The organism is Demequina pelophila, from assembly GCF_000971175.1.
Lineage (GTDB): Bacteria > Actinomycetota > Actinomycetes > Actinomycetales > Demequinaceae > Demequina > Demequina pelophila.
This window is the reverse complement of sequence record NZ_BBLY01000004.1, coordinates 120,298-234,366: the sequence shown is the minus strand read 5'-3', so window position 1 is coordinate 234,366 and position 114,069 is coordinate 120,298. Positions and strand designations below refer to the sequence as shown.

At 72.2% G+C, this 114,069-nt stretch carries 108 protein-coding genes and 2 tRNA genes (1 of these 110 only partly in view); 33 read left to right on the top strand and 77 right to left on the bottom strand.

What is annotated here, in order from left to right; all coding sequences use genetic code 11:
• From AOM03_RS06800 to manA, 7 genes are all read right to left on the bottom strand, one after another.
• Positions 1-878, bottom strand: partial view of an NAD(P)/FAD-dependent oxidoreductase gene (locus AOM03_RS06800; protein WP_082092219.1) — the 5' end (the start) only. The gene continues 1,096 nt to the left of window position 1, outside the view; only the first 878 of its 1,974 coding nucleotides appear in the window; it begins with the start codon at positions 876-878; its stop codon lies off the left edge, out of view.
• Positions 879-1,132: 254 nt separating this feature from the next.
• Positions 1,133-1,205, bottom strand: a tRNA-Arg gene (locus AOM03_RS06795).
• A gap of 170 nt (positions 1,206-1,375) precedes the next feature.
• Entirely contained in the window at positions 1,376-2,362 is a 987-nt protein-coding gene (locus AOM03_RS06790; protein WP_062379644.1) for an aldo/keto reductase, read from the bottom strand.
• Positions 2,363-2,501: 139 nt separating this feature from the next.
• A complete protein-coding gene (locus AOM03_RS06785) occupies positions 2,502-3,260 on the bottom strand; it encodes a C40 family peptidase (protein WP_062379643.1) in 759 nt (252 codons plus the stop codon).
• Between the two features lie 168 nt (positions 3,261-3,428).
• Positions 3,429-4,109, bottom strand: a complete 681-nt coding sequence (locus AOM03_RS06780) for a metal-dependent transcriptional regulator (RefSeq protein WP_062379641.1) — start codon at positions 4,107-4,109, stop codon at positions 3,429-3,431.
• The gene (locus AOM03_RS06775; RefSeq protein WP_062379639.1) at positions 4,106-5,440 is read right to left on the bottom strand and encodes a UDP-glucose dehydrogenase family protein; all 1,335 of its coding nucleotides are present in this window, start codon (positions 5,438-5,440) and stop codon (positions 4,106-4,108) included. The genes AOM03_RS06780 and AOM03_RS06775 overlap by 4 nt, the downstream gene beginning before the upstream one ends.
• A gap of 127 nt (positions 5,441-5,567) precedes the next feature.
• Complete coding sequence (gene manA, locus AOM03_RS06770) at positions 5,568-6,764, bottom strand: mannose-6-phosphate isomerase, class I (protein ID WP_062379638.1); 1,197 nt, start codon at positions 6,762-6,764, stop codon at positions 5,568-5,570.
• A gap of 41 nt (positions 6,765-6,805) precedes the next feature.
• On the opposite strand from manA, the gene serC reads away from it, so the two are divergent.
• Entirely contained in the window at positions 6,806-7,930 is a 1,125-nt protein-coding gene (gene serC, locus AOM03_RS06765; RefSeq protein WP_062379636.1) for a phosphoserine transaminase, read from the top strand.
• A 6-nt stretch (positions 7,931-7,936) separates the two neighbouring features.
• Here serC and AOM03_RS06760 read toward each other — a convergent pair whose 3' ends face one another.
• Together AOM03_RS06760 and AOM03_RS06755 are read right to left on the bottom strand one after the other, a co-directional pair.
• Complete coding sequence (locus AOM03_RS06760) at positions 7,937-8,875, bottom strand: DUF3027 domain-containing protein (RefSeq protein ID WP_062379634.1); 939 nt, start codon at positions 8,873-8,875, stop codon at positions 7,937-7,939.
• Positions 8,875-9,255 carry a cold-shock protein gene (locus AOM03_RS06755; protein ID WP_062379632.1) on the bottom strand — a complete coding sequence of 127 codons (381 nt, stop codon included), beginning with the start codon at positions 9,253-9,255 and terminating at the stop codon, positions 8,875-8,877. Before AOM03_RS06755 ends, AOM03_RS06760 begins: the two co-directional genes overlap by 1 nt.
• A gap of 288 nt (positions 9,256-9,543) precedes the next feature.
• Here AOM03_RS06755 and AOM03_RS06750 point away from each other — a divergent pair, with 288 nt between their 5' ends.
• From AOM03_RS06750 to AOM03_RS06740, 3 genes are all read left to right on the top strand, one after another.
• Positions 9,544-10,254, top strand: coding sequence for an HD domain-containing protein (locus AOM03_RS06750; protein ID WP_227589917.1), 711 nt, complete (start codon positions 9,544-9,546; stop codon positions 10,252-10,254).
• A gap of 82 nt (positions 10,255-10,336) precedes the next feature.
• Complete coding sequence (locus AOM03_RS06745; protein ID WP_062379628.1) at positions 10,337-10,624, top strand: WXG100 family type VII secretion target; 288 nt, start codon at positions 10,337-10,339, stop codon at positions 10,622-10,624.
• 97 nt (positions 10,625-10,721) lie between these two features.
• Positions 10,722-10,991, top strand: a complete 270-nt coding sequence (locus tag AOM03_RS06740) for a DUF4031 domain-containing protein (protein ID WP_062379626.1) — start codon at positions 10,722-10,724, stop codon at positions 10,989-10,991.
• Between the two features lie 550 nt (positions 10,992-11,541).
• Here the strand turns inward: AOM03_RS06740 and groL are convergent.
• The 3 genes from groL to AOM03_RS06725 form a co-directional block, all read right to left on the bottom strand.
• On the bottom strand, positions 11,542-13,170 hold the full coding sequence (gene groL / locus AOM03_RS06735; protein WP_062379624.1) for a chaperonin GroEL: 1,629 nt from the start codon (positions 13,168-13,170) through the stop codon (positions 11,542-11,544).
• Positions 13,171-13,447: 277 nt separating this feature from the next.
• Positions 13,448-14,059, bottom strand: coding sequence for a LytR C-terminal domain-containing protein (locus tag AOM03_RS06730; RefSeq protein ID WP_062379622.1), 612 nt, complete (start codon positions 14,057-14,059; stop codon positions 13,448-13,450).
• Positions 14,060-14,077: 18 nt separating this feature from the next.
• Positions 14,078-14,443, bottom strand: a complete 366-nt coding sequence (locus tag AOM03_RS06725; protein ID WP_082092218.1) for a DUF3263 domain-containing protein — start codon at positions 14,441-14,443, stop codon at positions 14,078-14,080.
• A 108-nt stretch (positions 14,444-14,551) separates the two neighbouring features.
• Between AOM03_RS06725 and AOM03_RS06720 the strand changes: the two genes are divergently transcribed.
• Entirely contained in the window at positions 14,552-15,220 is a 669-nt protein-coding gene (locus AOM03_RS06720; RefSeq protein ID WP_062379620.1) for a uracil-DNA glycosylase, read from the top strand.
• 214 nt (positions 15,221-15,434) lie between these two features.
• Here AOM03_RS06720 and AOM03_RS06715 read toward each other — a convergent pair.
• The 4 genes from AOM03_RS06715 to AOM03_RS06700 form a co-directional block, all read right to left on the bottom strand.
• Positions 15,435-15,510, bottom strand: a tRNA-Thr gene (locus tag AOM03_RS06715).
• Positions 15,511-15,648: 138 nt separating this feature from the next.
• Positions 15,649-16,446, bottom strand: coding sequence for a DsbA family protein (locus AOM03_RS06710; RefSeq protein WP_062379618.1), 798 nt, complete (start codon positions 16,444-16,446; stop codon positions 15,649-15,651).
• Between the two features lie 133 nt (positions 16,447-16,579).
• Positions 16,580-17,074 carry a MauE/DoxX family redox-associated membrane protein gene (locus AOM03_RS06705; RefSeq protein ID WP_062379616.1) on the bottom strand — a complete coding sequence of 165 codons (495 nt, stop codon included), beginning with the start codon at positions 17,072-17,074 and terminating at the stop codon, positions 16,580-16,582.
• Positions 17,075-17,249: 175 nt separating this feature from the next.
• Positions 17,250-19,085, bottom strand: coding sequence for a serine/threonine-protein kinase (locus AOM03_RS06700; protein WP_062379613.1), 1,836 nt, complete (start codon positions 19,083-19,085; stop codon positions 17,250-17,252).
• A 155-nt stretch (positions 19,086-19,240) separates the two neighbouring features.
• Between AOM03_RS06700 and AOM03_RS06695 the strand changes: the two genes are divergently transcribed.
• The 4 genes from AOM03_RS06695 to AOM03_RS06680 all read left to right on the top strand — a co-directional run bounded on the left by AOM03_RS06695 (position 19,241) and on the right by AOM03_RS06680 (position 22,953).
• Positions 19,241-20,404 (top strand): ABC transporter ATP-binding protein, encoded by a 1,164-nt coding sequence (locus AOM03_RS06695; RefSeq protein ID WP_062379611.1) that lies wholly within the window; start codon positions 19,241-19,243, stop codon positions 20,402-20,404.
• A gap of 168 nt (positions 20,405-20,572) precedes the next feature.
• Positions 20,573-22,042 carry a DUF4032 domain-containing protein gene (locus AOM03_RS06690; protein ID WP_082092217.1) on the top strand — a complete coding sequence of 490 codons (1,470 nt, stop codon included), beginning with the start codon at positions 20,573-20,575 and terminating at the stop codon, positions 22,040-22,042.
• Between the two features lie 177 nt (positions 22,043-22,219).
• Positions 22,220-22,717, top strand: a complete 498-nt coding sequence (locus AOM03_RS06685) for a DUF2975 domain-containing protein (protein ID WP_062379608.1) — start codon at positions 22,220-22,222, stop codon at positions 22,715-22,717.
• On the top strand, positions 22,717-22,953 hold the full coding sequence (locus tag AOM03_RS06680; RefSeq protein WP_062379606.1) for a helix-turn-helix domain-containing protein: 237 nt from the start codon (positions 22,717-22,719) through the stop codon (positions 22,951-22,953). The genes AOM03_RS06685 and AOM03_RS06680 overlap by 1 nt, the downstream gene beginning before the upstream one ends.
• A 333-nt stretch (positions 22,954-23,286) precedes the next feature.
• Here AOM03_RS06680 and AOM03_RS06675 read toward each other — a convergent pair whose 3' ends face one another.
• From AOM03_RS06675 to AOM03_RS06645, 7 genes are all read right to left on the bottom strand, one after another.
• Positions 23,287-23,781, bottom strand: coding sequence for a hypothetical protein (locus AOM03_RS06675; RefSeq protein WP_062379603.1), 495 nt, complete (start codon positions 23,779-23,781; stop codon positions 23,287-23,289).
• The gene (locus tag AOM03_RS06670) at positions 23,778-24,347 is read right to left on the bottom strand and encodes a MarR family transcriptional regulator (RefSeq protein WP_062379601.1); all 570 of its coding nucleotides are present in this window, start codon (positions 24,345-24,347) and stop codon (positions 23,778-23,780) included. The genes AOM03_RS06675 and AOM03_RS06670 overlap by 4 nt, the downstream gene beginning before the upstream one ends.
• A 108-nt stretch (positions 24,348-24,455) precedes the next feature.
• On the bottom strand, positions 24,456-25,421 hold the full coding sequence (gene rlmB, locus AOM03_RS06665; RefSeq protein WP_062379599.1) for a 23S rRNA (guanosine(2251)-2'-O)-methyltransferase RlmB: 966 nt from the start codon (positions 25,419-25,421) through the stop codon (positions 24,456-24,458).
• 262 nt (positions 25,422-25,683) lie between these two features.
• A complete protein-coding gene (cysS, locus tag AOM03_RS06660) occupies positions 25,684-27,096 on the bottom strand; it encodes a cysteine--tRNA ligase (protein ID WP_062379596.1) in 1,413 nt (470 codons plus the stop codon).
• 98 nt (positions 27,097-27,194) lie between these two features.
• On the bottom strand, positions 27,195-27,671 hold the full coding sequence (ispF, locus tag AOM03_RS06655; RefSeq protein WP_062379594.1) for a 2-C-methyl-D-erythritol 2,4-cyclodiphosphate synthase: 477 nt from the start codon (positions 27,669-27,671) through the stop codon (positions 27,195-27,197).
• Positions 27,668-28,378 (bottom strand): IspD/TarI family cytidylyltransferase, encoded by a 711-nt coding sequence (locus AOM03_RS06650; RefSeq protein WP_062379591.1) that lies wholly within the window; start codon positions 28,376-28,378, stop codon positions 27,668-27,670. The genes ispF and AOM03_RS06650 overlap by 4 nt, the downstream gene beginning before the upstream one ends.
• Positions 28,375-28,857: a CarD family transcriptional regulator gene (locus tag AOM03_RS06645; protein WP_062379589.1), complete on the bottom strand. Its 483-nt coding sequence runs from the start codon at positions 28,855-28,857 to the stop codon at positions 28,375-28,377. Before AOM03_RS06645 ends, AOM03_RS06650 begins: the two co-directional genes overlap by 4 nt.
• Positions 28,858-29,012: 155 nt before the next feature.
• Here AOM03_RS06645 and AOM03_RS06640 point away from each other — a divergent pair, with 155 nt between their 5' ends.
• Positions 29,013-29,483 carry a hypothetical protein gene (locus AOM03_RS06640; protein ID WP_062379588.1) on the top strand — a complete coding sequence of 157 codons (471 nt, stop codon included), beginning with the start codon at positions 29,013-29,015 and terminating at the stop codon, positions 29,481-29,483.
• 147 nt (positions 29,484-29,630) lie between these two features.
• Here the strand turns inward: AOM03_RS06640 and pstB are convergent, their stop codons facing one another.
• The 6 genes from pstB to AOM03_RS06610 form a co-directional block, all read right to left on the bottom strand.
• Positions 29,631-30,410: a phosphate ABC transporter ATP-binding protein PstB gene (gene pstB, locus AOM03_RS06635; protein WP_062379586.1), complete on the bottom strand. Its 780-nt coding sequence runs from the start codon at positions 30,408-30,410 to the stop codon at positions 29,631-29,633.
• 11 nt (positions 30,411-30,421) lie between these two features.
• Positions 30,422-31,396 carry a phosphate ABC transporter permease PstA gene (pstA, locus tag AOM03_RS06630; RefSeq protein ID WP_062379584.1) on the bottom strand — a complete coding sequence of 325 codons (975 nt, stop codon included), beginning with the start codon at positions 31,394-31,396 and terminating at the stop codon, positions 30,422-30,424.
• On the bottom strand, positions 31,396-32,397 hold the full coding sequence (pstC, locus tag AOM03_RS06625) for a phosphate ABC transporter permease subunit PstC (protein WP_082092215.1): 1,002 nt from the start codon (positions 32,395-32,397) through the stop codon (positions 31,396-31,398). Before pstC ends, pstA begins: the two co-directional genes overlap by 1 nt.
• Before the next feature lie 84 nt (positions 32,398-32,481).
• Positions 32,482-33,630: a phosphate ABC transporter substrate-binding protein PstS gene (pstS, locus tag AOM03_RS06620; protein WP_062379582.1), complete on the bottom strand. Its 1,149-nt coding sequence runs from the start codon at positions 33,628-33,630 to the stop codon at positions 32,482-32,484.
• A 436-nt stretch (positions 33,631-34,066) separates the two neighbouring features.
• Positions 34,067-34,762 carry a response regulator transcription factor gene (locus tag AOM03_RS06615; protein WP_062379580.1) on the bottom strand — a complete coding sequence of 232 codons (696 nt, stop codon included), beginning with the start codon at positions 34,760-34,762 and terminating at the stop codon, positions 34,067-34,069.
• Entirely contained in the window at positions 34,759-35,871 is a 1,113-nt protein-coding gene (locus AOM03_RS06610) for a sensor histidine kinase (RefSeq protein WP_156157667.1), read from the bottom strand. Before AOM03_RS06610 ends, AOM03_RS06615 begins: the two co-directional genes overlap by 4 nt.
• Positions 35,872-36,009: 138 nt before the next feature.
• On the opposite strand from AOM03_RS06610, the gene phoU reads away from it, so the two are divergent.
• Positions 36,010-36,669 (top strand): phosphate signaling complex protein PhoU, encoded by a 660-nt coding sequence (phoU, locus tag AOM03_RS06605; RefSeq protein WP_062379576.1) that lies wholly within the window; start codon positions 36,010-36,012, stop codon positions 36,667-36,669.
• Between the two features lie 122 nt (positions 36,670-36,791).
• Here the strand turns inward: phoU and AOM03_RS06600 are convergent, their stop codons facing one another.
• The 6 genes from AOM03_RS06600 to nadC form a co-directional block, all read right to left on the bottom strand.
• Positions 36,792-37,538 (bottom strand): phosphoglyceromutase, encoded by a 747-nt coding sequence (locus AOM03_RS06600; RefSeq protein WP_062379574.1) that lies wholly within the window; start codon positions 37,536-37,538, stop codon positions 36,792-36,794.
• A gap of 350 nt (positions 37,539-37,888) precedes the next feature.
• Positions 37,889-38,947 (bottom strand): lactonase family protein, encoded by a 1,059-nt coding sequence (locus AOM03_RS06595; protein ID WP_062379572.1) that lies wholly within the window; start codon positions 38,945-38,947, stop codon positions 37,889-37,891.
• Positions 38,948-38,951: 4 nt separating this feature from the next.
• Positions 38,952-39,281, bottom strand: a complete 330-nt coding sequence (locus AOM03_RS06590; RefSeq protein ID WP_062379570.1) for a histone-like nucleoid-structuring protein Lsr2 — start codon at positions 39,279-39,281, stop codon at positions 38,952-38,954.
• A gap of 112 nt (positions 39,282-39,393) precedes the next feature.
• Positions 39,394-39,645 (bottom strand): hypothetical protein, encoded by a 252-nt coding sequence (locus AOM03_RS06585; RefSeq protein ID WP_062379567.1) that lies wholly within the window; start codon positions 39,643-39,645, stop codon positions 39,394-39,396.
• Positions 39,646-41,109 (bottom strand): lysine--tRNA ligase, encoded by a 1,464-nt coding sequence (lysS, locus tag AOM03_RS06580; RefSeq protein ID WP_082092255.1) that lies wholly within the window; start codon positions 41,107-41,109, stop codon positions 39,646-39,648. It abuts the gene before it with no gap.
• 315 nt (positions 41,110-41,424) lie between these two features.
• Complete coding sequence (gene nadC, locus AOM03_RS06575) at positions 41,425-42,339, bottom strand: carboxylating nicotinate-nucleotide diphosphorylase (RefSeq protein ID WP_062379563.1); 915 nt, start codon at positions 42,337-42,339, stop codon at positions 41,425-41,427.
• Between the two features lie 94 nt (positions 42,340-42,433).
• Here nadC and AOM03_RS06570 point away from each other — a divergent pair, with 94 nt between their 5' ends.
• Both AOM03_RS06570 and AOM03_RS06565 read left to right on the top strand, forming a co-directional pair.
• Positions 42,434-42,694, top strand: a complete 261-nt coding sequence (locus AOM03_RS06570) for a metal-sensitive transcriptional regulator (RefSeq protein WP_439645041.1) — start codon at positions 42,434-42,436, stop codon at positions 42,692-42,694.
• A gap of 139 nt (positions 42,695-42,833) precedes the next feature.
• Positions 42,834-44,513 carry an FAD-dependent oxidoreductase gene (locus AOM03_RS06565; protein WP_062379558.1) on the top strand — a complete coding sequence of 560 codons (1,680 nt, stop codon included), beginning with the start codon at positions 42,834-42,836 and terminating at the stop codon, positions 44,511-44,513.
• A gap of 296 nt (positions 44,514-44,809) precedes the next feature.
• On the opposite strand, the gene AOM03_RS06560 is transcribed toward AOM03_RS06565, so the two are convergent.
• From AOM03_RS06560 to dacB, 15 genes are all read right to left on the bottom strand, one after another.
• The gene (locus AOM03_RS06560) at positions 44,810-46,501 is read right to left on the bottom strand and encodes an L-aspartate oxidase (protein WP_062379556.1); all 1,692 of its coding nucleotides are present in this window, start codon (positions 46,499-46,501) and stop codon (positions 44,810-44,812) included.
• 135 nt (positions 46,502-46,636) lie between these two features.
• Positions 46,637-47,104 carry an aspartate 1-decarboxylase gene (panD, locus tag AOM03_RS06555; RefSeq protein WP_062379554.1) on the bottom strand — a complete coding sequence of 156 codons (468 nt, stop codon included), beginning with the start codon at positions 47,102-47,104 and terminating at the stop codon, positions 46,637-46,639.
• A 54-nt stretch (positions 47,105-47,158) separates the two neighbouring features.
• Complete coding sequence (panC, locus tag AOM03_RS06550) at positions 47,159-48,151, bottom strand: pantoate--beta-alanine ligase (RefSeq protein WP_062379552.1); 993 nt, start codon at positions 48,149-48,151, stop codon at positions 47,159-47,161.
• Positions 48,151-49,059, bottom strand: a complete 909-nt coding sequence (locus tag AOM03_RS06545; RefSeq protein ID WP_156157666.1) for a Rossmann-like and DUF2520 domain-containing protein — start codon at positions 49,057-49,059, stop codon at positions 48,151-48,153. The genes panC and AOM03_RS06545 overlap by 1 nt, the downstream gene beginning before the upstream one ends.
• A gap of 80 nt (positions 49,060-49,139) precedes the next feature.
• Positions 49,140-50,798 carry a PH domain-containing protein gene (locus AOM03_RS06540; RefSeq protein WP_062379550.1) on the bottom strand — a complete coding sequence of 553 codons (1,659 nt, stop codon included), beginning with the start codon at positions 50,796-50,798 and terminating at the stop codon, positions 49,140-49,142.
• Positions 50,799-50,801: 3 nt separating this feature from the next.
• A complete protein-coding gene (locus AOM03_RS06535; protein ID WP_062379548.1) occupies positions 50,802-51,284 on the bottom strand; it encodes a PH domain-containing protein in 483 nt (160 codons plus the stop codon).
• A 350-nt stretch (positions 51,285-51,634) separates the two neighbouring features.
• Positions 51,635-52,129, bottom strand: coding sequence for a DUF3180 domain-containing protein (locus tag AOM03_RS12805; protein WP_162197273.1), 495 nt, complete (start codon positions 52,127-52,129; stop codon positions 51,635-51,637).
• 220 nt (positions 52,130-52,349) lie between these two features.
• Positions 52,350-53,378, bottom strand: a complete 1,029-nt coding sequence (gene folK, locus AOM03_RS06525; RefSeq protein WP_062379544.1) for a 2-amino-4-hydroxy-6-hydroxymethyldihydropteridine diphosphokinase — start codon at positions 53,376-53,378, stop codon at positions 52,350-52,352.
• Between the two features lie 4 nt (positions 53,379-53,382).
• Positions 53,383-54,240, bottom strand: coding sequence for a dihydropteroate synthase (gene folP, locus AOM03_RS06520; protein ID WP_227589916.1), 858 nt, complete (start codon positions 54,238-54,240; stop codon positions 53,383-53,385).
• 3 nt (positions 54,241-54,243) lie between these two features.
• On the bottom strand, positions 54,244-54,810 hold the full coding sequence (folE, locus tag AOM03_RS06515) for a GTP cyclohydrolase I FolE (protein WP_062379542.1): 567 nt from the start codon (positions 54,808-54,810) through the stop codon (positions 54,244-54,246).
• Positions 54,807-57,008 carry an ATP-dependent zinc metalloprotease FtsH gene (gene ftsH / locus AOM03_RS06510; RefSeq protein WP_062379540.1) on the bottom strand — a complete coding sequence of 734 codons (2,202 nt, stop codon included), beginning with the start codon at positions 57,006-57,008 and terminating at the stop codon, positions 54,807-54,809. The genes folE and ftsH overlap by 4 nt, the downstream gene beginning before the upstream one ends.
• Positions 57,009-57,202: 194 nt before the next feature.
• Complete coding sequence (locus AOM03_RS06505; protein ID WP_062379538.1) at positions 57,203-58,039, bottom strand: type IV toxin-antitoxin system AbiEi family antitoxin domain-containing protein; 837 nt, start codon at positions 58,037-58,039, stop codon at positions 57,203-57,205.
• A 225-nt stretch (positions 58,040-58,264) separates the two neighbouring features.
• The gene (hpt, locus tag AOM03_RS06500) at positions 58,265-58,816 is read right to left on the bottom strand and encodes a hypoxanthine phosphoribosyltransferase (RefSeq protein ID WP_062379536.1); all 552 of its coding nucleotides are present in this window, start codon (positions 58,814-58,816) and stop codon (positions 58,265-58,267) included.
• Between the two features lie 2 nt (positions 58,817-58,818).
• The gene (gene tilS / locus AOM03_RS06495; protein ID WP_227589915.1) at positions 58,819-59,841 is read right to left on the bottom strand and encodes a tRNA lysidine(34) synthetase TilS; all 1,023 of its coding nucleotides are present in this window, start codon (positions 59,839-59,841) and stop codon (positions 58,819-58,821) included.
• Positions 59,831-61,342, bottom strand: coding sequence for a D-alanyl-D-alanine carboxypeptidase/D-alanyl-D-alanine endopeptidase (gene dacB, locus AOM03_RS06490; protein ID WP_162197272.1), 1,512 nt, complete (start codon positions 61,340-61,342; stop codon positions 59,831-59,833). The genes tilS and dacB overlap by 11 nt, the downstream gene beginning before the upstream one ends.
• Before the next feature lie 64 nt (positions 61,343-61,406).
• Between dacB and AOM03_RS06485 the strand changes: the two genes are divergently transcribed.
• Positions 61,407-61,931 (top strand): inorganic diphosphatase, encoded by a 525-nt coding sequence (locus tag AOM03_RS06485; RefSeq protein ID WP_062379531.1) that lies wholly within the window; start codon positions 61,407-61,409, stop codon positions 61,929-61,931.
• Positions 61,932-62,130: 199 nt separating this feature from the next.
• On the opposite strand, the gene AOM03_RS06480 is transcribed toward AOM03_RS06485, so the two are convergent.
• Positions 62,131-63,666, bottom strand: coding sequence for a C40 family peptidase (locus AOM03_RS06480; protein ID WP_062379529.1), 1,536 nt, complete (start codon positions 63,664-63,666; stop codon positions 62,131-62,133).
• A gap of 440 nt (positions 63,667-64,106) precedes the next feature.
• Between AOM03_RS06480 and metX (AOM03_RS06475) the strand changes: the two genes are divergently transcribed.
• Complete coding sequence (gene metX / locus AOM03_RS06475) at positions 64,107-65,303, top strand: homoserine O-acetyltransferase MetX (RefSeq protein WP_082092211.1); 1,197 nt, start codon at positions 64,107-64,109, stop codon at positions 65,301-65,303.
• A gap of 307 nt (positions 65,304-65,610) precedes the next feature.
• On the opposite strand, the gene AOM03_RS06470 is transcribed toward metX (AOM03_RS06475), so the two are convergent.
• Positions 65,611-66,267, bottom strand: coding sequence for an NYN domain-containing protein (locus AOM03_RS06470; protein WP_062379527.1), 657 nt, complete (start codon positions 66,265-66,267; stop codon positions 65,611-65,613).
• A gap of 709 nt (positions 66,268-66,976) precedes the next feature.
• Here AOM03_RS06470 and AOM03_RS06465 point away from each other — a divergent pair.
• From AOM03_RS06465 to AOM03_RS06450, 4 genes are all read left to right on the top strand, one after another.
• Positions 66,977-68,347 carry a bifunctional o-acetylhomoserine/o-acetylserine sulfhydrylase gene (locus tag AOM03_RS06465; RefSeq protein WP_062379524.1) on the top strand — a complete coding sequence of 457 codons (1,371 nt, stop codon included), beginning with the start codon at positions 66,977-66,979 and terminating at the stop codon, positions 68,345-68,347.
• A complete protein-coding gene (gene metX / locus AOM03_RS06460; protein WP_062379522.1) occupies positions 68,347-69,519 on the top strand; it encodes a homoserine O-acetyltransferase MetX in 1,173 nt (390 codons plus the stop codon). The genes AOM03_RS06465 and metX (AOM03_RS06460) overlap by 1 nt, the downstream gene beginning before the upstream one ends.
• Positions 69,520-69,834: 315 nt before the next feature.
• Entirely contained in the window at positions 69,835-71,154 is a 1,320-nt protein-coding gene (locus tag AOM03_RS06455) for a tyrosine-protein kinase domain-containing protein (RefSeq protein ID WP_439645030.1), read from the top strand.
• 5 nt (positions 71,155-71,159) lie between these two features.
• Entirely contained in the window at positions 71,160-71,705 is a 546-nt protein-coding gene (locus AOM03_RS06450) for an arsenate reductase/protein-tyrosine-phosphatase family protein (RefSeq protein WP_062379518.1), read from the top strand.
• A gap of 19 nt (positions 71,706-71,724) precedes the next feature.
• On the opposite strand, the gene AOM03_RS06445 is transcribed toward AOM03_RS06450, so the two are convergent.
• Positions 71,725-71,952 carry a hypothetical protein gene (locus tag AOM03_RS06445; RefSeq protein WP_062379516.1) on the bottom strand — a complete coding sequence of 76 codons (228 nt, stop codon included), beginning with the start codon at positions 71,950-71,952 and terminating at the stop codon, positions 71,725-71,727.
• 141 nt (positions 71,953-72,093) lie between these two features.
• On the opposite strand from AOM03_RS06445, the gene gmd reads away from it, so the two are divergent.
• Entirely contained in the window at positions 72,094-73,122 is a 1,029-nt protein-coding gene (gene gmd / locus AOM03_RS06440; RefSeq protein WP_062379513.1) for a GDP-mannose 4,6-dehydratase, read from the top strand.
• The gene (locus AOM03_RS06435; protein WP_304524057.1) at positions 73,107-74,099 is read left to right on the top strand and encodes a GDP-L-fucose synthase family protein; all 993 of its coding nucleotides are present in this window, start codon (positions 73,107-73,109) and stop codon (positions 74,097-74,099) included. Before gmd ends, AOM03_RS06435 begins: the two co-directional genes overlap by 16 nt.
• Before the next feature lie 50 nt (positions 74,100-74,149).
• Here the strand turns inward: AOM03_RS06435 and AOM03_RS06430 are convergent, their stop codons facing one another.
• Complete coding sequence (locus tag AOM03_RS06430; RefSeq protein ID WP_156157664.1) at positions 74,150-75,952, bottom strand: DUF4012 domain-containing protein; 1,803 nt, start codon at positions 75,950-75,952, stop codon at positions 74,150-74,152.
• Between the two features lie 210 nt (positions 75,953-76,162).
• On the opposite strand from AOM03_RS06430, the gene AOM03_RS06425 reads away from it, so the two are divergent.
• On the top strand, positions 76,163-76,918 hold the full coding sequence (locus tag AOM03_RS06425; protein WP_082092210.1) for a WecB/TagA/CpsF family glycosyltransferase: 756 nt from the start codon (positions 76,163-76,165) through the stop codon (positions 76,916-76,918).
• A gap of 8 nt (positions 76,919-76,926) precedes the next feature.
• Positions 76,927-77,856, top strand: a complete 930-nt coding sequence (locus tag AOM03_RS06420) for a glycosyltransferase family 2 protein (RefSeq protein WP_156157663.1) — start codon at positions 76,927-76,929, stop codon at positions 77,854-77,856.
• A gap of 42 nt (positions 77,857-77,898) precedes the next feature.
• Here the strand turns inward: AOM03_RS06420 and AOM03_RS06415 are convergent, their stop codons facing one another.
• From AOM03_RS06415 to AOM03_RS13110, 6 genes are all read right to left on the bottom strand, one after another.
• Complete coding sequence (locus tag AOM03_RS06415) at positions 77,899-79,029, bottom strand: glycosyltransferase family 4 protein (protein ID WP_082092208.1); 1,131 nt, start codon at positions 79,027-79,029, stop codon at positions 77,899-77,901.
• On the bottom strand, positions 79,026-79,565 hold the full coding sequence (locus AOM03_RS12700) for an acyltransferase (RefSeq protein ID WP_227589913.1): 540 nt from the start codon (positions 79,563-79,565) through the stop codon (positions 79,026-79,028). The genes AOM03_RS06415 and AOM03_RS12700 overlap by 4 nt, the downstream gene beginning before the upstream one ends.
• A gap of 244 nt (positions 79,566-79,809) precedes the next feature.
• Positions 79,810-80,889 carry a glycosyltransferase family protein gene (locus tag AOM03_RS06405; RefSeq protein ID WP_062379502.1) on the bottom strand — a complete coding sequence of 360 codons (1,080 nt, stop codon included), beginning with the start codon at positions 80,887-80,889 and terminating at the stop codon, positions 79,810-79,812.
• Between the two features lie 35 nt (positions 80,890-80,924).
• A complete protein-coding gene (locus AOM03_RS06400) occupies positions 80,925-82,265 on the bottom strand; it encodes an O-antigen ligase family protein (RefSeq protein WP_062379501.1) in 1,341 nt (446 codons plus the stop codon).
• Positions 82,262-83,446 (bottom strand): glycosyltransferase family 4 protein, encoded by a 1,185-nt coding sequence (locus AOM03_RS06395; RefSeq protein ID WP_062379499.1) that lies wholly within the window; start codon positions 83,444-83,446, stop codon positions 82,262-82,264. The genes AOM03_RS06400 and AOM03_RS06395 overlap by 4 nt, the downstream gene beginning before the upstream one ends.
• The gene (locus tag AOM03_RS13110; RefSeq protein ID WP_062379496.1) at positions 83,443-83,988 is read right to left on the bottom strand and encodes an acyltransferase; all 546 of its coding nucleotides are present in this window, start codon (positions 83,986-83,988) and stop codon (positions 83,443-83,445) included. The genes AOM03_RS06395 and AOM03_RS13110 overlap by 4 nt, the downstream gene beginning before the upstream one ends.
• Positions 83,989-84,179: 191 nt before the next feature.
• Here AOM03_RS13110 and AOM03_RS06385 point away from each other — a divergent pair, with 191 nt between their 5' ends.
• The gene (locus AOM03_RS06385; RefSeq protein ID WP_162197271.1) at positions 84,180-85,679 is read left to right on the top strand and encodes an oligosaccharide flippase family protein; all 1,500 of its coding nucleotides are present in this window, start codon (positions 84,180-84,182) and stop codon (positions 85,677-85,679) included.
• Positions 85,680-85,697: 18 nt separating this feature from the next.
• Entirely contained in the window at positions 85,698-86,648 is a 951-nt protein-coding gene (locus AOM03_RS06380) for a polysaccharide pyruvyl transferase family protein (protein ID WP_062379492.1), read from the top strand.
• 268 nt (positions 86,649-86,916) lie between these two features.
• On the opposite strand, the gene AOM03_RS06375 is transcribed toward AOM03_RS06380, so the two are convergent.
• The 8 genes from AOM03_RS06375 to AOM03_RS06340 form a co-directional block, all read right to left on the bottom strand.
• Complete coding sequence (locus AOM03_RS06375) at positions 86,917-88,449, bottom strand: sugar transferase (protein ID WP_082092204.1); 1,533 nt, start codon at positions 88,447-88,449, stop codon at positions 86,917-86,919.
• Between the two features lie 77 nt (positions 88,450-88,526).
• On the bottom strand, positions 88,527-89,201 hold the full coding sequence (locus AOM03_RS06370) for a hypothetical protein (RefSeq protein WP_156157660.1): 675 nt from the start codon (positions 89,199-89,201) through the stop codon (positions 88,527-88,529).
• 149 nt (positions 89,202-89,350) lie between these two features.
• Positions 89,351-89,905: a CAP domain-containing protein gene (locus AOM03_RS06365; RefSeq protein WP_062379484.1), complete on the bottom strand. Its 555-nt coding sequence runs from the start codon at positions 89,903-89,905 to the stop codon at positions 89,351-89,353.
• Between the two features lie 2 nt (positions 89,906-89,907).
• The gene (locus AOM03_RS06360; RefSeq protein WP_062379482.1) at positions 89,908-90,663 is read right to left on the bottom strand and encodes an SGNH/GDSL hydrolase family protein; all 756 of its coding nucleotides are present in this window, start codon (positions 90,661-90,663) and stop codon (positions 89,908-89,910) included.
• A gap of 30 nt (positions 90,664-90,693) precedes the next feature.
• On the bottom strand, positions 90,694-91,284 hold the full coding sequence (locus tag AOM03_RS06355) for a YdcF family protein (protein ID WP_062379480.1): 591 nt from the start codon (positions 91,282-91,284) through the stop codon (positions 90,694-90,696).
• The gene (locus AOM03_RS06350) at positions 91,271-91,933 is read right to left on the bottom strand and encodes an SGNH/GDSL hydrolase family protein (protein WP_162197270.1); all 663 of its coding nucleotides are present in this window, start codon (positions 91,931-91,933) and stop codon (positions 91,271-91,273) included. The genes AOM03_RS06355 and AOM03_RS06350 overlap by 14 nt, the downstream gene beginning before the upstream one ends.
• 192 nt (positions 91,934-92,125) lie before the next feature.
• A complete protein-coding gene (locus tag AOM03_RS06345) occupies positions 92,126-95,050 on the bottom strand; it encodes an FAD-binding and (Fe-S)-binding domain-containing protein (RefSeq protein WP_227589912.1) in 2,925 nt (974 codons plus the stop codon).
• 105 nt (positions 95,051-95,155) lie between these two features.
• Entirely contained in the window at positions 95,156-95,389 is a 234-nt protein-coding gene (locus AOM03_RS06340) for a hypothetical protein (RefSeq protein ID WP_156157659.1), read from the bottom strand.
• Positions 95,390-95,795: 406 nt separating this feature from the next.
• On the opposite strand from AOM03_RS06340, the gene AOM03_RS06335 reads away from it, so the two are divergent.
• Positions 95,796-97,850, top strand: a complete 2,055-nt coding sequence (locus AOM03_RS06335) for a hypothetical protein (RefSeq protein WP_156157658.1) — start codon at positions 95,796-95,798, stop codon at positions 97,848-97,850.
• A gap of 371 nt (positions 97,851-98,221) precedes the next feature.
• On the top strand, positions 98,222-99,937 hold the full coding sequence (locus tag AOM03_RS06330; protein WP_156157657.1) for a hypothetical protein: 1,716 nt from the start codon (positions 98,222-98,224) through the stop codon (positions 99,935-99,937).
• 124 nt (positions 99,938-100,061) lie between these two features.
• Here the strand turns inward: AOM03_RS06330 and AOM03_RS06325 are convergent, their stop codons facing one another.
• Positions 100,062-100,868 (bottom strand): L,D-transpeptidase, encoded by an 807-nt coding sequence (locus AOM03_RS06325; RefSeq protein WP_062379468.1) that lies wholly within the window; start codon positions 100,866-100,868, stop codon positions 100,062-100,064.
• Positions 100,869-100,970: 102 nt separating this feature from the next.
• On the opposite strand from AOM03_RS06325, the gene AOM03_RS06320 reads away from it, so the two are divergent.
• The gene (locus AOM03_RS06320) at positions 100,971-102,674 is read left to right on the top strand and encodes a DUF389 domain-containing protein (protein ID WP_062379466.1); all 1,704 of its coding nucleotides are present in this window, start codon (positions 100,971-100,973) and stop codon (positions 102,672-102,674) included.
• A 169-nt stretch (positions 102,675-102,843) separates the two neighbouring features.
• On the top strand, positions 102,844-103,071 hold the full coding sequence (locus tag AOM03_RS06315; protein WP_062379464.1) for an RNA-binding S4 domain-containing protein: 228 nt from the start codon (positions 102,844-102,846) through the stop codon (positions 103,069-103,071).
• 183 nt (positions 103,072-103,254) lie between these two features.
• On the opposite strand, the gene AOM03_RS06310 is transcribed toward AOM03_RS06315, so the two are convergent.
• Positions 103,255-103,788 carry a helix-turn-helix domain-containing protein gene (locus AOM03_RS06310; protein WP_062379462.1) on the bottom strand — a complete coding sequence of 178 codons (534 nt, stop codon included), beginning with the start codon at positions 103,786-103,788 and terminating at the stop codon, positions 103,255-103,257.
• A 44-nt stretch (positions 103,789-103,832) separates the two neighbouring features.
• Between AOM03_RS06310 and AOM03_RS06305 the strand changes: the two genes are divergently transcribed.
• Positions 103,833-104,864, top strand: coding sequence for an alpha/beta hydrolase (locus AOM03_RS06305; RefSeq protein WP_062379460.1), 1,032 nt, complete (start codon positions 103,833-103,835; stop codon positions 104,862-104,864).
• Between the two features lie 184 nt (positions 104,865-105,048).
• On the opposite strand, the gene AOM03_RS06300 is transcribed toward AOM03_RS06305, so the two are convergent.
• Genes AOM03_RS06300 through AOM03_RS12695 form a run of 6 tightly spaced genes read right to left on the bottom strand, consistent with a single transcriptional unit; the run spans position 105,049 to position 110,214 of the window.
• Entirely contained in the window at positions 105,049-105,756 is a 708-nt protein-coding gene (locus AOM03_RS06300) for a substrate-binding domain-containing protein (protein ID WP_062379459.1), read from the bottom strand.
• A complete protein-coding gene (locus AOM03_RS06295) occupies positions 105,753-106,727 on the bottom strand; it encodes an aldo/keto reductase (protein ID WP_082092203.1) in 975 nt (324 codons plus the stop codon). Before AOM03_RS06295 ends, AOM03_RS06300 begins: the two co-directional genes overlap by 4 nt.
• Positions 106,724-107,680: a Gfo/Idh/MocA family oxidoreductase gene (locus tag AOM03_RS06290; protein WP_082092202.1), complete on the bottom strand. Its 957-nt coding sequence runs from the start codon at positions 107,678-107,680 to the stop codon at positions 106,724-106,726. Before AOM03_RS06290 ends, AOM03_RS06295 begins: the two co-directional genes overlap by 4 nt.
• Complete coding sequence (locus AOM03_RS06285) at positions 107,677-109,095, bottom strand: protocatechuate 4,5-dioxygenase subunit alpha/beta (RefSeq protein ID WP_082092201.1); 1,419 nt, start codon at positions 109,093-109,095, stop codon at positions 107,677-107,679. The genes AOM03_RS06290 and AOM03_RS06285 overlap by 4 nt, the downstream gene beginning before the upstream one ends.
• 1 nt (position 109,096) lies before the next feature.
• A complete protein-coding gene (locus AOM03_RS06280; RefSeq protein WP_062379457.1) occupies positions 109,097-110,050 on the bottom strand; it encodes an amidohydrolase family protein in 954 nt (317 codons plus the stop codon).
• Complete coding sequence (locus AOM03_RS12695) at positions 110,047-110,214, bottom strand: hypothetical protein (protein WP_156157656.1); 168 nt, start codon at positions 110,212-110,214, stop codon at positions 110,047-110,049. Before AOM03_RS12695 ends, AOM03_RS06280 begins: the two co-directional genes overlap by 4 nt.
• Before the next feature lie 103 nt (positions 110,215-110,317).
• Between AOM03_RS12695 and AOM03_RS06275 the strand changes: the two genes are divergently transcribed.
• Positions 110,318-111,235, top strand: a complete 918-nt coding sequence (locus AOM03_RS06275) for a LysR family transcriptional regulator (RefSeq protein WP_062379455.1) — start codon at positions 110,318-110,320, stop codon at positions 111,233-111,235.
• A gap of 40 nt (positions 111,236-111,275) precedes the next feature.
• Here AOM03_RS06275 and AOM03_RS06270 read toward each other — a convergent pair whose 3' ends face one another.
• Positions 111,276-111,926 (bottom strand): nucleotidyltransferase domain-containing protein, encoded by a 651-nt coding sequence (locus AOM03_RS06270; RefSeq protein ID WP_062379453.1) that lies wholly within the window; start codon positions 111,924-111,926, stop codon positions 111,276-111,278.
• A gap of 40 nt (positions 111,927-111,966) precedes the next feature.
• Between AOM03_RS06270 and AOM03_RS06265 the strand changes: the two genes are divergently transcribed.
• Both AOM03_RS06265 and AOM03_RS06260 read left to right on the top strand, forming a co-directional pair.
• Positions 111,967-112,719 (top strand): IclR family transcriptional regulator, encoded by a 753-nt coding sequence (locus tag AOM03_RS06265; protein WP_062380124.1) that lies wholly within the window; start codon positions 111,967-111,969, stop codon positions 112,717-112,719.
• A 120-nt stretch (positions 112,720-112,839) separates the two neighbouring features.
• Positions 112,840-114,012 (top strand): 4-hydroxybenzoate 3-monooxygenase, encoded by a 1,173-nt coding sequence (locus AOM03_RS06260; RefSeq protein ID WP_062379451.1) that lies wholly within the window; start codon positions 112,840-112,842, stop codon positions 114,010-114,012.
• The last annotated feature ends 57 nt before the right edge of the window (positions 114,013-114,069 follow it).

Genomic DNA, 114,069 nt, shown 5'->3' with positions numbered 1-114,069 from the left:
AGCTTGCCGGTCGACAGGACCGGGACGGAGACGACCTTGCGGACCTCGGCGGCGAGCCAGGCCTGCGTGGCAGCGGGCTGGTAGACGGTGGGGATGGCCTTGTACCAGGCCTCGTAGCAACCCATGTCGACGTGCAGCGCGTCCACGCCGGCCGCCTCGAGCATGCGGGCCATCTCGAGGCCCTCCTCGAGCTCGCGGCCGCCCTCGACACCGTGGAAGGGGGTGAACTTGTACAGGACCGGGAAGTCGGGGCCCACGGCCTCGCGCACCGAGGCGATGACCTCAAGCGGGAAGCGCAGGCGGCCGGCGAGGTCGCCGCCGTACTGGTCCTTGCGCTTGTTCCACAGGGCCGAGGAGAACTGGTCCATGAGGTAGCCGCCGTAGCCGTGGATCTCGACCGAGTCGGCGCCGGCCTCCTTGGCGATGCGGGCGCCCTCGCCCATCTTCACGACGAGGTCCTCGATCTGCTCGACGCTCAGCGGCTTGCACATGAGGCCGGGGAACCAGTACGACTCGACCTCGGAGGCGGCCAGCGGCGCGACGGCGTCAGAGAAGGGCAGCTGCATGCGTCCCAGGCCCGGGGTGATCTGGATGCAGAGCTTCGCGCCGTGGCGGTGCATGCGGTTCGCGATCTCGGCGAGCTGCTCCTTCGAGCGGTCCGTGCCGATGATGTTGCACGCCTTCTGCTCGTAGGCGGTGGTCACCTGGTTGGCGCCCGTGATGATGAGGCCGAAGCCGCCCCTGGCGCGCTCCTCGTAGTAGCGGATCGAACGCTCGGAGAACGAGCCGTCCGGCTCCGTGGTGGTGCCCATGGGGGCCATGAAGACGCGGTTGCGCAGCGTCATGGAGCCGATCTGGGTGGGCTCGAGCAACTTCATTGCGGTGCCTTTCTGTCGGCGGCGGCACGCGTGGGATCAGCGGGCGTCCTCGCCGGCTCCCAGCGGCATGCGCCGCGAAGTTGTGGTGCCTCCATCGTTGAGCGACACGTGTCAAAGTTAGGCGGACCTTCGTCCCGGGTGGCGCGGCCGTCGCGCGCCCGGCCGACCGGGTGGGACGCCGACCACGAGGCGCCAGCCAGGGCGGGGAGAGCGGGCACCTCCCCGCGAGGGCGACGTGCGTGAGGTCAAAGGAGTGCGCCTGGACAGATTCGAACTGTCGACACCCGCTTTAGGAGAGCGGTGCTCTATCCCCTGAGCTACAGGCGCGTGAAAGGGACCGCACCAGGGTACCGGCTGACGCCGTAGGACCGGAAAGCCGCCGCCCGTGAGCCCGTCAGCGCGTGAGCCCACGCGGCCGCTAGAGCGAATTGTGTCACCTACGCGCGGGAATCACGCCTGAGAGAGCGAATCGTGTCGCCAGGCCGGCAGCACCAGCCTCAGAACACGTCGTGCACGTGCTCCCGGCAGTACTCCTCGTAGATCTCCTCGAGCCGCGCCAGCGCCTCGGGCGCCAGCTCCGGGAACTCCGCCGCCTCCGCGTTCGCGCGCGCCTGAGACGGCTTCGAGGCGCCCGGGATCATGGTCGCCACGCCCATCTGCGCGAGCCACCCGAGCGCGAGCTGCGACGTCGCCCACCCGGCAGGGGTCAAAGCCGCCACCTCACGCGCGGCCGCCACGCCCACCTCGAAGGGGATGCCGGAGAACGTCTCGCCGATGTTCATCAGCCTGCCGTCGCGGTTCCACGTACGGTGGTCCTCGGGCGCGAACGTGGTGTGCTCGTCGTACTTGCCCGACAGCAGCCCGGACGCGAGCGGCAGGCGCGCGATGATCCCGACGCCGCGCTCGGCGGCCAGCGGCAGCACGCGCTCGAGCGGCTTGCGCCGGAAGATGTTCACGATGATCTGGATGGTCGCCAGGTCCGGCTGCTCGAGCGCGGCCAGCGCCTCGTCCACGAGCTCGACGGACACGCCGAACCGCGCGATGCGGCCCTCGTCCACCAGCACCCGCAGGTCGTCGAAGACGCGCTCGTCGGAGTACACGGGCGTGGGCGGGCAGTGGAGCTGCACCAGGTCGAGCGTCTCCACGCCCAGCAGTTCGCGCGAGCGATCCGTCCAGCGGCGGAAGTTGTCGAGCGTGTAGGCCTCGGGCACGTGCGGTTCGGCGCGCCGGCCCATCTTGGTGATGACCGTGAACTCGTCGCGGTCGCCGCGCTCGGCGAGGAACCGCCCGATCGCCCGCTCGGACCGGCCGTCGCCGTAGACGTCCGCGGTGTCGAACAGCCGGGTGCCCGCATCGGCGGCCGCGGCGAGCACCTCCTGCGCCGCCTCGTCCCCCACGGTGGCCCAATCGCCCCCGAGCTGCCAGGTCCCCAGACCCACCAGCGAGATGTCACGTCCCAGCCTCGGCACCGTCGTCGTCCGCATGGGGACGAGGCTAGCGCCCCGCGCCCACCCGGGGACGATGCGCCGGCGACCCGGGCGCGAAGCCCGCCGCCGCATCGTCCCCGGGAAAGCAACGAGGGCCGCCACCGGAACGGTGACGGCCCTCGCGACGCGTGACGGGTCAGGTGACGCGGATGTAGATGGGGTTCGACTGCCAGATCGAGCGGAACTGGATGGTCTTGCCGGGGCGCGGCGCGTCGATCTGCAGGTTGGGGCCCGCGTAGATCGCGACGTGGCCGGGGCTGACGATGATGTCGCCGGGCTGCGGGTTCGAGACCCGGGTGCCCACGCCGTAGTAGGCGCCGGACGAGCGCGGCAGCGAGATGCCGTGCTGTGCGAAGACGTAGGAGACGAAGCCCGAGCAGTCGAAGCCGGACGGCGAGGAGCCGCCGGAGACGTAGGGCACGCCCTGGAACTGCGCGGCGGTGGCGACGATCGCGGAGCCGTTGACGGCCGCGGCGACGTTCGACGACGGCGCGGACGGCGCCGTGGTCTGGGCCGGGGTCGACGCCTCGGTCGAGGTGGACGTCGACGTGGACGTCGAGGTCGAGGTCTCGGACGTGGTGGAGCGGGTGTTGCCCACCGTGGTGGTCGGCGCGGAGACCACGACGGGCTCCGGCTCGGGCTCCGGCGGCGGGGGCGGCAGCTCGACGTCGACCGTGGCCGTGTCGATGGTGAAGGCGTCCGCGTCCTGCGTCGAGGTGACCTCGGGGATGTCGGCAAGGTCCGCGCTGTAGGCGTTGGCGGAGATCGTCGCGGCGGTTGCGGTGGTGTCGGTGCTCTCGGCGGTCACGAGCGCGGCCGCGGCCGCGCCGGTGAGGGGTACCACGACGAGCGCGCCACCCGCCGCAGCGGCGATGGCACGCGTCTTGGCACGCATGTATCCGTACTTCAAAGTTTCCCGTTCCTTCCGCGCCTCACGCGCGTCGCTTGCACGGGCCCCGATCCAGTCGCTTGGTCGACCGCATCGTCCTCTTGAGGGGCTCCGTGGAGGGTCGTTCTCGACCCCTCCGGTCCGTCGTTGTTACCGAAAATTTATCAAACGTCGTCAGGAAGGCAAAACGAAGACGTGACGGGCATGCCCGCGACCCAGCGCGACGGGCCCCTCGGGGCCGGTGAGGACCACATCGTCCCCGGCCGCGGCGACCCCCACCGTCGCCCCTGGCAGGACGCCCGCGGCGACCAATCCGGCCAGCGCATCGTCCATCGCCTGGAGATACTCCCCCAGGCGCACCACTGTGACGCTCGTCACACCGGCGTCCGCGAGCTCCGAAACGGGGCGCGGCGCGGGGGTCTGGTCCCCCTCCGCGACGCCCAGCTCGACCAGACCCGGGACCGGGTTGCCGTAGGGCGAGACGACCGGCCCGTCGAGCATCTCGACGATGCGCCGCTCGACCCGCTCGCTCATCACGTGCTCCCAGCGGCAGGCCTCGTCGTGGACGTGCGCGAGGTCCAGCCCGATCACGTCCGTGAGGAGCCGCTCGGCGAGCCGGTGCTTGCGCATCACGCGCGTCGCGACCTCGCGGCCGCGCTCCGTCAGCTCGAGGTGACGGTCCTCCGACACGACGACGAGTCCGTCCCGCTCCATGCGGGCGATCGTCTGGGACACCGTGGGCCCGGCGTGGCCGAAGTGCTCGACCAGCCGCGCCCGCATGGGCGTCACACCATCCTCGATGAGCTCGTAGATGGTGCGGAGATACATCTCCGTCGTGTCGATGAGGTCGCTCACGACGCGTACCGGCCCAGGCCCAGGTACCTCCAGCCCGCGTCGATCCAGCGCTCGGCGGGGAGGCAGTTGCGGGCGTCGATGATCGCCTTGCCGGCGGTGAGCTCCGCGGTCGCGGCCGGGTCGAGCTCGCGGAACTGCTTCCACTCGGTCGCGACGATGACCAGGTCCGCGTCGCGCAGCGCGTCCTCGACCGTGTCCGCGAAGGGCAGCGTGGGCCACACCGCGGCCGCGTTCGCCATCGCCTCGGGGTCGTAGACCTTGGTGATCGCGCCGGCCAGGTGCATGCGGCCCGAGACCTCGAGGGCGGGCGAGTCGCGCACGTCGTCTGAGTTGGGCTTGAAGGCCGCGCCCAGCACCGCGATGGTCTTGCCGCGCAGCGAACCGCCCAGCTCGCGCGTCGCCAGGTCGACCACGTGGTCGCGGCGGCGCATGTTGACCGTGTCGACCTCGCGCAGGAACCCGAGCGACTGGTCCACGCCCAGCTCGCCGGCGCGCGCCATGAACGCGCGGATGTCCTTGGGCAGGCAGCCGCCGCCGAAGCCCAGGCCCGCGCCCAGGAACTTGCGGCCGATGCGCTCGTCGTGGCCGATCGCGTCCGCCAGGTCCCGCACGTCCGCGCCCGTGACCTCGCACACCTCCGCGACCGCGTTGATGAAGGAGATCTTGGTCGCGAGGAACGCGTTGGCGCTGACCTTCACGAGCTCCGCCGTGGGCAGGTCCGTGACCAGGAACGGCGTCTCACGCGAGATCGCGTCCGCGTAGACCTCGCGCGCGACCTCCTCGATGCGGCCCGGCTGGGCCTTGTCGACACCGACGACGATGCGGTCGGGACGCAGCGTGTCCTCCACCGCGAAGCCCTCGCGCAGGAACTCCGGGTTCCAGCCCAGCTGCGCCTGGTCGCCCACCGGCGCCAGCTCGCGCACCCGCGCGGCCAGGCGCGCGGCGGTGCCGACCGGCACGGTCGACTTGCCCAGGATCACCGAAGGACGCGTCAGCAGCGGCGCGAGCGTCTCGATGACCGCGTCGACGAAGCGCATGTCCGCCGCGTTCTCGCCCTTCTTCTGCGGCGTGCCCACACCGATGAAGTGCACATCCGCGAACTCGGCGGCCTCCGCGGCGTCCGTGGTGAAGCGCAGGCGACCCGAGTCCACGTGCTTCTTCAGCAGCTCCGGCAGCCCGGGCTCGAAGAAGGGAACCTCGCCGCGCGACAGGCGCTCGATCTTGGCCGGGTCGATATCGACACCGATCACCTCGTGGCCCAGCTCGGCCATTCCAGCAGCGTGCGTGGCACCCAGGTAACCGGTGCCGAAGACAGACATCTTGAGCGACATGGCGCCCAGCCTAGTTGCTGGATCCTGGGACTTCGCCGCGGGGGACGATGCGCGGGCCAGGTGGGCGCGGCGCCCCGTTCGGGGCGCCCGGGGGGGGGCTCCGGGCCGGGGCTCCGGCCCGGCGGGTCTACCGCCCGTCGGGCTCGGCGACCACGGTCCAGCCGCGCGCGTCGATAGTGAGGTCGCCATCGCAGTAGGGGACGAAGGCGGACTGGCCGCGGGACAGGCCCAGCCCGGTGCCGCCGGCGCGCACCTCGGCGGTGCCGTCCACGGCGAGCACGATGCGCGGTCCGGCCGGAATGGTGGCCCGCCCGCCGCGCACCACGGACAGCGAGAACTCCTCGACCGGCGCCGGGTACCGGGTCACCACGCCCTCCTGCACCGCGTCGACGCGCGGCGGGGGCGTCGTGGTGCCGTCGGTGAGCTCGACCAGCAGGTCCACGTCCACCTTCTTGGGGGTGAGCCCCGCGCGCACGACGTTGTCCGAGTTGGCCATGATCTCCACGCCCACGCCCGACTGGTACGAGTGGATCACGCCGGCGCCGGTGAAGCACGCCTCGCCCGGCTGCAGGCGCACCACGTTGAGCGCGATCGCGACGAGCGCGCCCAGGTCGCCCGGGAACGCGAGCGCGGCGGTCGAGGCGACGCCCAGCCCCTCGGGGGTGCCGAACCGGCCGCCCACCCGGATGAGCGCCTCGAGCGCCTCCGGCGCCTCGGGGTCCCGCAGGACGCGCGTGATGTACTCCTTGAGCGCGACGGCGGGCTCCGTAGCGTCGGCCAGGTCGCGCGCCCAGCGCCGGGACGGCGCGGTGTCGAGCCACACGAGGTCGCGGGCCACCTGCTTGACCGGCCGGAAGCCCGCCAGCAGGGTCATGGGCGTGAGGGCGACGATCATCTCCGGCTTGTGGGAGGCGTCCTTGTAGGTGCGCGCGGGGTCGCTCACGGCGAGCCCGCGGGCCTCGTCCCGCGCGAAGCCGGCGCGCGCCTGGTCCAGGGTGGGATGCACCTGGAGGGACAGCGGCTTGGCGATCGCGAGCACCTTGAGCAGGTACGGCATGCGGTTCCAGCGCGCGGCCGCGGGGCCCAGCATGGCCGCGGGGTCGCGCGCGATGAGCGCGTCGAGCGCCATGGTGTCGCCCGGGAGCATCCCCGCGAGGTCGCGGTCCCACGCGTGCATCGCGGTCGCGGTGGCGGGTGCGGACGCGTGGGCGCCCCACCAGGCCTCGGCGACCGGCGCATCGGTCTCGGGCAGGCCGACGAGCCGCTCGATCACCGTCGTCATGCCCCAGTCGTAGTGCTGCAGGGCGGGCGTGAGACGGTACACGCGGGCCATCCTGCCAGGAGTCCCGCGTCTACAGTGAACCCATGACGGACGCCCTCACGATTCCCGCCGAGCTCCTCCCCCACGACGGCCGCTTCGGCTCGGGCCCGTCGAAGGTGACCGATGCGCAGCTCGCCGCCCTCGCGGCCGCCCAGCCGGGCGTCCTGGGCACCTCGCACCGGCAGCCGCCGGTGAAGAACCTCGTGGGCGACGTGCGCCGGATGCTCGCGGAGTTCTTCGCGCTGCCCGAGGGCTACGAGGTGATCCTGGGCAACGGCGGCTCGACCATGTTCTGGGACGCCGCGGCCTTCGGCCTGGTCCGCGAGAGGGCGCAGCACTGCGCGTTCGGCGAGTTCGGCGCGAAGTTCGCGAAGGCGACCTCGACCGCCCCGCACCTCGCCGCATCGTCCATCCGCACCGCCGAGCCGGGCTCCGTCGCGCTGCCGGTCGCCGAGGACGGCATCGACCTCTACGCCTGGCCCCACCACGAGACCTCGACGGGTGCGATCGCCCCGGTGCTGCGCCCCGCCGGCGCGGAGGGCGCGCTCACGGTGATCGACGGGACCTCGGCCGCGGGCGGCACGCGCCTCGATGCCACGCAGGCGGACGTCTACTACTTCGCGCCCCAGAAGTGCTTCGCCTCCGACGGCGGCCTGTGGTTCGCGCTGGTCTCCCCCGCGGCGATCGCGCGCATCGAGGAGATCGCCGCGTCGGGGCGGTGGGTGCCGGAGTCGCTGTCGCTGGCGGCCGCGCTGACGAACTCGCGCCTCAACCAGACGCTGAATACTCCTGCCGTCGCGACGCTGGTGCTCATGCGCGCGCAGCTCGAGTGGATGCTCGCCGGCGGCGGCATGGAGTTCACGGCCGCGCGCGCCGAGCGCTCGTCCGGGATCCTCTACGACTGGGCCGCGCGCACCGCCTGGGTCACGCCGTTCGTCGCGGATCCCGCGCACCGCTCCCCCGTGGTGACCACGCTCGACCTCGCGGACGACGTCGACGGCGCCGCCCTGCGCGCCGCCCTGCGCGCGAACGGGGTCGTGGACATCGACCCGTACCGGAAGCTGGGCCGCAACCAGATCCGCGTGGGCGTCTACCCCGCGGTCGACCCCGAGGACGTCGAGCGCCTGGTCGCGTCGATCGACTACGTCGCGGCGCGCCTGCCCCGCTGACGCGGGTCAGGCCTGCTCGGGCTCGGGCTTCTCGGACTCGCGGGCTTCTGGCTCGGAGGGCTCGGCCGTCTCCGGGGACGATGCGTCGGCCGGCTCGGCCTCCGCGCTCGGCTCGGGCTCCGCGGCGCCGGTCTCCTCGGCCGCAGGCTCGGGCTCGGGCTCGCCCTCCGCAGGCGCCTCGGGCTCGGGCTCCGGCTCGGCGACGCCGATCTCGAACGGCACGTTGACCTCGTTCTCGAACACCGGGTCGACCTCGGGCCACTGGCTCGAGGTGCGCTCGATGTCCGTCTCCGAGTGCGCGCCGCAGCCGTGGTCCACGCTCACGACACGGCCGTCCGAGGGCGACCACTCGTTCGCGCAGGCGCCGAACGTCATGCGCATCGAGCCCGTGAGCGGAATGAAGAAGGCGCACGTCGAGCACGGCGCGGGCGACGCGATCGCGGAGGCCGCGGAGGGCCCGTGGGAGCCGCGGTGCCAGCGGTCGGCCACGTCTGCGCGGCCCACGGGGCCGAGCACGCGCGGGCGCCCGAGGCCCAGCTCCCAGTTCGCGATCTGGTCCTCGTCCTCGTCGCCGGTCGACTCGTAGCCGGGGACCACGCGCACGTCGTCGGGGATGAGCGGCAGCACCATCGAGGGCTCGAGGTCCCCGGGGCGCACGCGGTCGGCCCACGGCACCCACGCGGGGGCGAGCAGAGCATCGTCCGCGGGTACCAGGTGGGCCTCGCACACCGTCGCGGTCTTCGCGCGCGGGGCGCGGGCGACGGACACCGACCACACCCAGCCGCGGTAGCCGGGCATGGTGCAGGCGAACAGGTGGGTGACCAGGCGGTCCTCGATGGAGACGGCCTCGAGGTGCTCCCCCACCAGCGCGGCGTCGCCGGCGGCCTCGACCGCGGCGTCGCGCGCGAGGTCGACGGCCTTGCCCAGCACGGTGTCGACAGCCATCAGGCGTCCAGATCGTCGGCGACGCGGCGCAGCACTGCCGCGACCTGCTTGCCGCGAGCGGCCTCGGGGTACCGGCCCTTGCGCAGGCCGCCCTGGACGCCATCGAGCAGCTTGATGAGGTCCTCGACGATGATCGACATCTCCTCGGCGCCGCGGCGGCGGTTCGCCACGACCGAGGGGCCCGGGTCCACGATGGTGACGTTCAGCGCGGACGGGCCGCGGCGGCCGTCGGCCACGGAGAACTCGACCTTCGCGCCCTGGCGGACGGTCTCACCCTCGGGAACGGCGGACGCGTGCAGGAAGACCTCCTGGCCGTCCTCGCTCGCGATGAATCCGAACCCCTTGTCGGAGTCGAACCACTTCACTTTCCCGCTGGGCACATCTACCTCAATCGTCACTGCGGCGCCGCACCTCGGCACCGCCCCCGATTCTAGCGGCGATGACCGACGCCCCGCCCGGCCGTCGGTGCGATCCTCACCACGGCACGGCCCGGGCCGCATCGTCGCCAGTCCCCACCGCATCGTCCCCCGGGACCGTCGTCACTGGACCGGCAAGCGGACCCGGACTCTGCATCGTCCCCAAGGACGACACCCCGGGCGCGCGCTTTGCACCCTGGGACCGGTATCGGCAGACTGGGCAGTGTGCTCTCCCGTCGCTCTGAGGTGAAGATGACCACTGCACCCACCCCCGCCTGGCTGCTGCCCGCGTACGTTCGCGCGGCCGTCGCCGCGGGCGCGACCGCGCCGGAGCCCGAGATCGCCGCCGCGGGCTCGCGCCTCCTGGACCGCTGGACCAATCCGGCCCGCCGCTTCCACGACGTGCGCCACCTGGTCGAGCTGCTCACCCGCGTCGACGAGCTCCAGCAGGAGACCCGCAAGCCGCAGTGCGTGCGCCTCGCGGCCTGGTACCACGGGGCCGTGTTCTCCTCCGACACGGAGACCGCGAAGGCCCACCGCGGCGGCGAGGACGAGGCCGCGAGCGCCCAGTACGCGCGCGAGCAGCTGTCCGCGCTCGGCGTGCCAGAGGAGAAGGTCGAGTCGATCGCGGAGATGGTGCACAACCTGCTGCGCCACTCGGCGTTGCCCGGCTCGCCGGACGCGTCCGTGCTGTCCGACGCGGACCTCGCGATCCTCGCGGCCGAGCCCCAGCGCTACAAGGCCTACACGGAGGACGTCCGCGCCGAGTACGCGCACATCCCCGACGAGGACTTCTACCGCAGCCGCCGCGCGATCATCGGCAAGCTGCTGTCGCGGCCGCGCCTCTACACCAGCCCGCTGGGGCTCACGTGGGAGTCGCAGGCGCGCCAGAACCTCACCGCCGAGGCCGCCCGCCTCGACAAGGCACTCCGGAAGATGTCCCCCGCCCCCGACGCGGGCTGACTCTCCCCAGGCTCCAGTGCCGTCGGGGCGCGCCTCCGGCGGCGCGCCTAGCGTCGATCCCACCACACCTTCTGGAGGGACGATGCGCTACCACGTCGATGCTGCGGAGCTCGCCTCCGCGTCCGCCCGGGCCGGGCAGTCCGCGGCCGCCATCCGCGCCGAGGTCGCCGGGATGATGGCCCAGCTGGTCGCCCTCGAGGGCGCCTGGCAGGGCTCCGCCGCCATGGCCTTCGCGGGCGTGCGCGACCAGTGGCAGGGTGCGCAACTGCACGTCGAGGAGGCGCTCGACGCGATCACCTCGGCGCTGGCGGTCGCGGCGCAGTCCTACGAGGAGGCCGAGACGCACGCCACCCGGCTGTTCGGAAGGTAGGCGCGGCGGTTGGCGCCTCCGGCGCTTGGTGGGTCCGCACCTCCGCACCTGTGCAACTCCGCACCCCGGCACCCGGCACCCGGCATACGCTCGAACGGTGATACTCCTCGACCCGCCGCTGTGGCCGCGCCATGGACGCGTCTGGGGCCACCTGGTGTCGGACCTGTCGCTCGAGGAGTTGCACGCCTTCGCCCGTCGCGCGGGTCTGCCCGAGCGCGCGTTCGATCGCGACCACTACGACTACCCGGCCGAGCGGCGCGCCTCGCTCGTCGAACTCGGCGCGGTCGAGGTGTCCACCCGCGAGCTCATCACACGCCTGCGCGCGTCGGGCCTGCGCGTGCGCGCCGCCGAGCGTCGGCGGCAGTAGCGGCGCGCCGGCGACGCTGATGTCCCGCAGGTGCCACCGCACTCGGCCCCCGCTCGCCAGTTGAGGCCGCTCGGCGCAGGATCGGCCTCTTTGGGGAGCGCCAACGCAGGACCATGCGAGAGCTGATCCGACATACGTGTCGGTCTCAGCACGTATGACGGACCGTTCGGCGAAGCGCCCGACATACGAGCCGGGAGCCAGGCGGGAGCCAGCCCCCCTGGCGGACCGTTCGGCGGGCCGTCCGACATACGAGCCGGAAGCCAGCGGGCGACAAGGCGGAGCCACCACCCACGCAGGACCAACCGGCGACGCGTCCGACATACGAGCCGGAAGCCAGCCGGCGAGCAGCCCGGAGCCAGCACCCACGCAGGACCAACCGGCGAAGCGTCCGACATACAGGCCCCCACCCGGCCAGCCAGCCCGCGAGCAGCCCGAAGCCACCACCCAGCCGCCCGAGCACCACGAAGGCCCCCGAGGCGAACCTCGGGGGCCTTCGTGTGATGCTCAGCGCGGACCGGCGAACCGGCCCCGCCGCTGATCAGCGTGGTGCTTAGAAGCCCATGCCGCCCATGTCGGGGGCACCGCCGGCCGGCATGGCCGGCTCGGGCTCGGGCTTGTCGGCGACGACGGCCTCGGTGGTGAGGAAGAGGCCGGCGATCGACGCCGCGTTCTGCAGCGCCGAGCGGGTCACCTTCACCGGGTCGTTGACGCCCGCGGCGAGCAGGTCGACGTACTCGCCGGTCGCGGCGTTGAGGCCGAAGTGGACCGGGAGGCCCTTGACCTTCTCCACGACGACGCCGCCCTCGAGGCCGGCGTTGACGGCGATCTGACGCAGCGGGGCGGTGATGGCCGCCTCCACGATGCGCGCACCGGTCGCCTCGTCACCCTCGAGCTCGAGGGTGCCGAAGGCGGCGGTGCCGGCCTGGATGAGGGCCACGCCACCACCGGCGACGATGCCCTCCTCGACGGCCGCCTTCGCGTTGCGAACGGCGTCCTCGATGCGGTGCTTGCGCTCCTTGAGCTCGACCTCGGTGGCCGCGCCCGCCTTGATGACGGCCACGCCGCCGGCGAGCTTGGCGAGGCGCTCCTGGAGCTTCTCGCGGTCGTAGTCCGAGTCCGAGTTCTCGATCTCGGCGCGGATCTGGCGCACGCGGCCCTCGAGCTGCTCGTGCGAACCCGAGCCCTCGACGATCGTGGTCTCGTCCTTGGTGACGACGACCTTGCGCGCCTGGCCCAGGAGCTCGAGGCCGGCGGTCTCGAGCGAGAGGCCCACCGACTCGGAGATCACGGTGCCGCCGGTCAGGATCGCCATGTCCTGCAGCATCGCCTTGCGGCGGTCGCCGAAGCCCGGCGCCTTGACGGCGACGGCCTTGAAGGTGCCGCGGATCTTGTTCACGACGAGGGTCGCGAGGGCCTCGGACTCGACGTCCTCGGCGATGATCATGAGCGGCTTGCCGGTCTGCATGACCTTCTCGAGCACCGGCACGAGGTCCTTGACCGACGAGATCTTCGACTCGACGAGCAGGATGTACGGGTCCTCGAGGATGGCCTCCTGGCGCTCCGCGTCGGTGACGAAGTACGCCGACAGGAAGCCCTTGTCGAAGCGCATGCCCTCGGTCAGCTCGAGCTCGAGGCCCAGAGCCGAGGACTCCTCGACCGTGATGACGCCCTCCTTGCCGACCTTGTCCATCGCCTCGGCGATGAGCTCGCCGATCGCCGGGTCGCCGGCCGAGATGCCCGCGGTCGCGGCGATCTCGTCCTTGGACTCGACGTCCTTGGCGGCCTTGAGCAGCTCGGCGGTGACCGCCTCGACGGCCTTCTCGATGCCCTTCTTGAGGGCGATGGGGTTGGCGCCGGCCGCGACGTTGCGCAGACCCTGGGTCACCAGGGCCTGGGCGAGCACGGTGGCGGTGGTGGTGCCGTCACCCGCGACGTCGTCGGTCTTCTTGGCGACCTCCTTGACGAGCTCCGCGCCGATCTTCTCGTACGGCTCGTCGAGCTCGATCTCCTTGGCGATCGAGACGCCGTCGTTGGTGATGGTCGGGGCGCCCCACTTCTTCTCGAGCACCACGTTGCGGCCCTTGGGCCCGAGCGTGACCTTGACGGCGTCGGCGAGGGCGTTCATGCCCCGCTCCATGCCGCGGCGGGCCTCCTCATCGAAGGCAATCATCTTTGCCATGAAGGTTTTCCTCCGTCGATGGATTTAGGCCCTCATACCGCCCGCGACGGACGATGCAGGGTGCGGCGTTCAGGTCACGCCGGCCCCGACACCTCGGCAGGAGGGCCACGTCTGTTAGCACTCGAGGTTCCCGAGTGCTAACGAGATTCTGGCACTCTCCCCTGCCGAGTGCAAGCCGGGTCGGGGGTGTTCGCCCGGGGCGTGACAACGCCTCGGGGGACGATGCACGGGCCGGGTGGCCGTGCATCGTCCCCCGAGGCGGAAGGACGGGAGGGCGTCAGCCCAGGTCGGAGACCAGCTGCACCTCGACGGCGTCGCCGGACTGGGTCTCGCCCTGGGTGACCAGGTCGATCCCGAGGGTGTCGGCGACCTCCTGCGCGGTGTCGGCCATCGCATCGTCCCCATAGACCACCTGGTTGGCGGCGGGTCGCTCGCCGGTGAGGTTGGCGGGCGTGACGGCGGTGAAGCCGGAGCCGGTGAGGACGTCCGTGGTGCGGCCGGCGAGGCCGTTGATGCCGGCGCCGTTGAGGACGGAGATCGAGGCGTCGAGGTCGATGACGGGCTCGGGCTCCTCGCTGGGCTCGGGCTCGGCGGACTCGGAGGCCTCGGGTGCGGCCGACTCGGAGGGCTCGGTGGTGGCGTCGGTGGACGCGTCGGCGGAGACGGTCGCGTCGGGGCTCGAGGTGGCCGCGGCGTCGGTGTCGGACGAGCCGCCCGAGCTCCAGAGCACCTGCGCGACCAGGAAGGCCGCGAGTCCCGCGACCACGAAGACGATCAGCGGCGTGATGACGACCGTCCACCACGGCCGAGGCGCGCGGTGGACGCCCACCGGCCCGCCGGCCGCCGCGATCTCGTCGAATTCGTCCCGCTCGTACTGCTGCTTAGCCACGGGTGAACCCTACCCGCTTCAGGGCCGGGATCCGCTTGAGGAGGTCGCCGTGGCGCCCGCGGTCGCGGCCGCGGTGTCGCCGGTCGCGCCGTTCGGCCGGCCGCCCGGGTGCGTCGTCGAGGAGGCACCGCGCTGGCGGGCCGCGCGCATGCGGCGCAGGCGCTGGACCACCATCGGCTCGGCCGCGAGCGCGGCGGTCCGATCCACCAGGGAGCCGAGCACCTGGTAGTACTCGGTGACGGTGAGTCCCAGCTCCGCGCGGATCGCGTCCTCCTTGGCGCCGGCGAAGCGCCACCAGCGGCGTTCGAAGGCCAGGACGGCGCGCTCGTGCTCGTCGAGCGGCTGCTCGGCGGGGTCGAGCGGGTGGGCTGCGGCGGTGTCCACGGGGCCTCCTTTCGGGCGGTTCTGGCGTGCAGGGTGCGGGACACGCTACTCCCGCGCGCGCCGCCCGGCGGTGAGGCGCGGCCGGTTCACCGCATTAGGCTCCGAGCCATGGACGACTGGGCCGACCGCATCGCGTCCGACTGGGTGCCCGCGCTGGCACCGGCCGCGCCCGCGCTGGCCTCGCTCGGAGGCTTCCTGCGCGACGAGCGTGCCGCCGGCCGCGAGGTCCTGCCCCCGGAGCCCGCGATCCTCCGCGCCTTCACGCTTCCGCTGGCGGACGTCCGGGTGCTCATCGTGGGCCAGGACCCCTACCCCACTCCCGGCGATGCGGTGGGGCTGAGCTTCTCCGTCGCCCCCGGCCGGCCCATGCCGCGCTCGCTGCGCAACATCGATCGCGAACTGCGCGAGGACACGGGCGAGTCGCTGACCTCGGGCGACCTGTCCCACTGGCACGACCAGGGCGTGCTGCTGCTCAACCGCGTGCTCACGGTGGCGCCCGGGGAGGCGGGGTCGCATCGGCGCCGGGGCTGGGAGGAGGTGACCCTGCTCGCGGTGCGGGCGCTGGCCGCGCGCGGCGGCCCGCTCGTCGCGATCCTGTGGGGTCGCGACGCCCGCGCGCTCGCCGCCGAACTGCCGGGCGTGCCCTGCCTCGAGTCCCCGCACCCCTCGCCACTGAGCGCGTCGCGCGGGTTCTTCGGCTCACGACCTTTCTCGCGGGCCAACGCCGCCCTGGTCGACCAGGGCGCGGCGCCCATCCGCTGGGGCACCCCCGGCTGAGCAGCGCGCCGGGGTTGCGCTCGCGCCCGGATCACTCGCGCGGCCACGTCACTGATCCACACAGAAAATGCACCTCTCCACACACGGCCCGGCGTGTCGGCGGCGTGTCGCGCGAATATCAGCAGATTCGCGCCGGTTCCGGGCCGCCGTGTGTGGAGGAGTGACGGCGGGGCGGCGTGACGCGCGCAGCGACGGACGCATCCGGCGCCGGAAATGGAGCTGGCAGCGGGACTCGAACCCGCAACCTTCGCTTTACAAGAGCGCTGCGCTACCGATTGCGCCATGCCAGCCTGGGGGACGCCAGAATACCCGCCTCGCTCCCGTGGACACTCCGCACGGAGTGAAACGCAACACGCCGGCGACCAGCCCCGAAACGGGGCGGATCACCGGCGTGTCGACTCAGATTCCGTGCGGAGTGTCCGGGCGGATCAGCCCAGGCCCTCCAGGTATGCCTTGAGGCCGCCCTCGGAGAAGTACGCGACGTCGTTCGGGTCCAGGATCTCCATGTCCGCGAAGTCTCCCGATGCGGACACGGCGATGGTGGGCGTGCCCTGCATGCCGTCCTGCGAGGCCTGGGTGGTCGCCGCGGTGGCCCACTTGCGGAAGTCGGCGTTGGACAGCGACCCGGCCACGTCCTCGGGGACGCCGGCCGCGAGCGCGATCTCCTCGATCTGGTCGTCGCTCAGTCCGTCGGTGCCCTCGGAGGGCTGGTTGACGAACATCGCGGTCATGAAGTCGAGGAACGCCTCGGGCGCGCGGTCGGCGACCACGCCGGCGGCCGCCGCGGAGCGCGTCGAGAACTGCGTGCTGTTCGAGAAGCGGTCCAGGATCGACACCGGGTGGTACCAGACCTGGATCTCGCCGGCCTCGCGCAGCTCATTGAGGTCGGCCTCGTTGATCTGCTCGAACGTGCCGCAGATGGGGCACATGAAGTCGAGGTAGATGTCGACGCGCGGGGCGTCCTCGGGCACGTCCTCACCCACGACGCCGCCGGAGCCCACCGGGATGCCGCCGGACGCGTCCGATGCGGCGGGCGCGGTCGAGCCGGCCTCGCCCAGCGCGGGCACCTTGCCCTGGTTGACGATGAAGAAGATGAGCGCGCCGAACAGCGCGAGGCCCACCACGGAGGCCGCCACGATGATCATGGTGGTCCGGCGCTCCTGCGCCTTGACCTGGGCCTGGGCCTTGGCGCGGGCCGCCGCGGCCCGCTCGTTCTTGCTGGACATGGGTGTCTCCCGGGGGTTGGGTTCTGCGGAGAAATCTAACGAATCCGGGGCCGGGTGCCGTACCAGGGGACGATGCGCCGCCTCCCCGGCGTCCGCCTCGCCCGCCCTGCGGGCACCGGCAACGTGCCGACGATCAGTCGCCCTTCATCCATCCGTCGGCGGAGAAGCGGGACCGCGGCCACGCAACAAGGTAGGCGCCGAGCACGATGAATCCCGCGCGTTCGAGCATGTGCAACGGGTAGTTGGTGGTGCCCTCGGCCACGTCGCCGCCGCCGCCGAAGCAGCCGCAGTCGATCGAGTAGCCCTGGCTCCACGCCCAGATCACGCCGGCGGAGAAGGCCGCCATCATGAGCAGCCACACGATTGCGGACAGTCGGGTGAACAGCCCCGCGAACAGGAACAGCGCGAGCAGCAGCTCCACGAACGGGAGCATGGTGCCCACGAACGGGACGAGCGCCTCGGGCAGCAGGCGGTAGGCGCGGACCGCGATGATCGACTGCGGGATGTCCATCATCTTGGGGATCGCGGCGGCGACCAGGATCACCGCCATCGCCAACCGGACCACCAGGCTCAGCCACGGCTGCACCGCGGCCCATCGTCCGGTCTCGACCTCGCTGCTCACGTTCATTCCCTCAGTGTCCCCCTCGTCGGCGCGGCTGTCGCTCGCCCAACGTCCCGTGGGCGCGGCGTGTTCCGCGGTGGGCAGAAACGAGCGTGGTCGCGCACGCACGAGCCAGGCCACGCAACCGCGGCCGTGCGCGTCGGCGCGGCCACCGATCCCGCCGCACCGTGGCGCATCCGGCCTACGCGAGATCGGGCAGGGGCCACCACCACACGTCCACGCGCAGGTAGACCGCGATGGCGACCACGAGCATCGCCGCCACCGCGACGACGCCCCAGGCGATCACGAGGCCGCGCGTGGGCGACAGCGCCGCCGCGACCCGGTGGGCGCCGGCGCGGGTGTCGCGCATGAACGGCCCCCAGCCCATGACGATGACCGCCGCGAGCGCACCGAGCGCCACCGCCGCCGCGTGCCCCAGGTACTGGGCGGTCTCCGACGGCCCGGCCACGGTGCCCGAGCTCACCAGCCACCAGGCCCCCGCGCCCACGCCCGCACCGGCGGCCAGCGCCGTGAGCGCGGCCGGCACGGTCTCGAACGCGCCGCGCACGGTGTGCCACGGCAACCCGAGCGTCTGCACCACCGCGTCCGAGGTCCGGCGCACCCCACGTCGGGCCTCCGCGGCCTCGATGGCGAGACGCCGACGCCGGACTCCGCGGGCCAGCACCGCGAGCGCGACCAGGGTGAGATACGCGGCGACCGGCGCGAGCGGAGCCGCCACGACGATCGCGGCGCCCGCCAACGCGAGCAGGCCCCTTCGCTTGACGGGGCGCGGCGGGGCGGGCGCGGGCTCGGGGAACTCCCCGGGCGCGCCATACCCCTCAGGCGGTCCGAACTCCCCGGCCTCCCCGGGCCCACCAAGCCAGTCACCTGACTCGTCGCCCCAGTGGTCGCCATGGCCGCCAAACTCACCGCCCCGCACCCCCGGCACCCTCGCGGGGTCCGAGGTGGGCATGACCGCGGTGGAGTCCGACGTGGGCATCACCGCGGTCGGGTCGGAGGCGGGCATCACCGCGGTCGGGTCGGGACCCGGCCACGCCGCGGCGGGGGCCACGCCGGGCTGCGCCCCCGGCATCACCGCGGTAGCACCGGCACCGGCACCGCCACCGCCACCGAGCGCAGGGTGCGCCGCGTCGTCCCAGTCGCGCACGGGTCCGGGAATCGTGTGGGGCGCCGTCGGCGCGGCGGCCCCGACCCCGGGCACCGCCGCCCAGGCGTCGCCGGGCCCGATCGCCTCGGGGCGGGCGCCGCGCAGGGCCGCGACCACGTCCCTCATCCCGGGCCGCGCGTGCTCGTCGCGACCGAGCGCGGCGACCAGCGCATCGGCCCCGGGAACCGGGGGTAGCGAGGGCCGCGCCTCCAGGGTCCGGGAGATCGCCCCCGTCCCGGAGCCGAACGGCGCCTGCGCCGCCATGGCGTAGGCGACCGTCGCGGCCCAGGACCAGCGGTCGGCGGCGGTGCCGGGCTCGGCGCCGTCGATCACCTCGGGCGCGACGTAGCCCGGCGTGCCGGAGACCAGCCCCTCGCGGGTGAGCCGCGCGTCGTCGGTGCGGTGCGCGAGCCCGAAGTCGATGAGCACGGGCCCCTCGGGGCTCATCATCACGTTCGACGGGGTGACGTCGCGGTGGATGACGCCGGCCGCGTGCACCGCCTCGAGCGCGGAGGCGGTGCGGTCCGCGAAGTCCGCGAGCGCCTCCCCCTCGAGCGGGCCGTGCGCCTGGACGTGGTCCCAGAGCGTCTGCCCGGGCACGAACTCGAAGACCACGAAGGTCTCGTCGTCGTCGAGCTCGGCGTCGAGGATGTGCGGGACCGCGGGGTGGCGCAGCGCCTGGAGCGCCTTGACCTCGCGCTCGAGGCGGGCGCGGGCGACCTCGTCCTCGGTGTCGACCAGCTTGAGCGCGGACTCCACGCCGGCCTCGTCGACCACCCGGTAGACGGACCCGGAGCCGCCGGTGCCCAGGCGCGCGAGCACCCGGTATCCCCCGACGATCTCGCCCACCTCGCGCTGCCCTGCGGCCATGCGCCCAACCTACCGGTGGCGGGACCCGCGCCGGAGATGTGGCAGAATCGTGCAATCGGTCCATCCCGGACCGATGCAGTGTCAGTGTTGACACACGGACACTCTTCACTACGGATCGTCCGGCACGTACCTGCCGGTGAAGGGACTACACAGTCATGGCTACTGTGACCTATGACAAGGCGTCGCGTATCTACCCCGGTACCGAGCGCCCCGCGGTCGACGCTCTCGACCTCCAGATCGCCGACGGCGAGTTCCTCGTGCTCGTCGGCCCCTCGGGCTGTGGAAAGTCCACGTCGCTCCGCATGCTCGCGGGCCTCGAGGACGTCGACAAGGGCTCGATCTACGTGGGCGACCGCGATGTCACCCACGTGCAGCCCAAGGACCGCGACATCGCGATGGTGTTCCAGTCCTACGCGCTGTACCCGCACATGACCGTCGCGGACAACATGGGCTTCGCCCTGAAGATCGCGAAGGTCGAGAAGTCGAAGATCCGCGAGCGCGTCGAGGCCGCCGCGAAGATCCTGGACCTCACCGAGTACCTGGACCGCAAGCCCAAGGCCCTCTCCGGTGGTCAGCGTCAGCGTGTGGCCATGGGCCGCGCGATCGTGCGCCAGCCGCAGGTGTTCCTCATGGACGAGCCGCTGTCGAACCTCGACGCCAAGCTCCGCGTCCAGACCCGTACCCAGATCGCCGCGCTCCAGCGTCGCCTGGGCACCACCACCGTCTACGTCACCCACGACCAGGTCGAGGCGCTCACCATGGGCGACCGCATCTGCGTGCTCAAGGACGGCGTCCTGCAGCAGGTGGGCACCCCGCGCGAGATGTACGACACCCCGGCGAACGTGTTCGTCGCGGGCTTCATCGGCTCGCCGGCCATGAACCTGTCGACCTTCCGCGTCGAGGACGGCCACGCGCTCGTGGGCCCCGCCCGCGTCCCGCTGCGCCGCGACACCCTCGCCAACATGACGGACGCCGACAAGGGCGACGTCGTGCTCGGCTTCCGCCCCGAGTCGCTCGACCGCGTGGCCCCGAACACCCCGGGCGCCGTCCCGGTCGAGGTCAACGTCGTCGAGGAGCTCGGCTCGGACGCGTTCCTCTACGGCTCGCTCCCGACGCCGGCCGCGACCGGCTCGGAGAACGTCGTGGGCGGCTCGGGCGACGTGATCGTCCGCGTCGACCCCCGCGACGTCCCCGCCAAGGGCGACACCGTGTGGGTCACCATCCGCGAGGGCGAGCAGCACGTCTTCTCGGCCGCGACCCAGCAGCGCATCTCGACGCACTCGGTCCAGACCGACGCGTCGCGCACGCTCAAGGCGTAACACCCCGCTTCACCGACAGGGCCGTCCCGGTTGCGACCGGGGCGGCCCTGTCGCCTTTCCGGGGGACGATGCACGGGCCGGGTGGGCGCCCGGGGCGCCCCGGTGCATCGTCCCCAGGCACGCGCATCGTCCCGGGCCGGGCGCGAAAGGCGCGGCTACCCTGAACCCATGCCGCACATCACCGGAGCCGTCGACGCGTCACTGATGGAACTGCCCTGGGAGATCCCGCTGTCCGCGTGGCCCGAGGAGCGCATCGCGGCGCTGCCGCGAGGACTGTCGCGGCACGTGGTGCGGTTCGTGCGCCACAACGGCGCCGTGCTGGCGGTCAAGGAGACCAACCGCGAGATCGCCTACCGCGAGTTCGAGATGCTGCGCGAGCTCGAGCGCATGGATGCGCCGTGCGTGCACGCCGTGGGCGTGGTGACGCGCCGCTACGACGGCTCGGGCGAGGAGCTGTCCGCGGCGCTCATCACCGAGCACCTCGCCTTCTCCCTCCCCTATCGCGCGCTGTTCTCGACCGCGCTGCGCAAGGGCACGCTCAACCGCCTCATCGACGCGCTGTCCGTGCTGCTGGTGAAGCTGCACGTCAACGGCTTCTACTGGGGCGACGTGTCGCTGTCGAATGCGCTGTTCCGCCGCGACGCGTCCGAGTTCTCCGCGTACCTGGTGGACGCGGAGACCGGCGACCTGCACGAGCGCCTCACGGACGGTCAGCGCTCGTACGACATCGAGATCGCGACCACCAACATCATCGGCGAGATCCTGGACCTGCAGGCGAACGAGGACCTCGACGAGAGCGTCGACCCCTTCGCCGTGGGCGAGCGCCTCGAGTACAAGTACGGCAAGCTGTGGTCCGCGCTCACCGAGACCGAGGTGTTCGACGGCAACATCCCCTACCGCGTCTCGGAGAAGGTGCGCCAGCTCAACGAGATGGGCTTCGACGTGGGCGAGCTCGACATGCTCACCACGCCCGACGGCACCGGCGTGCGCATCCGCCCCAAGGTCGTGGACGCGGGCTTCCACTCGCGTCGCCTCATGCGCCTCACCGGTCTGGACGTCCAGGAGAACCAGGCGCGACGCCTGCTCAACGACCTCGACGAGTTCCGCGCGGTGCGGGACACCGGAGACGACGAGGCCTTCGCGGCGCACGAGTGGCTCACCACCATCTTCGAGCCCACCGTGCGCGCCGTGCCCCGCGAGCTGCGCGGCAAGCTCGAGCCGGCGCAGGTGTTCCACGAGGTGCTCGACCACCGCTGGTTCCTTGCCGAGGCCGCGGCCAAGGACGTGTCCATGCCCGTCGCCACCGCGTCGTACGTCAAGAACGTGCTGCCGCTGCGCCCCGACGAGCGCGCCGTGCTGGGCCGTTCGCTCGCGGAGATGACCGCCGAGCTCCCCGCCCTCACCGACGAGGTGGGCGACACCTTCGAGCGCCAGGACCCCAACGCCATCGACAACACCTACGCCTGGGGCGAGGTGCCCGCGCCGGAGAACCCCGAGCCCCCGCAGGTGCAGCGCGTCTCGACGCTGCGGCCCGCGCCCGAGCGCTCGCCCCTGACCGGAGAGGTCGCCCAGAAGGAGGCCGATGCGGCGGTCGCCGAGGCCGAGGACCGCGGGGCCTCCGAGGAGGCCGGGTTCTAGGGACGCGCCGCGAGGGGCCCCTCGCGGGACCCTCGTCGGCGGCTCCTCTCGCCGGCCCCCTCGCCGGCCCCCTCGCCGGCCGCTCCCCAGCGCGTCCACCGCGTCCGGCGCGTCCGGCGCGAGTGGACCGAACGCCCGTTTTTCGATAGATTCCTCTCGACCTACGAGAGGAATGCCGTGACTCGCCCCCTGCTCTTCCTGCTGCGCGCCGTGCTGGTCGCGCTGTTCACGGGAACCCTGTTCGTGCAGACCGTGATGGCCGCCGTGGTGTTCATGAGCGCCGCCGGCGGCCCCGCGGAGGCCGTCCGCGTGCCCGTCGTGGCGGTGATCGTGCTGGGCGGGCTCTGCGTCGAGGCCGTGCTGGTGTCCGTCTGGCGGCTCGCCACCCTGGCGCATCGGGGCGCGGTGTTCTCGGCGCGGTCGTTCCGGTGGGTCGACGTGATCGTGGGCGCCGGCGCGGCTGCTTCGGTGCTCCTGCTGTCGCTCGCCGCGGCGCTCGCGCCGCAGCCCGACGCGGTCGCGGCGCCGGGCGTAGTCCTGCTGCTGGGGATCGCGGCGCTGGTGCCGCTCGGGGTCGCGCTGGTCGTGCTCGTGATGCGGGTGCTGCTCGCGCAGGCGATCGCCCGCGAGGAGGAGGCGCGCCGCCTGCGCGCCGAGCTCGAGGACGTCATCTGATGCCCATCGTGGTCGACATCGACGTCATGATGGCGCGCCGCAAGATGGGCGTCGGCGAGCTGGCCGAGCGCGTGGGCATCACGCCCGCCAACCTGGCCGTCCTGAAGAACGGGCGGGCCAAGGCGGTCCGCTTCACCACCCTCGAGGCGCTGTGCGCGGCACTCGAGTGCCAGCCCGGGGACCTGCTCCGGTGGGAGGAGCCCGCCACCACGCCCCACCCGACCGTCCAGCGGTAGGCGCACCCCGCACCCCGCACCCCGCTCTCGGCCTCCCGGCGACCCGGCCTCCCGGCGACCCGGCCACCCGGCCACCCGGCCACCCGGCCACCCGGCCACCCGGCCACCCGGCCACCCGGCCACCCGGCCACCGCATCGTCCCCCGCTCAGCAGGGGAACTCGTATCGCGACGCTAGCCGAATTAACGCGTTTTGGGCGCGGCACTCCGGGGCGGTCGGCAACCGCCCGAAGTGCATGAGTTTGGCAAGCGCTGCGCAACTGCTTCCCCGGCGCTCACGCCGAGCGGGACCACACATGGGCGGGAAGGCGGTAGCGCGGCGGGCCCCCGCGCCCCTAGCGGAAGACGCCCATCTGCTCCATCAGCTGCGGCGCTGCCGTGAGCAGATCGTTCGCGAGGGCGATCGCGGCGCGCGCATCCCGCTCGTCGCCTATGTCGCGGTCCGGCTTCGGATACTCGGTGTCGTTGCGGATCTGCCGCAGGCCCTGGAACCGTCGGCCGAGCGCTGAGCCAAGTTGTGCGCGGATCGCGTCGCCAACGTGAGCGTGGGCCCCCTCGCCAGACATCACCCGGAGGCCCTGATGCTCCAGGATCGCCGTCGCCGCCTTGCGGGCGCCGCCGTAGCCAAGCTGGAGCGCCTGCGCGGGGAAGTCGTCGACGAGCCGTTCGGCGCCGGCGAGATCGTTGCGAGCCTCATCGAGAATCCTCTGCGCGAGATTCGCGTCGGGGACGCGTTGCTCGAGGTGCCCGCGGGAGATCATGTCGCGAACGTCGGTCGCGACCAGTCCCTGGTCGGCCTCTCGAGGACGGCGTGGCTGGTCGCGGCTCACGCGAGCACCATCGTCGGGTTGCCCTTGATGTCGAGGACGAAGCCGTCACCGTCGCCATTCCACCTGTCGGCGCTCATGACGGTGACGTTGACCGGGCGCCCGATGGTGCGGCCGAGGTCGTCGGCGATGCCATACGCGTCCATCTTCGAGACGTCGCCGACGATGAGGATGTCGACGTCGCCGGGGAACCGGCCCGGCTGACCGGCGAGGCGTGCCGCCCAGGAGCCGAACACGATGAGGTGCTCGAGTCCGGGGAGGTCGGCGAACGCGTCGTGGACGAGCGCGGCGGGTCCGTAGGTGGCGGCGATGATCTGTGCGAGGGGCGCGGCGAGCGGGTAGTCGGGGTTCGCAGCCACGAGGCGGGCGGGGCCGACCTTGCGGGAGGTGAGAATCCCCGCGGCCGCGAGCCGTGCGACCTCGCGGCTGACGGTGGGCCGCGGAATGCCGGTGCGAGCGGCAATCTCGCCGACGGTGTGCTCGCCTTCCCTCAGGAGGGTCTCGGCAAGGATGCGCGCCTGGCTGTCGGAGCGCAGGAACGGCGCGACCGCCGGGACATCATTTCTCATAGATGAATGCTGGCGTTCAGTTATTGCATGCGCAACGGGAGCGACACCTTGTACGGGATGCTCGCGGCCCCGGCCCCAGGCGAGGTCCCGTCCTCCCGCCGACTCCGACTAGGAGCGCGTGACCGCCTTGGAGGCCTCGTACAGCGCGAGCGAGGCGGCGACGGAGGCGTTGAGGCTCTCGGTCGACGCGGCGATCGGGATCGAGGCGACCTGATCGCACGTCTCGCGGACCAGGCGGCCCATGCCCTCGCCCTCGGAGCCCACCACGATGACCAGGGGGCCGTCGAGCAGGTTGGACTCGTGCAGGGAGACGTCGCCGTCGCCGGCGAGGCCCAGCACGAAGCAGCCGGCCTTCTTGTAGTCCTCGAGCGTCCGCACCATGTTGGTGGCGCGCGCGACGGGCAGGCGCGCCGCGGCGCCCGCGGACACCTTCCAGGCCGCCACGGTGACGCCGGCCGCGCGACGCTCCGGGATGAGCACGCCGGACGCGCCGAAGGCGGCCGCAGAGCGCATGATCGCCCCCAGGTTGCGCGGGTCCTGGATGCCGTCGAGGGCCATGATGCGCACCGGCGAGGGCGCCTCGAGCAGGTCCTCCGGGTGCGCGTACTGGTACGGCGGCACCTCGAGCGCGATGCCCTGGTGCGGCGAGCCGTCCGCGAGCGCGTCGAGCGTCGCCTTGGTGACCTCGACCACGTCGACGCCCGCGTCGACGGCGAGGCCCACGATCTCGGTGACGCGGTCGTCCGCGTCGATGCGGTTGAAGACGCTCAGTCGCGTGGCCGCCATCCCCATCCGCAGGGCCTCGAGGACGCTGTTGCGGCCGACGACCAGCTCGTGCGACTTGGAGGTGCGGTCCTTCGGGGTCGCCTTGCCCGCCCGGGCGGGACGCTTGGCGGCGGCGCGCTCGGCGCGCTGCTTGTCCTTGTAGGCCTTGTGGTTGGGCCGGTCCTCCGCCTTGGGCGTGGGCCCCTTGCCCTCGAGGGCCTTCCGGCCGTGGCCGCCGGTGCCGACGGTCGCGCCCTTCTTCGAGCCCGTATTGCGAGTGGCGCCGCGGCGCTGTGAGTTGCCAGCCATGTGCCAAGCGTAACGGCGCACGGTCCGGGGCCGCCGCGCGGCCGTCCGTCACCCGGGCAACCCCGGGTCACGCCGCCCCCGCGTCACGCCACCCCCGCGTCACCTGTCCACACACACCCGCCTGAGACCGCCGCGAAAATGCTGATATCTGCGGGACACGCCGCCGACACGCCGGCCGGTGTGTGGAGGAGCGCATATTCCGTGTGGAGGGGTGACACGGAGGAGCGACACGCAGCAGCGACACGGAGCACTGACGCGGGACTCAGCCGCCCAGCGACCAGCGGGCCCCGTCCGCGGCGTCCTCGACCACGATGCCGGCCTCCTTGAGCCGGTCCCGGATCGCGTCGGCGGCAGCCCAGTCCTTGGCCGCGCGCGCGGCCGCGCGCTGCTCGATGCTGGAGCGCACCAGCACATCGAGGGCGTGCATCGCCGCATCCTGGGCCCCGCCTCCGGCGGAGACCCACTGCGCCGGGTCCAGGCCCAGGACGTCGAGCATCGCCCGGGCGCTCAGCAGCGCGGCGGCGACCCCCGCATCGTCCCCCGCGGTGAGCGCGGCGTTGCCCGCGCGCACGGTCTCGTGGATGACGGCGAGCGCGCGCGGCACGCCCAGGTCGTCGTCCATCGCGGCGACGAAGGCGCCGGGGAGCTCGGCGGCGCGCACGTCCGTCAGGGAAGCCTCGCCCACCTTCTCGGACGCGCGCCGCACGAAGCCGCCGAAGCGCTCCCACTGCGCCGCGGCCTCCTCGAGGGTCGACTCGGAGTACTCGAGCATCGACCGGTAGTGCACGGCCGCGAGAGCGAGGCGCAGCACGGCCGGCTCGTGGTGCGCGAGCACCTCGGACACGAGCAGCCCGTTGCCCAAGGACTTGGACATCTTGGCGCCCGACTGGGTCACCCACGCGGAATGCATCCACAGCCCCGCGAAGCCGTAGCCGGCGGCGCGCGACTGAGCCTGCTCGTTCTCGTGGTGGGGGAAGCGCAGGTCCAGGCCGCCGCCGTGAATGTCGAACGCGTCGCCCAGGTAGCGCCGCGCCATCGCCGAGCACTCGATGTGCCAGCCCGGCCGGCCCGGCCCCCACGGGCTGTCCCACGAGGCCGTCGCCGGCTCGGAGTCCTTGCGCGCCTTCCACAGGGCGAAGTCGTGCGGGTTGCGCTTGTCCTCGACGGGCGCGTCCACGGCGGGCGCGAGGTCGTCGAGCGCCTGGCGGGTGAGCGCGCCGTAGTCGGCGAACGAGTGCACGTCGAAGTACACCGACCCGCCCTGCTCGTACGCGTGACCGCGCTCGAGGAGCCGGGACACCAGCGCGATGATCTCCGGCATGTGGCCGGTCGCGCGCGGCTCGGCGGCCGGCGGCAGCACGCCCACGGCCGAGTACGCCGCCTGGAACTCGCGCTCGTGCGTGAGGGCCCAGGCCCACCACTCGGCGCCGGCGTCGGCGGCCTTGGCGAGGGTCTTGTCGTCGATGTCGGTGACGTTGCGCACCATGGTCACGTGGAGCCCGGACCGCTCGAGCCACCGGTGCAGCACGTCGAACGCGACGGCGCTGCGCAGGTGCCCCACGTGCGGCGCGCCCTGGACGGTCGGCCCGCACAGGTAGATCCCCACCCTCCCCGGCGTCAGGGGGACGAACTCGCGCTCGGCGCGCGTGGCGGTGTCGAACAGGCGGAGGGTCACCCGCCCAGGCTACCGGTCCCGTTCGGGCCGGACGTGGGACGATGCGGTGGCCCGGGACGATGCGACGGTCGCCCGGGCGGGGGTGGCCGCCTCCCCCGTCAGCCGCGCGGGACGATGAGCGCGGTCGCGATCGCGGCGATCCCCTCGCCGCGGCCGGTGAGGCCCAGCCCGTCGGTGGTGGTGGCGGACACGGTGACGTGCGCGCCGGCGGCGGCGGAGAGCTTCTCCTGGGCCTCGGCGCGGCGGGGCGAGAGCTTGGGCCGGTTGCCGATCACCTGGATCGCCACGTTGCCGATGACGTACCCGGCGTCGCGCACGCGCGCGGCGGTCTCGGCGAGCAGCGCGGTGCCGGCCGCGCCCTCCCACTGGGGCTCCGCGGTGCCGAAGTTCGAGCCCAGGTCCCCCAGGCCCGCCGCGGACAGCAGCGCGTCGCACGCGGCGTGCGCCGCGACGTCCGCGTCCGAGTGGCCCTCGAGGCCGGGCTCCCCCGGCCAGGCGAGGCCGGCGAGGCGCAGCTCGCGGTCGCCGCCGAAGGCGTGGATGTCGACGCCGATGCCGGTGCGCGGGACGGTCATGCGGGCTCCTTCGCGAGGGCCGCCGCGGAGGCGGCGGCGATGTGCTCGGCGAGCGCGAGGTCGCCGGCGTGGGTGATCTTCACGCCCCACTCGTGGCCGTCGGTGGCGACGATGCGATAGCCCAGGTTGCGGGCGAGCGTCGCGTCGTCGGTGGCGTCCTCTCCCCCGCGGGCATGCGCGTCCTCGAGGACGGCCGCGCGGAACGCCTGGGGCGTCTGCACGGAGCGGAACCGCGCGCGGTCGACGGGATCGCCCAGCGAACCGTCGGGTCCGGGGGCCGCGACGAGCGTGTCCACGACCGGGACCACGGGGACCGCGCCGTCGGCGCCGGCCTCGACCGCGGCGGCGGCCAGGCGCATCGTCTCCGGGGGCTGGAAGGCGCGCGCGGCATCGTGCACCAGCACGATGTCCGCGGGCGCGCAGGCGAGCGCGGCGACGCCCGCCGCCACGGACCCCTGGCGCGTGGGCGCGCCGGGAACCACGACCAGGTCGGGACCGAGGCCGCCGTCGAGCCCCGCCAGGGCCGCCTCGAACTCGGCGAGGTGGGTGGGCGGGGCCGTGACGACGATGCGCGAGGCGACGCGCGCGGTGCGGCGCACCGCGTGCACCACGAGCGGCTCGCCCGCGACGGCGACGAGCGCCTTGGGATGGGGGGACCCGAGCCGGGTCCCGTAGCCGGCGGCCGTGACGACGGCCGCGACGGTCACGACGCGAGGACCTCGTCGAGACGCTGCTCGGCGGCGCCCTCGTCGCACTTCTCGGCGAGCGCGAGCTCGCTCACGAGGATCTGGCGCGCCTTGTGCAGCATGCGCTTCTCGCCGGCGCTCAGACCCTTGTCGGTGTCGCGGCGGGACAGGTCGCGGACCACCTCGGCCACGCGGATCACGTCGCCCGAGGCGAGCTTCTCGACGTTGGCCTTGTAGCGGCGCGACCAGTTGGTCGGCTCCTCGATGTAGGGCTCACGCAGGACGCCGAAGACCTTCTCGAGGCCGGCCTCGTCGACCACGTCGCGGACGCCCACCAGGTCGACGTTGTCCGCCGGGACCTCGATCGTCAGATCCCCCTGCGCGACCTTGAGCTTGAGGTAGGTCTTCTCCTCGCCCCGGATGATGCGCTTCTTGATGTCCTGGATCTGGGCCGCCCCATGGTGGGGGTAGACGACGGTCTCGCCAACGACGAAGTTCATGGTGAGGTAATCCCCTTCTCGTGGACTCCTATTCTACCATCGCAAATACTTGGCATAACAGGTGCATATCGGCTGGCAGAGACCCGCAAGGGACGGTGGTCCCAGGCCGCCCGCGCCACTATCCTGCGAGTGTCCCACCCCGGAAAGGACCACCCGTGAAGCTCCGCATCCCCGGCGCCGCCTCGACCGCCCTGCTCGCCGCCGTCGCGCTCGCCGGCTGCAGCACCATCAACCCCATCACCACGCAGCAGGCGTACGACGCGTCGGACGGCGTGAGCGTGCAGATCGGCGACGTGCGCGCGCTCAACCTCATCGTGGTGGCCGAGGAGGAGGGCGGCCCGGCGGTGCTGATCGGCTCGCTGTCGAACTCGGGGAGCGAGGACGTCGCCGTGTCCGCGTCGATCGACGGCGACGCCATCGTGACCGTCGACGTGGCCGCGGGGACCACGCTCACGCTGGGCGGCGAGTCCGAGGAGACCGCGGTGACCGGCACCGCGACCGTGCAGCCGGGCCTGCTCACCACGGTGGTGTTCCAGACCGATGCGGAGGGCCAGGTCGAGCGGCAGGTCCCCGTGATGGACGGCACGCTTCCGGAGTACCGGGACGAGCTCGAGCGCCTGGGCTGACCGCCCTCGCCCCTGGACACTCCGCACGGATCAGACAGCAACACGCCGGTGACCAGCCCCGAAACGGGGTCGATCACCGGCGTGTCGTCGCTCAGTCCGTGCGCAGTGTCCAGAAGGACGGGGGCCGGGCGCGGACCGGGCTGAGGATCAACCGAAGCGGCCCGAGATGTAGTCCTCGGTGGCCTTCTCCGACGGCGACGAGAACATGGTGGTGGTCTCGTTCATCTCGATGAGCTTGCCGGGCTTGCCGGTGCCCGCGATGTTGAAGAACGCGGTGCGGTCGGACACGCGGGCGGCCTGCTGCATGTTGTGGGTCACGATGACGATCGTGTAGTTGGACTTGAGCTCCTGGATCAGGTCCTCGATCGCGAGGGTCGAGATCGGGTCGAGGGCCGAGCAGGGCTCGTCCATGAGGAGCACGTCCGGCTTGATCGCGATCGCGCGGGCGATGCACAGGCGCTGCTGCTGACCACCGGAGAGCGAGGAGCCGGGCTTGTCGAGGCGGTCCTTGACCTCCTCCCACAGGTTCGCGCCGCGCAGCGAGGACTCGACCAGGTCGTCCTGGTCCGAGCGCGAGATGCGCTTGTTGTTGAGCTTCATGCCCGCGAGCACGTTCTCCGCGATGGACATCGTGGGGAACGGGTTGGGACGCTGGAACACCATGCCGATGTGCCGGCGGACCGACACGGGGTCCACGTTGGAGTCGTAGAGGTTGACCCCGTCCATGAGGACCTCACCCTCGACGCGGGCGCCGGGGATGACCTCGTGCATGCGGTTGAGGGTGCGGAGGAAGGTCGACTTGCCGCAGCCCGACGGGCCGATGAAGGCCGTGACGGACTTCGGCTCGATCGCGAGCGACACGTCCTCGACGGCAAGGAAGTTGCCGTAGTAGACGTTGAGGTTGTTGACGTCGATGCGCTTGGCCACGATGGAGTCCTTTACCGGCCGGTCTTGGGGGAGAAGTAACGGGAGATGAGTCGGGCGATCAGGTTGAGCGCCATGACGATCAGGATGAGGACGAGCGCCGCGGCCCAGGCACGGTACTCGGTGATCTCACCCACGCACGCGATGTCGGGGTTGTTGCAGGGCTGGATGCCCTTGCGCCACTCGGCCACGATGTAGACCGGCAGCGCCATCATGCGTCCGTCGAACAGGTTGAAGTTGAGCGAATCCGCCACACCGACGGCGACGAGCAGCGGGGCCGTCTCACCGATGACTCGGGCGATCGCCAGCGTGACACCCGTGGTGATGCCGGCGATGGCCGTGCGGACCACGACCTTGAGCACGGTGAGCCACTTGGGCACGCCCAGCGCGTAGGAGGCCTCGCGCAGCTCGTTGGGCACCAGGCGCAGCATCTCCTCGGAGGAGCGCACCACGACGGGGATCATCAGCACGGACAATGCGATCGAGCCGACGATGCCCAGCTTGGTGCCGGGCCCGACGATCAGCGCGAACATCGCGTAGGCGAACAGACCGGCGACGATGGACGGGATGCCCGTCATGACGTCGACGAAGAACGTCACAGCCTTCTTCAGCCAGCCCTGGCCGTACTCGACCAGGTAGATCGCGGTGAACAGGCCGATCGGCACGGAGATCACGGCCGCCGCCAGCGTCATGAGGAGCGTGCCCCAGATCGCGTGCAGGATGCCGCCCTCGGGCATGCCGCCGAAGATCCCGCGCATGGTCTGCTGCAGGAAGTCCAGGTTGAAGTTCTGGTCGCCGTTCGCGTCGATCATGAAGCGGTCGATGCCGCGCTGGATCACCGTGATGCTCAGCCACACCAGCGGGATCACCGCGAGCAGGAACGCCAGGTAGACCAGGACGGTCATGCCGCCGTTGGCGAGGCGGCGGCGCGTGCTCAGCGTGCCGAGCACGGCGCCGTTCTGCTGGGTGGGGGTCGTGGTCGTGGCCATCAGTTGGCTCCCGAGAACTCGGCGCGACGGGAGACGACCCACCGCGCGGCCATGTTGACGAGCAGGGTGATGACGAACAGCGCGAGACCCAGCGCGATGAGCGCGGAGACTCCGGACGAGTTCGCCTCGGGGAAGTTGCCGGCGATGAACGACGCGATGGTGTTGTGGCTCGCCGCGTTGAACAGGCCGAACGAGTAGCTCAGGCCCACCGACAGGATCATGTAGACCGCCATCGTCTCACCGAGCGCGCGGCCCAGGCCCAGCATGGTCGCGCCGATCACGCCGGAGCGTCCGAAGGGGAAGACGGCCATGCGGATCATCTCCCAGCGGGTGGCGCCCATCGCCAGGGCGGCCTCCTCGTGGAGGGTGGGCGTCTGGAGGAAGACCTCGCGGGTGACGGCCGTGATGATCGGGATCACCATGATGGCGAGCACGATCGCGCCGGACATCGCGACGCGGCCGGTCGAGGAGATGGTGCCGTCCGCGGCGGGCGCGAAGAGCGGGATCCAGCCGAAGTACCTGCTGATCCACTCGTAGATGGGCTGCAGCACGGGGATGAGCACGATCGCTCCCCACAGGCCGTAGACCACGGAGGGGATCGCGGCGAGCAGGTCGATGAGGTAGCCGAGGCCCTGCGCGAGCCTGCGCGGCGCGTAGTGGGAGATGAACAGCGCGATGCCGATCGAGAGCGGCGTCGCGATCAGCAGGGCGACCGCGGAGATCAGCACCGTGCCGAACAGCAGATAGCCGGCGAGCTCGATGAGGCTCTGGCCCTCGTCGGGACGCACCCACGAGATCTTCGAGGCGACCTCGCCGGACGAGTCCGTGAGCGCGGGCCACGCCTCGATGAGGAGGAAGGTCGCGACCGCGGCCAGGGTGGCCAGGATGATCACCGCAGCGGTCGTCGAGATCCCCTGGAAGATGTTGTTGGCCGCCGAGTGGGACTTCGCCGTCAGCGGGATGCTCTCGTCCGTTGCCGGTGGATTGCTGGTGGTTGTCACGCTTTCTCTCCCGTGAAATGCGGACGGACTGGTGGTGAGCTCATCCTCACGGACGAGCTCACCACCAGTCCAGTCACGCGGGTGTTACGCCGCCGCGATCTCGTCGAGGATCGCGGTGATCTCGGCGGACAGGTCCGAGGAGATCGGCGAGGAGCCGGCGGCCGACGCGGCCTGGGCCTGGCCCTCGTTGGAGGCGACGTACTTCAGGAAGCCGGTCACCAGGGCGTTCTCGGTCTCGTCGTCGTACTGCGCGCAGAGGATGTGGTACGAGACCAGGACCAGCGGGTAGGCGCCCGCGGCGGTCGTGGTGCGGTCGAGCTCGTACGCGAGGTCGTTCGCGCCGTTCGCGCCCTCGGCCAGCGGCGAGGCGTCGACGACGGCCGCAGCGGCCTCGGCCGAGAACGGCACGTACTCCTCGCCGACCTTCAGGGCGACGGTGCCGAGCTCGCCGGCGCGCGAGGCGTCCGCGTAGCCGATGGTGCCGGTGTTGTCCTGGACGATCTGCACGAGCGCCGAGGTGCCCTGGCCCGACTCGCCGGCGGCGCCGGCCCAGTCGCCCGAGGCGTCCTGGCCCCACGTGGTGGAGGCCTTGGCGAGGTAGTCGGTGAAGTTCTTGGTGGTGCCCGACTCGTCGGCGCGGTGGACGATGGTGATCGCGGTGTCGGGGAGCTCGACGCCCTCGTTCTGCGACGCGATGGCCTCGTCGTTCCAGGTGGTGATGGTGCCGTTGAAGATGTTCGCGATGGTGTCCGCGTCCATGTTCAGCGAGTCGATGCCCTCGAGGTTGAAGATGACCGCGATGGGCGAGATGTACATCGGCAGGTGGATCGCGCCGGCGTCGCCGTCGCAACGCTCCGCGGCGAGGGCGTACTCCTCCTCGTCCATGAGCGAGTCCGAGCCGGCGAACGAGGTCGCGCCGTCGAGGAACTGGGTGCGGCCACCGCCCGAGCCGACCGGGTCGTAGTTGACGGTGACGTCCGGGTACTCGCCCTGGAAGCCGGCACGCCAGGCCTCCATGGCCGACTCCTGCGAGGAGGCGCCGGCGCCGTTGAGCGAGCCCGAGAGCTCCATCATGGCGTCGTCGGCGGTGTCCTCCGCCGCGGTGGTCTCCTCGGTGGTGGTGCCGGTGGTGGCCTCGTCGGTGGTGTCCTCGTTCTCGGCCGAGCACGCGGCAAGCGCAAAGGTGAGCGCGGTCGCGGTGAGCACGGCGCCGGCGCGGTAAGCAATCTTCACGTTCGGTTTCCTCACGTTCGTGGGTGTCGCCCGGCCAGGTGCCGGGCGCGTTCGTCCCGGCGGGGATGCCGGACGGTTCTTCAAACTAAGCAATGGAGGTAACGGCGTCGGGGGCGCTATCTGAACGGAAGATGAACGTTCGGTTAACGCGGCCGGGCCGTAATAGAAACGTGACAAATAGTGCCAAGAAGTCCCCAAAACAGCGTCAGGAAGTCGCCATGGCGACCACGAGGGCCTGAGGGAACATGCGCCAACCCTGGCGGGCGTGGCGGGGGGACGATGCGACGGCCGGGCGACCACCGCATCGGCCAGGGGCGTCGGCACGGGCCAAGGGACGATGCGACGGCCGGGCGACCACCGCATCGGCCAGGGGCGTCGGCACGGGCCAAGGGACGATGCGACGGCCGGGCACCGCGTCGTCCCGGCCGCCCCTCCCCTACGGCTCGAGCGTGTAGCCCACCCCGCGCACGGTGACGATGAGCGACGGCTCGGACGGGTCGCGCTCGATGCGGGTGCGCAGGCGCTTGATGTGGACGTCGAGCGTCTTGGTGTCGCCGAAGTAGTCCGAGCCCCACACGCGGTCGATGATGACCTGGCGCGGGAGCACGCGGCCGGCGTTCTGCGCGAGCAGGTGCAGCAGCGCGAACTCCTTGGGCGGCAGGGTCTGGGTCTCGCCGTCGCGCACCATGGTGAGGCGCTCGGGGTCGAGCGTCATGCCCGCGGCGGTCACGCGCACCGGCTCGTCGGGGAGGTCGCTGCCGGCGGTGGCGGCGCGGCGCAGCACCGAGCGGATGCGCGCGACCAGCTCACGGCCCGAATAGGGCTTGGTGACGTAGTCGTCGGCGCCCAGCTCGAGCCCGATGATCCGGTCCACCTGGTCGTCCTTGGCGGTCACCATGATGACCGGCACGTCGGACTTGGTCCGGATCTCCTTGAAGACCTCGGGCCCGGCCATGCCGGGCAGCATGAGGTCGAGCAGCACGATGTCCGCGCCGTCGCGCGCGAAGGTCTCGACACCCGAGGGCCCCGTCTCCGCGAAGGCGACGGCGAAGCCCTCGCGCTCCAGCAGGAACTCGAGAGAGTCGCGATACGACTCCTCGTCCTCGATGACGAGGATCCTGGCCTCGGTCATTCCGCCTCCTCATGAACGTTGAGTTTGAAGGTGAAGGTCGATCCCACGCCGGACTCCGACCACACCGACACGGAGCCGGAGTGCTGGAGGGCGATGTGCTTGACGATGCTGAGCCCCAGCCCGGTGCCGCCCGTGTCGCGCGAGCGCGCGGGGTCGGCGCGGTAGAAGCGCTCGAAGATGCGGTCCTGGTCGGACGCGGAGATGCCGATGCCGCGGTCGATCACGCTCACGGAGGCGACGCCGTTGGCGGCGGAGCACGCGACCGCGACGGACGACTGCTCGTCCGAGTACTGGATCGCGTTGTCGATGAGGTTGCGCAGCGCCATCACCAGCAGGTCGCGGTCGCCCAGCACGGTGGCCTGGGTGCCGATCTTGCTGACGATGCTGATGCGCTTGGCCTCGGCTCCCAGGCGGACGGCCTCGATGGCCTCGTGGACCACGCCGTCGAGCGGGAGGACCTCGTGCTCGATGACCGACTCGCCGCCCTGCAGCCGGGAGATCTCGATGATCTCCTGGATGAGCTTGGTGAGCCGGCGCGCCTCCTTGCGCATCTTCTTGGCGAACTTGCGCACCATCTGCGGGTCGTCGGCGCCCTCCGCGATGGTCTCCGCGAGCAGCGACAGCGCGCCCACGGGGGTCTTGAGCTCGTGCGAGACGTTGACGGCGAACTCGCGGCGCGACTGCTCCGCCGCGCGGATCTCCGTGTTGTCGTTCGCGAGCGCGAGGCACAGGTTCTCATCCAGCGGCACCACGCGCACGTGCACCAGGCGCGGCTTGGCGAGCATGCCGCGCTGGACGGAGACCTCCTCCTCCTGTGCCTCGTCGCGGTCCCACGCCCGCTCGGCGAGGTCGGCGACGTCGCTGTGGAGGGCGCCGTCCTGGCGGGCGATCCCGAGCGCCACGGCCTGCGGGTTGCAGTAGGCGCTGCGGCGGTCGCGGCGCACCACGGTCGCGCCCGACTGCAGGGCGTCCATGAGCTCGCGCGTGCGCTGCGGCACCAGCGTGAGGGCCTTGATCTCCTTGCGCCGGCGCAGCACCGCCACGATCCACGTGGACGCGGCGCCCAGGAAGAAGCCCACCACGGCCGCTACCCACAGTTGCCCGGTCATGGGGCACACAGTAGACAACCGCCGCGATGTTCACCCAATGTTCAGAATCGTCACCGATTGTTCACCGAGCGCACCCGAACCCCTTGTCATCGGTAGCCTGCCAGGTGGAAGACTATTGCCACGACCTGAAGGAGACCCATGCGTACCCTGTTCACCGCAGAGATGTCGGATCTGGCGGACGACCTCATCGCGATGTCGCGCCTCGTGGAGACCGCCATCGACCAGGCCTCGGACGCCGTCCTCAACGGCGACCTGGACCTCGCCCAGTCGGTCATCGCCTCGGACGAGAAGCTCGACGAGCTCACGGCCAGCGTGGACGAGCGCTGCGTCCTGCTCATCGCCCAGCAGCAGCCCGTGGGCCTCGACCTGCGCAGCATCATCGCCTCGCTGCGCATCTCCGCGAGCCTCGAGCGCATGGGCGACCTGGCCGAGCACATCGCCAAGGACGCGCGCCGCTCCTTCCCCGGCTCCGCGATCCCCGAGTCGCACCGCGACATGGTGCACCGCATGGCCGAGCTGTCCAAGCAGACGGCCAAGGAGGTCACGCAGCTGCTCGAGACCCGCGACCTCAACGTCGCCGCCGCGATCGTGGAAGAGGACGACGAGATCGACGCCCTCCACGAGGCCGCCTACAAGGGCCTGGTCGACGAGTCCTACACCGGCAACGCCCAGGAGACGCTCGACGTCGCGCTCCTCGCCCGCTACTACGAGCGCTTCGGCGACCACGCGGTGGGCATCTCCCGCCGCATCGTCTACTTGGTCACCGGCGACCACTCGGGCGGCGACGCCCAGATTTGACGCCTCCTCAGGAGACGACGAAGGCCCCCGCCGCGAGGCGGGGGCCTTCGTGCTTCCCGGGCCATTCCCCGGGGGACGATGCGAGGCCTCCCGGCCCGCGCATCGTCCCCTGGGGAAGGGGGTTACTTCTTCTTGCCCTGGTTGGCGACGGCCTGGATGGCCGCGGCCGCGGCGTCCGCGTCGAGGTAGGTGCCGCGCGGGTTGGTGGGCTTGAGGGTCTCCTCGTCGAGGTGGTAGACGAGCGGGATGCCGGTGGGGATGTTCACGCCCACGATCTCGTCGTCCGCGATGCCGTCGAGGTGCTTGACGATCGCGCGCAGCGAGTTGCCGTGCGCGGCGACCAGCACGGTCTTGCCGGCCTTGAGGTCCGGGACCACGTCCGACTCCCAGTACGGGAGGGCGCGCTCGAGGACGTCCTTGAGGCACTCGGTGGCCGGGACGGGCTCGCCGGCGTAGCGCGGATCGCCCTCCTGCGTGAAGGTGTTCTCGGCGGAGATGGCCGGCGGCGGCACGTCGTACGAACGGCGCCAGATCATGAACTTCTCCTCGCCGAACTGCTCGAGGGTCTCGGCCTTGTTCTTGCCCTGGAGGTCGCCGTAGTGACGCTCGTTGAGGCGCCAGTTGCGCTTGACCGGGATCCAGTGACGGTCCGCGGCGTCGAGCGCGAGGTTGGCGGTCATGATCGCGCGGCGCAGCAGCGAGGTGTGCACCACGTCGGGGAGGATGCCCTCCTCCTTGAGCAGCTCGCCGCCGCGCTTGGCCTCGCCCCAGCCCTTCTCGTTGAGGGGGACGTCCACCCAGCCGGTGAACAGGTTCTTCTCGTTCCACTCGCTCTCGCCGTGGCGGAGCAGGATCAGTGTGTAGGTCATGCGCCCATCCTTGCGCATCCCCCCTGACCTCGCGAGCGGTCCAAGGTCCCGGCGGGGGGGGGGGGGGGTGCGTGCGCTTCTCGCTCGCGCACCGCGGGTCCGGGCGCGCCCACCGCGGGTCCACCGCGGGCCCACCGCGGGTCCGGGACAGCTGGGACCGCTGATTCGGCGCTCGTGCTTCCTGCGGGACAGCGTGGACCGGTGGGCGCGGGGGCGAGCGGTCCTGGCTGTCCCGAACGAGGCAGATGCGCGCGAATGGCGGTCCTGAGTGTCCCGGACCGCGGGGGTGCCGCGGGGCGGGCTGTGGGCGCGGGGGTGCCGCGGGGCGGGCGGGCCTGGGCGCGAGTCGTCTACAGCGGGAGCGCGCAGGCGGGGCTCGTAATCTCCGCGCGCGCGTGCGGGAGGTCCACGACCGGGTCCCAGCCGGGAAGGGTGAGCACGTCCGCGAGCGCGAAGGTGCGCGCCTCGTGGCCGCGCTCGCAGCCCACGACCAGCCGCTCCCCCGCCACCGCGAAGTGGCGCGGCCAGTGGCCGGCGTCGATCGCGCCGCGGTAGGCGAGCTCGCCCTCGGGGGCGACGTCGAAGACGGAGATCACGTCCGCGCCGCGGACGCCCACGAGCAGCGCCTCGCGGCCGTCGTGCTCGACGAGCGCGATGTGGGAGGGCGCGTTGTCCGCCGTGCGCGGCGACGCGGCGGTCGCGGGATGGGCCTCGATCTCCGTCGCGGTGGACGATGCGGGGTCCCACCTCAGGGTGCGGACCGTCGAGTCGAGCTCGCACGCCACGTAGAGCAGGGGGCCGCGGGTGGCGACGTGGCGGGGGCCGGCGCCGGGCGGGAGGGTCGCGGCGACACCGTCCGGCTCGAGGCCGTGGGGGGTGCGGCGGAAGCGGCGGAGCTCGTCGCTGCCCAGGTCCGCGACCAGCACGTGCGCGCCGCCGGGCGCGAGGGCGGCGGAGTGCGCGTGGCGCGCCGCCTGGCGATCGGGCACGCCGGCGGCGCCCGTGGGGGTGCCGAGGAGGGCGAACTCCTGCGCCGGGCCGTCGCCCACGGGCAGCCCGTCCTCCCCCAACGCGATCACCGCGACCGAGCCGCTGCCGTAGTGCGAGACGTACAGCGCGCGGGCGTCGGGTGCGAGGAGCAGGTGGCAGGCCGAGTCGCCGCGGGTGGGGACGGTGGCGACCACGGAGAGCTGGTGCCGGGAGGCGCGCGCGAGGTCGACGACGACCACGGCGCTCTCGCTCGTCTCGCACGCCGCATAGGCGAGCGGCAGCCGCGGGTGACGGACCAGGAACGACGGCGCGGGCAGTTCGAGCGCCCGCGCCGCCGCTCCGGAGTGGAGCCACAGCCCCTCGCCCGTGCCCGGCGGCGTGCCGAGGCCCGCGGCGGGGTAGGTGCCCCAGAGGATCATGCGGTTACTTGGTCGCAGCCTCGTACTGCTCGCGGACCGCGGCGGGGATGCGGCCGCGGTCGGGCACGGGGACACCGTTCTCGGCCGCCCACAGGCGGATGGTCGCGGCCGAGGCACCGGCCGGCGCGGCGGCGCGGCGACGACGGCCGCCGTTGCGCACCGGCGTCTTGCGCGCGGCGACGATCCACGGGCCGAGCGCGTCGCGCAGCTCCGCGGCGTTCGCGGCCGTGAGGTCGATCTCGTAGCTCACGCCGTCGAGGCAGAAGTTGACGGTCTCATCGGCGGGACCACCCGAGATATCGTCCTCGAGCACAATCTGGACTTTCTGCGCCACTGCATTTCCTTTCGAAGAATGGGTGAAGCCAGAATTCCAGATCGGATATCCGCGCGTCAATGCGCCGCGCGCAAGAATTCCACGACGACCGCGGAATTCGGCGCGGCGCGCCTCAGGAATTCGGGCGGGAATCCCCGGAACCGGCCGCCGCATCGTTCCCGGCCACCGCATCGTCCGGGGACGGACCGATGTCCCCAGGCCGCGCATCGGCCCCGGCCTCCCCAGAAAAGCCCGCCTCCTCGCGCGCGACGGCGGCGCGCTCGTTACGGTCGGCGCGTACCACCGCACGAATGGCGAACCAGAAGATCGCTCCGACGCCGATCGACGGGATGATGCCGACCGCGATCGCCTGCCAGGTGGACACTCAGTCCTCCGTGGGCTTGACCAGGGGGAACAGGATGGTCTCGCGGATGCCCAGGCCGGTGAGGGCCATGAGCAGGCGGTCGATCCCCATGCCCATGCCGCCGCTCGGGGGCATCGCGTGCTCCATGGCGGTGAGGAAGTCCTCGTCGAGGCGCATGGCCTCGTCGTCGCCCTGGGCGGCCATGCGGGCCTGCTGCTCGAAGCGCTCGCGCTGGATGACGGGGTCGACCAGCTCGGAATAGGCGGTCGCGAGCTCGAATCCGCGGACGTACAGGTCCCACTTCTCGACGATTCCGTCCTGAGTGCGGTGATCGCGCGTGAGCGGGGAGGTCTCGACCGGGAAATCGCGGACGAAGGTGGGCGCGGTGAGCGCATTGCCCACGTGGTGCTCCCAGAGTTCCTCCACCAGCTTGCCGTGATTGACGCGCTTGGGGTCCACGCCGATCTCGAAGCGGTCGCACAGCCTCTCGAGCGCCTCGACCGTGGTCGCCGGCGTGATCTCCTCGCCCAGCGCCTCGGACAGCGAGCCGTACATGGTCAGCTGCGCCCACTCGCCGCCCAGGTTGTACTCCGAGCCATCCGCGAGCGTCACCACCTGCGTGCCGAACACGTCCTGCGCGGCGCCCTGGACCAGGGACTGGGTGAGCTCGGCCATGGTGTCGTAGTCGCCGTAGGCCTCGTACGCCTCGAGCATGGAGAACTCGGGCGAGTGCGAGGAGTCGGAGCCCTCGTTGCGGAAGTTGCGGTTGATCTCGAAGACCTTCTCGATGCCGCCCACGGCCGCGCGCTTGAGGAACAGCTCCGGCGCGATGCGCATGTAGAGATCGATGTCGAAGGCATTCATGTGCGTGACGAACGGGCGGGCCGCGGCGCCGCCGGGCTGCGTCTGCAGCATGGGCGTCTCGACCTCGATGTAGCCGCGGCCGTGGAGGCTCTCGCGGAGGGAGCGCATCATGGTCGCGCGGTGGCGGACCGTGTCGCGCGCGAGGGGGCGGGCGATGAGGTCGACGTAGCGCTGGCGCACGCGGGTGTCCTCCGCGAGGTCCTTGTGCAGGACCGGGAGGGGGCGCAGCGACTTGGCGGCGAGGGCCCACTCGGTCGCGAAGACGGAGATCTCGCCGCGGCGGGACCTGATGACGCGGCCCTTGGCGAACAGGTGGTCGCCCAGGTCGACGTCGGCCTTGAAGGCGGCGAGCGACTCCTCGCCCACCTCCGCGAGGCTCAGCATGATCTGCAGGCGCTCGCCGGTGCCGTCCTGGATGGACGCGAAGCACAGCTTGCCCGTGTTGCGGATGAACACCACGCGCCCGGCGACGCCCACGACGTCCTGGGTCTCCTCGCCGGTCTCGAGGTGCGCGTAGCCGGACTTCACGTCCGCGATCTCGTGCGTGCGGGGCACGGAGACGGGGTACGCCTCCCCGCCGGCCTCGATGATGCGGTCACGCTTGGCGCGGCGGACCCGCATCTGCTCCGGGGTGTCGTCCTGGACGGACTCCTGGTTGTCAGCGGCGGGGGCGGTCTGCTCAGTCACGGGCGCAAGTCTAATGGGGCCCCGTTTCCCGGACACTCCGCACGGATTCGCGTCACCCCTTCGCACGGACTCGCGTCACCCCTCCACACGTTTTCTTCACTGCTCCACACACCGGCCGGCGTGTCGTCGGCGTGTCGCGCGGATATCAGCATTTTCGCGCCGGTTTTCGGACGGCTTGTGTGGAGGGGTGATGGGGCGGAGGGGTGATGGGGCGGAGGGGTGACTGGTGGGGAATGAGCCACCGCCGCGTCAGGAGAGGTCGAGGCCCAGGTCCACGATGGGGCTCGAGTGCGTGAGCGCGCCGACGGACATGAAGTCCACGCCCGTGGCCGCCACGTCGCGCACGTTCTCGAGCGTGAGGCCGCCCGTGGCCTCGAGCCACACCTTGCCGGTCCGGGGCTCGCGGGCGCGGATGGCGGCGACGAGCTCGGTCATCGCGGCCGGCGCCATGTTGTCGATCATGAGGAAGCGGACGCCGGCGTCGAGGGCCTCGTCGGCCTGGGCGGGGGTCTCGACCTCGACCTGGACGGGCACGCCGGGGAAGGACCTCTCGATGCGCTTGACGGCCTTCGCCACCGAGCCCGCGGCGACGATGTGGTTGTCCTTGACCATCGCGCAGTCGAACAGGCCCATGCGCTTGTTGATCCCGCCGCCGGCGCGCACCGCGTACTTGTCGAGCTCGCGCAGGCCGGGCGTGGTCTTGCGCGTGTCGAGCACGTGGGCGCCGGTGCCGGCGAGCGCGTCGGCCCACTGGCGGGTGTGCGTCGCGACGCCGGAGGCGCGGGACATGAGGTTGAGGAGGGTGCGCTCGGCGATGAGGACCACGTGGCCGGGGCCCTCGACCTCCGCGATGACGGAGCCCGAGCGCAGCCAGTCGCCGTCGGCCGCCCGCCGCACCACGGACGGCACGGGCAGGCCCAGGCGCGAGGCGACCTGGCGCATCGTCTCCTCGACCGCGTCGATCCCGGCGAGGACGCAGTTCTCGCGGGCGGCGACCACTCCGGCGACCCGCGCATCGGCCGGGATGGTGGACTGCGTGGTGACGTCGCGGTCTTGGGGGCCCAGGTCCTCGTCGAGCGCGGTGGCGACGATGCGCGCGAGGGCCTGGGGGTCGAGCGGGGCGATGGTGCCGGACTGGAGGGCGGTCTCCTCGGGGTGCGTCATGGGTCCATTGTGGTGGACCCCTGGGCGGCGGATACCCTCCGGGGGTATCCTGAGCCGAGCATCACGATCCCCCTGGAGGTACCCGATGTCCGAGATCCACCTGACCGAAGAGGACATGGACCCCGTCGTCAAGCGCCTGCGCCGCGCGCACGGCCAGCTCGCCGGGGTGCTCAAGATGATCGAGGAGGGACGCGAGTGCGCCGACGTGGTGACGCAGCTGGCCGCCGTGTCCAAGGCGATCGACCGCGCCGGGTTCTCGATGATCGCGACGGGGCTCGAGCAGTGCATGCAGCAGGGCGAGGCCGCGACGGACGCGAAGCAGCGCCTCGAGAAGATGTTCATGTCGCTCGCCTGAGCGGCCCGGAACCCTCGGCCACAAGCCTCACCCGACACCCGCATCGGCCTCCGGCACGCCCTCCGGGACCTCCGGACTAGATACCCCCAGGGGTATCTGTTACGGTGAATCCCGGAAGGTTTCCCGGAAGGAGTCCCACATGCGCATCCTGGTCATCGGAGGCGTCGCCGGCGGCATGAGCGCCGCGGCCCGCGCCCGCCGTCTGGACGAGAAGGCGGAGATCATCGTCCTCGAGAAGGGCCGCTACGTGTCCTTCGCCAACTGCGGCCTGCCGTACCACGTGGGCGGCGAGATCGAGCGCGACGACCAACTCCTGCTCCACACGCCCGACTCGCTGCGCGCGTCGCTCGACCTGGACGTGCGCGTCGAGCACGAGGTGATCGGCATCGACCGCGACGCCCGCGAGCTCACCGTCTCGACGCCCGACGGCATCGAGACGCTCGGCTACGACGCGCTGGTCCTCTCCCCCGGCGCGGACGCGATCGTCCCGCCCATCGAGGGCATGGACCTCCCGCAGGTCACGCACCTGCGCACCGTCGACGAGGCGCGCGACCTCGCGACGCGGGCAACCACCGCGCGCCGCGCCGTCGTCATGGGCGCCGGATTCATCGGCCTCGAGACCGCCGAGGCGCTGCGCCACCGCGGCCTCGACGTCACCCTCGTCGAGCTCGCCCCGCAGGTGCTCCCGCCCCTCGCGCCCGAGATGGCGCGCCTGGTCCACACCGAGCTCGCCTCCCACGGCGTCGACGTCCGGGTGGGGGTCGCCGCGACGGGTGTGAGCGCATCGTCCAGGGACGATGCGTCGGTCACCGTCGCGCTGTCCGACGGCGGGTCCGTGGAGACGGACCTGGTGATCGTGTCCGTGGGCGTGCGGCCGCGGTCCGGCCTCGCGCGGGACGCGGGCCTGGACCTCGACGGGCGCGGCGCGATCCTGGTGGACGAGCAGCAGCGCACCTCCGACCCGCACATCTGGGCCGCGGGCGACGCGATCGCCGTGCGCCACGGCGTCACCGGGCAGGTGGGCCCCGTGCCGCTGGCCGGCCCCGCGAACCGTCAGGGCCGTCGCGCGGCGGACTCGATCATGGGTCGCGCGGACACGGCGCAGCCGGTGCTGGGCACCGCGATCGTGCGCGCGTTCGGGCTGACCGCCGCGATGACGGGCGCGTCGCCGCGGATGCTGGACGCCGCGGGCATCGAGTATTTCGTGGTCCACACGCACCCCGCGAACCACGCCGGCTACTACCCCGGCTCGCAGATCCTGCACCTCATGGCGGTGTTCTCGCCCTCCGGCAAGCTGCTGGGCGCGCAGGCCGTGGGGCCGGACGGCGCGGACAAGCGCATCGACGTGCTCGCGACGGCGCTGCGCGCGGGCTTCACCGCCGACGACCTGGCCGAGCTCGAGCTCGCGTACGCGCCGCCGTTCGGCTCCGCGAAGGACCCGGTGAACATGCTGGGCTTCCTCGCGCAGAACGTCGTCAACGGCACCACGCGCGTCTGGTACCCGTCGGAGCTCGAGCAGGTGCGGGCCGACGCCCTGCTGCTCGACGTGCGGTCCGAACGCGAGTTCGCCATGGGCCACATCCCCGGCGCCATCAACCTGCCGCACACGTTCCTGCGCGAGCACCTGGACGGCGTGCGCCACCTGGCCGCCGGCCGGCCGGTGCGCGTGCTGTGCGCGTCGGGCGTGCGGTCGTATTACGCGCACCGCGTGCTGGAGCAGGAGGGCTTCGACTCGGCGACGCTCGACGGCGGGATGTTCACGCTGGTCGAGGCGCTGCCGGGGCTGGTGCTGAGCAACGGTCAGACCGCGCCGGCCTGACCTGTCTCTCTGGACACTCCGCACGCGAACTTCGGACACTCCGCACGGATTCAGCGGCGACACGCCGGTCACGGGCTCCGATTCCGGCCCGGCCCCCGGCGTGTTGCTCCTCGATCCGTGCGGAGTGTCCGCGGCCTCGCGTCACCTGTCCACACAGCGCGGCCCGCAACCGCCGCAAAAATGCTGATATCCGCGCGACACGCCGACGACACGCCGGCAGGCGTGTGGACCAGTGAAGAAAACGTGTGGACAGGTGACACAGGGCCGGGCACGGAGCCGGAGCCGGACCCCGCGTATCACCCGATCTCGAGCGGCGCCTTCACGATCGACATCTCCCCATCCGGGTCCAGCCGCGCGACCAGGCGCACCGCCCAGTCCGGATCCACCTCGGGGAAGTCGGCGCGCACGTGCCCGCCGCGGCTCTCCTCGCGCAGCATCGCGGTGCGCGCGAGCACGGTGGCGGTGGTGGTGATGTTGGTGGTCTCCCACTCGGCGGTCTGCGGCATCACGTCCGCGACCGGGTCCGTGTGGAAGCGCTCGCGGATGCGATCCAGCCGCGCCAGCGCGTCGTCGAGGCCGTCGCCGTCGCGGACCGGCCCCGCACCCTCGTGCGCGATGGCCTGCAGTCGCGAGCGCATCGTCGCGGGCACCAGCGCCGAATCCCCGCCCCGCGAGACGGGCTCGAGCTGGGACAGCACGCCCTCGTCGACCAGGGACGCGGCGTCGCGCGCGGCCCGGCGCCCGAACACCAGGCCCTCGAGCAGCGAGTTCGACGCCAGGCGGTTGGCCCCGTGCACGCCGGTGCACGCCGCCTCGCCGATCGCATAGAGCCCCTTGACCGTGGACCGGCCGTGCAGGTCCGCGAGGATCCCGCCGGAGTGGAAGTGCTGCGCGGGCGCGACCGGAATCAGGTCGTGCGCCATGTCGATGCCGTGCGCCTTGAGCGCGCGGCGGATCGACGGGAAGCGCTGCTTGAGGAACTTCTTGCCCAGGTGGCGGCAGTCGAGGAAGACGTTGTCGGACTCGTCCTCGCGCAGCTGCTCCACGATGGCGCGCGAGACCACGTCGCGCGGCGCGAGCTCGGCGAGCTCGTGGCGGCCCACCATGAACCGCTCACCCGCGCCGTTGAGCAGGTGCGCGCCCTCGCCGCGCACCGCCTCGGAGATCAGGGGCAGCTGGCCGCGCGCGTTCGCGCCCATCCACAGCACGGTGGGGTGGAACTGCACGTATTCGACGTCCGCGAGCGCCGCGCCCGCGCGCAGGGCGGCGGCCAGGCCGTCGCCGGTGGCCGATGCGGGGTTCGTCGAGGAGCGGAACACCTGGCCGATTCCTCCGGTCGCCATGATGACGGCCTTGCCCAGCGCCGCGCCCACGCCGTCGCGCGTGCCCTCGCCGATGATGTGCAGGGTCACGCCGCACACCGGCCCCGGCCGACCATCCGCGTCGGGTGCGGCGGTGAGCAGGTCGACGACCATCGCGTGCTCGATGACCTCGATGCCAGGGTCCGAGCGGATGGCCTCGAGCTGCTCGATGAGCGCGCGGGAGATCTCCGCGCCGGTCGCGTCGCCGCCGGCGTGCGCGATGCGCGAGCGGTGGTGGCCGCCCTCGCGCGTCAGCGTGATGTCTCCGTCGGGGCCCGTGTCGAACTGCGCACCGCGCCGGACCAGCTTGCGCACCGAGTGCGGCCCCTCCGTCACCAGGACCCGCACGGCCTCCTCGGAACACAGCCCCACGCCCGCGGTGAGGGTGTCGGCCAGGTGCTCCTCGGGGGTGTCCTCGGGGTCGAGCGCCGCGGCGATGCCGCCCTGCGCCCACACGGTCGCGCCCGAGCTCAGCACCCCCTTGGTGACGAGCAGCACGCGGTCGACCTTCTCGCGGAGGTCGAGTGCGGTGGTGAGTCCGGCGATGCCGGTGCCGACGACGATCACGTCGGCCTCGATGGTCCAGCCGGGCTGGGGCGCCGCGAGACGGCGCACGAAGGCGGTCATCCGGTCAGGTTACCGGGCTGCCCTGTGGACACTGCGCACGGATTCGAGTCCGACACGCCGCTCACCAGGCCCGACACGCCGCCGCGCGCCCGCGTGTCGCCGGACAATCCGTGCGGAGTGTCCGGCACGCGCAGCTCAGGCGCGCTGGTGGTAGGCGTCCCAGCCCTGCGAGTGGAACTCGTGGACCGGCAGGCCCGACGGCTCGAGGCCGTTGCCGGCGGGCACCAGGCCGGGCTCGTCGGACAGCTCGACGATCCGGTTGTCCGCGTCGACGAACACCACGTGCGGCTCGAAGGTCCGCGCCTGCGCGTCCGGCAGCATGCCGTACCCGATGATGATGACCAGGTCCCCCTGGTGCACCAGGTGCGCGGCGGCGCCGTTGATGCAGATCACGCCCGAGTCCGCCTCGCCCGGGATCGCGTACGTGGTCAGCCGGGCGCCGTTGGTGACGTCGACGATGTCCACCTGCTGACCAGGGATGATGTCCGCGGCCTCCATGAGGGTCGCGTCGATGGTGACGGAGCCCACGTAGTGCAGGTCCGCCTGGGTGACGGTCGCCCGGTGGATCTTCGAGATCATCATGGGGCGCTGAAGACTGGTCATTGCTCTCCTCGCGACGCGCGAGCCTCCCCCGGGACAACGCCCGGGAGCGGTGAATCAGTCCGAGCCGGTCCGGCCCGCGCCGTCCCCGCCCGCGCCGATGCGCGTCACCACGTTGTCGATGAGCCGCGTCGCGCCCACCCGGGCCGCCACGGCGATCACTGCCTCTCCACGATAGTCCGCCCCGGTCCCGGTCGGGTCCAGAGGCATCGCGGTCGCGGGGTCGAGCGCCTCGAAGTAGTCGACGTCGACGCCCGGCTCGGCGGCCAGGATCGCCCGGCCGGCGGCCAGGGCATCGGCCAGGGACGATGCCCTGGTTCCGGACGCGGTCGCCGGCTCGCCCGCCGCCCGGGCCGGGGTGGGCGCCGATGCGCTGGTTCCGCTGGCAAGCACCTCCTCCGCCGCGCGGAGGGCCCGGTTGAGCGCCAGGGCGCTCTCGCGCTCCGAGGGCGAGAGGAAGACGTTGCGCGAGGACAGCGCGAGGCCGTCCGCGGCGCGCACGGTCGGCACGCCCTCGATGCGCACCGGGAAGTTGAGGTCGCGCGCCATGGTGCGGATCGCAATGAGCTGCTGCGCGTCCTTCTGCCCGAACAGCGCGATGTCCGGCGCGGTGAGGTGCAGCAGCTTCGCGACCACGGTGAGCATGCCGTCGAAGTGCCCGGGACGATGCGCTCCCTCCAGCACCCGTCCGATTTCGCCCGCACTGACCGTCACCAGGGGCGTGCCGCCGGGGTAGACCTCGTCGCCGCCGGGGGCGAAAACCAGGTCCACGCCCAGGGGCTCGAGCAGCGCGCAGTCGGCCTCGAGGGTGCGCGGATACGACTCCAAGTCCTTGGGGTCGTTGAACTGGAGGGGGTTGACGAAGACGGTGACCACGACCTGGTCGGCCATCTCGCGGGCGGCGCGCACCAGGGCGAGGTGGCCCTCGTGCAGCGCGCCCATGGTCATGACGACGGCGCGGGTGCCGGCCGAGGCGGCTCCCGATCCGGGCGCGGCAGGTGAGCCGGGCGCGGCCTCGCGAAGCTCGGCGGCGGTGTGGACGACGCGCACTACTCCACTCCCAGCGTGGCGATGAGGTCCGCGTACTGCGCGGGCCCGATCCTCCCGCCGGACAGCGCCAAGTCCGCGGTCGCGCGGGCCATCGCGCGGTAGGCGTGGAGCATCTCGGGTGCCTTCTCGAGCGACTGCAGGTGCGCGGCCACGGTCCCGGCGTCGCCGCGGACCACGGGCCCGGTCAGCGAGGAGACCGCGCCGGGGGCGTCCCGCAGCGCGCCGTCCACGGAGGCGTGGGTGAGTGGGCCGAGCACCCGCGCGGGCTCCTCGACGCCGATCCTCGCGAGCAGCGCGCTCGCCTGCGTCACCGCGGTGACCACGTGGTTCGCGCCGTGCACCAGGGCCGCGTGATAGGCCGGGCGGTCCCACTCCTCGATGCAGACGGGCTCGCCGCCCATCTCGACCGCGAGCGCCTGGGCGACCGGCAGCATGCCGGGCGGGGCGGTGACGGCGAACATCGCATCGGTCAATCGCGCCCGGTCCAGGGACGTCCCGGTGAACGTCATCGCGGGGTGGATCGCGAGCGGGATGACACCGCCCGGGAGGCAGTCGACCAGGATGTCGATGCCGTGGCGGCCCGAGGTGTGCATGGCGAACTGCCCCGCGCGCCACACGCCCAGCTTGGCGAGGCCGCGCGCGACCTCCTCGATGGAGTCGTCGGGGACGGTGAGCATGACGAGCTCGGCGCCGCGGACCACCTCGTCCGGCGGCAGCACCGGCACGCCGGGCAGGAGGGTCTCGATGCGGCTCACGGAATCCTCGGAGACGCCCGAGGCCGCGACCACCTCGTGGCCCGCCTCGCGCAGCGCCGCCGCGAGCACCGCGCCCACGCGCCCCGCGCCCACGACGCCGATGCGCAGCCGCCCCGGCCGCCGCGATGCGCCCGTGATCTCCGGTCCGTTCACAGTTCCGCCTCTCTCCGCGCCGCGCCCATCGCGGCAGCCACGTCGTTCACAGCCCTGCACTCGTCACAGGCCTGCACCCATCACAGTCCGACGGCCCTCATCCACTGCTCCGGCGTCTGGCGCCGGCGCCCCTCCCGCGCGCGCCCGGCCTGGGCGTCGAGCAGGGCGAAGGCGTCCTGCATGTCCAGATGCTCGGCCCGGGGCCGCACCGGCCCCTGCGTCGAGTGCACCACCACGTTCGCGAGCCCGAGCGCCCGGTCGAGCGGCCCCTGCTGGAGGCCCAGCGACTGGGTGCGCTCGTGCGGCACCACCACGAGCTCCTTGGTGAAGCGGCCGCTGCGGATCAGCAGGGCGCGCTCGGTGGCGCGCACGCCGCGGTAGCGCCACTGGATCGGGTCGATCCGCTTGGACCGCGGGGGCGCGGTGAGGAAGCCGCCGTCGTCGCCGCGGCCGGTCATCGCGAGCGACAGGGTGCCCGCGGGGTCGGGGTCGCCCAGGTCCGGCAGGATGAGCCAGACCGCGGTGAGCGCCTCCTCGCGCGTCGCCACCGGGTGCAGCACGGACACGGACTCCTGGTCCTCGCCATAGCCCGCGACGTTGATGGTGATGCGCCACCAGTCCTTCCGGCGCCACAGCAGCGGCTGGTACAGGCGGATCGCCTGGACGCGGCCCGGCGGCACGGTCTGGCGGCGGGTCTGGGTGAGGCCGTGGCGCATGCGCAACCCGTCCGGGGAGACGGCCGCGGTGAACCCGAAGCCGCCGTTGATCCGCTGCCAGAAGAAGCCCAGGAATCCGGCCAGCGCGGACAGGATCGCCACCAGCGACGTGCCCAGCACCGCGCCCACCGCGGCGAACACGTCGACGTGCAGCAGGAACAGGAACGGCAGCGACACCAGCGGCGCCCCGATGAGGAACACGGCCGGGCCGGAGAACAGCACGCTCAGCAGCAGGCGCGGCGTGGGCACCGAGTAGACCTCGCGCTCGGGCGCGGCGGCCACGCGCGTGCGGACGCGCTCGGTGCCGCGCAGGACGTCCTCGGGGCGACCGAGCGCCTGTGCCCTCTCGCTCAGCTGGGCGCCGAGTCCGGCCAGCACCCCGGACGATGCGGCGGCCGCCTCGGTCGCATCGGTCACCTGGTCTCCGGGAACCCGGTCTCCCGCGACCTGGTCTCCCCCGACCGGGGTGACGTCGACGCCCGGCTCACCCCCCGCATCGTCCCCGGTCACGCCGGCGGCGAGGTAGAGGATCTCGTTGCGGAGGGCCTCGGCGTCGCCCAGGCGGAGGAATTTGAGCATGACGCCGGACTTCTGGCCGCCGGCGACCTGGATGTTGATGGCGGCGAAGCCGGCGAGGCGCGCGAGGAGCGGCTGGACCACGTCGACGGCCTGGAGTCGGTCCAGGCGGGCCTGGCGCTGCTGGCGGGTGACGATGCCCTGGCGCAGGTAGACCGCGTCGTCGCCGATGCGGTACTCGGTGCGGCTCCACTGCAGCACGCCCGCGCCGATGACGAGCGCGACGCCCAGCGCGGCCGCGAGGAGGATCCACAGGACGGGGAACTGGTCGAAGAAGTCGAAGGTCGGGTCGTCGCCCGCGACCCAGCCGGGGAGGCGGTCGTAGATGAAGTAGGCGGCGACCAGGCCCAGGATTCCCCAGCCGCCCAGCAGCGGGGTGATGGGGTGGAGGCGGGTCCACTCGCGGGGAGCGGAGTACTCGGTGCTGGGCACGGGCGTGTCGGGCATGGGTCAGAGACCCGCCAGGCGCGCCTCGCCCCGGGTGGTGAGGCGGTCGCGCAGGCGCGCGGCCTCGTCGGCGGGGACGCCGGAGATCGATGCGTCCGAGTGCGGCGACGCGGTGTGGAGCTGGACCTTCGCGATCCCGAACGCGCGCTGGAGCGGGCCGGCGGACACGTCGACGAACTGCATGCGGCCGTACGGCACCACCGTCACCGAGCGGAAGAGGCGGCCGCGGCGGACCAGGAGCTCGTCCTCGGCCTCGGCCCAGGCGTGCGCGGTGACCTGGCGGACGATGATCCAGCTGAACCACAGTCCCAGCGCCACGAGCACGGCGGGGACGATCAAGAGGAGGGGCTCGTCGCCCAGCAACGCGAGCACCGACGAGGCCACGATGAGCAGGCCGAACCAGATCCACAGCGTGATGGTGCGGGCGCGGATGAGGCGCCTCGAGACCGGCACCCACGGCGCCGACGAGTGCTCGTACCAGGTCATGGGATCAGTGTGCCAGGGTTGCGGCGCGCGGCCGTCGCGCCGCTGGCGGCAGCTGCCGAGTCACCCTGGCAGCGCCCGCGAGTCACCCTGGCATCACCCGCGAGTCACCCGCGAGTCACCTGTCCACACGTTTTCTTCACTGCTCCACACGAGCCCCGGCGTGTCGTCGGCGTGTCGCACGGATATCAGCTTTTTCGCGGCGGTTGCGGGCCGCGCTGTGTGGACAGGTGACGCGAGGCCGCGGACACTCCGCACGGATCGAGGAGCAACACGCCGGTGGCTGGGCCGGAATCGGAGCCCGTGACCCGCGTGTCGCCGCTGAATCCGTGCGGAGTGTCCAGAGAGACAGGTCAGGCAGCCGCGCCCGGGCCGGCGGTGGGGGCGCCGCCGGGGCCGCCCTTGTGGTCGTCGTCGTCATCGGCGCGGCACCAGTGCTCGACCCAGAGCCCGGCGATCACGAGCGCGATCCCGCCCAGCGCGGCCACGAAGCCGGAGATGGCGACCTCGCGCCGGGGCCCGTGCGACCAGTCGAGCGCGAGCGAGAGTCCGTAGCCGCCGTAGGCGCCGGCCAGGATGGCGCCGGCGTAGGCGCACGCGTGGGCGTAGACGGCGGTGCGGGCGGCGCGCAGCGGGTTGAGCCCCGGGTTGTCGCCCTTGCGGTACTGGCGCACCGCCCAGCCGAGCGCGAAGGCGAGCACCGCCGCCGCCCCGGAGACCACCAGCACGCTCCACGGCACGGGGTACGGGGTGTGGCCCGAGGTCACGAGCACGCGCGTGATGATCCACGCGACCGCGCCCACGCCCGCGGCGAGGCCGGCGAGTCGGACCCAGCTCAGCGGCGTCACGGGCACCCCCGACGGACAGGGCGCGGGCCGCGCAGACCACGCTCGCCACGCACGCCCCACGCGCCACCCAGGCCACGCTCGCCACGCACGCCCCAGGCGCCGCGCACGCCCCACGTCCCGCGCAGGCCGCGCGAGCACCGGGGCGGCCGGGCCGCGAGCGCCCTCGCCTCGGGGGCGCACCGGGGCGCGCCAAGGACCGGGCGTCGGGTGGGAAGGAAGCTCACTGGGCGGTGGCGCCCTCCGGCTGGGGCCAGCGCGCCGCGACGAGCGCGACGCCCTCGGAGTCGACCAGCGCCGCGAGGTCGCCCACGCGGCCGGCGCCCGGGATGCGGGCGTCGGGGGCGAGGGTGGTCCACGGCGCGAGCACGAACGCACGCTCGGCGGCGCGCGGGTGCGGGATGGTGAGGTCGTCGGCGGCGGCCTCGAGGTCCGCGTACGCGAGGATGTCGATGTCGATGGTGCGCGGGCCGTTCTCCACGAGCCGCTCGCGGCCGTGCAGCATCTCCACGCCCTGGCACGCGGCGAGCAGCTCGCGCGGCGCGAGGGCGGTCTGCACCTCGACCACGGCGTTGAGGAAGTCGGGCTGCTCGGGCCCGCCCACGGGCGCGGTCCGGAACAGCGACGACGACCGGCGCACGGCGATACCAGGGATCTTGTGCAGCTCCCACAGCGCCTCGCGGAAGGTGGTGTCGACGTCGCCCACGTTGCCGCCCAGGCCCAGGTACGCGACCACGGGCTGGAGCGGCTGCTGGTCGAGCGGGTCGTCGGACTGGAGAACGCCGGTGTACGCGTCGCGCGCCGGCACCGCCGACGAGCCGATGCGCTTGCCCGACCACAGCCCCGCGGACCGGTAGTCGCGGCGGATCTTCACCATCACGTCCCCGAACTCGACGTGCAGCGGCGCCTGCGGCTTGTGGATCACCACGTCGACGCACTCGACGCCGGGCATCTCGAGGATGGCCTCGGCGACGTGCTCGGCCACGGTCTCGAGCAGGTCGGCGGAGTCGCCGCCCAGGATCTCGGCCGTGCGGTCCGCGATGTCCGAGTAGTTGACCGTCGCGGCCAGCGAATCCGTCGCGGCGGCGCGCTGCGTCGACACGTGCGCGACCACGTCCGCGAGGAACAGCTGGCCGGACTCCTTCTCCCGCGCGTACACGCCGTGCGTGCCCTGGACGCGCACCCCCGTCACGAAGATCTGGTCGAGCTCGATGCCGTGCTTGGAGAACGGGAGGATGATCGGCGTCGTCATGGCGTCATCCTTGCGCGTGCGCCGCGTTATTCCAAGCCGACGCGACGCGCACCGCATCCGCCGAGCCCCGCGCCTCGTGCACCCGCACGCCCCACGCCCCGGCGGCCGCCGCGAGGGCGGTGAGGGCGATGGTGGCGGCCTCCCGGTCGTCCGGCCCGGGGGCCTCCACCAGGGACGATGCGGTGGTCCCGTCCGGGGACGATGCGCTGGTCGCGCGGGCGATCGCCGCGCCCAGGAACCGCTTGCGCGAGCCGCCGACGAGCACGCGCCGGCCGCGCGACCACTCGTCCATGCGGGCGAGCAGCGGCCAGTTCGAGTCCGTCACTTTCGCGAATCCCAGCCCGGGATCGAGGACGATGCGCCCCTCCCCCACGCCCGCCGCCACCAGGGCGGCGACGCGCGCGTCGAGCTCGTCGCGCACCTCCGCGACCACGTCGTCGTAACGGTCGCTCGCGTCCATGTGGGTCGAGTGGGCGCGCCAGTGCATGCAGACGAAGTCGACGTCGAGCGCGGCCACCGTGGCCCCCATGGCCGGGTCGGCGAGGCCGCCGGAAACGTCGTTGACGATGCTCGCGCCGGCCTCGACCGCCGCGCGCGCCGTGGCGGCGTTCATGGTGTCGATGCTCACGCCGATGCCGTGCGCGGCGAGCTCCCTGATGACGGGCAGCACGCGGGCCTGCTCCTCCTCGAGGGAGATCCGCTCGGCGCCCGGCCGGGTCGACTCGCCGCCCACGTCGACCAGGTCCGCCCCGTCCGAGGCGAGGGCGAGGCCGCGGGCGACCGCCGCATCGGCTCGGGCGTAGAGGCCGCCGTCCGCGAAGGAGTCGGGCGTGACGTTGACGATGCCCATGACGAGCGTCACGGGCTACCTCCCGGCGATGAGGCTCATGGCCTCGGCGCGGGTGGCGGCGTCGCGCATGATGCCGCGGACCGCGGAGGTCACCGTGCGGGAGCCGGGCTTGCGGATGCCGCGCATGGACATGCACAGGTGCTCGGCCTCGACGACGACGATCACGCCGCGGGCGCCCAGCTCCTCGACCAGCGCGTCCGCGACCTGGGTGGTGAGGCGCTCCTGCACCTGGGGTCGGCGGGCGAACACCTCCACCAAGCGAGCCAACTTGCTCAGTCCGGTGATGCGGCCGTCCGGGCCCGGGATGTACGCGACGTGGGCGACGCCGTGGAAGGGCACCAGGTGGTGCTCGCACATCGAGTACAGCTCGATGTCCTTGACCAGGATCATCTCCTCGTGGCCCAGCTCGAACACCGCGGACAGCACGTCCGCGGGGTCCTGCGAGAGGCCGGCGAAGAACTCCTCGTACGCGCGGGCCACCCGGGCGGGGGTCTCGCGCAGCCCGTCGCGGTCGGGGTCCTCCCCCACCGCGTGCAGGATCTCGCGAACCGCCGCCTCGAGCCGCGGACGGTCGACCGTCACCCCTGGTCCTTGGGCTCGACGAGCTCAGGCGCGGGGACGGAGTCCTCGCCCTCGGTCTCCCCGGGCTCCCCGGTGGGCGCGTCGATGTCCCCAGGCCGCGCATCGTCCCGGGTCTCCCCAGGCTCCCCGGTGGGCGCGTCGATGTCCCCAGGCCGCGCATCGTCCCCGGTCTCCCCAGGCTCCCCGGTGGGCGCGTCGATGTCCCCAGCCCCTGCATCGTCCCCGGTCTCCTCGAGCCGGTCGCCCTCGTGGGGGACGGGCTCGGAGACCGTGGCGCCGCCCTTGGCGGTCTCGGGTGCGGCCTCGATCCAGTGGCCGGAGGTCCACTCGTCGCGCGAGGGGATCTTCTCGACGTCGGCGAAGATGGCGGCGAGCTCGTCCTCGCCGAGCGTCTCCTTCTCGAGGAGCTCGGCGGCGAGGCGGTCGAGGACGGCGCGGTTGGCGGCGAGGGCGCGGGTGGCCTCGGCCATGGCGTTGTCCATGAGGCCGCGGACCTCGGCGTCGACGGTCGAGGCGACGCTCTCCGAGAACTCTCGACCGTGGCCCATGTCGCGGCCCAGGAAGACCTCGCCGGAGCTGCCGGTGAGGCGGACGGAGCCGATGCGCGTGGACATGCCGTACTCGGTGACCATCTGCTTGGCGATCTCGGTCGCCTGGGAGATGTCGTTGCTCGCGCCGGTGGACGGGTCGCCGAAGACGAGCTCCTCCGCGATGCGGCCGCCCATCGCGTAGGCGAGGTTGTCGAGCAGCTGGTTGCGGGTCTTGGAGTAGCGGTCCTCCTGCGGCATCACCATCGTGTAGCCGAGCGCGCGGCCGCGCGGAAGGATGGTCACCTTGGTGACGGGGTCGGTGTGGCGCATCGCGGCTGCCACCAGCGCGTGGCCGCCCTCGTGATAGGCGGTGACGCGCTTGTCATGGTCGTTCATGACGCGGGTGCGCTTCTGGGGGCCGGCGATGACGCGGTCGATCGCCTCGTCCATCTCGGGCGGGCCGATGAGCTGCTTCTCGCGGCGGGCCGTGAGCAGCGCGGCCTCGTTGAGGACGTTCGCGAGGTCCGCGCCGGTGAAGCCCGGGGTGCGGCGCGCGAGGGCCTCGAGGTCCACCTCGGGAGAGATGGGCTTGCCCTTCGAGTGCACGTCGAGCACCTTGACGCGGCCCTTGAGGTCCGGCGCGTCGACGCCCACCTGGCGGTCGAAGCGGCCCGGGCGCAGCAGCGCGGGGTCGAGGATGTCGGGGCGGTTGGTCGCCGCGATCATGATGATGTTGGTGTGGATGTCGAAGCCATCCATCTCGACGAGCATCTGGTTGAGCGTCTGCTCACGCTCGTCGTGCCCGCCGCCCAGGCCGGCGCCGCGGTGACGGCCCACCGCGTCGATCTCGTCGACGAAGATGATGGCCGGGCTGTTCTTCTTGGCCTGCTCGAACAGGTCGCGGACACGGCTCGCGCCCACGCCGACGAACATCTCGACGAAGTCCGATCCGGAGATGGAGAAGAACGGCACGCCCGCCTCGCCCGCGACTGCGCGCGCGAGGAGCGTCTTGCCGGTTCCCGGGGGACCGTAGAGCAGCACGCCCTTGGGGATCTTGGCGCCCACGGCCTGGAACTTGGCGGGGTTTTCGAGGAACTCCTCGATCTCGCGGAGCTCCTCGACGGCCTCGTCGACGCCGGCGACGTCGTCGAACTTCACCGTGGGGGTGTCCGGCGTGACCATCGAGGCCTTGGACTTGCCGAAGCTCATGAGGCGGCCGCCACCGCCGCCCTGCATGTTGACCATGAGGAACCAGAACAGTCCCACGAGCAGCAGCACGGGCAGGAAGGTGAAGGCGAGGGTGGTCCAGATGGAGGACCGGGGCACCTCGGAGTTGTAGCCCTGCGCGGGGAACGCGTTCTTGATCGCCTGGACGACCTCCTCGCCCTGCGGCGCGACGTAGAAGAACTGCACCTGGTCGCCCAGATCGTCCCACGCCTCGGGAGCGTCCTCGGGGAAGTCGGCCGGGTCCTCGAGGGTCATCTCGACGCGCTGGTCGCCGTCGACGATCTTCACCTGCTCCACCACCTGCCAGGCCAGCAGCTCGAGCCCCTCGGAGGTGTCGACCTCCTTGGGGCTGGACGAGAACAGGCCTGATACGAGCCAGCCGACCAGGATCGCGGCCAGCACGTAGAGCAGGATGAGGCGGAGGTTGAGAGCGTTCTTCATGTTGGGCACGACTCTACGCGGTGGGGGTGGCGCGGGGCCAAGGTTTCGCTCGGGGCGAGGTACCTCCGGACACTGCGCACGGATTCGAGTGCGACGCGCCGCAGATCGAGGGCCATACCGGTCCAAACGCCGGGGTGTCGCGCGGCGTTCCGTGCGCAGTGTCCGGCCACGGCGAAGCCTGCGGGCGCGCGGGCTCAGCGCCCGTGCCGCCAGAGCACGGCACGGACGTCGGATGCGAGTCCGTGCGGGTCGTCGACGATCCTCTGGAACGGGAACCGCATCGGCAGGTAGCCGCGGAGTTCGAGCTTCACGTCGCGATCGCGATCGGAGGTGAACTTCGCGGGGTCCGAGTGATAGGAGCGGCCGTCGCACTCGACCACCGCCCGCCCCTCGACCAGAAAGTCCACGCGGCCGATCCCGCCGAATTCGACCTGCGAGGCCACCTGGAGCCCGGCATCCAGCATCGCCGCGCGGGCGAAGGACTCCCCTGGTGACTCGGCGCGGCCGTCGACCCGTGCGCGAAGCCAGCGGCGCCGGTCCGGCGGAGTCAGTTCGAAGGCGTCGATGGCCTCGAGGTCCACTACCCCGGTGTGTACCGCGGCGTCGATCGCGGCCATCTGGCCGTAGGGGCTGAGGCAGGCGCCTGCCATGTCGAGCGCGATCTCGACACGGCCCAGGCGCTCTGGATCGACACGGTCGGTGCGATGCACCACGACGCGGGCCATCGGCCGTATCCCCCGCCGCGCGAGGCTGCGCGACATGGGCACCCACACGTGCGTCCGCGTCGCGTCCGGCACCACCGGCAGCCCGAGCGCGGCCAGCACGGACACGCAGCAGGGCACACCCCGGAAGATCGTGGCGTCGACTTCGGCACGGTCGACGTGCGGGAGCGCGTAACAGCCGCGATGCTCGCGAACCACGTCACCGGCCGCGAGCGCCCGCATCAGACTCCCCCGCGAGACGCCGGCCTCGCTGAGCTCCTTCCAGCGCGCGGTGCCGTCCGCAAGGAGCAGCGCACGCACCGGATTCATGGAGCGAGCGTGCGCCGTACGTACGGGGCGGTGCCCGGATCGTCGGCGCGGTCGGTGGACGACCGGCGCCGCGGCGGGCCCGGGGACATCGCCACGGCGTGCCCGTGCCTGGCCCCACCGCGGACACTGCGCACGGATTGGAGCGCAACACGCCGGTCTCAGGACGCGATACCGGCCCGCCCCTCCGCGTGTCGGATCAGATTCCGTGCGGAGTGTCCAGAAGACTCAGCGGTCGCCGTAGACCTCCGGCTTGAGCGCCGCGATGAACGGCAGCGTGCGGTAGTCCTCCGCGAAGTCGAGGCCGTAGCCCACCAGGAACTTGGTGGGCATGTCGAAGCCCACGTAGCGCACCGGCACCTCGACGCGCAGGGCGTCGGGCTTACGCAGCAGCGTCGCGATCTCCACGGACGCGGCGCCGCGGGTGCGCAGGTTGCCCAGCAGCCACGACAGGGTGACGCCGGAGTCGATGATGTCCTCGACGATGAGCACGTGACGGTCCGTCAGGTCCGTGTCGAGGTCCTTGAGAATGCGCACCACGCCGGAGGACACGGTGCCGGAGCCGTACGAGGACACCGCCATCCAATCCATCTGGACGTTGGTGGGCATGCGGCGCGCGAGGTCCGCCATCACCATGACGGCGCCCTTGAGCACGCCCACGAGCAGCAGGTCCTTGCCCTCGTAGTCCGCGCGGATCTGCGCGGCCATCTCGTCCAGCCGGGTGGCGATCTGCTCCTCGGTGACCAGCACCTCGGAGTAGTCGCTCATGTCGTGTTCCATGCTCACGGTCGCCTCTCCTCCTGGGCCGGATGGCCGATGACCAGCCTGCCATATTCGCGCCGGGCCTCGTATCCGCCGGGAAGCGAGATCGCGCCCTGCCCCTTCCACCGCGTCACGATCGTGTCGAGCGCCTCGACGTGCGTGGACGTCAGCGGCCCCGCGCCGCGGCTCTCCGCGAGCATCTTGAGCATCCGCGTGCGGATCGCGTCGGGCAGCGCCGCGAGCATGTCGCAGCGCCAGTCGTCCGTGCGCACGGTCGACACGGACGCGCCCATCGCGGAGCGCGCCTGCCGGTCGAGCTCGTCCGCGTCGGCCTGCAGCAGCGCCGCCGACCGCGCCAGCCCCGACACCACGCCCGGCCCCAGCACCTCGACCAGCGCCGGCATCACCTGGGTGCGCAGCGCGGACCGCCGCGGCCCGTCGGTGACCTCGTTGCTCGGGTCGTGCCACGGCTCGAGCCCGAGGGACTGGCACGCGGCCAGGGTGTCCTTGCGTCGCACGGTCAGGAAGGGGCGGACGATGCGGCCCCTCCTCGCCGGGATTCCCGCCAGGGTGCGGGCCCCCGAGCCGCGGGCGAGGGCTAGCAGCACCGTCTCGGCCTGGTCGTCCATGGTGTGGCCGGTGAGCAGCAGGGGGTCGAGCCCGCCCTCGGCGACCACGCGGGCCTCGAGCGCGGCGTAGCGGGCGTCGCGCGCCGCGGCCTCGAGGCCGCCCTTGCGGCCCACGATCACCCGCTCGATGTGCACCGTGTGGATGCCGGCGCGGCGCACCTCGTGGGCGGCGCGCTCGGCCACCACCGCCGAGTCCGCCTGCAGCCCGTGGTCCACGATGATCGCGCCGGCGAGCAAGCCCTGCTTGCGCGCGGCGTAGCTCACGGCCTCCGCGAGCGCCAGCGAGTCCGGCCCTCCCGAGCAGGCGACCCACACGCGGGTGCCCAGCTCGCAGTCGGCCAGCGCGTGGCGCACGGCGACCCGGCAGGCGGAGACGGACGGATGAGGTCCGCTCACGCCCCGCTCACCCGTCACAGCCGCATTCTGCCAGCGCCGTCAGAAACTCGTCGAACGCCGCGATGGGCCGGGCCTGCCCGTACGGCATGCCGTCGGCCATGAGCGCGACCGCGAGCGCGCGGCCGTCCGCGGTCATGATCACGCCCGCGATGGTGGTGACGCCGGTGAGCGATCCGGTTTTCGCGCGCCACCGCGCGGCCACCGGCGTGCCCGCGTAGCGGGTCTCCACGGTGCCCTCGAGCCCGGACAGCGGGAGCCAGTCGAGCAGCTCCTCGAGTTCGGGCACCTCGAGCGAGGCCCGCATGGCGGACACCAGCGTGGCCGGCGGGATGCCGTTGTCCTCCGCGAAGCCCGCGCCGTCGTGGAGCACCAGCCCCGTCGTGTCGACGCCGATCTCCTTGAGCACCGCGACGACCGACTGCGCGCCGTCCGCGCCGGTGCCAGGCCCGCCGCGGGCGATGTTGAGCGACCGCGCGACGGCCTCGCTCACGGTGTTGTCCGACTCGGACAGCAGCAGGGTCGCGATCGCGGACAGCGGCGCGGACTCGACGCGCGCGACCTCCACGGGCGCCGCGACCTCCTCGGACTCTGCCGCCTGGCCGCCGCCTTGGTCACCGTCCCCGGCCTCGTCACCTTCCCCGGCGTCCGCCTCAACCTCAGCACCGGCCTCATCTTCGGCGACCCGCGCCACGCCATCGCCCACGCTCAGCCCGCGCTCCCGCAGCGCCTCGGCCAGCACCTCCCCGGCGGCCAGGGACGTGTCGGTCGCGCGCTGGGCGTAGTGGTCGTCCGTGAGCCGGCCCACGTTCACAGCCAGTCCGCTCACTGGCGCGGCGTAGCCCGACCACCGCGCGTACTCCGGCCACACCTCGGGCCACGCCGGGCCCGGATAGGCCGAGTCGTCGACGGCCACGGCCACCTCGCCCGCCGAGTCCCCCAGCGCCTCGACGACCTGATCGGCCAGGTCGGCGATGCCCGCCCAGCCGTTCGCCGCATCGTCCCCGGTCGCGTCCCCGCCGTGCCCCTCGCCCGCGGCGAGCATCTCGTCGCCGCCGGCGACCAGGGTGAGGGTGGACGATGCATCGTCCCAGGTCACGCTCGTGACGAACCGGTGGTCGGGGCCCCAGTAGGCGACCGCGGCGACGGCCGTGAGGAGCTTGGTGGTGGAGGCGGGGACCTGGGGGTCGGCGGCGTCGAGGTCGGCGTAGACGGTGCCGTCGAGGAAGTCGACCACGGCGATGTTGGTGGAGTCGCCGGTGCGCGCGTCGTCGCGGACGGCCTGCGCGAGGGCCTGCACCTGGGCGGCGTCGGGGCGGGGCGCGTCGGGGTCGAGGTCCGGGACGGCGGCCTCCGCGGGGGAAACGGTCACCGGCCCTGCCGTGATGAAGGGCGCCTGAGGCACGTCCTCGGGGGCCAGCGTGACCCAGCCGGGTGCGAGGTCGTAGGCGTCGAGGGCCGCGTATCCGGCCGCGCCGAGCGCCAGAACGCCCGCGGCCGCGCCGACCCACCGATTTCGCACCACGAACCCCCTGTTTTACGCCACACTGTTACCACGCGACAGAGTCCCCGACGCAAGGATGGCCATGGAATTCGATGTCACGATCGAGATCCCCAAGGGATCCCGGAACAAGTATGAGGTGGATCACGAGACCGGCCGCATCCGGCTGGACCGCATGCTCTTCACCTCGACGCGCTATCCGGACGACTACGGGTTCATCGACGGCACCCTGGGCGAGGATGGCGACCCGCTCGACGCGCTGGTGCTGCTGGAGGAGCCGACGTTCCCCGGCTGCCAGATCCGCTGCCGCGCGCTGGGCATGTTCCGCATGCGCGACGAGGCCGGCGGCGACGACAAGGTGCTGTGCGTCCCCGTGGGCGACCAGCGCCAGACCTGGCGCCAGGAACTGACCGACGTCTCCGACTTCCACCGCCTCGAGGTCCAGCACTTCTTCGAGGTCTATAAGGACCTGGAGCCCGGCAAGTCGGTCGAGGGCGCGCACTGGGTGTCGCGCGAGGAGGCCGAGGAGGAGATCCGCTCCTCGTTCGACCGCGCCAAGGGCACCAGCTTCGCGTACATGAACCCGCTGGTCCCGCCGCCGGGGCACTAGTTTCGCGCGGGGTCTCCCCCGCCGGAGATCACCTGTCCACACGCCGTCGACACTGCTCCACACACGAGTGGGCGTGTCGGCGGCGTGTCGCGCGTTTCAAGCCCGATTTACCGGCGTTTCGCGCCGCCTTGTGTGGAGCAGTGACATGCGGCAGGCGCGAGCGAGGCGCGAGTGACGCGCGAACAGCCGGCAGAAGACCTCAGGGCCGCCCGATGTACGGCATCAGGCTGCTCGACATCCACGCGTAGAGGCCGCGCACGCCCGCGGGCTTGCCGGGGTTGACCGCCTCCATGACCTGCCCATTGCCGATGTACACGGCCACGTGGAAGATGCTCGACGGGTTGTTCTTGTTCGAGCCGTAGAACACCAGGTCGCCCGGCCGCAGCTGCGAGTACGGCAGGTGGGTGACCGCCTGGTACTGCGAGCGCGAGGAGCGCGTGATCCAGTGCCCCGCCGCGGTCCACGACGCCGAGCTCACGCCCGAGCAGTCGTAGTACTCCGGCCCGGCGCTGCCCAGCCGGTAGGGCTTGCCCACGAGCGTCAGCGCGTAGGCGGCCGCGGCCTGGCCCTGCGCCGCGGTCGAGCGCCACGAGGTGCTCGGGGGCGTGGTGGGCTCGGGCGCGGGAGTGGTCGTGGTCGGCTGGGGTGCCGGCGACGTGGTCGTGGGCGCGGGAGCCGGGGTGGTGGGCTCCGGCTCGGGCGCGGGGGTCGTCGGCGCGGGGGCCGGCGTGGTCTCCTCGGGCTCGGGCGCGGGGGTGGTCACCTCGGGCTCCGGCGCGGGCGACGTGGTCGTCGGCGCGGGCGCCGGGGTCGTCGCCTCGGGCGCCGGCGTAGTCGCCTCCGGTGCCGGAGTGGTCGGCGTCGAGGTGGCCGATGCACTGGGCCGCGGAGCCGACGTCTGGGTCGGGGTGGGGGCCGGGTTGTTGGCTTCCCACTCGCGCTCGGCCTCGGCCTGCTCGCGCTCCGCCTCCTCGCGTGCGAGGCGCTGGCGCTCCTCCTCGAGCCCGGCCTGGCGCTGCTCCTCGAGCTCGCGCGTGACGCCGCGCAGCTCGGCGAGCCGCTCGATCGCGTCGGAGCGGGTGGCCTCGGCGAGGGCGACGGCCTGCTCGGCGTGGGCCTGGGCATCCGCGGCCGATGCATAGGCCGCCTCCGCCTCGACCCGCGCGGCCTCGGCCTCGGTCGCCGCGTCCTCCGCGTAGCCGCGCATGGTGGTGGCAACCAGCTCGGCGGCCTGGACGCGCTGGACCCACATGTCGGCCTCGTCGGAGCCGCGGGCGAAGGCCTCGGAGCGGGCGATGACCTCGTCGACGCTGGTAGCACCCACGACGGCGCCCATCTGGCTCATCGAGCCGGCGTCGCGGTAGGCGGCCTGGGCGACGCTCGCGAGGTTCTGGCGGGCCTCGGCGAGGGCGGCCTCGGCCTCCTCGGCGCGCTTGTCCGCGGCGGCGAGGGTGGTCTGCGCCTGGTCGGAGGCCTCCTGCGCCTGGACGTAGTCCTCGGCGGCGTGCAGGGCGTTGGCGGTGGCCTCGTCGCGCGCGGCGGACAGGGCCGCGATCGCGTGGTCGAGCTCGTCGACGCCGGCCGCGAGGTCGTTGGCCGCGGCGCGCGCGGCCTCGATCTGGTCCTGGCCGGGGTAGTCGTCGGCGGTGGCGGGGCGGACTGGACCGACGATGACGACGGCCGCGGCCATGACGAAGACACCCGCGAGCGCGGCGATCCGCTTCCCCAGCGTCACATCAACCACCCTTGTCACATCTGTCACACCTGTCGCGACCAAATCGTAGTCGGAGCGTGACCAGATTGGAACCGACGTGTGTCACACCCCTCATCGGCACGCGCACGCCCGCGCTCAAGCGGTCAAGCGGTCAACGCCCAACCCGGCCCAGCCCGGCCCCGCCCGCCCGCATTCGGTCCGGGACAGTGGGGACCGCCAAACGCGCCCTGATGCGCACTTCGGGACACTCAGGACCGCTGGCCAGCCGCACCACCGGTCCACGCCGTCCCGCAGGAAGCGACGCGCCACGATTCGCGGTCCACATTGTCCCGGACCGAGGAGGTGCACCCGAGCGCAGCGCGACGCAGCCCGCAGCGCGACGCAGCCCGCGCGCAGCACACCCCCACCTCACACCCCCACCCCACACCTCCCCACCCTCGCGCACTATTAAGGTGAGCCGCATGGATGACGACGGCATCGAGACCGACGCGAAGGCCGCCGACGAGGGGCCCGGCCCCGGCGCACCCGTTCCCGCGAGCGCCGCGTGGCGCGAGGGCGACCACCCGGGCCGACGCATCTTCCTCAACATCGGGGACCTCGCGCTCGACGCCGACCCCATGGGCACGCTCCCCCAGACCACCCTCGCGTACGAGACCTGGGGCACGCTCAACAAGGCCAAGGACAACGCGGTCTACGTGGCGCACGCGCTCACGGGCGACAGCCACGTGTTCGGCCCCGCCGAGCCCGGCCACCACACCGGCGGCTGGTGGAACGCGATGGTGGGCCCCGGCCGGCCGCTCGATCCGGAGCGCCACTTCATCGTGTGCGCGAACGTGATCGGCGGCTGCCAGGGCTCGACCGGCCCCGCCTCCCCGCACCCGGAGGACGGCCGGCCGTGGGGCTCACGCTTCCCCTACCTCACGCTGCGGGACATGGTGCGCGCGGAGATCGCGCTCATGGACCACCTCGAGATCGACCGCTGGCGCCTCATGACCGGCCCGTCGATGGGCGGCATGCGCGCCCTCGAGTGGACCGTCATGGCGCCGGGCCGCGTGGGCGCGATCGCGCCCGTGGGCTCCACCGCCGCCTCGAGCGCGGACCAGATCGCCTGGTCCACCCCGCAGATCGCCGCCATCCAGGCCGATCCTCACTTCAACGGCGGCGACTACTACGACGCGCCCGCCGGCCGGGGCCCGCACCGCGGCCTGGGGATCGCGCGCATGATCGCGCACACCACGTACAGGACGATGCAGGAGCTCGACACCCGCTTCGGCCGCGCCTACCAGGGGGAATCCGACCCCCTGGGCAAGGGCGGGCTCTTCGCGGTGCAGTCCTACCTCGAGCACCACGGCCGCAAGCTCGCGCGCCGCTTCGACGCGAACACGTACATCCGCCTGGTCCAGGCGGTCCAGTCGCACGACGTGGGCCGCGACCGCGGCGGCGTCGAGACCGCGCTGGCCCGCTACACGGACCCCGCCGTCATCATCGCCGTCGACTCCGACCGCCTCTATCCCCTGCGCGACTCGCAGCGCATCGACGCGGCCCTGACCGGCTCCACCGGCCTCAAGGTAGTCCACTCGATCGTGGGCCACGACGGCTTCCTGGTGGAGTCCGGCCAGCTCAACGCGTTCATGAGCGAGTTCGAGCGCGCGCTCTAGACAACCAGGGGACGATGCACGGGTCACCCCGTGCGCGACGGCTTGGCTCGTCGCCCGCTCCGGTCCTCCCGTATCCGGCGCCAGGCGTACCCCCTGGTGTCAGAAACGCGATAAGTGACACTAAGGAGGCTCGTTGGTGTCACTTACGAGCGCCATCTCAACGGGCGGCGCAGGCGACGCTCCGAGGCGGCGCCACGAGCACGGGTACTCGCCAAGGCAACCACCCGTGCTGTATCGTCGAGACATAACCACCTGGATGCTTCGGCTACCGGGCGCGGCCCCCGAGCGATCGGGGGCCTGCTTCGTTCTACGGCCAGTTCGGCGGCTTTCGGATGGTTCGCCCTTCCGCATCTTGAATCGACGGCGGGAACTGAGAGGCCTCGAGCATGCCTCGGCGGATCTGACGAACCGTCTCGATTCCCACACCGTCGAAGGCCTTGTTGTAGCGCTCGTGCGCGACGGACACCAGCGCCGATGCCGTGCCTCGTGCGCCTAGCATCTGCATAGGCGGAACCAGGTCTGAATCATTCGTGACGACGGCGTAAGAGTCGGCACGTCCCTCGAACGCGTCCACGAGCAAGTGAGACGCGAGCGCGACGTCGCTTCCCTTTTCCTCGGGCCGCTTCACTTTGACTGTGGCGACGCGCCCAGTGGAGTCGAGCCGCTCAGGGTGAAGCGGCAGGTGCTGCTTCACGAAGTTGAACTTCCCTTCAATGATCTCGACGCTCGTCGTCCGCAACGCTCGCCAGTAGATCTGCTGCCGCTGCCCTACCCCGGGGTCATTTGTCAGCGGCTTGAGCGGCGCGGTGAAGAGCTTGACTCCGACAAGATCCCTGTCGGGAAAGAGCCGCGCCGATAGCGCCTCGAGATCGAGCCACTTGCACTCCGGGTACTGGAACTGGAGCAGTCCTTTGTAGAGCGCGAAGCCGTCCACGCAGACCATCACCGTCCGCCCCGAACTCATAGCCAGAGGCTAGTGGGCCATGGCGCCACTCCGACGTCAGCGGCCCCAGGCTGTGGACTGCTTGTCGGCCCGCGCTTCGCAGGCACCCAAAGATGAGTCGCCCCGCCGCACCGAGAGACCCCGGCCCCCGTACTTCAGCCCACGCTGTAGAACGGAAATCGAAGAGTCCCCCTCCCCGCGGCGGCCGGAGAACGGCGGCCAGACGTCGGCTAACGGCAGCCGGAGGGCGGCAGCCAGAGGACGGCGGGCGGCGGAACGGAAGCCCCCGCGAACCGGGTAGGCCAAGGTCGCTTTCGGGCGATCGCTGCGCGCCAGGGGTAGCTGATTGCCGCCAGCCGCTTGCGCAACCCCGGCGAAGTCGCCTAGCCTCCATCCCATGTTCCGTCGAATGTGTCGCTGACCGCGCACGTTCGTCGCGCGCCCGCACAGGGCGCCGGCCGCCTCTCCTAGAACACACGGGATCGAGAGCGAGCCATCGGACAATGCGCACCGCGCCCCTCGGGGTCGCGAAGGTCGGCGCGCTTGCACGCCCGGCCCGGCGCGGCGCCAGACCCGGGGACGCGGGGAGCCGACCATGGAGTCCACACCCCCGAACACGCCACCCGAGCGCCGGGCACGAGCCCGGGCCCGAACCCGAGCGACCAAGCCCGACCCCGAGCCCCGCGCCCCACACACGAGCCGCCCCACCCAAGCCACAAGGAGCCACACCATGACCAACCCCGACTGGGCCTTCGAGACCAAGCAGATCCACGCCGGCCAGACCCCCGATTCCGCGACCGGCGCCCGCGCCCTCCCCATCTACCAGACCACCGCCTACGTGTTCGACGACACCACGCAGGCCGCGAACCGCTTCGCGCTGGCGGAGCTGGGCCCCATCTACACGCGCATCGGCAACCCCACGCAGCAGGCCGTCGAGGACCGCATCGCCGCGCTCGAGGGCGGCGTGGGCGCGCTCCTGCTCGCCTCGGGCAGCGCCGCCAACGTCATCGCGATCCAGAACATCGCGGAGGCCGGCGACCACATCGTCTCCTCCCCCTCCCTCTACGGCGGCACGTACAACCTGTTCCACTACACGCTGCCCAAGTTCGGCATCGAGGTCACCTTCGTCGACAACCCGGACGACCCCGAGGCCTGGAAGAAGGCCGTCCGCCCCAACACCAAGGCCTTCTTCGGGGAGTCGATCTCCAACCCCAAGCAGGACCTGCTCGACATCGAGGCCGTCGCGGCCGTCGCCCACGAAGCCGGTGTCCCGCTCATCGTCGACAACACCGTCGCCTCCCCCTACCTGGTGCAGCCCCTCCAGTGGGGCGCGGACATCGTCACCCACTCGGCCACCAAGTACCTGGGCGGGCACGGCACGGCCATCGGCGGCGTGATCGTCGACGGCGGCACGTTCGACTTCGCCCAGCACCCCGAGCGCTTCCCCAACTACAACACCCCCGACCCCAGCTACAACGGCCTGGTCTACGCGCGGGACCTGGGCGTGGGCGGCGCGTTCGGCGCGAACCTCGCGTTCATCCTCAAGGCGCGCGTGCAGCTGCTGCGCGACCTGGGCGCCGCGATCTCCCCGTTCAACGCGTTCCTCATCGCGCAGGGCCTCGAGACGCTGAGCCTGCGCGTCGAGCGCCACGTCGAGAACGCGGTCAAGGTGGCCAGCTACCTCGAGGCCCGCGAGGACGTCCACAACGTCGCCTACTCCGGCCTCGAGTCCAGCCCCTGGCACCACCTGCAGCTCAAGTACGCGCCCCGCGGCGGCGGCAGCGTCCTCGCCTTCGAGATCGACGGCGGCAAGGACGCGGGTCAGGCGTTCGTCGACGCGCTCGAGCTGCACTCGCTGGTGGCGAACATCGGCGACGTGCGCTCGCTCGCCATCCACCCCGCGACCACCACGCACTCGCAGCTCACCGCCGAGGAGCAGCTCGACGCCGGCGTCCACCCCGGCCTGGTCCGCCTGGCCGTGGGCATCGAGCACATCGACGACATCCTGGCGGACCTGGACCGGGGCTTCGCCGCCGCGGCGAAGGTGCGCGGCGCATCGTCCACCGGCACCCCGACCCCGGACGATGCGGTCGTCGCCTGATGGACGACGACCTGTCCTCCTGGGCGCCCCAGGCGGCCGAGGCGGAGGCGGGCCACGCGCCCGTCCCCGCCTCGGCGGCGTGGCGGCCCGGGGACCACCCGGGCCGCCGCCAGTTCGTGGACATCGGCTGGCTGCCCCTCGAGGGCGACCCGCGCGGCGGCATCGACGTCACCCTCGCCTTCGAGACCTGGGGAGAGCTCAACGCCGCCCGCGACAACGCCATCTACGTCGCGCACGCCTTCACCGGCGACAGCCACGTCACCGGCGGCTGGTGGAGCGGGCTCGTGGGCCCGGGCAAACCCATCGACACCGACCGCTACTACGTGGTCAGCGCCAACGTCATCGGCGGCTGCCAGGGCACCACCGGCCCCGCCCACCCCAACCCCCTCGACGGCAAGCCGTGGGGCGCGTCCTTCCCCTACGTCACCTTGCACGACATGGTCACCGCCGAGGCCCGCCTGGCCGACCACCTCGGAATCGACGCCTGGGCCCTGGTCATCGGCCCATCGATGGGCGGCATGCGCGCCCTCGAGTGGGCCGCCACCTACCCCGAGCGAGTGCGCGCCATCGCCGCCGTGGGCACCACCGCCGCCACCACCGCCGAGCAGATCGCCTGGAACGCCGCCCAATCCGCCGCGATCCGCCTCGACCCAGCGTTTTTGGACGGCGACTATTACCACCTGCCCGACGGGCACGGCCCCCACCGCGGGCTGGGCATCGCACGCGCCATCGCGCACACCACCTACCGCTCCGAGCCCGAGCTCGACGCCCGCTTCGGCCGCCACGTCCAAGACGGCGACCCGCTCAGGCTCGAGGGCTTCTACGCCGTCGAGTCCTACCTCGAGCACCACGCCGACAAGCTCGCCCGCCGCTTCGACGCCAACACCTACCTGCGCATGCTCCATGCCATCAACACCCACGACGTGGGCCGCGGCCGGGGAGGTGTCGACACGGCGCTGGGGCGCTACTCCGGCGAGGCCCTCGTGCTCGCGATCGACTCCGACCGGCTCTACCCGCTGTCCAACGCGGAACGGATCGCCGCCGCGCTGCCGCAATCCGGCGGCGTCACGCTGCTCCACAGCGACATCGGCCACGACGGCTTCCTCGTCGACTCCACCGGACTGAACGATGCGGTCGCCGGGTTGGTCGAGAGGGTCGCCGTGAGTGCCTGACCAGCCGGCGGAATGGAACGCACCGCGCGCGATGTCGACGCTACGCTTGGCACAGATTGCGGCGGGAGATCGCGAAGAACCCCCGGACAAAGACCTTCCTAGGAAGTCGGGGCCCCCTTCTGCGCTACCCTCAACACACCAGCCCACCCGGCGCTGGCCCGCGCGAGGGAGCGGATGGGAGCCAGGGACGTTCCAGGCTCCGCGATGGGAGAATCCTGGACGCGGGCGAAGCCGTCGCAGTCGATCTCTCTGGGGGCGCGTGTGGAGTTGCAGGACTACCTTCGGTTGCTGAGGAAGAATCTGATCCTCATCGCGATGCTGACCGTACTCGGCGGAGGTGCCGGGTTGACCTATTCCCTCGTAGCCACGCCCGAGTACTCAGCGTCCGCGAAGGTGTTCGTCTCCACCTCCGGATCCTCCACCGTGTCTGAACTGGCCCAGGGCAACTCCTTCACCCAGGCGCGCGTCAAGACCTACGCCGACCTCATCACCACCGCGTCGGTGCTACAGCCCACCATCGATGCCCTGTCGATCGACAGGTCCGTCGCCTCGTTGCGAGGACACCTCAGCGCCTCTACGCCGCTGAACACGTCGGTGATCAACGTCACCGTTACTGACTCGGATCCCGATTTCGCCGCTGCACTTGCCACCGAGGCCTCGAACCAGCTCATTGCGGTCGTCGAGGACATTGAGACGACCGATGCAACGGCCGGGTCGCCCGTCGCCCTCACCATGGTGCAGGAGGCCGAGGTTCCGACGGCGCCCGTCGCTCCCAAGAAGACGCTGAACGTGGCGCTCGGGCTCCTCTTGGGGCTGGCGCTCGGCGTGGGCGTCGCCCTGCTGCGCACCACGCTCGACACGCGCATCCGCAACGAGCGCGACCTCGAGCGCATCATCGACGCGCCAGTCCTGGGCGGCATCGTGTTCGACCCCAAGGCCAAGGAACGGCCTCTGCTGATCCACGCGGATGCGCGTAGCCCCCGCTCCGAGTCCTTCCGCACCCTACGCACCAACCTTCAGTTCCTGGACGCCGACCGCGCCTCCCGCTCCTTCGTGTTCACCTCTTCGATCCCCGCCGAGGGCAAGTCCACCACCGCCGCCAACCTCGCCATCGCGCTGGCCGACGCCGGCGCCAAGGTGCTCCTGGTCGGCTCGGACCTGCGCCGCCCCAAGGTGGGCTCCTACATGGGCGTCGAGAGCGGCACCGGACTCACCGATGTGCTCATCGGGCGCCTGAGCGTCGACGATGCCATCCAGCGGTGGGGCCGCACCGACCTGCACCTGCTCCCCGCCGGCACGATTCCGCCCAACCCCTCGGAGTTGCTGGGCAGCGCCCTCATGGCGAACCTGGTCGAGGACCTCGGCTCTCGGTTCGATGTGGTGCTCTACGACGCGCCGCCGCTGCTTCCCGTCACCGATGCCGCCATCCTGGCCCGCATGGTCGGCGGGGCCATCGTCATCGTCGCCTCCGGACGCACCCACGCCAACCAGCTCGACGCCGCCTGCCAGGCCCTCGAGACCGCCGGCGCCCCCGTCTCCGGGCTGGTGCTCACGATGCTCCCCACCCGCGGCGCCGACGCCTATGGCTACGGCCGCTACGGCTACACCTACGCCGAGCAGAAGGACGTCAAGTAGCGGCCATGACGGCCCCCACGGTTCTCACGGTCTGCACCGGGAACATCTGCCGCTCCCCCGCGGGCGAGATCCTCATCCGCGAGCACCTGGGCGCGCACGTGGTCTCCGCGAGCGCCGGTACGAATGCGCTGGACGGCACTGGCATTCCCGAACCGATGCTCGCCGAGCTCGCGGCCGACTCGCTCGACGGCTCGCGCCACTCGGGCCGCCAGCTCACGCCCGCGTTGCTCGATGAGGCGGATCTGGTCATCACCATGACCGCCGCACACCGCCAGCACGTGGTCCAGCTCCACCCGCGGGCGCTGCGGCGCACCTTCACCCTGGCCGAGCTGGCCGCCGCTGCCGGCACGGGCGCGGAGTTGACGGGCACGGCCGTGCCCGAACGTCTGGCGAGCCTGCCGACCGCTATCGCCGCGCATCGGCCCGTGCTTGCCGGCTACGACTTCGTCGACGTGCCCGACCCCTACCGCCGGTCGCAGGCCGACTACCACGAGGCGTACACGCTCATCCGCGCCGCGGTGGAGGAGTTCTGCACCTGGCTGCGCGGCTGAGGCTCTGCGCGCCGGGACGTCAGCAACCGCCGGTAGCGCGGGTGTCCCGCGCTACCCGGGTGGCGCGGGCACCGGGGGTGGTGACCACCTGGGCCAGCCCATTGCTTCCGGCGGTCGCGACCCGGTCGTGGGTGCCCGTGGTGATCTCGCCCGGCGTCAGGACCATGCGCGCACTTGTGAGCGAGCGGCCGTCCTTGCGCTCGCTGGGGAACACCGGCGGCTCGCCGCCGCGGCGGAAGGCGAACACCTCCGCGCCGACGGGCTGGTAGACGAGCGGTCTGATCAGCGTTGTGGCCCACGTTCACCCCCGACGAAACCAGTCTTCCGCAATCCGGACCAAACGGATAGAGTCCACCAAAGAGGGCACGCTGAGGCACTGGGGGACAACATGAAGAAGGCATTGATCACGGGCATCACGGGCCAGGACGGCTCCTACCTCGCTGAATTGCTGTTGAGCAAGGGATACGAGGTGCACGGCCTGATCCGCCGGGCCAGCACCTTCAACACGCAGCGCATCGAGCATCTCTACGTAGACCCGCACGACGACGACGCGCGGCTGTTCCTCCACTACGGCGACCTGTCCGACGGCGCCCGCCTGGTCTCGCTGCTGAGCCGGATCCATCCGGACGAGGTGTACAACCTGGCCGCGCAGTCACACGTGCGCGTGTCCTTCGACGAGCCCGAGCACACGGGCGACACCACCGGCGTGGGTTCGATCCGCATGCTCGAGGCCGTCCGGCTCGCGGGCATCGAGACCCGCTTCTACCAGGCGTCGTCCTCAGAGATGTTCGGCGCGAGCCCGCCGCCGCAGAACGAGGACACCCTGTTCTACCCGCGCTCCCCGTACGGCGCGGCCAAGGTCTACTCGTACTGGGTGACCAAGAACTACCGCGAGGCGTACGGCATGTTCGCGGTCAACGGCATCCTGTTCAACCACGAGTCGCCGCGACGCGGCGAGACGTTCGTGACGCGCAAGATCACCCGCGCCGCCGCCCGCATCAAGGCCGGGCTCGAGAACGAGGTCTGGCTGGGCAACCTCGACGCGATCCGCGACTGGGGCTACGCCGCCGAATACGTCGAGGGGATGTGGCGCATGCTTCAGGCCGAGACTCCCGACGATTATGTCCTCGCGACCGGCACCGGGATCACCGTCCGCGACTTCCTCGACGAGGCGTTCTCCCGTGTGGGACTCGACTGGCACGATCACGTCCGCTTCGACCCGCGCTATCTGCGCCCCACCGAGGTGGATGCGCTCATCGGCGACGCCTCCAAGGCCGAGCAGAAGCTGGGCTGGAAGGCCACCGTCGACGGGCGCGCGCTCGCGCGCCTCATGGTCGACGCGGACCTCGAGGCGATCGGCTACGAGGGCAAGCCGTGGCACGACGTCGTGGACCTGCGCTCGTGGCGCGCGGCGTGACGGCCGCCGACGGCGTCGAGTACACACCGGGCGCGCTGGACCGCGAGGCGCCGTTCTATGTCGCGGGGCACCGCGGCCTGGTGGGCTCGGCCATCTGGCGCCGACTCGACAAGGCGGGCTTCACCAACCTGGTGGGACGCGCATCGGCCGACCTCGATCTCAAGGACCGCGAGGCGACCTTCGCCTTCTTCCGCCAGACCCGGCCCCGCTACGTGGTCCTCGCCGCCGCGAAGGTCGGCGGCATCCTCGCCAACAACACCTACCCGGTCGACTTCCTGTCCGACAACATCCGCATCCAGACCAACGTCCTCGACGCCGCGCTCGAGGCGGACGTGGAGCGGCTGCTGTTCCTGGGCTCGTCCTGCATCTACCCCAAACTGGCGCCCCAGCCGCTGCGCGAGGACTACCTCCTCACCGGACACCTGGAGCCCACCAACGACGCCTACGCCATCGCCAAGATCGCCGGCATCCTCCACGTCCAGGCCGCCCGCCGCCAACACGGCAAGGCATGGATCTCCGCCATGCCCACCAACCTCTACGGCCCGCACGACAACTTCTCCCCCACCGGCTCCCACGTCCTCCCGGCGCTCATCCGCCGCTACGACGAGGCCGCCGCCTCCGCGGCGCCGTCCGTGACCAACTGGGGCACCGGATCGCCCCGGCGCGAATTCCTCCACTCCGACGACATGGCCGACGCCTGCCTGCACCTGCTCGAGCACTACGACGGCCCCAGCCAGGTCAACGTGGGCACCGGCACCGACGTCACCATCCGCGAGATCGCCGAGACCATCGCGGACGTGGTGGGCTATTCCGGCGAGACCCGCTGGGACACATCCAAGCCCGACGGCACCCCCCAGAAGCTCCTCGACGTCTCCCTGCTCACCTCACTCGGGTGGACGTCCTCGATCTCGTTGGAGGAAGGCCTGCGCCGCACCGTCGAGTGGTACCGGGAGAACGTGGGCGCACTGCGCGGCTGAGCCTCGCGGGAGACGACCTCAGGTCGCGAGGACCCGTCGCCCGGCTGCCGTCAGCAGGACGTGGCGGCCTCCTCGCGGCGCTCGACGCCCCGGTCGCGGGGCCCGGGAGTCGCGACCACGTCCACCACAGCCTCCGCATCGAGCGGGACCGCGGCGGTCAGTTCGACCGAGTAGGCAACCGCCTCGCCCGGCTCGAGCCCCACGCGCAGCTGCCCCTGCAGGCGCCCCTCGAAGGCGCCCTGCGCGAGGGTCGCGGGCTCGCCATTCTGCGCGACCGCGCCGAAGGTCAGCCCCGCGGGCGGCATGAGGATGAGGTTCGACTCATACCTGCCCTGGGGCAGGAGCCGCCCGCCGCCCACGGTCTCGGGCAGGGTGGTCACGTCGCCGTCGAAGGTGTGGCGCAGCGCGACGTCGACGCGCTGACCGGCCAGGCGGCCGTCCGCGCACCTCAGGTCCGTCACCGTGGCCTCGGTGTCGACGTACCATCCGATCTTGGTGCCGGAGCCGTCGTTGACGAACAGACCGAGAGCGGCGTCTCGCTCGAGAACAACGCCCGCGACCGGGGTGGCGGCGAGGATGAGCTGCTCGTCCGGGTCGGCCGCCCACAGCAGGAACCGCCCGGCCTCGACCGCGCGGGTCAGGCCCGCGACCGGGCTGGCACCGCCCGAGGTCATCTGGCCGAACAGCGTCGCCGCCGCGAGGGCGAAGAACAGGTCCTGCTCCCCCGCGTCCGGGAAGGCGAGGTACGCCCCGTTGAGCAGGGTGGCGGCCAGGGTGTCGGCCGCCAGCGTGACGCCCGCGACGTCCACCGGCGGGGCGCCCTCGAGCATCCAGCCCAGCGCGACCGGGTCGACGGCCATCACCCCGTCCACCGCGCCACCGCCCTGGGCGCTCCAGAACGCGGTCATGAGCTCCGCCGCGCGCGGGAACTCGGGCGTGAAGTTGACGTCCTGCGGAAAGATCGCCATGCGCTCGCCGTAGTAGAGCCGCTCGTCCGCCGTGAGGTCCGCGACCGGGGCGTCCGCGATCATCTCCGTCGCGGTCCGATGCCGGCGCAGGTCGATGCGCCCGTCCTCGACGCCGATCTCCACGATCGCTCCGGCGATGCCGCCGGTGGCGCGGGCCTCGGCATTGTGCTGCACCATCACCAGGTAGGTGCGCGGCCCCTCCCCGCCCAGCATGGCCGGCAGCAGCTCCGCGGTGCGGCTGGCGGTCCGGACCGTCCCGGCGACCTCGTCGAGCTTGAGGGCGAGCTTCTCGTACGGCCCCGCGATCCGGGCGTCCGTGCGGGACACGTCCTCCCCCGCGAGCTCCGCGACCGCGTCCTCGAGCGCGTCCGCCGCACGCCCCAGGGTGGCGCGGTAGGGCTCGAGCACGAACGGGTCGACGCGGCCACCCTCGAAGGCGGGCGCCGCGAGCGCGTCGAGGTCCTCCATGGCCGCCAGGGGGGACAGCGCCTCCGCGGCGACGGCCTCGACCGCGCGACCGGCGGCGACGAGCGGCCGCGCCTGGTCCTCGACGTAGGGCAGGCGGGCGGCGAGCCACCAGTGCGGGCCGTCCGTGGCGGCGACGAACCGCCCGGCCGCGTCCTCGAGGCCCGCAACGTCGTTGCGGAGCGCCTCGACGTCGCGCTCGCGCAACGCCGCCTGCGCGGCGGACGCGTGACGCTCGAGGTCTGCCGCGGCGTCGCGCAGCGCGAACGCGTCCGACGCCGCCAGCCCCCCGAGCACCAGCACCGCGACCACCGGCACCGCGAGGATGACGGCCACCCAGCGGCCGGTGCGGCGGCGGCCCGTCCGAACCACGGCATCGTCCGCACCCACGCCCCACCCCCGGCCGCCGGCGTCCCTCACGCCGGATAACGCGACTATACGCGCGGCGCGCACCGGAGCACCTGCGACCGCGAGAGGCCGGAATCATCCCTTTTGCAGGGTCTGGACGATTTGCACCGCCATGGGTAGTCTCGGCACTGCAACAAACCCCGCCAAAGCGGGCATAACACGCAACGCGCGCCGCCTGGGGGAATCACTGGGGCGCGCAGACCCCAGTGAGGTGCATGAGCCATGCCAGTACCCGCCGCAGTCTCCATCGGAGGGGTGACCATCCACCCCGCCACGCTCGACGACGCCGTCGACGATGCCCTGATCCACACCTTCGCGCACGACGGCACGTGCCTGCGCTTCACCAACACGTGGTGCATCGTGCTCGCCGACCGGGACCCGTCGTACAAGGAGCTGCTCAACGGCTCCGGCGAGAACTACGCCGACGGCCGCCCGGTGGCGGACGCGATCGCCCGACGCGGCGGCGCCCGCAACACGCACGTCCGCGGGACCAACTTCTTCGAGCGCACGCTGGACCTGGGCCGCGCCGGCCACGTCCGCCACTACTTCTATGGCGCCGACGACGCCACATTGTCCCGCCTCGCGCACGAGGTGGGCCGACGCTTCCCCGGCGCGATCGTCGCCGGCCGGCTCGCGCCGCCCATCGCAAGCGCCGAGGACCTGTGCGCCGCCGAGTACCTGGACCGCATCGCGGCGGCGCAGCCCGACATCGTGTGGGTGGGGCTGGGCACGCCCAAGCAGGACTTTGTCGCCACCCGGATCGCCCGGGACCTGGGCGTCACGACCGCGGCCGTGGGCGCGGCGTTCGACTTCGTGGCCGGCACCAAGGCGCCCGCGCCGGCGTGGGTGCAGCGCGCCAAGCTCGAGTGGCTGTTCCGCTTCGCGACCGAGCCGAAGCGCCTGTGGCACCGCTACACCGTGGGAATCGTCGAGTGGGAGCGGCTCATGTGGCGCGAGCGCCGCCGGGTCGCGGCGTAGGCCCGGGCATGCGCGCCGCCGCACCGTCGACGCCCCCGGGTCGGATCCGCCCGGCACCGGGGCCCGCGCGAAGGACCACCGGCCCCACGCAGCTCATCGCCATCAGCGCCTGCCACAATCGCCGGGAGCTCACCGTGCGCGCGCTCGAGCGCGCGTTTCGGTCCGCCGCGCGGGCAGGAGTCGAGGCATCGGCCGTGCTGTACGACGATGGGTCGACGGATGGGACCGCGGACTCGGTGGTCCGCGAGTTCGGCAGCAGGGTCCGCGTCCTTCACGGCGACGGCTCCAGGTTCTGGGCCGCGTCGATGGCCGAGGCGGAACGCAGCGCCCTCGACGCGCTGGGGCCGCAGAGCGATGCCCTGCTGCTGTGGCTCAACGACGACGTGGTTCTCGATGAGGACGCGATCGAGCGCCTCGTCGAGCAGGCCGCAGACGGCCTGCCGCGCGTGATCGTGGGGGCGGTGCGAGATCCCGACTCCGCGACGACGACCTATGGAGGGCTCAGGCGAGCAGGCGCCCACCCGTTGGGCTTCTCGCTGGTCGAACCTGGAGCGGTCGCCACGCCCGTGGACGCGATGAACGGCAACGTGGTCCTGCTCCGCGCGGAGCTCGCCCGGGACCTGGGCGGGATCGATGGCCACTTCTCCCACGCCCTCGCCGACATCGACTACGCCGCGAGGGCGACGCGCAGGGGAGTCCCGGTCGTCCTCGCACCGGGCACCTTCGGCACCTGCCCGCGGAACCCGCCCAGGTTCGATCGCACCATATGGCAGGCGTGGCGAGCCCACATCGGGATCAAGGGCGGCGCGCATCCAGAATCCGCCCGCCGCATCCTGAGGCGGCTGGCACCGTACTCGTGGGGATTCTGGTGGGCGGCGAGCTATGCGCTCTGGTGGGTGCGGGCCGGACTGGCCGCGCTCAGGAGGACGGTGTCCTGACCCGCGGAGCGCGGCGCGCCCGGACGCCGGCGCGAGGCGCGCCTACGCGCGCTGACGGTCCCACTCGAGGAGGCCCTCGACGAATCTCTCCGCCATGCGCGCGACCGTGATGTCGGACGCGTCCTGGCGGCACGCCGCCCGCGCGCTCGTCAGGAACGCCGCATCGCCGAGCGTGCGGACCAGCGCCCTCGCGTAGTCCTCGAGCGAGTCGCTGGCGATCACGGAGTTCCTGCCGTTCTCGAGGTACTCGAACTCCGGCGCGTGCCAGCGCCAGTCGGTCGTCACGATCGGCAGCTCCGCGACGAGGCTGTCCACGGCGACCAGGCCGACGCGACCGGGCATGGCCATGACCTGGGCGGCCCTCATCGCCGCCGCCTTCTCACGCCCGAACACAGGCCCGAGGTAGCCCACGGCCCGCGAATCCTTCGCGGCCGCCTCCACGAGTGCCGCCTGCGAACCGGCGCCGGCGATCAGGAGCCTGAAGCCGGGGTCGTGCGCGGCCGCGCGCTCCGCGGCGTCCAGCAGAAACTCGACCCGCTTGCTCGGGTCCAGCCCACCGATGAACAGCGCCGTCCGCCCCTGCAGATCGAAGCGGCGCTCGAGGGCCTCGACCTCGGACGGCTCGACCGCGTCGAGGTCGCGCCGCAGCTCGGTCGTGTCGATCGAGTTGTTCAGCACCGTGGTGCGCCCTCCGCTGCGACCGGCCTCCCGGACCGCCGCCGCACCGCCCTCGGTGTAGGCGAAGAACCACGCGCACCGGCGAGCCATGACGCGCTTCACGGCCTCCTGCAGGCCGCTCGACGCCTGGGTATAGGTGCGCCCGTGGCCCCAGTAGGCGACGCTCGCGGCGATGGTCCCCCTGCGCGCGAGGATCGGGTAGGTCTCCAGGTTCCGGACCGCGTGTTCGAGGACCACCAGGTCGTATGGCCCCTTCCGAGCCACCGGGGCGATGGACTTGAGCGACACGTTCCTGCTCCCCAGGCCGAGGAAACGCGTGGGCAGCACGGTGACGTTGGCATCCGATGCGGTGTCGTTGCGGTCCTTCCACTCGGGAGGCGTCTCGCCGCAGTAGATGTCGATGTCGATTCCCGCCTGGGCGCCGCGCGCGTGAAGCTCGCGGAAGAACGCCTCCCTGTAGTGAGGGAACCACGGGTGGATCACCGCGACCCTCATGGCCGCCCGGCTCCGACGTGCATCCGCATGCCCTGCGCCTCCAGTGCCGCGACGTGCCGTTCGAAGGCCTCCGGGTCGAAGCGCCGCCCGACCACGCGCCCGGGAACGCCCGCCACGATCGAGTTCTCCGGCACGTCGCTCGCCACCACCGCACCCGCGGCGATGACGGAGCACCTCCCCACCGACACGCCGGAGAGCACCACCGCGCCATACCCGATCCACACGTCGCTGCCGACCATCACCGGGTCCGAGAGTCGATCGGGGTCGTCGCCCACCCATGTGCTCAGGGACATCGCCCGACCGATCTCATGCTGGTCGTGATCCCGGCGCCCCACGATTCCGACGTTGTTCGCGATCAGGACTCCGTCGCCGATCTCGCCATCGACCTCGATGGTGCCGAACTTGCCGATGTAGACGTCGTCGCCGATGCTCAGGCGGCGCGGGGCCCAGATGCGCGTGCCGGGACCCACGTGGAATCGCTCGCCCACGGCCACTGGGCCGCGCACCGCGAGCCTCCTGTAGAGCCAGGCCTTCACGAGGAGAGGGCTCCCTGCGCGTCGCACTGCACCGCGGCGTCCGCGCCGGCGCGGGCGCCGAAGGCGCCATGCCCGCGGAGCAACGGCCCCGCCCGCCGCGCGGGCGGGAGAGAGGCATCGGTGGGATCACTCACGGCACGGCCCCTCCCCCTCAGGGAGGACCGCGACCAGGCCCGCCCCCCAGCATCGCCAGTCTCGACTGTACAGGACCTTGGTCGCAGTCGGGAGAGGGCCGAACGTCGCCTCAGACACCGATCGACCCCTCGCGGAGCCACCTTCCGTGCGCTTCTTCGCTCGCGGCGATCGCCTCATCATCCGACACGTCGATCCCCCCGGCCCTCAGGAACTGCGCGATCGGCCGCTCGGCACGCAGGTGGTCGTACGCCCACCGCTTGCCCGACTCGATGGCTTCGGAGATCTCGGCATCCGACAGCCGAGTCCTCAGTCGACGCGCCGTCTCCACCAGCCCACGCGGCGTGTCCGCGAAGTCGATACCTGCGACCCCTTCGAACAGCGCCGCGTATCCCGGATGGGCGGTGGTGAGGTGAAACGACCCGGTTGCGAGCGCTATCGGCAGACGGTTCGAGAAGTACCGGGGCTCCTGGGGGAAGTGGTCCCAGTTCACCGAGAACCACGCCGACTGCACCGCGCTGGCCTGACGCGAATAGTCGAGCGAGCCCTGTGCCGACGGCCCGGTCCAGCCGCGCCCCCAGACCTGGAATGTGTCGCCGAACTCGCTGGTCATCAGTTCGACGAACTGCGCGCGCTGCCGCGCGCCGGGCAGCAGGCGCAGCGGCGTCCGGGGCATGTGCCGGTTCGCGATCATGACGAAGTCGACGGTCCGACTCACGGGGGGGCTGGGCTCGGGACCCACGTGAACATAGTCGAATGCGCTCGGAACCCAGCGAACGTCGCGCGCCCCCGCGCGCGTGAAGTTGCGCCTGAAGGCACCGGTGCCCACGGTGAAGACGATCGACGCGCGCCGGCCCACCCGCTGGGCGACCCACGGCAGTCCGTGCCGCACCAGTCCATACGGGTCGCCCTCGTAGTAGACCCACACGCCGCCCTCAGATCGTAGGAGCCGGGTCAGTGCAGGCGCCGAGAGCCTCCACGCGCTCGGGTGGTACATGAGGGTCACGTCGCGCCGCCACGTCGATGCGCTCGCGACTTCGTCGTCGACGGCGGCCTCACCCGCCTCGGGCGAACCGGCCCTGACCAGCCCCGGACTCAGCACCCGGTAGTCATCGATGGTGCCGGCGTGGCGTAGGCCATCCAGGACACGTCGCGTGGTCGCCTGCAACGCGCCGGGCACCTCGTTCGCCACGAATAGAATTCTTCTGCCAGCCAATTCCAGACTCCCTATCGTGTAGGTCGAGCGGCGCGGGGTGAGCGCGTGCGACGGCCCCGCGCGATGCCGCGACGAGGTGGATCCCCGCCGTCGCCCGCGGGCTTGAGCGTCACCAGGACGGCCCACACCAGCACCGGCGTCGTGAACCACTTCATGTTGTACGTCCAGAAGAACGCGGTGAGGCCAAGAAGCACGGGAAACGCGGGCAGGGGAGCGTCCGCACGCATGGCCCGCACCACGGCTCCGCCGATGATCAGCACGAGGGCCGCCGCGCCCAGAGCCCCGAGTTGGAGCCCGGTCGAGACGTACCAGTTGTGCGGCGCGTAGGTCACGACCCCGCCGGATTCCAGCGGCCGCTCCCATGACGTCCCGAAGGGCTGGCCCACCAGCTGGACGAACACGGGGTCCGCCGCGCGCTCCGCCATCAGATACTGCCAGTCGTATTGCCGCCCCTCGTAGGTCCGAGTGTCCGACGCCGACACGTCGAGCAGACTCCCGAGGCTGGTCTGGAGGATGAGCCTCCACGACAGCGCCGCGGCGGAGGCGACCGCGATGAGGGCCGCGGCCGTTTCCAGAGGACGCCTGCCGAGCGAGCGAAGGACGACGATCAGGCCCATCGCGGCGGCCGCCACCCACACCGATCTGTGCTGTGCCAACACGAGCATCACACCGAGGACGAGCGCGCCGGCCAGGCGCCAGTTCCCCTTCGACACGCGCCAGCGCTCGATCAGGACCACCGCCCCGATCGCCAGGAAGATGGCTTGATGCGAGGTCAGGGGTCGACCCGCCGCGATCACCTCGCCATAGGCGTCTCGCGTCTGAGTCGAGGCGGACCCGAGCCCATGCATGGCGATATTCGACAGCCCGACGACGGCCACCGCGGCGGCGGGCCAGAGCAGCCAGTTCTCCCATTCCAGCCGCCAGTCGGGGTTGCCGCAGCTCACTCGATACGTCCAGAACCCGATGACCACGATGTACACCCAACCCCGCGCATCGTTCGCCGCCGGCCCGAGTCCGTAGGTCGTCACACCCAGCACGAGGCTCAGGAGCACCATCGTGATGATGCCCGCGATGGCCAGCCTGGTGAAGGGTGGAATGCGCGCACCCAACGACCCGCGACCGCCCAGCATCGCGGCGAGCAGCAGAGTCGCGGCCGTGACATCGACCACAGAAATCGCGATGCCGCCGAGCGACAGCAGCGGAGGCCAGTTCTGGAACTGGTAGTCGAGCGCGATGAGCAGGGCCATCAGCGCCATGCCCAGGCGGGGACGCCGCGCGATCCCGTACCCGAGGGCACAGACAGCCCCGGAGCCGACGAGCAGCAGCCCCGCCCAGACCACAAGGTCGATCATCGGCTTGCCTCGCGGTGAGCGCGCATCGCGTCCCCGAGCACCTGCTCGTACTGGTCGACGACGCTCTCCTCGCTGAACGTCGTCGCGCAGGCAGCGCGCCCGCCTCGCGCGAGTTCGGCACCGAGTTCGGGAGACCGCGCGATCCTCACCATCGCCCCAGCGATCTCGTCGGGGCGCTTCACGTTCACCAGCAGCCCGGCGCGCCCCCCATCCAGCGTGTAGGCGACGCCGCCGCTGGCCTCTCCGCCGATCACCGGCACTCCGAAGGACAGCGCCTCGAGGATCGCCATCGAGCACGCTTCCCAGTTGCTCGGGTGGACCAGTGCCGTGAGGCCGCCGGCAAGAATCCGGCGGATGTCCTGGTGCGGCAACCGCCCCAAGAAGGCGACGCCCTCAGCGAACCCCTTCTCCTGCGCCCAGAGCTCCGCCGACTCTCCGGGGCCGTAGCCGGTGCCGATCGCGGCGAGGGTGGCGTCGGGCAGGTGTCGGCGAGCCTGGGCGAACGCGGCAATCGCGGCCTTGCCGTTCTTGCGCTCGTCGAAGCCGTTGAGAATGAGCGCAAACCTCGCGGGGGCGGCCGGCACCTCACCGTGCGCTCCATCGGGAAGTTCGATCCCGTTGGGGATGACCGCGGCGCTCCGCGCCCCGACGGTCAGGATCCGGTACGCGCGAGCCAACGACGGCGCCACCGCGGTCACGTGGGGTGCGCGCCAGAGGACGCTCATCCCGAGCACCGCTCGGATCCACCAGTAGGGATGCCTGTAGTGCCGAATCAGCGTCCACGGGTCGTCGTGGCCCGTCACGACGATCGGCAACCCGGCGGAGAGGCCCGCGGCGGCGAACTCGTAGAGCCAGTGCGCGTGCAACACGTCTGCGGACGACGCACGCATGAGCCGCCCCAGGTCGCTCCGCTCGACGCGGAACACGTCCAGCGCACGGTCGCGAGCCCTCCGCCGCCGCCGCCCCACATGCACGGTCAGGGCATCCGAGACCTCGACCACGCGCGGGGTCTCCAGGTCGAACGCCGTCACGAACAGGTCGACCCCGTGTCCGCGTTCCAGATACAGATTGGCGAGCCTGGCCAGCAGCGGAAACGAGTAGACCTCCAGCTCACGCAGGTCGGGCGGGAGGTCCTGGTCGATCAGGTCGAGTGCGCAGGGCCCTGCCAGCCCGATCCTCACAGCGCCGGCTCGCGGACGCTCCGAATCACCCGAGCCGGGTTCCCTGCCACGATGGCCCTCTCCGGCACGTCCTGGGTGACAACGGCGCCCGCGCCGACGACGGCACCGGCGCCGATGCTCACGCCCTTGAGGACGATCGCCCGCGCACCGATGAAGACGTCGTCACCGATGGCGACCGCATCGGACGGCGCACCGGAGGGCGTGCCGAGGTACCTGCGGTCGAGGTGATCGACCACATGGAAGTCCGTGTCCGCCACCATGACGTCGGCGCCGAAGAGACAGCGATCGCCGATCGTCACGGACACCGCGGCGACCACCGTGGTGCCGCTCATCCCGGTGTCGTTGCCGATGCGGATCGTCCCGGCTTCCGTGATGGTGCGCAGGATGACGGGGCGGGACACGCCGAGAGCGGTCTGCCGGGCATCGCTGCACAGCACGACCCGGTCGCCCAGCGCAATGCTCGCCGGCGCCACGGTCGAGACGATGGGAACGCCCAGGATGACCGCGTCGTCACCGACCGCCAGCCGGTGCTTGCGCGCCACCCTCTGCCACTGAAGCGTGCTGCCGATCCTGCGCAGCCGTTGCACTGCACCCATAAGCCTGGTTCCCCTCGGCTCCCTCGTCTGCGGCCGATGCTAGCGCGCGACGCAGGGGGTTGCCTAGACCTCCCACCTGGTATGAGATGGTGCCGGGTTCACGTGGCCGACGAGCGCCGACCACACCCACCGGCTTTGTGCGGGTCGACCTCGCGACCACATGGGGAGCATTGGAGGCTGGGGCTGAGGTGAGCACGTCACGTACGGTTGCTGCGGGCGCGGCCTGGCTCTACGGCGCCCAAGCGATCGTCGTCGTCTTCCAGTTCGGCTACGCGGCGTTGACGTCCAGGATCGTGTCGCCCGAGGGCTTTGGCGCCTACGGCGCCGCCTTGGCGACGATGGCACTGGTCGCTCTGCTCGCCACCGGTGGACTGGCGCCGGTCATGAGCCGCATGGCAGAGATCGACGCGGGGCGCGTGCGAGCCGTCGCGCTCGCCTCCGGCGGGCTGGGCCTCGTCGCGATGGCGACGCTGCTCGTCGGAGCGCCCGCCGCCGCGGCGGTGTGGGGAATCGCCGACGCGGTGCCCCCCATTCGCACCACGGCAGCCATCGTCGTGGTCCTTCCCTTCTCCGCCGTCGCGATGGCCCTCGCTCGTCGCGCCGGCAGATTCCGCCGCCTCGCGGTGCTGACTGCCGGCGCCGGCGTGTGTGGGCTTGCGGTCGGCGCCGTGGTCGTCGCGCACTACCGGACTGCGGACAGCCTGCTCGTCGCCCAGATCACCACGCAGTGGATCATCGCCATCGGCGCCGCCGTCTCGGAGCGCCGGCACCTCTTCGGACGACCGGATCTTCGCCACTTCCGACGAGACATCGGGTTCAGCAACCGCGTGACCGTGTCGAAGGTCATCTCGTACGCATCCGGAGTCCTGCCCAAGATCGTCGGAAGCAGCACCTTCGGCGCATCACTGCTCGGACAGTGGAACCGGGCGGAAGTGGTCTCCAGCGTGCCGCTGCAACAGGTTCTCACCGCATTTCAGCAGGCGCTCTATCCGGAGTTCCGGCACGACATCGACGACAACAGGCGCGCGCGCCGCGTGTGGACCGACCTGCTGGGGATGCTCGCCTGGCTCGTGCTGCCCGCGGGAGCGTGGTTGATCGGCACGCTGCCCGTCGTCGTTCCTGTTCTCTTCGGCGGCGGCTGGGAGCTCGCCGTCGTCATCGCGCAGGTGCTGGTCCTGTACTCCGCCATGCAGCTGGTGAACGTGGTGCTGTCCACGGCTCTCGAGGCGCTCGGGTGGTTCACGGTGCTGTGGACCGGGCAGACAACCGTGCTCGTCATCGTGGCGGTCACGTCGGGGGTGTCCGCGTGGACGGGCACGTGGTGGGTGCTGCTGGTGGGCCCTCCGTTGAGCATCGTGATCCAACACGGGATCTACACGGCTGCCGCCGCCAAGCGCGGGTATCTCGACTCGAAGACGCTCGCGAGGTCGTATTGGGGCGCCGGCGCGGTCGCGCTGGTGGTCTGGGGCGGCGTCGCGTCCGTCACGGCGGCCGGCCACGATGCGGCGCCCGGCGTGCGGTTCGCCCTCGCGTGCGCGGTGCTTCTTCTCGCAGCGGGCGCGGCCTGGCTCACCCGACGCAGGCTGCCCCCATACCAAGTCGCAATGAGATACGGCCTGCTATCCAGGCCGAAATAGACAGGGAGGTGCATGACAATGCGGTCCGTTGCTCTGCTGGACACGTCACTGGACTCGAACAACGCAGGTGACCAGATCATCGTCGACTCGATCCTGCGGGAGATTCCCGAACTGCGTTCGGCCCCGCGGCTGCCCACCCACCGGCCCATGAGCCCTGAGGAGCTCGAGGTGGCGACCGCGGCGGAGATTCTCGTGTTCACCGGCACGAATGTTCTCTCCTCGTCGATCGGCCGCCACCGGCAGTGGCAGCTCAGCGAGCCGGAACAGCGGGCACTCGAGGGGAAGGTCGTCTTCCTGGGGGTCGGCTGGTGGCAGTACGAGCCTGAGTTCTCGAGCGACGGCGCCGACTCCGTGCGGAGGCTGGCCTTCGCCGGACTGCCGGTGTCCGTGCGCGACGATCACTCGGCGCAGATGCTCCAGTCCCAGGGCATCGCGGCGGTCAACACGAACTGCCCGACCATGTGGTCGTTGGGACGAGACCAGCCGCACCCGGGCGCGGGGAAGGAGTGCGTGGCGACCGTGACGGACTACCGCCCCTCGCCGGTGCAGGACCGCCTGATGATGGCGGCACTGGCGCGGCACTACTCGAAGGTGCTCGTGTGGCCCCAGGGAACTCGCGACCGCTCGTACATCGAGAAGCTGCGACTCGGGCGCAACTTCGAGGTTCTCGAGATGGGCGTCCAGTCGTTCGAGGATGCGGTCCGCGGCCGGGACTACGTGGGCACGCGACTCCACGCAGGGATGCGCGCGGCGCAGCTGTCCAGCCCTGCGCTCATTGTGGCCATCGACAATCGTGCAGCCGAGATTGCGCGCGACACGGGCATCGCGGTGGTGCCGCGCACCTTCTGGCACAGCGCACTCCGGCGCCTGCTGCGCGGTCGCGGCCACTCGGTGCTCGAGCTGCGCGACGACGCGCGCACCGCCTGGGTTCGCGAGTTCAAGACACTCGTCGACTGCCCGGTCCCCTGAGCGCACGGCGGCACCTCTTGACCGCCGACCCCTCGCCTGCCAGCCTTCATCGTGATCCTGCGTCCGACCGTGCGCGCGCGGAGCGGGCGCAGGACCTGACGCGCCAGGTGTGGCGAGCGCTGTCGCCGGGCGGGCATTCCCCGGCCACAGACCCGATTCCACGTGACCGAGGACGGCGTCTACACCCTCGCCTTCTCCACGAAGCCGTCCGAGCGATGGCCCGCAAGAGAGAACACCCCAGGGCGCTCGTGACGATCGGGCCGCCCCGTCAGTAGGCCCCTCGCCCCGACAGCACGGCCCACAGCGTGCGCAGCAGGATGAGCATGTCGAGGCCGAGCGACCAGTTCTGCGTGTAGTGCAAGTCGAGCCGGACCGACTCGTCCCACGGAAGGTTGGAGCGTCCGCTCACCTGCCACAGCCCGGTGATGCCGGGCTTGACCAGCTGGCGGCGCGAGACGTCCTCGTCCCACAGCTCCACCTCGCTGGGCAGCGGCGGGCGCGGCCCCACGATGGACATCTCCCCCACCAGCACGTTGACCAGCTGGGGGAGCTCGTCGAGCGAGAACCTGCGCAGCACCCGTCCGACGCGGGTCACCCGCGGATCATCGCGCATCTTGAACAGGACCTCGTTGCCCTCCGCCCGAGCGCTGTCGCGCAGGACCTCGAGCCGATGCTCGGCGTCGACGAACATGGTGCGGAACTTCAGCATCTCGAATCGGGCATGGTCACGCCCCACCCGCTCCTGCCGGAAGAGCACGGGGCCCGGGCTGGACAACTTGACCGCCACGGCGATGACGGCGAACGGCGCGGCGAGCAGCAGCAGTGCGGCAGCCGCCGCGAGCCGGTCGCCGAGGCCCTTGAGCACGCGGCTCGCCCCCGAGAAGCGCGGAGGATCGACGTGCATGAGCGGGAGCCCCACCACCTCGCTCACGGCGACACGGGGCACCACGCAATCCACCAGCGTGGGCGCGACGATGAGCCCGACCCCGGCCTCCTCGAGCGCCCACTCGAGGCGCCGGGCCTCGCGTAGCGACACGTGCTCGGTTCCGGCGAGCACCACGTATCCGGCGCCGTGCCCGGCGGCCAGGGTGGGAGCCCTGGCGATGTCCCCGAGGACCGGCACGCCGCAGAGCAGCTCGCCGGTCAGGGGCCGATGCCCGGGGGCCTCACCCGCCCGACCAGGGTCGTCGGCACCCGACCCGGCCGGAGCATCGTCCCCGGACTCCCCCGCGAGGCAGACGCCCACGACGTCGTACCCCTGCGCCTCGGCGTGGTCCAGCCGTCGGATGATCTGCTCGCACGTACGCCGCGGGCCCGCCACCACCACCGCGCGGCGCAGCCTCCCCAGGCCCCGCTGCTCGTTGAGCCATTGCCTCCACAGTCGTCGGTATCCGAAGAGCACGAGGGTGCCAAGGGGCAGAGCGAACACGAGGTAGCTGCGGCTCAGGTCCCACTGGCTCAGGAAGCCGACCACTCCGACGATCGCGAAGGTGCGCAGGCCGGCGGTGCCCACGCGCTGGTACTCGACGGGGCCCGTGCCCAGGATCCGGGTGTCGCGCGAGCGCACCCAGCCCAGTTGGAGCAGCCACAGCACGCCGATGGCGGCCGTGATCCACCCGCTCGCGGGCGCCGACGGGCCGAGCGCCCGGACGAACGGATCCCAGTCGAAGCGCACGGCGTGCGCCACGACCAGGATGATCGCGACGACGAAGACGTCCGACACCACCAACCTCGTGTGGACGGCCTGCTCCCACGACTGTGCGGACGCGCGACTGCGCTCACCGACCCCCAGCAACACCATATGAACCCCCCAGCTCGTTCTCAACCCTCAACGCGAGGGCCCGGGGCTCCCAGGCTCAGCCGGGAGCCCCGCCCCCGTCAGGAACGATCGGCGCCGGCGCGCTCCCGGCCGGCGCGGCGTGCGGCCACGAAGACGAACCCGGCGCCGGCCAGCAGCAGCGCGCCGCCACCGACCGCGAGGGGCATGGACTCGATGCCTGTTGCCGCCAGCGGCGTGGCTGCCACCGGGGCGCTCGCAGAGACGGCCGAGGTGCCCTCGGACGTGGGCTGCTGCGTCGGCGGCATGCACGCGTCGCCCGACGGATACGTGACGGCCTGCGTGAACGAGGGGTTGACCTCGACCGTGACGGTCGCCTCGCGGGTCCAGCCCAGGTTGGCGTCGCCCACGGCAATCCACGCGTTCGCGCTCGCATCCCAGGCGTATCCCGGCCAGGCCGTCGCGACGCCGCCCTGTTCCGCGTAGCCGGGCCACGTGATGCGGCCCGAGTCCCGTGGAACCTCGAGGGGTGCGAGGGCATTCGTGCCGTCCGAGAACGTGAGGGTCGCGGTGGTCGCGGTCACGTTCCCGTCCGGGTCCGTCAGCGACAGGTCGTAGTAGAGGTACGGCACGTCGCCCTCGCACGCCGACGTCAGGGTGCCGGAGAGCGACGGCGGTCGTGGCGCGCCGTAATCCACGGCGTATGCCGCCGCGGGGACGACGACGCCGACACCGGCGAGAACAGCCACTGCGATGGTGCGAAATGCTGCAGTCATGACTCCCCCAGACAACAGAGCGAAGGCGTGACCCCCCCAGTGGAACCCTCAGTGACCCCCGCGATTCCGACTGTAACAGCGAATGTCCCAATTGTCGCTAGTGCACGGTTCGCGGGGCTTGCGGCTTTTCGGTGCAGGGAATGCGCGCGCTACTCGCCGGGCGACGCGGACGGCGACGCGGACGGCGACGCCTCGGCGGAGGGCTCCGCGCTCGGGTCGACCGGCACCGCGACGGCCGCGCCCTCGAACAGCTGGGCGCACGCGTAGACGTCCTCCTCGGCGGGCAGACAGGCCACCCCGGAGATCTCGAAGTCCGCGCTCAGCAGGTTGGCGCGGTGGCCGGCGGAGCCCAGCCACGCGTCCACCACCTGCGCCGCGGACCGCTCGGAGCGCGACAGGTTCTCCCCCGCGCTCGCGCCCTCGTGGCACGTGGAGACGAGCACGTCGTGCACCAGGTCCGGGTCGTCGACGAACGGCGCGGCGCGATCCGCGGCCTTGTCCTCGAGGCAGTCCGACCAGCGCAGCGCCTCGAGCCCCTGGGCGTCGCGCTCCTCATTGGTGAGGTCGAACAGCTCGCGCGCGAGCCTCTCACCGCCCTCCTCGGAGGCCGGCGTCGACACCACACAGCCGCTCAGCGCACCCACGTACGCCGCCGTGGCGGCGACGGCCGCGAGAACCCGCCCGAGCATCGTCCCCTGTCGCACCGTCACTCCTCGCCTCTCAACGCCGCGCCGACGGCCGCGCCCACGAGCGGGATGGCCGCCCGCGTGTAGTGGATGCCGTCGCCCGTCATGCCGTCCGCCCACGCGTCCCCGTCGCGCACCGGCGCGGGGGCGTCGACGTACTCCCAGTCCATCTCCGCGGCCAGCGACTGCAGGCCGGCGTTGAACTCGGTGGTGGTGGGGTCGATCTCGTAGCGGCGCGGCGGGACGGCGAGCACCAGGACGCGCTCCGCGTCGAAGGTCGCGGCGATGTCCGCGAGCGCCTCGTAGGTGCGCGCGGCGCCCACGTCCGCGCTCATGTCGTTGGTGCCCAGCGCCATGACGAGCACGTCCGCGGCGAGCACGTCCTCCTCGAGGAGCGCGGCGCGGTCGGCCTGGGTCCACGACGGCGCGCCCTCGACGGCGGTGCCGCCCACGAAGACCGCGCCGTCGCCGCGCGCGTGATGCACCCAGCTGAGCTCGCCCGTGACGCCGTGCTCGAAGTCCGGGGAGTTGCCCAGCGACAGGGAGTCGCCCACCACGGCGAAGGTGAGCGGGAGGGTGACCGTCGCCGCCGCGGGCACGGTGCCGACAGTGCTCACCGGCTCGGGCGACGCCGTCGCCACCGGGGCCGCGGCCGGCTGTGCGCCCGCCGAGGCGGCGGCCGTCACGGCCGGCACGGGAGCGGCCGTGCACGCCCCGAGCGTGAGCGCCGCCGCCAGGGCGGCGGGCAGCGCGAGCGCACGGACGGAGGGGGTCACGCGGTCAGGCTACCTCGCGCCGTCGCGCGCTCAGCAGGACGGCATCGCCGCCACCTTGACGAACGCGAGCGTCTGATAGACGTATTGGTACGCCCACACGCGCTTCGGAAGAGACTGCCCCGGATCGAGGTACGCGATGTTGCCGGCGAAGCACCGCTCCATGATGACGCGCGTGCGGCTGATGTGCGGCGTGAAGGTGATGACGGCGGCCGAGCGCCAACCGTGCGCCTGCGCCTCGTCCGCGAGCGCCCGCGCCTCGCCGCGGGTGGTGAAGGGGTCCGGCATGAGGCAGACGACCTTGACCTCGGGCCCCAACACTCCCTCGTCGCAGACCGCGGCGGCGCGCCCGTGGTACCTGCGCACGTCGGGGTCCTCGGTCACGGAGACCATGACGGCGTCGGCCTGACCTGCGGCCACCATCGCCTCGGCCACCCTCATCCGCGCATCGGTGGGCGGGCCGATGACATACGCGACGTCCACCTCGCGCGGCTCGTCGTGCGCGGGGAACACGTACAGCGGGATTCCGACGACGCCTGCGAGCACGATCGCGACCAGCAACCAGGCGCCGATGCGCACGCCCCGCGCCAGCCACGAGGCGAGCGCCCGCTCAGGCCCCGGCACGGATCGCGTCACCGACCGTCGCGCCGACGAGGCGCGCGGACTCGAGCGTGTAGTGGACCCCGTCGGTGGTGGCGCCGGGCGCCCACGCGTCGCCGTCCCGCACCGGGGCGGGGGCGTCGACGAACTCCCAGCCGCGGTCGGCCGCGAGCCGCCGCAGCTGCCGGTTGTAGACCGGGGTGGTGGGCGAGATCTCGGGCTCGATCGGGGGGATGGCGAGGAGCATCACCCGCGGCGCGCCCACGGTCGCGGCGATGTCGACCAGCGCGCCCGCGGTCTCCTCGAAGGGCAGGCGCCAGGCGAGGTCGTTGGTGCCCAGCGCGAGGACCAGCACGTCCGCGTCGACGGGCTCGGCGCGTGCGAGCTGCTGCGGCGCGGTCGCGCCGGGGACCGCGGTGCCACCGGCGAAGCTCACGCCGTCACCGTCACCGTCGCCACCGCCGCCTCCACCGAGGGCGTATGGCACCCAGCTGGACCCGTCGATGTCCCCAGCTGAGAAGTCCCGCGAGAAGCCCGCGGAGAGGGAGTCGCCCACCACGGCGAGGCGGATCGACGCGGCATCCGTCGTCGGAGCGTCGCCGCCGCCACCCCCGCCGGCCGCGCACGCGGCGAGGGCGAGTCCAAGAGTCGAGAGCAGCGCGGCGCGGTTCACATGGCCAGCGTAGGCGGGCGGCGACGGGACGCCGTTGTCCCGTCCGGCGGCTCGCACGGCCGCCACCCTGTCCTGCACGATCCCCCAGCTGACCATCGCGACCCCCCTCCGGCCCCGCGGCTGGCTTCAGGCTAGTGCGCCCGCGCGCCCCGCGAGTAACCACACAGTGTCGGATTTGTGAACTTTATGCAACTATTCGCCAGGCGTCTGCGCCCCCTGCGCTCCCAGCCGCTCGCGCAGCAGCTGCGCCAGGTGCCGGCCCTGTACGCCCGCGAGGTCGTTCGCCTGGGTCCGGCAGCTCACCCCGTCCGCCAGATACACGGAACCCGAAGGCGCCTCCCGCAGCGCCGGCAGCAGCGAGTTCTCCGCGACCTTGACGGACACGTCGTAGTGACCCTTCTCCGTGCCCCAGTTACCCGCGAGCCCGCAGCAGCCGGCCGTCTCCGTGACGGTCGCGCCGGCCCGCCCGAGCAGCTCGCGGTCGGCGGCGTACCCCATCACCGAGTACTGGTGGCAGTGCGGCTGCACCACCGCGGTCACGTCGGACAGGTCCGGCACGCGCCACCCGTCCCGGACCTTGACCGGCGACCGGCCCGTGAGCACCTCCGCGAGCGTCGCCGTCGCGGAGGCCACGGCGTGCGCGCGCGGATCCTCGGGCAGCAGCTCGACCAGGTCCCCGCGCAGGACCGCGGTGCACGACGGCTCGACGCCCACGATGGGCACGCCGTTGACCGCCCACGGCCCCAGCACGCCCAGCAGGTGCTCCAGCCGCCTCTTGGCGCCGTCGAGCTGGCCGGTCGAGATCCACGTGACGCCGCAGCACGCGTCGCCCGCGACCACCGCGACCTCGAGGCCCGCGTCCTCGAGCACCGCGACGATCGCCTCGGGGATCTCCGGCTCGAGGCCGTCGCTGAACGAGTCCGCCCACAGGACCACCAGGCGCGACAGGTCGCGCCCCTCCCCCGCGGCCGGGCCCTCGTCGCGACCCAGGCGACCCGGCGCATCGGCCCGTCGCGCCCTGGCCACCCCGGACGACCGGAAAGGACGCGCGAAGGCCGGCAGGCGGCGGCGCTTGTCCATCCCGGCGAGCGGGACGATGAGCCGCTGCACCCAGTCCGGCGTCATCACCGCGGTGACGAGGCGCGGCGCGAGCCCGATCACCTTGAGCCACCGCGGCAGCCACCCGATCGAGTAGTGCGTCATGGGGCGCAGGCGGCCCTTGTACGTCTGGTGGAGCACCTCCGACTTGTACGCGGCCATGTCCACGCCGGACGGGCAGTCCGCGGAGCACGCCTTGCAGCTCAGGCACAGGTCCAGGCTCTCGCGCACCTCCGGGCTGGTGAGGCCGCGCTGGTGGCGCAGGGCCTCCTGGAGCACGCGCGCCCGCCCGCGGGTGACGTCCTTCTCGTCGCCCGTGGCCTGGTAGCTGGGGCACATGAAGCCGGAACCGGCGCCGATCGCGTCCGCGCGGCACTTGCCCACGCCCGTGCAGCGGTGCAGGGCCTCGGCCAGGTCGCCGTGGTCGTGGGGCAGCGTGAATCCGGCCGATGCGGTGGCCGGCGCCGCGGGGCGGCGCAGGTTCGCGTCGAGAGGGTCGGGGTCCACGAGGACCCCCGGGTTGAGCAAGTTCTCGGGGTCGAAGAGGTGCTTGACGGCCTTGAACAGGCCGATCGCCTCGGGGCTGTACATCGCGGGCAGCATCTCGGAGCGGGCGCGGCCGTCGCCGTGCTCTCCCGAGAGGGACCCGCCGTGGGACGCGACCAGGGCCGCGGCATCGTGCATGAATTCACGGAGGGGCCGGCCGTCGACCTGGAGGGGGATGTCCAGGCGGACGTGGATGCAGCCGTCCCCGAAGTGCCCGAAGGGCTGGCCCGTCACCCCGTGGCGGTCCATGAGCGCGTCGAAGTCGCGCAGGTACGCGCCCAGACGCTCGGGCGGGACGGCGGCGTCCTCCCAGCCGGGCCAGGCCTCGGTGTTCTGCGGGGTGCGGCCGGACAGTCCGGCACCGTCGGCGCGGATGGCCCACAGGCGAGCGGCCTCCTGGGGGTCGCGGACGGCGCGCCAGGAGTCGGCGCCCGCGTCGGCCGCGAGCGCGGCGAGGGACTCCTCGGCCTCCTCGACGGTGGCGCCGCCCACCTCGACGAACAGCCAGCCGGCGCCCTCGGGCAGCGGGGGCACCGCGCCCGTGGCGGCGGCGACGCGGGCGACCAGGCGCGCGTCCAGGCCCTCGACCGCCTGGGGGGCGTGGGGCAGGATGCCCACCACCGCATCGGCCGCGGCGGGCATGTCCGCGTAGCCGAAGGCGGCGGTGAGGCGCACGGGCGGGACGTCGACCAGCCGGACGGTCGCCTCGAGGGTGGTCGCGAGCGTGCCCTCCGAGCCGACCAGGAAGCGCGCGAGGTCCGCGCCGTGCTCGGGCAGCAGGTGCTCGAGCGAGTAGCCGCTCACCTGGCGGCTGAAGCGGCCGAACTCCGTGCGGATGAGCGCGAGGTGCTCGCGGACCAGGTCCTCGAGCCCGGGGATGTGGCCGGCGCGGCCGGGGCCGGCGGTGAAGCGGCGTCCCAGGCCGTCGACCGCGTCGAGCGCGAGGACGTTGTCCGCCGTGCGACCGAAGGCCACGGCGTGGGGGCCGCACGCGTTGTTGCCGATCATCCCGCCGAACGTCGCGCGCGTGGACGTCGAGGGGTCGGGCCCGAAGCGCAGGCCGTGGCCGGCGACCCGCGCCTGGAGCGTCGAGAGGATCACGCCGGGCTGGACGCGCGCGGTGCGGGCCTCGACGTCCACGTCGAGGATCCGGTTCATGTGGCGCGACACGTCGAGCACGAGGCCCGGGCCGATCGCGTTGCCGGCCACCGAGGTGCCCGCGCCGCGCAGCGTGGTGGGCACGCCCGCCTCGCGGGCGGTCGCGAGCGCGGCGAGCAGGTCGTCGGCGTCGCGCGGGAGGGCGACCACCTGGGGCACCACGCGGTAGTTGGAGGCGTCGGACGCGTACTCGGCGCGGCGACGGGGCGCGAGGTCCACCTCGCCGTCGATCGCGCGCGCGAGGGCCGCGGCAAGGTCGGCGGCGGCGGGGTCGGCCGGGGTGGAGGCGCCGGGGAACAGGTGCGTCGTCGTCACGCCCGCCATTGTTCCACCGCAGGCCGGCACCGGGGACGATGCGGGGGGTGGTGCATCGTCCCCGGTCCCGGGGGTCTGTGTTCTGCTACTGCAGGGCGTGGCCTGTTACTTCAGGCCGACGAGGGTGCGGGCCTCGAGGTCCGTGCGCGAGTTGGGCTCGTACGCGTGGGCCTCGGGGTTGAGGTGGCGCAGCAGGTGGTGGCGCTCGTGGCGCGGCTTGACCGGCGCGAGGCCGTCCCCGCCGGGGGTGACGGAGGCGAGGCGAGGCATGTCGGGCAGGGTGGGGATCGAGGGGTTCGAGGTGAGCGGGCCGAGCAGCATGACGGGGTCGTTTCTCAAGAGAAGTGGTCTGGGTGAACGGGGTGCCGGAGCGCGGCGACGAGGACTCGGGGCGCGGGTCACCGCGAGGTATCGGGCACGGCGTACGTGAACGCGCACGCGCGGCGCTGCGCGAGGCTCACGACTCCGGTGTTCATGCACGTAATCTAGCAAATTCGGGACCTCCGGCGGGCCACGCCGGGCGTGTTGTGACGCCCCTCACGGCCCCTCCCCAAGGCGCCTCTACGCGTCTCACCAGACGGCCCCAGCGCTCGACCAAGAACCCGCCAACAGCATCGTCCCTTGGTGCCATTTCACCAGGGTTTGTAGCGTTTGCACGGGTTGTCCGTTGGGTGAAGGATGAGGGGTAGCGGGGGGAACGCTGAGGAGCGCAACGCCGCGCACCCCTCCCCGCTGGGAGGCAGCCATGAGACTGAGGAAGTTTCTGGTGACCGCGGCGCTGATGGCGCTCGCGTTCACCGCTGGCGCCGGACCGGCGACGGCCGACGCAGGAGGGTCGGGAGGCTCCGACCAGGCGAGAATCACGTTCTGCCACGCGACGGGCTCGGCGACGAACCCGTACAACCGCATCACCACCTCGGTGGCGGCGTTCTATCACGCCGGCCACATCAACGACTCCGCGCACCACTCGGGCGTGGACATCTATCCGGCCGGCTCGTTCCGGGGCGAGTCCTGGGACGCGCAGGGCGACCAGTCGCTGCTGCAGTACGAGGACTGCGCGGCCCCGGAGGAGCCCCCGGAGCCCGAGGAGCCCACCCCGGTCACCCCCGCCGCGCCCACCTGGGTGGACACGTGCGAGACCACGGGAGCGTGGGACTACACGAACACGGCCGCGTACACCTATCTGATCGAGGGCAACGTCATCACCGCGGTCGCCGCGGCGGGCGTGGTCTTCGCGGGCGACGCGGTCACGTCATGGACGGCACCCGCGGAGGACGAGGGGCTCGAGTGTGACGACGGCACGGGCGATAGGAAGATCGTCTTCTGTCACGCCACCGGGTCGGACACCAACCCGTACGTGAAGATCGAGACCTCGCTCGCGGCCTTCTACGTGGCGGGTCACATCGACCACACGGGCGACATCTACCCGGCCGGGACCTTCAACCACCCGGTCACCGGCGCCGTCTCGTGGCCCGCGCAGGGCGACCAGTCGCTGCTGGCGTATGACGACTGCATGCCGCCGCCCCCGCCGGTGATGGTGGACCGATGCGACCCGGCCTCGGGCGAGATCGTGACCGTCCCGGAGGACCAGGCCGACGGGCTCCTGCCCGCCGACAGCGAGGAGTGCTGGCCACTCGACGCGCTGGCCGAGGTCGTGGTGATGCCTGCCACGTGCGACGCCCCCGGGGAGATCGCCTACGTGACGGACATCAACGCCGTCGCGCCGGACCTGCCCACCGCACCCGGAACCCACACGGTGACGTTCACCGCCGACGAGGGTCACCGGTTCGACAACGGGTCGACCACGCTCGACGTCACGTACACGATCGAGCCCCAGCTCGATCCGGACGACCCGCTGTGCTCGCCCGGGCACCCCAACCCGCCGAACCCGAAGGTCGTGACGGAGCAGCGCGAGGCCACGGAGTGCACCATGCCGCTCGACGGCACCGCGGTGACCACCACCGAGACCCGCACCGGCTCCATCCCGTACATGTGGGACGGCGAGAGCTGGGTGCTCGACGAGGACGCCGCCGTGTGGGGCGACTGGGAGGTCACGGGGACCGAGCTCTCCCCCGACGACTCCTGCCTGCCCGTGCCCACGGACGCGCTCGCCCAGGTGGTCGTCTACCCGGGCACCTGCACGGCCCCCGGCGGGATCGACTTCGTGACGGACATCAACGCCGTCGCGCCCGACACCCTGCCGGAGACCCCCGGAACGCACACGGTGACCTTCACCGCGGAGGACGGACACGCCTTCGCGGACGGGTCGACCACGTTCGACGTGACGTACACGATCGACGAACAGCTGGCCGCGGACGACCCCTTGTGCGTGACCGGTCGCCCGAACCCGTCGATCGACGTGGACGTGCAGCCCATCTGCCGCGCCGACGGGATCGCCTACCTCGACTACTCCATCGCGATCACGGGCGGCACGCTGCCCGCGACCACGACGCTCACCTGGTTCGGCTCGACCTACGTCCAGAGCGGACTCGCGACGCCGTCGGGCTCGGTGATGTGGCCGGGGATCTCGGTGATCAACGGCGAGGTGGTGTCCTACCCCGGCTGGAACACGGTCGACGGGCTCTGGGTCGAGGACCCGTCCGCGAACCTGGGCTGGACCCGGGACGCGGAGGTGTCGTTCGACGTCGCGCCCAGCGTCCTGATCCCGGTCGAGTACCCGGATGACCCGGGATGCATCCCGACCAACCCGGAGCCGGAGCCCGACGAGGGCACGCTCACCAACACGACCACCGCGCCGCCGGCCAAGGCCGTCGCCGCGAAGGTCACCTACACGGGCTGAGGCCCGTCGGGGCCTGAGGACCCCCAGGGAGCGGCGCCGGCCGCACCCCCCGCAGAAAGGCCGCGGCCCCCGCCCTCGAGGCGGGGGCCGCGGTCGCGTTGCTGGGAGACACGCGGCGAGGGCCGCACGGCGGGGGGCGCGGTCGCGTGGCGGGGGCCGCGCGGCGGGAGCCGCGTGGCGGGGCAGCGCGGAGGGGGCCGCCGCCGCGCGAGGCGACCCGCGCATCGTCCCTGGTGGCGGGCGTCCCGCACCCCGAAAGTTCCCTTTTGCGCGCTCTTGCGCGCTATGGGGCGATAAGGCCAGGATGGGCAGTAGCGGGGGGAACGCTGAGGGGCGTGATGTCGCGCACCCCTCCCCGCCGGGAGGAAGCCATGAAGCTGAGGAAACTCATGGTGACCGCGGCTCTGACGATGCTCGCGATCACCGCTGGCGCTGCGCCGGCCACGGCCGGAGGAGGCAGCCACGACTCCCCGGGCGGGGGCGCGAACACGATCACGTTCTGTCACGCGACGGGCTCGGAGGGGAACGAGTACAACCGCCTCACCACCTCGGTGGAGGCGTTCTACAGGGCGGGCCACATCAACGCCGATGCGAACCACGCCGGCACGGACATCTACCCCGCGGGCGAGTACAAGGGCGTGCGCTGGGAGGCCCAGGGCGACCAGTCGCTGCTGAAGTACGACGGGTGTGCCGAGCCTGCGCAGGAGCCGGAGCCCGAGTCGGATCCCGTCAAGGTCTGCGACGCCGGCAGCGGGGAGCACGTCTGGGTCGAGGAGAAGCGGGAGGGCGAGTGGACCGAGCAGGCCGGTGAGCCGTTCACGGACCCGGGCTGCGCGCAGCCCGAGCCGGAGAAGGTCCAGGTGTGCGACCCCGACACCGGCTCTCTCGTGTGGGTCAAGGAGAGGGACGCGGACCAGTACTACGCCGCCGACTCGGCCTACTGCGACGGCCCGCCGGTGCCCGAGACGGTCGAGGAGAAGGTCTACGACACGGTGTGCGTCGAGCCGCTCGCCGGCCAGGCGATCACCACGACGTGGACCCGCACCGCCACGACGCAGCACATGTGGAAGGACGGCGCGTGGGTGCTCGACGAGTCCACCACCGTGTACGGCGACTGGGTCGAGACGCTCGGCTGGCCCCACGACGACGCCCGGTGCGATGCGCCGATCGTCGAGACCGTGGACGTCACCCAGTGCGTCGAGCCCCTACAGGGCCTCGCGGTGACCACCACCTCGACCCGCACCGGCACGGTCCCCGCGTACTGGGACGGCACGGCGTGGACGCCCGACCCGTCCAAGACGGTGTGGACCGACTGGGTCGAGACGGTGAGCGACCCGTTCCCGGACGACGGCTGCATGCCGCTCGCCGCATCGTTGGCGGAGGTGGTGGTCATCCCGGCCACCTGTGACGCCGACGGCGAGGTGGCCTACGTGACCGCGATCAAGGCCGACTACGCGCCGTACCCGGTCCCCACGGACCCGGGCACGCACACGGTGACCTTCTACGCCCACGCCGGCCATGTGTTCGAGGACGGTTCCGCGGTGCAGGAGGTGACGTACACGGTCGATCCGCAGCTCGATGAGGACGATCCGCGGTGCTACGTGCCCAACCCGAACCCGCCGGCGCCGCAGATCGACGTCGAGGTGGAGCTCATGTGCCGCGGGGACATCCCGTACCTCGACTACTCGATCACCGTCACCAACGGCACGCTGCCGGACACGACGACGCTGACCTGGTTCGGCTCGGAGTACACGCAGACCGGCCTGGCGACGCCGTCCGGCTCGGTCATGTGGCCGGGAGTCTCGGTGGTCAACGGCGAGGTGGTGTCCTACCCGGGCTACGAGCTGGTCGACGGGCTCTGGGTCGAGAACCCGGCGGCGAACCTGGGCTGGACCCGGGACGCCAACGTGGCGCTCGGGGTGGCACCCGGTGAGCTGATGGCGGTCACCTACCCCACGGGTGAGGGCTGCATCCCGACCAACCCGACCACTCCGACCGCGGCGACCCCGACCGAGGGGACGCTCGCCAACGTGGTGACGGCCCCGGCGGCCACGCCGGTCGCGGCCACGGTCACCTACACGGGCTGACCTCCCCCAGGAAGGACGCGGCCCCCGCCGGTTGGCGGGGGCCGCGTTCTTGTGGGTGACGCCGGGGGCGCCGGGCCGGACGCGACTCGGCGCCTCCCGGCCGCGACTCGGCGCCTCCCGGCCGCTATCCCTCGAGCATCACCACCGGGGTGCCCAGAGGCAGCCCCACCTCCTCGACCATCCGCCGCACCACGGCGTTGGGGACGCGGATGCACCCGTGCGAGACCGCGTTGCCGATGCTCGTCGGGTCGTTCGTGCCGTGGATCCCGATGACCGCCTGCCCGCCGGCGAACTCGTCGAGCACCGGCGAATAGCCCGACAGCCCGTACGCGTACGGGCCGTACAGCCCGGTCGGGTCCGGCGGCTGCAGCAACTCGCGGATGTAGTAGACGCCGCCCGGAGTCGGCATGCCGTCCGCGCCCAGCGCGATCGCCGTCTCGAGCACCACGTCCAGGCCCTCGTAGATGGTGAGCTCGAAGTCCTCCATGGCCACCTCGATACGGAAGGCGGTCTCGGTGACGACCACAGCATCGGCCCTCACCCATCCCGTGGTGCCGTTGGGCCGGACCGGGAGCAGCAGCTCGAGCCACTCCCCCTGCTGCCGCGCGACCAGAAAGACCAGCGGCGTCGCGCCGGGGGCGGTGAGGACGTCCTCCGCGCGGATCACCTGCGCGACCTCGCCGTCGGGCGCGTCCAGGACCGTGAGCGTCGTGCCGGGCGCGGTGGCGATGCGCGAGACGGGGAGCGCGACGCCCGCGGCCTCGTCGTCCTCGGGGGATCCCGAGCCGGACGCCGTCACCACCGGCTGGGTCGTGGCGGCTGGCGTGGCGGCTGGGCCGGCCGCGCCCGACGCGGTCGGGGTCTGGTCGCCGGACGACGAGCATCCCGCGACGGCCAGCGCGACCAGCGCGGCGACGGCGACGTGACGCATGCAACCCCCTCAACACCGCTCACGCTAGGGCCTGCGCCGCGCCGCGTCCATGCCTCGTCGCAAGGCGCGACGCACCTGGGGTTTCGGCCATACGATGACGACATGGAGCACCCCTCACGGGACGATGCGCCGGGCACCTCGGGCGAGGAGGCCCCCGGCCCCGGGTGGTCGCCGCCCGGGTCCCACCCGAACCCGCAGCTGCGCTCGCAGGCGCGCAACCTCGCGGTGGCGCTGTCGAACTCGGCGGCGATTCGCGGCTTCGTCGCCATCCTGGCGGGCGGGCTGGTGCTGCTCGCACCGGACACGTCGACGGAGCTGGTGCAGACCCTCGCCATCGCCCTGCTGACCTTCGGCGGGCTCATGGACCTCTTCTACGCAGTGACGGGCCGCCGCTGGTACGGCAGGCGCGGCATCCGCTGGCTCACGGCCCTGCGCGGGCTGGGCGCGCTGCTGCTCGCGGTGCCGCTGGCGTACCTCGCGTGGCTGATCGACCGGCCCGTCAGCCTCACCCTGCTCGTCGGGCTCCTGGGGATGTACGTGGGCTTCCGAGGGCTGGTCGCGATCATCGGGGCGATCGCGCACCGGCACGAGCGCGACCCCGCGGCGCGGCTGGCGCTGGGAGCGATCGCCGTCGTGGTGGGCGTGCTGTCCTTCCTGGTGCCGCAGTCCATCACCAGCGGGATCATCGCGACGGGCGCCGTCGTGTCGCTCACCGGCGGGCTGCTGCTGCTCGCCTGGAGCGTTCGGCGCGCCGCCGGCGAGACCACGCTCGAGCCGTCGCAGGCCTCGATCACGGACATCCTGTGGGACTGGGTGAAGCTCGCGGACATCGGCCGCAAGGAGCGCGCCGCGCAGGCCGACGGGCTCTACTTCGAAGAGCCCCAGCGCCTCACCAAGCTGGGCGCCTGGTGGGTGATGCTGCTGCTATCCGTGGCGATCGCGACGTTCGCGGTGCTCGCGGACTCCACCGCCGTCGTGATCGGCGCGATGCTGGTCGCCCCGCTCATGACGCCGATCGTCGGGCTCGCGGGCGCCCTGGTCAACGGCTGGGGCCGGCGCGCGTTCCAGTCCGCGGTGCTGGTCGCATCGGGCGTGGTCGTGTCCGTGATCTTCGCCGGGGCCGTGTCCCGCTGGGTGCCGGCGACGGTCACCTACGAGGCCAACACGCAGATCGCATCGCGCATCAACCCCACGACCGTCGACATGCTCATCGCGCTCGCCGCGGGCGCGGCCGGCGCGTTCGCCACGGTGTTCCACCGCATGGCGTCGGGCATCGCGGGCGTCGCGATCGCCGTGGCGCTGGTGCCGCCGCTCGCGGTGGTGGGCGTGAGCCTGGGCTCCCGCCATTGGGCCGATGCGCTGGGCGCCCTGCTCCTGTTCCTCACCAACTTCGTGGCGATCGTGCTCGCGGCGTCCATCGTGTTCGTCCTCACCGGGTTCGCGCGCACCTACGTGCTCACCACGCGGCGGCGCCAGGTGGCCCTGACGATGGCGCCGTTCGTGGTGCTCGCCGGGCTGGTGCTGGTGCCGCTGACGCTCAGCGCCGAGGGCGTGTTCCAGAACGAGACCCGCGAGTCCGACGCCGAGGCCGCCGTGCGCGAATGGCTGGGCGAGGACTCCGAACTGGTGCTGACCGCGGTGGCACTCGAGGACGACACCGTGAAGGTGTCTCTCGCGGGGGCCGGGGACCCGCCGGATCCCGCAGTGCTGCTCGCCGACCTGCAGGACGTCTTCATCCGGCCGGTGGGGCTCGAGCTGCAGATCCGGCCCGTGGAGATCATCGAGCTGGAGGCGCCCGGGAGGTAGGTGGCCGACAAGCGCCCTGCGAGGTGCTCACTGCCCAAACTGAGCGCTTTTGGTCACTGAGCACCTCCCAGGGCGCCTGGCGGCACGCGGCGGGGGCGGCGGGGCGCTCGGCCGAAGCGGGGGCGGGGGCGGCGGGGCGGGGCCGGCCGCGGCCGGATAGCATGCGGGCATGGCGACCTCCGATCCGATCGACGACGTGCCCGTGAGCGGCGACGGCATCCGCCTGGGCCAGTTTCTGCAGTTCGCCGGGCTCGTCGACTCCGGCGGCGAGGCGAAGGAGGCGATCCGCGCGGGCGAGGTGCGCGTCAACGGCGAGGTCGACCTGCGCCGCGGACGGCAGCTTCAGCCGGGTGACGTCGTGGCCATCGGGGGCCGCCAGGCGCGAGTCGTCGGCTGACGCTCGCGCCACCTGCGCGCCACCTGCGCGCCACCTGCGCGCCACGTGCGCCACGAGCGCGCCACGTGCGCGCCCGGAGGTGCTCACTGCCCAGAATCACTGATTTTGGGCAGTGAGCACCTCGCGGGGCGCTGCGGCCGCGGGCTCTCGCTGCGGCCTCGGGCTCTCGCTACGGCCGCGGGCTCATGAGGGCGCGTCGGGCATGAGGATCGTGCTCAGCAGCACCCGCCGCCGCCCGGGCGCCTCCTCGCGATCGAGGAAGGGCGCCAGCGCATCGGCCATCGCGGCGGCGAGCTCGCGCACCTCGTCGTCGGTCAGCCACAGCGCCATCTGGCGATAGCTCACCGGGTCCTCGGCGGGTCGCGCGTCCGGGGCATCGAGGTAACGGGAGTACGCGCCGATCAGCGCGCCCGCGAAGGCCGCGAAGCCCCGCCGGTGGTCGTCCGCGGACATGGCCGCAGCATCGTCCCCTTCCAAGCCGCCCGCGCCCTCGACGAGACGGAAGGTCCGCTCGACGCCGCCGCGGATCCGCCGCTCGGCGACCACCGTGAGGATGCCCGCCTCGAGCAGCGTCGCGACGTGGCGGTACAGGGTCGCGGGCGGGACGTCGGGCATGCGGTCGGCGAGGTCGCGCGCCGTGACGTCCTGGGCGGAGCAGGCGAGCACGATGCGCAGGCGCACCGGGTGGAGGACCAGGTCACTCTTGGCGGGGGTCACGAGAGTGAGGCTAGCGCAATGGAATCATTTTCGATAGCATTCCCATGTTCGATATCAATCATGCCTTCCCGGAGGAGTTCGCCATGATCGAGCACGACATCGCCGTCCAGGGCCCGGCCGGCCCGCTGGCGGGCACCCTGATGGTGCCCGACGGGCCCGGCCCCCACCCCGCCGCGCTGATCCTGGGCGGCTCGGGGCCGCTCGACCGCGACGGCAACGTCAAGCGGGTGTCGCTCAACGTGAGCCGGGACCTGGCGCGGCTGCTCGGCGCGCAGGGCTGGGCCAGTCTGCGCTTCGACAAGCGCGGGGTCGGGTCCTCCGCCGGGGAGTACCTGCCGACGGGGTTCTGGGACGAGCTGGCCGATGCGTCGGCGGCGCTCGACTGGCTGGCCGCACGGCCCGAGGTGGGCCCGGTGATCGCGGTGGGCCACAGCGCGGGCGCGTCGATGGCGGCGGAGCTCGCGGCTGGCGAGGTTGCGGGTGGTGGGGTCGCGGGCGGCGAGGTCGCGGGCGGCGAGGTCGCGGGCGGCGGGACTGGTCGCGTCCGCCTCGTCGGCGCCGTCCTGCTCGCGGCGACCGCGAAGACCGGCGAGGAGACGCTCGTGTGGCAGGCCCAGGAGGTCGCCAAGACCCTGCCGGGCCTCGCGCGATTCGTGCTGCGCGTGATGCGCACCGACGTCGCGACGCAGCAGCGCAAGGTGCTCGACCGGGTGCGCGGCTCCTCGCAGGACGTCATCCGCGTGCAGGGCGCGCGACTCAACGCGCGGTGGATGCGGGAGTTCATGGCCTACGACCCGATGCCGGCACTTCGCGCGGCATCCGTACCGCTGCTGGCCGTCACCGGGTCGAAGGATGTCCAGGTGGACCCCGCAGATCTCGCGACCATCGCCTCCGCGGCCTCGACCGCGGAGACTCGCCTGCTCAAGGACGTCGACCACATTCTGCGACACGAGCCCGCGCCCGTGTCGAACGTCCAGCGCTACAAGAAGCAGGCGCAGAACCCGATGGACCCGCGCGTGGAGGCGTGCATCGTCGACTGGCTCGCGAGCCTGCCCGTCGGGGCCCCGGACGCCTGATCACGGTCGCTCTGCGAGGTGCTCAGTGCCCAAAAGCAGGCATTTCGAGCACTTAGCACCTCCGGGGGCGCGGGCGCGCGTCGGGCGGGCGCTCAGCACCTCCTGGGGCGCACGGCGTGCGGCGGGGCCGATGCGGGGCGCGGGCGCCGGCCTGCGTCGGGCAGTCGGGCCGATGCGGGGCGGGCTACGGCCGCACGGGCACCGCGAAACTGTGGCGGGTCTTGATCGCGTCGACCCGGGCCGAGGCCATCAGGGTCAGCAGCGCGTGCGCGGCCTCGGGATCGCCCGATGCGGCCGCGACCGCGCCTGCGAACACGGTGCTGATCGCGCAGTCGGGCGGCAGCACCCCGAGGATGCGGATCCCCGGCCGGCCCACCAGCTCGCTCAGCTGCTGAAAGCCCAGGTCGACGTCGCCCGCCGCGACGGACGCCGCGACGGGCACCCCCGGCCGGGCCTGGACCAGGCGGTCGCCCAGCTGGTCCGCGAGGCCCCAGCCCTCGATCGTCGCGACCAGGGCGGTGCCGCTCGGGCCGGTCGAGTAGCCGATCCGATCCGCCCCCCGCAGCGCCTCGCGCATCGCGGCGGCGTCCGCGAAGGCGGTCCCGTCCGGGGCGATGGCCGCCTCGACGCCCACGGCGGGCACCGCGACGGCGACCTCCGACACCACCAGTGGCACGACGGTCGCCGGGTCCACGTGACCGGCGGAGGCGAGTCGCGCGAGCGCGCCCTGCGCGAGGAATACGAGGTCGAACGCCTCACCCTCGGCGACCCGGCGCGCGGCGTCGACCCCGCCGACGGACTCGATGTCGAGCGCCGGCAGCCCGACGTCCCGCGCGGCCGCGGCCAGGTCCGCGAGCACGTGGCGCGTCGCCATCGAGGAGATGGCCTTCATGCGGCGCCCTCGAAGGACTCGGCGTCGACCTCGTCGGCCTGCCCGGCGTTGTACCGCGGACCCGAGACGGTCGCGGTGTCGATGAGCTCGCCGGCGCGGGCCAGCACCTGAGCATCCACCGCGAGCGCCTCCGCCGCCTGGTTCTCCACCGCGTGCGCCAGGCTCGTGGTGCCCGGGATCGCCACGACGTGCGGACCCCGGGAGAGCACCCACGCGAGCGCCAGCTGCGCGGGCGTGCATCCGGCCTCCGCCGCGAGGTCCCGCCACGCCGGCAGCAGCGCTGCGTTGGCGGGCCAGTGCTCGGGCTGGAAGCGGGGCATCCGCCGGCGGATGTCCTGGGGCGGGAGCGCGTCGGGGTCCGCGACGCCGTCCGCGAGGAAGCCGCGCGCCACGGGCGAGAACGCGACGAGCGCCACGCCCGCCTCCCGCGTCGCCTCGAGCATGCCGAGCTCGGGGTTGCGGCTCCACAGCGAGTACTCGTTCTGCACGGCCGCGATGGGCGCCTCGGCGAGAGCCTCGCGCAGCCGCGCGACGCCCACCTCCGACAGCCCGATCGCACCGATCTTCCCCGCGCGCAGCGCCTCGGCGAGCGCGCCCACGCTCTCACCGATAGGCACGGCCTTGTCCCACCGGTGCAGGTAGTACAGGTCGATGCGCTCCACACCGAGCCGCCCGAGCGACGCGTCGACCTGCGCGCGCAGCGTCTCGGGCCGCCCGTCGATGGTCTTGACCCCATCGACCAGGGCCATGCCTCCCTTGGAGGCGAGCACAGCATCGTCCCTTCTCCCGCGCAGGGCGCGGCCGACCAGCTCCTCATTGCGCCCACCCCCGTAGAGCGTGGCGGTGTCGAGGTGCCGGACCCCGGCGTCGAGGGCGGCGCGCACCATGGCGACGCCGTCCTCGAACGCCGGCGCCACGCCGTACGCGTGGCTGAGCTCCATGCACCCCAGGCCGAGGCGGGGAAGGTTCACGCGAGCTGCTCCTCCAGCTGTCCGAGCACGCGGTAGCAGTCGATCACCTGCCGCAGCGACGAGTTGGGCTCGCGCCCCTCCCGGATCGCGGCGACGAACTCCCGGTCCTGCAGCTCGATGCCGTTGGAGCTCACCGCGACGCCGGCGAGGTCGATGGGCTCCTCGCGCCCGTCGACCAGGTCGTCGTAGCGGGCGATGTACGTGCCCGTGTCCCCGATGTAGCGGAAGAACGTGCCGAACGGCCCGTCGTTGTTGAACGACAGCGACAGGGTGCAGATCGCGCCCGACTCCGCCTTGAGCTGGATCGACATGTCCATGGCGATGCCGAGCTCCGGGTGGATGGGCCCCTGGATCGCGTTCGCCTGGACGATGCGTCCGGCCTGGTAGGCGAACAGGTCCACCGTGTGCGCGGCGTGGTGCCACAGCAGGTGGTCGGTCCACGAGCGCGGCTCGCCCTTGGCGTTGGTGTTGGTCCGGCGGAAGAAGTAGGTCTGCACGTCCATCTGCTGGATGGCGAAGTCGCCGGCCGCGATCCTGCCGTGAACCCACTGGTGGGACGGGTTGAAGCGGCGCGTGTGGCCCACCATGGCCACCCGGTCCGAGGCCGATGCGGCGGCCAGGGTGGCCTCCGCATCCGCCAGGGAGTCGGCCAGGGGGATCTCCACCTGGACGTGCTTGCCCGCCGCGAGCGCCGCCTGCGTCTGGGACGCGTGCAGCCCGGTGGGGGTGGCGAGGATGACCGCGTCGACGTCGTCGCGCTCGAGCACCGCGTCGTAGCCCACGACGGCGGTGGGCACCCCGTACTTGTCGGCGACGGCCTGGGTCGCCTCGGGTCTGGTGCCGCTCACCACGGTCACCTGCGCCTCCGGGATGTGGGCCAGTCCGTCCAGATGCTTCATCCCGAAGGCGCCGGCGGCGCCGACGACGGCGATGCGAACCTTGTCGCTGCTCACGCGTGCACGACCTCCGGCTTGGACTCGTCGGTGCTGGTGCCGTCGGCGGCGGCCTCGTCGTTGCCGGCCTCACCCGCGTCCGCGGCCTCGGGCGACGTCTCGCCCGCGGGCTCCTTGTGCGCGACGGGGTTGCTGATGACCAGGTGGCCCACCGCGGTGTTGGAGGCGGGCACGTGGTAGAAGCGGTGGTCGACCGTGGGGGCCTCGCCCTCGAACTGGTCGTCCATCGCGCCGCGGGCGATGAGCCAGTCGACAAGCTCGATGCCCTCGGAGCCCGCCTCGTCGACGTACTCCATGTGCGGCCACTCGGTCAGGCCCAGCGGGTCCGCGATGAGGTGGTCGAGGAACGCGTTGTCCCACTCCTCGTTGATGAGGCCCGCGCGCGGACCCTGGAGCTGGTGGCTCATGCCGCCGGTGCCCCAGATCTGCACGTTGAGCGGCTCGCCGTCCCACTTGTCGAGCGCGCGGCGGATCGCCTTGCCCAGCTCGTAGCAGCGGCGGCCCGACGGCACCGGGTACTGGACCACGTTGACGGGCAGCGGGATGATCTTGCAGGGCCACTCCTCGACGTCGCCGAAGACGAGCGACAGCGGCACGGTGAGGCCGTGGTCCACGACCATCTCGTTGACCAGGGTGAGGTCGAAGTCGTCCTGGATCACGGACTGCGCGATGTGCGCGGCGAGCTCCGGGTGGCCGTAGACGTCCGGGACGGGGCGGGGGCCGTAGCCCTCGTCGGCGACCGGGTAGTGGGCGCCGGTGCCCAGCACGAAGGTGGGAACCAGGGAGGAGTCGAACGCCGTGGCGTGGTCGTTGTAGACCAGGATGACCACGTCGGGGGTGTTCTCCTTGGCCCACTTGCGGGTCCACTCGTAGCCGGCGAACACCTTCTTCCAGTACGGCTCCTCGGTCTTGCCCAGGTCCATCGCGGCGCCGATCGCGGGCACGTGCGACGTGAACAGCGCGGAGGTGTACGTCGCGGGCGCGTCGGGGCGCATCGTCGTGGCCTTCTCGTTCGACGGCGGCGTCCAGCCGTCGAGGTCCTTGAGGCGCACGCCCTCGGGGCGGCGGCCGCCCTCGATCATCATGTCGCGGTACGCGGCCTCGCTCATGCCGGTCATCGAGCCGGCCATCTGCTGGAAGCTCAGGCCGTGGGTCGCGCCGATCTTGGACAGGAAGTAGATGTTGCCGCCCTCGGCCATCATCGCGTTGAGGTCGAGGTCGAGCACGGCCTGCTTCTGGGCCGGCGACAGCGGCCACTCGTCCAGGTAGGCCTCGCGGTCGGCGAGGTAGCGCTCGCGGTTCTCCGGCTTCATGAGCGACATGGAGAACTGGTTGAGGTGATAGCCCTTCCGGGCCATCTCCGCGTCGAAGATGATGGTGCCGGGGATGTTCTTGTACGGCTTGTCGAGTGACATGTCATGCTCCTTCGGGCCAGTAGAGGCGGCGGGGATTGTCGACCAGCAGGCGGCGCTGCAGGTCGGCGGTGGTGGCGATCTGGGGGATGTAGTCGACCAGCAGCCCGTCGTCGGGCATGTGGTCCTTGAGGTTGGGGTGGGGCCAGTCGGTGCCCCACAGCACGCGGTCGGGGAACTCCTCGACCACGCGTCGGGCGAACGGCACCACGTCGGTGTAGGCGTGCTGCTCGCCGTCGAGCGCCCGGGGACCGGTGACGGAGAGCCGCTCCGGGCACGACACCTTGGTCCACACGTTCGGGTTCTCGCGCATGAAGCGCAGGAACAGGGCGAACTCCGGGCCGTCCACGTCCTTGGCGACGTCCGGCCGGCCCATGTGGTCGACCACCACTCCGGTGGGGATGGCGGAGAAGAAGTCGTAGAGCCCGGGCAGGTCCTCGGCCTCGAAGTAGATGACCACGTGCCAGCCCAGCGGCGCGATCTTCGCGACGATCTCCTCGAGCGAGTCGGTGGGCACGCGGTCCACGAGCCGCTTGACGAAGTTGAAGCGCACGCCGCGCACGCCCGCGGCGTGGAGCTCGGCGAGCTGGTCCTCGGTCACGTCGCGGCGGACCGTCGCGACGCCGCGGGCCCGGCCCTCGCTGCGCTGGAGCACGTCGACCAGGGCGCGGTTGTCCGCGCCGTGGCAGGTCGCCTGGACCACCACGTTGCGGTCGAAGCCCAGCCGGTCGCGCAGCGCGAACAGCTGGTCCGCCGAGGCGTCGCACGGCGTGTACTTGCGCTCGGGGGCGAAGGGGAACTCGCCGCCGGGGCCGAACACGTGGCAGTGCGCGTCGACCGCGCCCTCCGGCAGGCGGAAGGTGGGCGTCGACGGGCCGTCGTACCAGTCGAGCCAGCCGGGGGTCTTGTCGAAGCCCCCGGTGGTCCGGCCGTGGGTGGCGGTGTCGGCGGCGCTCATCGGGCCGCCTGCGAGGGCCGCGGCGCGGCGAGCTGCAGGGACACCGGCGCCGATGCGCGGGTGGCCGGGTTGCGGGTGCCGGACGATGCGCAGAGGCAGTTGGTGCACGAGGCGCAGGGGCCCGTCGCGGCGGGGACGGTACGACCGGGGATGTCGGTAATCACGAGCAACTTCCTTGTCACTGGTGGGCTTGCCCCCGACTATACGAGCGCGAGCCACTGTGGTCGAATAGATTCGACGGCAACGCCCCATAGAGAGACTCGATAGATGTCCGTGCCCGACCTCAACCAGCTCCGCACCTTCGTGGTGCTGTACGAGACGCGCAGCCTCACCGGCGCGGCGGACCGCCTCCACGTCACCCAGCCGACCGTGAGCTACACGCTCGCGCGGCTGCGCAAGCGCTTCGGCGACGACCTGTTCCGCCGCGAGGGCCACGTCATGGTGCCCACGGCGCGGGCGACCCAGCTGTTCGGCCCGCTGCACGAGGCGCTCGCGCAGATCGACGCGACCGTGACCGGCCGCGCGGACTTCGACCCGCGGGCCTTCGATGGCGAGTTGGTGCTCGGGCTCACGTCCATCGGCGAGCTCACGTTCCTGCCGCCGATCATGACCGACCTGGCGGCCGCGAACGCCGCGCCCCGGCTGGTGGTCAAGCGCCTGGTCGCCGAGGCCGCCGAGGAGGAGATCGTCCGCGGCGCCCTCGACGTCGCGCTCACCGTGTCCGTCATGGACACGTCGCGCCTGTGGCGCACCCCCGTGCGCGGTGTCGAGTACGTCGCGCTGACCTCGCGACTCCACCCGCTGCCCCCCAAGGGCCCCGGCATGTTCGAGGGCCGGCGGTTCATCCGCGTCTCCGCCCGTGGCGGCCACGTGTTCCCCTCGCAGGCGCTCGTGGAGCACGGCCTGATCCCGCAGGTCGCCCTCACCGTCGAGGAGTACTCCACGGTCCCGGCCGTGCTGGTCGCCACCGACATGGTCGCCCTGCTGCCCCGCCACGTCGCCGACGTGTTCTGCGGCTGGTTCCCCGCGCTCCGGGTGACGGACCTGCCGTGGTCGGGCCTCAGCTCGCCCGTGTCGCTGTACACCCGCCGCGAGATGAACCTCTCCCCCGCGCAGCGCTGGTTCCGGCGGCTGGTGCTGCGCGCCGTCACGAGCGGGGAGTTCACCGACGACGCTCAGCGCTGACAACGGCGACCACTGCGCAGGCGCCGGCACGGCGGAGGATTCAGCGCTTCGAACGGTTCCAGCTGGCCTTCGCGGGGAACATCGGCGTCCGCACCGGGATCGCCCACGACGAGTGCGGGTGGATCGACAGCATCGCCTTCTCCCACCACGTCCGCGCCTCGTCGGACAGGCGGGGCACCACGGCGTCCTTGTCCGCATCGTCCTCGGGCCGGACGCTGAAGCACTTCCACAGCAGCTGCACCTCGGGGGCGCCCGTGGGGATGCCGTCGAGGTCGAGCACCGCGCGATCCCACGGGAGCTGGAGGCGCGCGTCCCGGCGGTAGACCCAGACCCGGGGCGCGCCGTCCTCGAGGTTGACGCGCAGGACCCAGGCCCCCGCATCGTCCCCCCAGATCAGGACGGGCTGGAGGTCGTCGTCCTCGGCCGCATCGGCGAGGGGCATGACGCCGTCGCCGCTCGTGACCCAGGCGCTGAACCCCGCGGGAAGCGCCGCGACCAGCGCGGGCAGGTCCGCGAGCGTGGTGCTGACGTCGATGTTCTCGCGCGCGCGGATGGGCTCGCCCACCCAGCGGTCGAGCGCCGCGCCGCCGGACAGCCACCAGCGGGCATCGCTGGGCGCGAGGAGGTCCGCGACCTCGCGGGGCTCGAGGGGCGCCCAGGGCGCCGTGGGGGACGGCGTCGTCGTCGACATGGTCCGAGGCTACCGCTCCCGGCTGTGGCATCCTGCCAGCGTGGCGAACTCCCCGTCGGGCGACTCGGTGACCGAGCGGCTCGTGCGGGTGCTCGAGACCTTCACGCCCACCCGCACCGTGCAGTCCGCAGCCGACATCGGGCGCCGCGCCGGCCTGCCCTCGTCGTCCGCGCACCGCATCGTGGGCGACCTGGTCGCGGCGGGACTGCTCGAGCGCGACGACGAGGGCCGGGTGCGCGTGGGCCTGCGCCTGTGGGAGTTGGCGACGCGCTCGTCGCACGCGCTCCGGGTGCGCCAGGCCGCACTGCCGGCGATGGAGCGCGTGCAGGCGCGGCTGCGCGAGCACACGCAGCTCGCGATCCTCGAGCAGGACGAGGCGCTGTTCCTCGAGAGGCTCAGCGACCCGCACGCGGGCGCCAACATCACGCGGATCGCGGGCCGCCTGCCCCTGCACGCCTCCTCGTCGGGCCTGGTGCTGCTGGCCTTCGCCGATGCGACGGTTCAGGAGCGCGTCCTCTCCCGCCCCTTGCGGCGCCTGAGTCCCGAGACCCCGACCGATCCGGCCGCCGTGCGCCGCACCCTCGCCGAGGTGCGCCGCCTGGGACACGTGGTCGCGCCCGGATACGTCGAGACGGTCTCCACCGGGATCGCGGTGCCGGTGCGCGACGGGCTCGGCGGCGCGGTGGCGGCGCTGTCCGTGGTGCTGCCGCGGGATGCGATTCCGGGGCCGGCCCTGGCGGAGCTGCGCCGCGCCGCCGCCGAGGTCGAGCGCGCGCTGTCCGCGCGGGCCTGACTCCTCACCCGCCACGCCTCCCCGGCCGCCCCGACCGCGACTCCCGTTGAATGGGAAAGTGGAACCATCGCATCGTCCCTGGTCACAGACTGGGCGCCACCGCATGTCAAAGGAGACATCATGACCACCACCGTCCGCACGCAGGTCGCCATCGTGGGCGCGGGGCCCGCCGGGCTGGTTCTGTCCCACCTGCTCGCCGAGGCCGGCATCGCCTCCGTGATCATCGACCAGCGCTCGCGCGAGGACATCGAGCAGACCATCCGCGCCGGCATCCTCGAGCAGGGCACGGTGGACCTGCTCGCGACCATCCCCGGCTCGCGCGTGCACACTGCCGGCGCGCGCCACGACGGCATCGAGCTGCGCTTCGACGGCGCGGGCCACCGCATCGACTTCCCCGACCTCACGGGCCGCGCCGTGTGGCTCTACCCGCAGCACGAGGCACTCAAGGACCTGCTCGCCGCGCGCATCGGCGCCGGACAGGACCTCCGCTTCGGGGTCACGGCCACCGGCGTCGAGGACGCGGACGGCGACCGGCCGCGCGTGATCGCGGTGGACGATGCGGGGGCCGGGCTGGAGATCGAGGCCGACTTCGTCGTGGGGGCCGACGGCTCGCGCTCCGTGGTGCGCAAGGCGATCTCGGGCTCGCACGGCGGGCTGTTCCGCGAGTACCCGTTCGCGTGGTTCGGGATCCTGTGCGAGGCCGGACCGAGCGCGGACGAGCTCATCTACTCGAACTCGCCCGACGGCTTCGCGCTCATCAGCCAGCGCTCCGAGACGGTGCAGCGCATGTACTTCCAGTGCGCGCCGGACCTGGATGCGGACTCGATGAGCGAGGCCCAGATCTGGGACGCGCTCCAGCGGCGGGTGCCGGGTACCACGTTGGTCGAGGGGCCGATTTTCCAGCGCGACGTGCTGCGCTTCCGCTCGTTCGTGGCGAAGGAGCTGCGCCACGGGCGCCTGGCGATCGTGGGCGACGCCGCGCACACCGTGCCGCCCACGGGCGCCAAGGGGATGAACCTCGCCGTCGCGGACGTGCTGCTGCTGGCGCGCGCGCTCGAGGCGCTGCTGGTGCGGTCCGATGCGGGGCTTCTGGATGGCTTCGCGGACGCCGCGCGCGACCGGATCTGGAAGGCGCAGCACTTCTCCTGGTGGATGACGTCGATGCTGCACGTCGCCCCCGACGCCTCCGACTTCGACCGCGAGCGCCAGCTGGGCGAGCTGCGGTCCGTGGTGGAGTCCGAGGCCGGCCGGACCTACCTGGCCGAGGGCTACACGGGCTGGCCGTTCGCGTAGGGGGGTCTGCGGCCCCGCTGCCCCGCTGCGCGCCGCCCCGCCGCCCCGCCGCCCCGC

Coding starts and splice junctions, on each gene's coding strand:
- AOM03_RS06790 (WP_062379644.1), bottom strand. CDS start 2,362: ATGCGGACGACGACGGTGCCGAGGCTGGGACGTGACATCTCGCTGGTG.
- AOM03_RS06785 (WP_062379643.1), bottom strand. CDS start 3,260: ATGCGTGCCAAGACGCGTGCCATCGCCGCTGCGGCGGGTGGCGCGCTC.
- AOM03_RS06775 (WP_062379639.1), bottom strand. CDS start 5,440: ATGTCGCTCAAGATGTCTGTCTTCGGCACCGGTTACCTGGGTGCCACG.
- serC (WP_062379636.1), top strand. CDS start 6,806: ATGACGGACGCCCTCACGATTCCCGCCGAGCTCCTCCCCCACGACGGC.
- AOM03_RS06760 (WP_062379634.1), bottom strand. CDS start 8,875: ATGGCTGTCGACACCGTGCTGGGCAAGGCCGTCGACCTCGCGCGCGAC.
- AOM03_RS06750 (WP_227589917.1), top strand. CDS start 9,544: ATGACCACTGCACCCACCCCCGCCTGGCTGCTGCCCGCGTACGTTCGC.
- AOM03_RS06745 (WP_062379628.1), top strand. CDS start 10,337: ATGCGCTACCACGTCGATGCTGCGGAGCTCGCCTCCGCGTCCGCCCGG.
- groL (WP_062379624.1), bottom strand. CDS start 13,170: ATGGCAAAGATGATTGCCTTCGATGAGGAGGCCCGCCGCGGCATGGAG.
- AOM03_RS06720 (WP_062379620.1), top strand. CDS start 14,552: ATGGACGACTGGGCCGACCGCATCGCGTCCGACTGGGTGCCCGCGCTG.
- AOM03_RS06710 (WP_062379618.1), bottom strand. CDS start 16,446: ATGTCCAGCAAGAACGAGCGGGCCGCGGCGGCCCGCGCCAAGGCCCAG.
- AOM03_RS06705 (WP_062379616.1), bottom strand. CDS start 17,074: ATGAACGTGAGCAGCGAGGTCGAGACCGGACGATGGGCCGCGGTGCAG.
- AOM03_RS06700 (WP_062379613.1), bottom strand. CDS start 19,085: ATGGCCGCAGGGCAGCGCGAGGTGGGCGAGATCGTCGGGGGATACCGG.
- AOM03_RS06695 (WP_062379611.1), top strand. CDS start 19,241: ATGGCTACTGTGACCTATGACAAGGCGTCGCGTATCTACCCCGGTACC.
- AOM03_RS06690 (WP_082092217.1), top strand. CDS start 20,573: ATGCCGCACATCACCGGAGCCGTCGACGCGTCACTGATGGAACTGCCC.
- AOM03_RS06680 (WP_062379606.1), top strand. CDS start 22,717: ATGCCCATCGTGGTCGACATCGACGTCATGATGGCGCGCCGCAAGATG.
- AOM03_RS06670 (WP_062379601.1), bottom strand. CDS start 24,347: ATGAGAAATGATGTCCCGGCGGTCGCGCCGTTCCTGCGCTCCGACAGC.
- rlmB (WP_062379599.1), bottom strand. CDS start 25,421: ATGGCTGGCAACTCACAGCGCCGCGGCGCCACTCGCAATACGGGCTCG.
- ispF (WP_062379594.1), bottom strand. CDS start 27,671: ATGACCGTCCCGCGCACCGGCATCGGCGTCGACATCCACGCCTTCGGC.
- AOM03_RS06645 (WP_062379589.1), bottom strand. CDS start 28,857: ATGAACTTCGTCGTTGGCGAGACCGTCGTCTACCCCCACCATGGGGCG.
- pstA (WP_062379584.1), bottom strand. CDS start 31,396: ATGGCCACGACCACGACCCCCACCCAGCAGAACGGCGCCGTGCTCGGC.
- AOM03_RS06615 (WP_062379580.1), bottom strand. CDS start 34,762: ATGACCGAGGCCAGGATCCTCGTCATCGAGGACGAGGAGTCGTATCGC.
- AOM03_RS06610 (WP_156157667.1), bottom strand. CDS start 35,871: ATGACCGGGCAACTGTGGGTAGCGGCCGTGGTGGGCTTCTTCCTGGGC.
- phoU (WP_062379576.1), top strand. CDS start 36,010: ATGCGTACCCTGTTCACCGCAGAGATGTCGGATCTGGCGGACGACCTC.
- AOM03_RS06600 (WP_062379574.1), bottom strand. CDS start 37,538: ATGACCTACACACTGATCCTGCTCCGCCACGGCGAGAGCGAGTGGAAC.
- AOM03_RS06595 (WP_062379572.1), bottom strand. CDS start 38,947: ATGATCCTCTGGGGCACCTACCCCGCCGCGGGCCTCGGCACGCCGCCG.
- lysS (WP_082092255.1), bottom strand. CDS start 41,109: ATGCGGGTCCGCCGCGCCAAGCGTGACCGCATCATCGAGGCCGGCGGG.
- nadC (WP_062379563.1), bottom strand. CDS start 42,339: ATGACGCACCCCGAGGAGACCGCCCTCCAGTCCGGCACCATCGCCCCG.
- AOM03_RS06565 (WP_062379558.1), top strand. CDS start 42,834: ATGCGCATCCTGGTCATCGGAGGCGTCGCCGGCGGCATGAGCGCCGCG.
- AOM03_RS06560 (WP_062379556.1), bottom strand. CDS start 46,501: ATGACCGCCTTCGTGCGCCGTCTCGCGGCGCCCCAGCCCGGCTGGACC.
- panD (WP_062379554.1), bottom strand. CDS start 47,104: ATGACCAGTCTTCAGCGCCCCATGATGATCTCGAAGATCCACCGGGCG.
- AOM03_RS06540 (WP_062379550.1), bottom strand. CDS start 50,798: ATGCCCGACACGCCCGTGCCCAGCACCGAGTACTCCGCTCCCCGCGAG.
- AOM03_RS06535 (WP_062379548.1), bottom strand. CDS start 51,284: ATGACCTGGTACGAGCACTCGTCGGCGCCGTGGGTGCCGGTCTCGAGG.
- folK (WP_062379544.1), bottom strand. CDS start 53,378: ATGACGACGCCGATCATCCTCCCGTTCTCCAAGCACGGCATCGAGCTC.
- ftsH (WP_062379540.1), bottom strand. CDS start 57,008: ATGAAGAACGCTCTCAACCTCCGCCTCATCCTGCTCTACGTGCTGGCC.
- AOM03_RS06505 (WP_062379538.1), bottom strand. CDS start 58,039: ATGAATCCGGTGCGTGCGCTGCTCCTTGCGGACGGCACCGCGCGCTGG.
- hpt (WP_062379536.1), bottom strand. CDS start 58,816: ATGGAACACGACATGAGCGACTACTCCGAGGTGCTGGTCACCGAGGAG.
- AOM03_RS06485 (WP_062379531.1), top strand. CDS start 61,407: ATGGAATTCGATGTCACGATCGAGATCCCCAAGGGATCCCGGAACAAG.
- metX (WP_082092211.1), top strand. CDS start 64,107: ATGGATGACGACGGCATCGAGACCGACGCGAAGGCCGCCGACGAGGGG.
- AOM03_RS06470 (WP_062379527.1), bottom strand. CDS start 66,267: ATGAGTTCGGGGCGGACGGTGATGGTCTGCGTGGACGGCTTCGCGCTC.
- AOM03_RS06465 (WP_062379524.1), top strand. CDS start 66,977: ATGACCAACCCCGACTGGGCCTTCGAGACCAAGCAGATCCACGCCGGC.
- metX (WP_062379522.1), top strand. CDS start 68,347: ATGGACGACGACCTGTCCTCCTGGGCGCCCCAGGCGGCCGAGGCGGAG.
- AOM03_RS06455 (WP_439645030.1), top strand. CDS start 69,835: ATGCTGACCGTACTCGGCGGAGGTGCCGGGTTGACCTATTCCCTCGTA.
- AOM03_RS06450 (WP_062379518.1), top strand. CDS start 71,160: ATGACGGCCCCCACGGTTCTCACGGTCTGCACCGGGAACATCTGCCGC.
- gmd (WP_062379513.1), top strand. CDS start 72,094: ATGAAGAAGGCATTGATCACGGGCATCACGGGCCAGGACGGCTCCTAC.
- AOM03_RS06425 (WP_082092210.1), top strand. CDS start 76,163: ATGCCAGTACCCGCCGCAGTCTCCATCGGAGGGGTGACCATCCACCCC.
- AOM03_RS06420 (WP_156157663.1), top strand. CDS start 76,927: ATGCGCGCCGCCGCACCGTCGACGCCCCCGGGTCGGATCCGCCCGGCA.
- AOM03_RS06415 (WP_082092208.1), bottom strand. CDS start 79,029: ATGAGGGTCGCGGTGATCCACCCGTGGTTCCCTCACTACAGGGAGGCG.
- AOM03_RS06400 (WP_062379501.1), bottom strand. CDS start 82,265: ATGATCGACCTTGTGGTCTGGGCGGGGCTGCTGCTCGTCGGCTCCGGG.
- AOM03_RS06380 (WP_062379492.1), top strand. CDS start 85,698: ATGCGGTCCGTTGCTCTGCTGGACACGTCACTGGACTCGAACAACGCA.
- AOM03_RS06375 (WP_082092204.1), bottom strand. CDS start 88,449: ATGGTGTTGCTGGGGGTCGGTGAGCGCAGTCGCGCGTCCGCACAGTCG.
- AOM03_RS06370 (WP_156157660.1), bottom strand. CDS start 89,201: ATGACTGCAGCATTTCGCACCATCGCAGTGGCTGTTCTCGCCGGTGTC.
- AOM03_RS06335 (WP_156157658.1), top strand. CDS start 95,796: ATGAGACTGAGGAAGTTTCTGGTGACCGCGGCGCTGATGGCGCTCGCG.
- AOM03_RS06330 (WP_156157657.1), top strand. CDS start 98,222: ATGAAGCTGAGGAAACTCATGGTGACCGCGGCTCTGACGATGCTCGCG.
- AOM03_RS06325 (WP_062379468.1), bottom strand. CDS start 100,868: ATGCGTCACGTCGCCGTCGCCGCGCTGGTCGCGCTGGCCGTCGCGGGA.
- AOM03_RS06320 (WP_062379466.1), top strand. CDS start 100,971: ATGGAGCACCCCTCACGGGACGATGCGCCGGGCACCTCGGGCGAGGAG.
- AOM03_RS06315 (WP_062379464.1), top strand. CDS start 102,844: ATGGCGACCTCCGATCCGATCGACGACGTGCCCGTGAGCGGCGACGGC.
- AOM03_RS06305 (WP_062379460.1), top strand. CDS start 103,833: ATGTTCGATATCAATCATGCCTTCCCGGAGGAGTTCGCCATGATCGAG.
- AOM03_RS06300 (WP_062379459.1), bottom strand. CDS start 105,756: ATGAAGGCCATCTCCTCGATGGCGACGCGCCACGTGCTCGCGGACCTG.
- AOM03_RS06285 (WP_082092201.1), bottom strand. CDS start 109,095: ATGTCACTCGACAAGCCGTACAAGAACATCCCCGGCACCATCATCTTC.
- AOM03_RS06280 (WP_062379457.1), bottom strand. CDS start 110,050: ATGAGCGCCGCCGACACCGCCACCCACGGCCGGACCACCGGGGGCTTC.
- AOM03_RS06275 (WP_062379455.1), top strand. CDS start 110,318: ATGTCCGTGCCCGACCTCAACCAGCTCCGCACCTTCGTGGTGCTGTAC.
- AOM03_RS06270 (WP_062379453.1), bottom strand. CDS start 111,926: ATGTCGACGACGACGCCGTCCCCCACGGCGCCCTGGGCGCCCCTCGAG.
- AOM03_RS06260 (WP_062379451.1), top strand. CDS start 112,840: ATGACCACCACCGTCCGCACGCAGGTCGCCATCGTGGGCGCGGGGCCC.